The sequence below is a fragment of the Hydrogenophaga defluvii genome (assembly GCF_042665235.1).
GTDB lineage: Bacteria > Pseudomonadota > Gammaproteobacteria > Burkholderiales > Burkholderiaceae_C > Hydrogenophaga > Hydrogenophaga defluvii_A.
Window position 1 is genome coordinate 1 of record NZ_JBHTBZ010000012.1, and the last position, 111672, is coordinate 111672.

The window sequence follows — 111672 nt, forward strand, 5'->3', positions numbered from 1 at the left end:
TGAAACGACTTAGCGCCGATGATAGTGCGGATTCCCGTGTGAAAGTAGGTCATCGTCAGGCTCTTATAAAGACCAAACGCCCCGCTCAAGACCTGAGCGGGGCGTTTTGGTTTGTTGGCCGCAACATTCGTAGAATGTGACCATGCATCACAAGCCCTATACCCGCGCGGAGCAGTTGCCTCAAATCCTCTCGAATCGCATTGCCATTCTGGATGGGGCGATGGGCACGATGATCCAGCGTTTGAAGTTGACCGAAGCTCACTACAGAGGGTTGGGCTATGGCGGCGCTGACGCGGTTGGCAACCGTTTTGAGGCGCACGCCCTGGATGTCAAGGGCAACAACGAACTGCTCAGTTTGACCCGGCCGGACGTGATCCGTGACATCCACGAAGCGTATTTGGCGGCCGGCGCTGATTTGATTGAAACCAACACCTTTGGTGCAACACGCATTGCCCAAGAGGATTACAAAATGGCGGAGCTGGCGAAGGAGATGAACTTCGCGTCTGCCCGGCTGGCGAGGGCCGCGTGCGACAAGTACAGCACGCCTGAGATGCCCCGTTTTGTCGCTGGAGCGATCGGGCCAACCCCCAAGACCGCGAGCATCAGCCCGGATGTGAACGATCCGGGCGCACGGAACGTGACCTTTGAAGCCTTGCGTGAATCGTACGCTGAACAGATTGAGGCCTTGGTGGCGGGCGGTGCAGATGTGCTGTTGGTCGAAACCATCTTCGACACCCTCAATGCCAAGGCGGCGCTGTTTGCTATCGCAGAATATTTTGAGCGCTCTGGTGAACGGCTCCCCGTGATCATCAGCGGCACCGTGACGGACGCATCTGGCCGCATACTCAGTGGCCAGACGGTGGCCGCCTTCTGGGCCAGTGTGCGGCACATCGGGCCACTTGCGGTGGGGTTGAACTGTGCGCTGGGGGCGGCGCTGATGCGTCCTTACTTGCAGGAACTGGCCAAACTTGCGACCGACACCTTCATCAGCTGTTACCCGAACGCGGGCTTGCCCAATCCTATGTCCGACACCGGCTTTGATGAAACGCCCGATGTGACGGCCCGCCTGGTAAAGGCATTTGCGCAGGAAGGCCTCGTCAACATTCTGGGTGGGTGCTGCGGTACAACGCCGGACCACATCGCAGCAATTGCCGATGCAGTGAGGCCCAATCCACCCAGAGGTGTGGCGCGGAAACTGTTCTACCCGGAGCCCGCTTGACGATGGCGCCGTGGCTTCGATTCGGACCTCGCCGATCAGCGGTGGCTTGTGTCCTGAGTCTGGTCGCGCTGTTGGGCTGCACACATGCGCCACGCGTCCCCTCGTCAGAGCCCAGCGGCCACGGAGCGCTGCTGAGCACACCTGCAGCCGGTGTGCCGTGGACGCCCATGCTGTGGCCGGGCAAAAAGAATGTGCCCTTTGTTGCGACTTCGTACGATGGGCGCCCCGCCTTGCATGTGAGAGCGAATCGCTCCATGAGCGTGCTTCGCCAGCGGTTGGCCGATGCGCCGTTGCAACCCAAAGACATTCGCTTCTCCTGGCGCGTGGATGGCCTCTTGCAAGGCGCGGACCTAGGCGTGGCTGGGCAGGACGATGCGCCCGTTCGGGTGGTCTTGGCGTTTGATGGCGACCGGTCCCGCTTGACGGCAAAAAGCCGCATGCAGTCCGAGTTGAGTCGTGCGCTGATCGGCGAAGAAATGCCGTATGCGACGCTCACCTATGTCTGGTGCAACAGCCGCCCCATTGGCACCGTCCTGGTGAGCCCGCGCACCGACAGGGTACGCAAAATCGTCGTCGAGTCGGGCGCAACGCGCGTAGGGCAATGGCTTGACTACGAGCGTGACATTGCGAAGGATTTTCGCGATGCCTTCGGTGAAGAGCCAGGTCCCTTGATCGGCATTGCCCTCATGACCGACGCAGACAACACGGGCGAACAAATCAACGCCTGGTACGGCGCCTTGAGCCTGTCGTCCGATTGACAATTTTCCGGCAGGGTTTTCACTCTAAAGACCCTGCCTACGGGAAAGTCCTTGTGACATTCAGGCGCGGATGTTGCATAGTACCGAGCTTGCAAACTTTATTTAGGTGTCAAGCAATGAAACTCAAGCTGATTGCCCTTTGTGCCCTGTTGACTCTGGGAGCGGGGGCGCAAGCCAAGCCGTTCAAGTGGACCAGTTCCAGCGATATCGCTACCTGGGACATCCACTCCCAAAACAACGCGCTGCAAAACGGTATTCACGCCGCTGTTTACGAATCGCTGGTGTACTACAACAGCCGCACCTTCAAGATCGAACCCGTTTTGGCCACGTCGTGGAACCAAGTCACCCCAACCCAATTGCGCATCAACTTGCGCACCGGGGTCAAGTTCCACGATGGCTCTGCATTCACTGCTGACGACGCGGTGTACTCCATCCAGCGGGCCATGGCAAAAACCTCCAACTTTGCGGTGTATGCGCAAGGCATCGACAAGGTGGTCAAGGTCAATGCCAACACCATCGACATCATCACCAAAGGCCCCAACCCGGTGCTGCTCAACCAGATGACCGAGCTGCGCATGATGAGCAAGGCCTGGGCCGAAAAGAACAATTCGGTTGAGCCTAAAGACATCAAGACCAAGGACGAGAACTTTGCCCACCGCAATGCAATGGGCACCGGTCCCTACACCTTGAAAGAGTGGAAGCAGGACCAGCGACTGGTTTTGGCCAAGAACCCCAACTGGTGGGGTTCGATGGACAGCAATGTGACCGAAATCATCTACTCACCCATCAAGGCCGACGCGACACGCATGGCCGCTTTGTTGACGGGTGAAGTCGATTTTGTCCTCGACCCCAGCCCACAGGATTTGCCACGCGTGCGCCAGAACAGCAGCCTCAAGGTGATGGATGGCGTTGAGAACCGCACCATCTTCTTTGGCATGGACCAGTTCCGACCGGAACTCGTGGGCAGCAACATCAAGGGCAAAAACCCGCTGAAAGATTTGCGAGTGCGCCAGGCGCTGAACATGGCCATCGACGCAGACGCGATCACCCGCGTGACCATGCGAGGCCTGGGCCAGCCCACCAACGCACTGGTGGCGCCCCAAGTTGCCGGTTGGAACGAATCCATCCACAAGCGCCCAGCGGTGGACGTGGCGGGCGCGCAGAAGCTGCTGGCCGACGCGGGCTACAAAGACGGTTTTGAAGTTGATTTCGCTTGCCCGAACAACCGCTACATCAACGACGAAGAAATCTGCCAGGCCGTGACGGCCATGTGGTCACGCATCGGCGTCAAGGCCAAGCTGCGTACCCTGCCGCTGGTCACCTATTTCCCGATGATCCAGCGCTATGAAGCCAGCATCTACATGCTGGGCTGGGGTGTGCCCACGTTCGACGCGTTGTACTCCCTGCAATCCCTCGTTCGCAGCGTGGGCACGGGTGGTGACGGCAATTACAACGTGGGCCGCTACAGCAACCCCAAGCTCGATGCCGTGATCGACCGCATCAAAACCGAAACCGATCCCTTCATTCGCCCACGACTGTTGACGGAAGCGCTTCAGATTGCGTCGGATGATGTTTCGCACATCGTCTTGCACAACCAGATCATTCCCTGGGCCATGAAGAAAAACATCGAGGCCGTGCACCGCCCCGACAACCGCATCGACTGGCGTTTGGTCAAGGTAAACTGAGTCATAGCTGTTGAATAAAGGGTCGCGGCGTCCCTGTCGCGACCCTTGATTTTTTATCGAACATGTTTGCATTCATCGTCCGCCGCCTGGCACAGGCCGTCCTCGTGATGGTCACCGTGGCCTTCATCGCCTTCATGCTGTTTCAGTACGTGGGTGACCCTGTGGTCTTCCTGCTGGGGCAGGACGCCACCCCAGAACAAGTCCGCGAGCTGCGTGCGGCCCTGGGCCTGGACCAACCATTTTTTGTACAGTTCTGGCACTTTCTGGCCAACGCCGCGCAAGGCGAATTTGGCCTGAGCTTGCGCCAGGGCGCCAAGGTGTCGCGCCTGATTGGCGAGCGCTTCCCGGCCACGCTGGAGCTGGCCCTGGTGGCGGGCGTGTTGGCGCTGGCCGTGGGCATTCCCATGGGGGTGTACGCCGCTTTGCGCCGTGGCACCTTCATGAGTCAGGTGTTCATGACGGTGTCTTTGCTCGGCGTGTCCTTGCCCACCTTCCTCATTGGCATCCTGCTGATCCTCGTTTTTGCGGTGCAGTTGGGGTGGTTCCCGAGCTTTGGTCGTGGTGATGTGGTGCAGTTGGGTTGGTGGAGCAGCGGCCTGCTCACCGCCAAAGGCTGGCACCACATTGCCATGCCGGCTGTGACCTTGGCCATCTTCCAGCTCACCCTCATCATGCGCCTCGTGCGTGCCGAGATGCTGGAGGTGCTGCGCACCGACTACATCAAGTTTGCGCGCGCCCGTGGCCTGACCAACCGTGCCGTCCACTTTGGTCATGCGCTCAAGAACACCTTGGTGCCTGTCATGACCATCACGGGTCTGCAGCTGGGTGGTCTGATCGCGTTTGCCATCATCACCGAGACCGTGTTCCAGTGGCCGGGCATGGGCCTGCTGTTCATTCAGGCGGTGACCTTTGCCGACATCCCGGTGATGGCCGCCTACCTGTGCCTGATCGCGTTGATTTTTGTCGTCATCAACCTCATCGTCGACCTGCTGTATTTCGCCGTCGATCCGCGCCTCCGCGTCGAAAAGGCGGGAGGCCACTGAGATGCACCCTGGCCGACTCAAGGTCCATGGGCGGGCGTTCACGCACATTGCCGAATTTGTGCCCGAACTGACGGCACTGCGACGCGACCTGCACGCTCACCCGGAGCTGGGTTTCGAAGAGCACTACACCGCCAAACGTGTTGTGGAAGCGCTCAAGGTGTGTGGCGTGGACGAGGTGCACACCGGCATAGGCAAGACCGGTGTGGTGGCGGTGGTGCGCGGCCGGCGCAACAGCAGCGGGCGCATGTTGGGTTTGCGCGCCGACATGGACGCCCTGCCCATGACCGAGCACAACGACTTTGCCTGGCGCTCCACCAAACCCGGCCTGATGCACGGATGTGGACACGACGGGCACACCGCCATGCTGGTGGGCGCCGCCCGCTATCTGGCAGAGACGCGCAACTTCGACGGCACGGCTGTGCTCATCTTCCAGCCGGGCGAAGAAGGCTACGCTGGCGCCAAGGCCATGATCGAAGACGGCTTGTTCGAGCGTTTTCCGGTGCAATCGGTGTACGCCATGCACAACTGGCCACAAATGCGGCCGGGCACCGTGGGCATCAACCGCGGTGCCATGATGGCCGCGGCCGACCGCGTGACCATCAAGATCACCGGCAAGGGTGGACACGGGGCCCACGCCTATTTGGCGGTCGATCCGGTGCTGGTGGCTGCCCACATCATCACGGCGGTGCAAAGCATCGTCTCGCGCACGGTGCGGCCCATCGATGGCGCGGTCATCAGCCTGTGCGCCATGCAGGCAGGCGACCCAGGCGCCTTCAGTGTGTTGCCTGGCGAAGCCACGCTGGTGGGCACGGTGCGCACTTTCAGCCCTGCCGTGCAGGCCTTGGTGGAGCGTCGCCTCAACGAGCTGTGCAGCGCCGTGGCCCTGGGTTTTGGTGCCACGGCATCGGTGCATTACGAGCGCATCTACCCGGCCACCATCAACACGCCCGACGAAGCCCAATTCGCGGCCGATGTGGCGCAGTCCCTGCTGGGCCGCGACCACGTGGACCGCGAGATGGACCCGAGCATGGGCGCAGAGGATTTTTCCTTCATGCTGCAGGTCAAGCCCGGCGCCTATTTGCGCCTCGGCCAGGGTGGCGAAGGCAGCTGCTTCCTGCACAACAGCCGATACGACTTCAACGACGAGGTGCTGCCTCTGGGTGCCGCCCTGCACGCAGGCCTTGTCGAATATGGCATGCCCTTGGGCGACGACTGAGTCGGTCGCCTTTTTTCAACCTGGAGAAGAGCTCACATGATGTTCAAGAAACCTCTGATCTCAGCGCTGGCCGCCGCCGCGCTGGTGGTGTTGGCCGGTACCGCACAGGCGCAAACTGTGCGCATAGGCAACCAGGGCGATGCCTTGTCCATGGACCCGCATTCGCTCAACGAATCGCTACAGTTGGCGGTCACGGGCAATATTTACGAAGGCCTGACGGGTCGCGACAGCAACTTGAAATTGGTGCCACTGCTTGCCTCTGCGTGGAAGCAGACCTCGCCAACAGTCTGGCGTTTTGACTTGCGCCAGGGTGTCACCTTCCACGACGGCACGCCCTTCACTGCCGATGACGTGGTGTTCAGTTTGGCGCGTGCTGCTGGTGAAGGCTCCGACATGCGCAGCTACACCAACGACATCACGGCGGTGCGCAAGATCGGCACCCACACGGTGGAAATCGAGACCAAGACACCTTTCCCGCTCTTGCCTGGGAACATGGCGCGCGTCTACATCATGAGCAAGAAGTGGAGCGAGGAAAACCAGGCGGCGGTGCCGGTGGATCGCCGCAAAGGTGTGGAAAACGCCGCATCGTTCCGCGCCAACGGCACCGGCCCGTTCCGGCTGCGCGAGCGCCAGCCCAACGTCAAAACCAGTTTTGTGCGCAACGGCAACTACTGGGGCAAGATCGAAGGCAACGTGGTCAACGTCGAGTACACGCCCATTGGGAACGACTCGACCCGCGTGGCCGCACTCGTTTCGGGTCAGGTGGACGTGATCGAACCCGTGCCGCTGCAAGACGTGGCGCGCATTGACAGCAGTGGCAAGGCCAAGGTGCTGCAAGGGCCCGAACTGCGCACCATTTTCCTGGGCATGGACCAGAAGCGCGATGAGTTGCAGTTCTCCAGCGTCAAGGGCAAAAACCCCTTCAAAGACAAACGGGTGCGGCAGGCTTTCTACCAAGCCATCGACATCAACGGCATTCAGCGCACCGTGATGCGTGGTGCGGCTCGGCCCACCGCCCTTATGGTCGGTCCTGGCATCAATGGCTACGACGCCGCACTCGACAAGCGCCTGCCCTACGACGTGGACGCTGCCAAGAAGTTGCTCGCCGATGCGGGCTATCCCAATGGTTTTGAAGTGGGCATGAACTGCCCCAACGACCGCTACGTGAACGACGGCAACATCTGCCAGGCGGTCGCGGCCAACTTGTCGCGCATCGGTGTCAAGGTGAATTTGCAGGTCGAAACCAAAGGGACTTACTTCCCCAAAATCCTGCGTCGCGACACCAGCTTCTATCTGCTGGGTTGGACACCGTCCACCTACGACTCGCACGACGCCCTCAATTCACTCACCCGTTGCGTGGACGACAAAGGCGCGGGCCAGTTCAACTTGGGCGCCTACTGCAACCCCAAGCTGGATGAGCTGATCCTGAAAATCCAGGCTGAGACCGACCAGGCCAAACGCGATGGCATGATCAAAGAGGCGTTCAAACTGCACAGCGATGACATTGGCCACCTGCCGCTGCACCAACAGGCCCTGGCCTGGGGCGTGGCCAGCAACGTCAGCGTGGCTCAGTTGGCCGACAACTACATGTTCTTCCGCTACATGAGCGTCAAGTGACCCACCACTGACGGTATCCACCGCCACGCGCCGGCCCCACAAAGGCCGGCGCGTGGTTCCCAGTCTTCATCAGGGACACCTTCTCCGTGAAATCCATGCTTCTGCGCTGGCTCGACAGCGACGTCGGCCACAGCTTCCGCAACTCGCCCACCGCCATCGTGGCGGCGCTCATTGCGGCGGTCTGTTTGTTTTGTGCGGTGTTCGCGCCCTGGGTGGCGCCGCACAACCCGTTTGACCTCACCACGCTCGAACTGAGCAACGCGCGCCTGCCGCCAGCGTGGAGCGAGGGTGGCAGTTCGAATTTTGTGCTCGGCACCGACGACCAGGGCCGCGACATCCTTTCCGCCCTCATGTACGGCGCTCGCATCTCGTTGGCCGTGGGCATCGCCTCGGTGCTGCTGTCGGTGTTTGTGGGTGTGGCGATGGGCCTGCTCGCCGGCTTCCTCGGCGGCTGGATCGACGCCGTGCTCATGCGCCTGTGTGACGTGATGTTGTCCTTCCCCGCCATCTTGGTGGCGCTGCTCATCGCGGGTGTGGGCCGGGCGCTGTTCCCCAACGCCCACGAGTCGCTGGCTTTTGGTGTGCTGATCATCTCCATTTCGCTCACTGGCTGGGTGCAGTACGCCCGCACGGTGCGTGGCTCCACCTTGGTGGAGCGACACAAGGAATATGTGCAGGCCGCCCGCGTCACCGGTGTGGCGCCGCTGCGGATCATGCGCAAACACGTGTTGCCCAACGTCATGGGTCCGGTGCTGGTGCTGGCCACCATCCAGGTGGCCACCGCCATCATCACCGAAGCCACGCTGAGCTTCCTGGGCGTGGGCGCGCCGCCCACTTCACCTTCGTTGGGCACGCTCATCCGTGTGGGCAACGACTACCTGTTTTCGGGCGAATGGTGGATCACCATCTTCCCCGGCCTGATGCTGGTGCTGATCGCGCTCAGCGTGAACCTGCTGGGCGACTGGCTGCGTGATGCATTGAACCCGCGACTGCGCTGATCGGGACGCAAGAAAAATGAGCCTTCTTCAAGTCAAGAACCTGGTCGTCGAATTCCCCGGCCGCCGCGGCACGCTGCGCGCGCTGGACGACGTGTCCTTTGAAATCGCCCCCGGTGAAATCCTCGGTGTGGTGGGTGAGTCCGGTGCCGGCAAGTCGCTCACCGGCGCCTCCATCATCGGCCTGCTCGAACCGCCGGGCCGCGTGGCCAGCGGGCAAATCCTGCTCGAAGGCGAGCGCATCGACGGCCTGCCCTACGAACAGATGCGCAAAATCCGTGGTCGCAAGATCGGCGCGATTTTTCAGGACCCGCTGACCTCGCTCAACCCCCTGTACTCGGTGGGCCGCCAGCTCATTGAAACGATCACCACCCACCTGCCCGTGAGCCAGGCCGAGGCGCGCCAGCGCGCCATCCAACTGCTCAAGGACACTGGCATCCCGGCCGCCGAGCAGCGCATCGACCACTACCCGCACCAATTTTCAGGTGGCATGCGCCAGCGTGTGGTGATCGCCCTGGCCCTGGCGGCTGAGCCCAAGCTCATCGTGGCCGACGAACCCACCACCGCGCTCGACGTGTCCATCCAGGCGCAGATCATCACCTTGCTCAAAACCATTTGTAAAGAGCGTGGCGCGGCTGTGATGCTCATCACCCACGACATGGGCGTGATTGCCGAGACCTGCGACCGCGTGGCGGTGATGTACGCCGGCCGCGTGGCTGAAATTGGCCCCGTGCACGAGGTCATCAACCACCCCGCGCACCCCTACACCGCCGGCCTCATGGCCTGCATCCCCGACATGACGCAAGACCGCGAGAACCTGCACCAGATCGACGGCGCCATGCCCCGTCTCAATGCCATTCCCCGAGGCTGCGCCTTCAACCCGCGCTGCGAACGCGTGTTCGACAAATGTGGTCAGGCCCGTCCCGACCTCATGCACGCAGGGGCCACCCAGGCCGCCTGCTGGCTGCACGACAACAAGGTGGCGGCATGAGCGAAGTGAGCACAAAAGCCCTGGTGCACGCCACCGACCTGGCCAAAACCTTCGACGTCTCCGCCCCCTGGCTCAACCGCGTGCTGGAGGGCCAGCCGCGCATGTTGCTCAAGGCCGTGGACGGCGTAAGTTTCGAGATCGAGAAGGGCAAAACGCTGGCCCTCGTGGGTGAATCCGGCTGTGGCAAAAGCACCGTCGCGCGCCTGCTCGTGGGCTTGTACGAGCCTACGCGCGGTGGCTTCGAGTTTGACGGTGAGGACGCGCATGCCGCGTTCAAGACGCCCGAAGGCCGCAAACTGCGCCGCCGCATCCAGATGATCTTTCAAGATCCCTACGCCAGCCTCAACCCGCGCTGGACGGTGGAAGACATCATTGCCGAGCCCCTGCGTGAACACGAAATCCTGAGCGACGAACCCGCCATCAAAGAGCGTGTGGGCGAACTGCTCAAGTCGGTTGGCCTCAGCCCGCTGGACATGGTCAAGTTCCCGCACCAGTTCTCGGGCGGCCAGCGCCAGCGCATTTCCATTGCGCGCGCCCTGGCCACCCACCCCGAGTTCCTGGTGTGCGACGAACCCACCTCCGCGCTCGACGTGAGCGTGCAGGCCCAGGTGCTCAACATCATGAAAGACCTGCAGCGACAGCAGGGGCTGACCTACCTGTTCATCAGCCACAACCTGGCCGTGGTGCGCCACGTGAGCGATCAGGTTGGCGTGATGTACCTCGGCCGTCTGGTGGAGCTGGCGGACAAGCACACCCTGTTTGACACACCACGTCACCCCTACACCCGCATGCTGCTGGACGCCATCCCCAAGATGCACGACACCGGCAAGGCGCGCACCCCAGTGTCAGGCGAGGTGCCCAACCCGCTGAACCCGCCCAGCGGCTGCGCTTTCCACCCCCGCTGCCCACACGCCAACGCGCGTTGCAGCAGCGAGCGCCCGCAGATCCAGACGCTGGCCGGCGTCAAGGTGGCTTGCCACGCGGTGGAGGAAGGGCGGATCTGAGGTGGGTCCCAGCCCGCAATCCACGGGCAGCTACGCTGTGATGATCACACTTTTCTGACTGACTAGGCTGAGGGTGTGCCGAGCGACAATGTGCCGCTCGGCACACCTGCATCAGTGCGTGCCAGACGCCCTTGTGACGTTGAGCCCGTACCATTCCCACATGAGAACCCGACAGCGTCACCCAAGGGTCAGCCTATGACCAACAGCAACGAGCCTCTTGTCTCCGTGATCGTGCGCAGCATGGACAGGCCTTCGCTGGCCGATGCTGTGGGCTCGGTGGCGCGCCAGACCTACAAGCACATCGAAATCCTGGTGGTCAACGCCAAGGGTGGACAACACAGTGATGTGGCGCCCATCGCTGGTGGCAGGCCGGTTCGCCTCGTCAACCAGGCCGGCGCCGGCTTGAGCCGCAGCGCAGCCGCCAACGCGGGGTTGGCAACCGTACAAGGCGCCTACTTTGCGTTTCTCGACGACGACGACGCCTTGGACGAAGATCACTTTGCTGGCCTTCTCGAGGTCGCCAGGGTTCATACCCCGAACACGGTGGTCTACGCAGGCATCAGGGGCGTGGACGGCGACGATCCTGCCAAAAAAGTGCTGCGTGTTTTTGCCGACGAATACGAACCCGGTAAGCTGCTAGTGGGAAACTTCATTCCCATCCATGGCCCGCTGGTGCCTGCGGCGTTGCTGGCACACGGCGCCCGCTTCGACGAGTCCTTGAGTCTGTATGAGGACTGGGACTTCTGGCTGCAGCTGTCACGGCATGCGCCATTCGTGTTGTCACCCAAGGTCACAGGGACCTACACGATCAACGGTACGTCGGGTGTGAACCCCATGGTGGCGACGCCGGACGCGGTCCACAACGCGACTTTTTATCTTTACCGGAAGTGGTTGCCGCAGCTGCAAGTGGACGACTTGTGGGATGTCTCCCGCCTTTATCACCACCGCAACCACGCGCTGTACCTCGCCCATCAAGACAAGGCGCGTCTTGACACGTCGTTGCGCGAGATGGAGAAACGCTGTGATGAACTGCAGCAAGCTTGGGCGACCAAAGAAGAAGTGATCGAACGGCTGAGTACAGAGCAAGCTCAGCTGCGCAGTCAACTTGAGGTGGCACAAAACACCGTTGACGCCATTTACCGCTCCAAGTCGTGGCGGCTGACTGCGCCCTTGAGGGTAGTCATGTCATGGTGGCGCACTACAACAAACGGATCAGGGAAGAACAGGGTGAAGGATGTCTTGAAAAACGTGGGGCCCCGTGTCAGTCAGTACCTGGCGGTTGGGCGGTTTGCCCTTCACGCCGCCCGGCACCATGGCGGCTTGTTTCGCATGTCGAAGAAGGCGCTGGCGATCTTTCAGGTGGAGGGGTTGGCCGGTGTTGTCAGGCGATTGCCAGTCCACCGAAAACACAGCCTGGTAGCGCGTCACAGTGCAAGCACCACCTTGCAGGCGCCCGAGTGGCTGCAGGGTGACCACGCCGACCTGCCACCGGTCGCTGGTGTGGTGGTGGTGGCGCATGTGTATTACCCGGAGCTGTTCGAGGAGTTGGCTCAGGCGCTCGCAAGCATCCCGTGGCCCTACACCCTGTGCATTTCCGTGACCAGCCCTCAGGCGGAGGCCACGGTGAAGGCGCGTGCGGTGAAACTGCCTCGGGTTCAAGCGCTGGATGTGCGCGTTGTGCCCAATCGCGGGCGCGACATTTCGCCTGTTCTGGTCGAGTTTCGAGAGGCCATTCTGCGCGGTCGGTACCTGCTGCATGTCCACACCAAGAAGTCCATGTATTCCGGACGCGAGCGCATGGAGTGGCGTCGCTATCTGATCGATGGCTTGCTCGGTAGCGAGCGGCGGATTCGGCACATCTTCCGGGTCTTGACCCGAGACGATGCCGTTGGCATTGTTTACCCCGACACCTTTGAAGGGGTGCCCTACTGGGCGCACAGCTGGTTGAAAAACCGGGGTGTGGCACACGGGCTGGCCGGTCGTCTCGGTTTGGACCTTGGCCATCGGAACTATGTGGATGCACCGATGGGGTCCATGTTCTGGGCGCGGGTCGATGCCTTGACACCACTGCTGGATTTGAAGCTGTCCTACCGCGATTTCCCTGAAGAACTCGGACAAACCGACGGGACCTTGCAACATGCAGTTGAACGGTTTTTTGTGCTGGCTGCCCATCACGCAGGATTTGCCCATCGCGTGTTTTTGGATGGAGAAGGTGGCGCGACGGTTTTCATGGGGCAGGGGCGCAACAACCTGCAGCACTACTACGCGATCACGGCACAGCAACGCATTGCGCGTGCCGGCGCCGACGCAAAAATCGTGTCCTTCGACATCTTCGACACGCTGTTTGTGCGCCCTTGGCTGACCCCCGACAGTCTGTTTGCCTACATGGACGACATTGCACAGCGACGCTGGGGCTTGGCGGGCTGCGCTCGTCTGCGCAAAGAGGCGGAGCAACATGCCCGCCTGGCCAGCAGCTCGGGCGATCCGGGCATGGACGACATCTACGCGTGTATGGCCAAGCTGCTGCCCAACCCTGGCCTTGCACCGCACATCAGGGCGCTCGAAGAGAACCTGGAGTTGAAGGCCTTGCAACCCAGGCAGGATGTGCTTGGCGCCGCGCGGCGCCTGAAGGAGCAGGGCCGCCGTATGGTGCTGGTGTCGGACATGTACCTGCCCCGCGCCTTCCTCCAGCAACTCTTGCAAGCGCATCAGATCACCTGCTTTGACGAGATCTATGTGTCGAATGCGGTGGGCCTGAGGAAAGACCGCGGCGACATGTGGGCCGAACTCCCGCGCCGCGAAAACGTGGCAGCAGACGACTGGCTCCACGTCGGTGACAACGAGCATTCCGATCTGCAGTTGCCCCTGGAAGCGGGCTACCGCCACCCGGTGCACGTCATGAAAGCGGCAGACCAGTTCTTCTTGTTCAACGAAGACGCGGCAGCCTGGATACAGCCACAACACTGGCAAGAGTCCTTGTTGCTGGGTTTGCTGGCGAACCGCTTGTTTGTTCCTGGGCTTGCCCACCAACCGGTCACGGTCGATGTCGAGTCCCGTGGGCTGGGCGTCCACAGCCTCCACGATCTGGGCTACCTGGCGTTTGGCCCAGTCATGGTGGCCTTCATGGCCTGGCTGATGAAAACGTCCAAAGACGATGGCGTCACCCAGTTGTTGTACGCCAGCCGGGAAGGCCATTTGCTCAAGCAGGCCCACGAGCTCATCGCCCGGTACCTGCCAACGCCAGATGTTGCCTACTTCTTGTGTTCCCGGCGTGCCGCAGTGTTCGCGTCAATTGTCGACGAAGCGTCGCTGGAGCCTTTGCTCAAGGCCCACTTCAACGGCACGTTGGCCGACTTCCTGCGCTTGCGGCTCGGGGTGGACGACTTGGCGGCCTACACAGAGCGCCTGGGTCATGAGCAGATGGGCGCCAACTGCGACCTGCCTGAACGCACCACCTTCTGCCGGCGCTCGCTGGCAGCGTGCCTGGACTTGTTGCAGGACGCAGCCAGCAGCGAGCGGGTGGCCTATCAAGCCTACGCGCAAGAGATCATGGTAGGCCAGCGCGCCGCCTTGGTTGACATCGGCTTCAGCGGCACCATACAGAAAGCCTTGTCGAATTTCCTGACAGGTGTTTCAGGTGCTTACTATTTCGTCACGGTCGAGGCGGCCGCGGAAGTTGAGGCCACGGGACAATTTGCCAAGGGCTGTTTTGGGCAATACATCAATGCCTTCCATTCGGACATGCCCATCTACCAGTACGCCTTGTTGTCCGAGGCCATTCTGACGGCACCTCACGGGCAGCTGGTTCGTTTTGTCATGCAGGACGGCCAGCCGGTGCCGCAGTTCAAGGCCGGTGGGGTGGCGCAGGCACATTTTTCCGACATCGAGCACATTCACCGGGGCGCGCTCCGTTTCCTCGAAGATGTGCTGCAAACAGTTGGCGCCGACTTTGAGCAGCTTGCGGGTCACCATTTCACGGCCAACCTGGCCATTCGGCAGCTCATGCGGGGACGCTGGAAACTGCATGTCGAAACGCCTGTGCTCCAAGTGGAAGACAACTATTCGGGGAACCAGGAAATCTCCGTTTTCGATTTTTACGAAAAAAAGCGTCTGCGCCTGCCGGGGACCCTGGATTAGTGACGGCGGCCGGGCGTCCGGTACGTCGAGGAGGGCGTCCCTGTAGAATGAAAAACTGCTCTTCCTTTCCGCGCCGAGCTGTCCCGTGACGGGGGTTCGGCTGTTTTTTTGCGCTGCGCATGTCCACGTCCCAACCCCCATCTGTCCGTCTAGGCGAGCGGCTTGTTGCCAAAGGCAAGCTCAGCGAGCGTGACCTGGAGCGGGCGCTGCTCGCGCAACAGGAGATGAAAGGCCTGATCGGCGAAGTCATGATCCGGTTGGGGCTTGTTGCCGAGCACGATGTGACACAAGCCTTGTCGGAGCAGCTTGGTGTGCCCTACGTGGCGCCCAAAGACCTGCCCGATTTGCCCACCGTGCCCGAAGGCGTGTCGCCGGTTTTCCTGCAAAACCACCTTGTCTACCCGATGAAGTCGGACGCCCAGGGCCTGCATGTCGTCATGGCACGCCCCCAGGATGCCTACCTGCTCCAGGCCATCCGCCTGGCCGCTGGCACGGATGTGCAGACGTACATCTGTGAACCGTCGGTGCTGGAAAAGCTGGTGCCCTTGCTCACCGAGCCGGTCGATGCAGCTGAGCCGCTGGAAACCGATGGCAATGCGGCCGACGGGGATGAGTTCATTGAGCACCTCAAAGACCTCGCGTCCGAGGCGCCGGTCATCCGCCTGGTCAACCAGCTCATTGCCGACGCGCTGGACCGCCGTGCTTCAGACATCCACATGGAGCCCTTCGAAGGCGAGGTGCATGTGCGCTACCGCGTCGATGGCGTGGTGCAACGCGCCGACGACTTGACAACCGCATTGGCGGCGGCAGCGGTTTCCCGCATCAAGCTGCTGGCAGGGCTCAACATCGCAGAGCGCCGCCTGCCGCAAGACGGCCGCATACGCACCCGCATCAAGGGGCGCGAAATCGACCTGCGCGTCTCGACTGTGCCCACCGTTCACGGTGAAAGTGTGGTGCTGCGTGTGCTCGACCGCGCGTCCGTGCGGTTTGGCCTCGACCAGATGGGTTTTGCCCCGGACAACCTGGCGCGCTTTCACCAGCTGCTGGCCCAGCCCCATGGTGTTTTGCTCATCACGGGCCCCACCGGTTCGGGGAAAACCACCACCTTGTACGCGGCCCTGTCCACGCTGGACTCGGCCACCCTCAAGATCATCACGGTCGAAGACCCGGTGGAATACCAGCTGCCGGCCATCAACCAGATCCAGGTCCACCCGGCCATTGGCCTGAGTTTCGCGCACGTCCTGCGCTCCATCCTGCGCCAGGACCCCGACATCATCATGGTCGGTGAAATGCGCGACACCGAAACCGCCGAAATCGCCGTCCAGTCGGCGCTGACCGGTCACTTGGTGTTGTCCACCTTGCACACCAACACCGCCGCCGGTGCGGTCACGCGGCTGCAGGACATGGGCATTCCCCGCTACCTCATCACCTCCAGCGTCACCGGGGTGTTGGCGCAGCGCCTGGTGCGCCGCCTGTGCCCCGAATGCCGCCGTCCCCACGCCCCATCGCCTGCTGTGCTGGAGAGCCTGGGCATGACCGCCGAACAAGCGCCGGTGTTGTATGAGGCCGTTGGGTGCCCCCATTGCCAAGGTTCTGGCTACCGTGGCCGCACCGCCATCCACGAACTGCTGGTGCTGGACGATCCCGTTCGCGACGCCATTTTGAGCGGCGCCGACGCCAACACCTTGCAGCGCCTCGCGCAGGAGCGAGGCATGGCCTCCCTCTACCAGGACGGATTGCGCGCCATGCTGGAAGGCCTGACCACGCTGGAGGAGGTGATGCGTGTCACCCGGGACGCGGCCGATGCCTGAGTTCCAGTACCGTGCGCTCAATGCGCAGGGGCAGACCAGCCAAGGGCGCATCCAGGCCAACGACCAGGACCAGGCCCTGCGCCTGTTGCGCCAGCAGGGCCTCACGCCCACTGAAGTGGTGTCGCCCGATGGCGTGGGCGCATTGCCCGCCGCCGCTGCAGGCACCAGCTCGGGCGGAGGGCGCCGCTGGTTCACGCGCGAGCGCTCCGCCAAGATCACCGCGGACGATGTGCTGGCTTTTGTGCAGGAGTTGGGCACCTTGCTGCGCGCAGGTTTGCCGCTGGACCGCGCGCTGCGCGTGCTGACCCAGATGCAGTTGCACCCGGGTATGCAGGTGCTACAGCAAGACATGCTCAAAGCCATCAAGGCCGGGCGCAGCCTCAGCCAGGCCATGGTGGCACACAGCCCGACCTTTGGCCCGCTGCACGTCAACCTCATCCGCGCAGGCGAGGTCAGCGGCAAACTGCCCGAAGCCTTGAGCTACCTGACTGAACACCTCGAGCGCAGCAAAAGCTTGCGCTCCAGCCTGGTCTCTGCGCTCATCTACCCGGCCATTCTGCTGGGCACGGCCGCCGTGTCCGTGGCCTTGATGCTCGGTTTTGTGGTGCCCCAGTTCAAGCCCCTGTTCAGCGACCTGGGCGACCGGCTTCCCTGGCTCACCGATGTGGTGGTCCGGCTCGGCGACACATTGGTCGAACACGGCCCCGGCCTGCTGCTGGCCATCACCGTGCTGGTGCTGGTGCTGGGGCGCTGGTGGCAAACGGACAACGGGCGGCGCCAGAAAGAACGCCTGTTGTTGGGACTTCCCCTGCTGGGCCCGCTGCTGCTGCGCTACCAGATCAGCCGATTCACCGGTACCCTGGGCACCTTGCTGGCCAACGGCATTGGCCTGATCCAGGCCATCGGCATCTCGCGCGACGGTCTGAACTACGACACCTTGCGGCAGCGCCTGGCCCCCCTGAGTGATGCCATCAAACAGGGACAGCGGTTCTCCCGGGTCATTGCCGACAGCCAGTTGCTTGACCCCGCCGCCCTGCAATTGGTGGCCTTGGGCGAGGAAACAGGGCGCCTCGATACAATGCTGCTTGAACTGACCAAGCAGCAAGAAGCGGCGCTGCAGACCCAGACACGCCGCCTGTTGACCCTGCTGGAGCCTTTGCTCATCCTCAGTCTGGGCTTGGTCATCGCCCTCATCATCATTGCGATCCTGCTCGGGATCCTGTCTGTCAACGAATTGGTTGCATGAAAACTCGTACCTCTGTTTCCGGCTTCACCCTTGTTGAATTGTTGGTGGTGCTCGCCATCCTGGGTCTGCTGGCGGGCCTGGTCGGCCCCCGCGTGCTCAACCAGTTTGGCGGGTCCAAAGTCAAAGTCACCAAACTGCAGATCGAAGACTTTGGCCAGGCGCTCGATGTCTTCAAGCTCGACACCGGCCGCTACCCCAACCAGCAGGAAGGCCTGCGTGCGATTGTGGAGAAACCGGCCAACATGCCCGGCTGGAACGGCCCCTACCTCAAGAAAAACACCTTGCCACAAGACCCCTGGGGCAATGAGTACCAGTACGTGTTCCCCGGCAAAAATGGTGCGTACGACATTTTCAGTCTCGGTGCAGACAATGCCCCGGGCGGTGAAGGCGAGAATGCCGACATCGGCAACTGGAACTGATCGACACAGGGGCTTCACCCTCATCGAGCTCGTGGTGGTGCTGGCCCTGGGGGCCATGGTGCTGCTCGTGCTCTCGCCCCGGCTGGAGGCGCTGCTGGATGCCGTGCGCTACCGCAGCGTCGTGCAAGACACCTTGCGCACACTGGAGCGCGCCCGCATGCAGGCGGTGGTGCAGGGTCAGCGCTCCGTGGTGGCGGTGGACGTGGCACAGCGCCAATTCCTCATGGCCGGCCAACCTGTGCTCACCCTGCCCGAGGCGGTAGAGCTGGATGTCACCGGCGTCGCCGACCTGGCACAGCGCCAACCCAGCCTGTTTTTCGAACCCGATGGCAGCGCCAGCGGCGGGCGCCTGACGCTGTCCACCGGTGGCCGGGTCAGCCACATCGAGCTGGACTGGCTGACCGGCCAGATCACTCTCTCGCGGGCAGTGCCATGAAGACCCACCGCGGCTTCAGCCTGCTCGAAACCCTGGTGGCCCTGGCCATCCTGTCACTGAGCCTGGGTGTCATTTATCAGGCGCAGGGCACCAGCGTGCGCGCCATATCGCACAGCCTGTCGCTGCAAAAAGTGTTGCTGCACGCGCAAAGCCTGTTGGCCGAACACACCGGGCCACACACCCAGGCCTTGCCCACCAGTGGCGCCACCGCCGATGGCTTGGCGTGGACGGTCTCGCGCCAGCCGCTCGAACTGCCGCCCCTGCTCGAAGGCGGCCCGCCCGTGCCGGTGCTGCGTGTGGACCTCGACCTGGCCTGGAGCGATGGCGGCCGCGACCGGCAGCTGCGCCTGTCCACGCTGGACCAGCCATGACACGCCGGCAACAACACGGATTCACGTTGGTTGAGGTGGTGATCGCCGTGGGGCTCACCAGCCTCATCCTGGCCGCCTTGGGCAGCGCCTTGCACGGTATCAGCCAGGGTTTTGCCCGCGCCACCGAACAGGCCCAACGCCAAGACCGCGTGCAGCGCACCACACAGGCCTTGCGGGGCAGCCTTGGCCGCATCACCGGCGCGCGTTTTGCGCGGGCGCCACAAACCCTGGCCGAGGGCAGCGCCAACCAACTCACCTGGCTGGCCCCGCTGCCCGACAGCGCGCCCGTGGCCGGTCTCTATCGGTGGCAGTTGCGCGCGCTCGACAACAAGCTGGAACTGGCCTTTGAAGACCCCCAACTCAATGCCCCTGGAACCCCAGGCGCCGCGCCTGCCCCCGCCGTCCCAGCCTTGCCCAACAAAGTGCTGCTGGACGACCTGACCCGCCTGGAGCTGGCCTACCAGCACCCCGGCACCGGGGCTTGGCAAGACACCTGGGCCGCGCCGCGCCCGCCGCTGCGCCTGCGCTTGCTCATCAGCACCGAGGCCGACGGTGCCTGGCCGGCCATCATCGTGCGCCTGGGGCAGGCCGGATGACGCGGCTAACCCGTCGCCCCGGAGGGCTGGCGCTGCCCGCCGTGTTGTGGACACTGGCCGCCTTGTCGCTTTTGCTGGGCAGTTTTGTCCAGTTTGCGCGTGTCGAAACACAGCTCACCGTCACCTTGGTGGACCAGCAAAAGACGCGCAGTCTCATGGCGGCCGGCGTCACCTACGTAGAGGCCGCCATCAGCCAAGACCAGCGACTGGGGCAGCAGCCACCGCTGGACGCCGGCATCGAACTCGACGGCCAGCCCATCGAGCTCCGGCTGGTCAACGTCGCCGGCCTCATCGATCTCAACGCCGCCGAAGACGCGCTCGCCACGCAGCTGCTCCAGCGCGAATTGCAGTGGCCGCTTGAAAAAATCCAGGCCTTTCTCGACCACCGGCGCAGCCGGCCGGTGCCCGCCTTTGCCTCGTTGTCTGACCTGCGCCGCGCCCCCGGCATGGACGCCGCCAGCTGGGCGCGGCTCGCGCCGCTGGTCACGGTGCATGGCGGCGGCAGCGGCGTCAACGTCTTGTTGGCGCCGCTGGAGGTCTTGACGACCCTGCTGCCCAACAACCCCCGCGCGGTGCAGGCCTTCGATCAGGCCCGCCGGGAGCCCGGCCAAACGCCCGACCTCACACTCATCAACAGTCCGCACCACCAGCCCGTGTCAGTGGGGGCCTACCGCCTCGACGTCACCGTCACCTTGGGCGAGGGCCGCACCTGGCGGCACCGCTATTGGCTGGTGCGCGACAATCGGCAAGGCAACCGCCTGCGTGTTGCCGACCACCACCCCTTGCCCGCCCCATGAATTCCCTGCTGCAACGGCTCTACCCCTGGTTCCACCTCTGGCAACAAGGCTGGCGCGATCTGTGGACGCGCCTGCCCTGGGGTCGCTTGTCCCCCGCGCTGCGCACGCCCGAGGGCCAGACCCTCACCTTTCTGCGTGGGCGCTGGCAACCCGCCACGGCGCCCGCCACCGGGCTGCTGATCCCGCCGGCCCAAACGCTGTTGCGGCGTATCACCCTGCCGCCGCTGGTGGCGGCGCAGCGGCTGACCGCCTTGCACAGCGAGGTGTTGCATGCCTCGCCTTTTGACCCTGCCGACACCCGGTGGGGCCACCACGGCGTTACCCTGGCCGATGGGCGCATCGAATACGAACTCGCCATCGTGCATGCCCGCGCGTTGGAGCCCGCTGGCGCCATTTACGCCCAGGGCGCCCACGGGCCCATCCCCTTGCGCACCTTGCCCAAGCAGCAGGCGGCATGGCTCACCTGGGGCTTGCTGGCCTTGTTGGGGTTGCTGTTGCTGGCCGCCCTGGCCAGCCCGTTGGTCTACCGCCACCAACAAACCCAGGCCCACACGCTGGCCTCCGCCGAACTGGTGAAACGCACCACCGAGCTGCAGCAGCAACGCGAAAAACTGCAAAACCAGCACCAGCAATACCAGGCGCTGTTGGCGCAAGTCGACACCCACGCCGAACCGCTGGCCGTGCTCGAACAGCTCAGCACCGTCGTGCCCGACCACACCCACTTTGTCCAGCTCAGGCTGCAGGAACGTCAGGTCTCGGTCGAAGGCCAAACCCCCAACGCGCTGGAACTGCTCAACCTGCTGCAGGGCACCCCTGGCCTGGCCGGTGTGCAACTGGCCGGCGCTGTGCAGCGCCACCCGCAAACCGGCAAAGACATCTTCCAGCTTCAAATGCGCGTCCAACCATGAACCCACCGGCCCAAGCCCACCGCTACCGCCACGTTCTGGCGCCGCTGGTCACCGTGTTGGTGCTGGCCCTTTGCGCGCTTGCGCTGGCTTTGCCCTACCTGTTCAAGTACCAGGGCTACCAGCAAGACATGCAGAAGCAGGCGCCCCGCATCCAGCGCTTGTTGGGCCTGGCCGATGCCGGCCCCGCGCTGGCCGAGCGCGAACAGGCCTACCAGGCGGCGCTCGACGCCCTGGCTTTCCCGCCCGACAAAGAGGGCGAAGCCCTGCACAACGAGCTGTCCACCCGGCTGCGCCAGGCCGTCAACGGCAGTGGCCTCACCGTCACCAGCCTCAGCCCCTTGCCCAACAAACCCCAGGAAGGGTTGGAGCGTTACCCGGTGTCCCTCAGTGTGTCCGGCAACCTGGCCCAGCTGCAGAACTTTCTGGCCACGCTGCACCAGCCGCCGCGTCTCCTGGTGGACAGCATGACCATCCGGCAAGGCCGCCCCACGCCCGACGGCGCACAGATCGTCAACGTCGAAATCACCATCGTCGCCTTGCGACGCAGCCAGGTCTGACCATGCGAGGCACCGCATCGATTCGCCCCCACCACCTGCTGTTGCTGGCGTTGCTGGCAGCGGGCAGCTTTGGCCTCTACTACGCGTGGACCATCGGCCTGCAGCGGCTGCAGGCCATTCCCACTTTTTGGGTGCCCCTGGCCCCCGCGTTGCCTGACGTACCCGCCGCCCAGACACCACCGCCGGTGCCCGCCGCCCTGGCCGTCACCCGCAACCGGCCCCTGTTCTGGGACAAACGCCAGCCACCGCCGCCACCCGCCGCCAAAGGTCCACCCGTGGAACCACCGCGCCTGTTGGGTGTCATATCACCCTCCGGCGCCCCCGCGCTGGTCATGCTCGCGCAAGGCAACCCGCCGCAACAACGCGTGTTCCGCGTGCGTGCCGGTCAAACGGTGGGGGCGTTCACCGTCAAGTCCATCACCCCCCAAGGCGTCGAACTCACCGGGCCCAACGGCCCCCTGAGCCTGTCCATGCCCAGGCGTGTGCGCAACTGAAGCCCACCCGCCGTTTCCATTCAGACATGCGAACACTCAACATGAAAACACCCTCGTTCAAACCGCACAGGCTCAGCCTCCTGCTCTCGGTCGTGCTGGTGGGTTGTGCGTCTGGGCCCCAGCGGCCCAACTCGCTGCTGCAGCTCGCGGCCACCCCGGCCGCTGCCGCCACCGTGCCAGCGGGTGCAAGCGCCACCGCCACCGAAGCCGCAGTGCCGACAGACAGCACCGGCACCACGGCAGGTTCCAACGCCAGCCCCACCGCCGCGCCCGACAGCACCCGCCGCCAACGCATCTACCCCGGCAACGACCAGACCGTCAACCTCGCGCCCCGCCCGCCCACCTCGGTCGGGGGGCAAAAAATTTCGCTCAACTTCGACCGCGCGCCGCTGTCCGATGTGGTGCAGTCCATCGTGGGCGACATCCTCAAAAAGCCCTACAGCCTCAGCGGCGACCTGCCTGGCGACGTCACCCTGCGCACCACCAGCCCGGTGGCGCAGGCTGACGTGGGGGCCATCCTCGAAGCCCTGCTCTCGGCCCGAGGCCTGGGCATGGTCACCGACGCCCAGGGCACGGTGCACATCGGTCCCAACGACGCACTCAAAGGCATCCCGTCGCGCCCGGGCCAAACCATTGGCCGTGGCCTGAGCGTGGTGCCGCTGCAGCACATCGGCGCCCGTGAGATGGCCGACATCCTCAAGCCCCTCATGGCGCCTGACGCCCTGGTGCGCGTGGACACCCTGCGCAACCTGCTGGTGGTGCAGGGCACCCAAACCCAAATCCAGTCGTGGCTGGACCTGGTGCACACCTTCGACGTCAACGCCCTCGCGGGCATGTCCTTCGGCATCTTTGCGCTTGAAAACGCCGAGGTCAACGAAATCGCCAAGGCGCTCGAGCTGCTGGCCGCGCGGGGTGACAGCCCCATCGAAGGTGGCATGCGCGTGTTGCCGGTCGAGCGGCTCAACAGCCTGCTTGTGATCGCGCCGCGCAAGCAGATGCTCGACACCGTCAAAACCTGGATTGACCGCCTTGACCAGGCGCCCGACAGCGCCCTGCAGCCCCAGGTGCATGTGTACGCCGTGCAACACGGCAGCGCCACACAGATGGCCAACGTGTTGGGCGCGCTGTTTGGCAGCAAGACAGCCGCCACCAACAACAACGCCCGGGGCGCCCTGGCCCCTGGCCTGGGGGGCGCCAGCGCCTCCAGCACGCGCGCCACCACCCCTGCTGCCGGCACCACGGCGTCCGGTGCTTCTGGCACCGCCGGCACCACGGCTGCGGCCGGCACCGCCAACCGCAGCGGCACCAGCACGGGCGCCACCGGCAGCACGGGCCTGTCGCCCGCCACCTCCCTGGGTGCCTCGTCGCAGGCAACGCTTGCGGCGGCAGCCACCAGCCAGCAGGCCAGCGCCATCGATCTGGAAGGCGATGTCCGCATCGTCGCCGACGACACCACCAACAGCCTGCTGGTGCACGCCTCCCGACGCGCCTACCGGCGCATCGAGTCGGCCATCCGCCAGATGGACATCGCGCCCTCGCAGGTGCTCATCGAAGCCAGCATCATCGAGGTCTCGCTCACCGACAAACTGCAATACGGCCTGCAGTGGTACTTCAACGACAGCCTGGGCGGGCGCCTCTCCGGCAGCACCGGCACCGGCAGCCTGTCGCGCGGCACCACTTCGGCGCTCTCGCGCGTGTTGCCCGGCTTCAACTACACCATCACCGACGCCGCCGGCAGCGTGCGCGCCGTGCTCAGCGCCCTGGCCAGCGAAACCGGCCTCAAGGTGGTTTCCAGCCCCAGCCTGCTCGCGCTCGACCGCCAGGCCGCCGAAATCCGCGTGGGCAACCAGCAGCCCATCCTGAGCTCCACCACCACCACCGACGGCGGCAACGTCACCCAGGCGGTGACATATAAAGATACCGGCGTGTTGCTGCGCGTGGTGCCGCGCATCAACAGCAACGGGCTCGTCACGCTCGACATTGCCCAGGAGGTCACCGACGTGGGTGCCATCGACGAAGCCACCCGCCAGCGCTCCTTCCTCCAGCGCAGCCTGCAAAGCCGCATTGCCATCCCCAGCGGGCAAACCGCCGTGCTCGGCGGCCTCATCCGCGACAACTCCAGCAACAGCCAGTCGGGCCTGCCCGGTTTGTCCAAAATCCCCGGCATCGGGGCTTTGTTTGGCGCCACCGAAAAAAGCATAGACCGCACCGAACTGCTGGTGGTGCTCACCCCCCGCGTGCTGGAAAATGCCCGGCAGCTCACCGACATCAGCGACGAAATCCGTGCCCGCCTGCTCAGCAACCCACCCCTCTCGGCGCCGGGGTTGTTGTCAGGGCGCAACAGCGAAGTGCCCACTGAAGCCCCGGAACCCAGGCTTAAATGAACGGCGTCGGTTTTTTGACACACCGGCTGTTGTAGGCAGTTCACCCGCCAGCAACATCAGTTATAGTTATCTCGTCTCGTGGCTGTCTTGTGCACGGGCACGTTTCAATCCTAACTCATGAGGAAATGTATGAAATTGAAAATGAAGGCGCTCTCGCTGGCCGTGCCACCATCGCCGCTGGTACCGCTGCGCACGCTGCTGACGTGGCCATGTTCCCCTATGTGGTGAACAGCGCTACCGTGACCACCATCGTGACGATCGTTGATCGTGGCACCACCGCCACCCAGCGTTACGACGCTTCGGGTGTGGTCGGCGCTGCTGCCACCAACCGTCGTCTGCACTGGCGTCTGAACTACAAGGCAGGTGCTACTGCTGAAGATAACCTGGCCGGTTGCCAGGAAGTGAACTACTACCTGCCTTCCAGCCCCAACGACATCCAGTCCGTTGACATCGGTGGCAAGTTTGGTTCCACCAGCAAGGGTGTTCTGTTCAGCGATCCCAGCTCCAACAACAACTGGAACGCTGGCACCACCGCCACCATCAACTACATGCTGGGCAAGGCTGCTGGCGCTACCCAGCGTGGCACCCTGTTCGTGCACAACGCCGACAACACTGTGAGCAACACCGTTTACGGCGAAGCCATGGTTCTGGAGTTCAGCACTGGCGCTGCATGGGGTTACCAGGCTGCCACGACCGACAACGGTGTGGCTAACGATGCTAACGCATTCGACTTCTCCGACGCCGGTGGTTTTGTGACCAACAACCTGGCAGCTACCACGCTGGCGCCCTCGGGTCTGCTGACGTTCATGCCGCCTGCTGAAACCACCACCCGCCTGTTCGTGACCCCGATGCCTGTCGGCCCCCTGCTGGCTACCAACGGTGCCAACGCTGCCGGCTGGAGCGATCAGCAAGTGCGCATTTCCATGGTGACCTCGACCGGCGTGGCTTATGACCGCGACGAAAACCTGGTGTCTGGTTCTGCCACCCAAGACGTGCGTTGCGTGGGTGCTGTGAACGCCACCGACCTGGTGACCTCCGGTGCTTTGGCCACCCTGGCCAACGGCGGTTGGGGCAACCTGACGCTGGAGTTTGTGGCGGCTGTGCCTGCTGGCGCATGGACTCCCACCGACACCGCTTACATCACCAAGCTGGAGTACAACACCGGCGGCAAGATCAACGGCGAAAACCTGAGCGGCACGTTCAACAACGGCTTCATCATGCGTTAATTCATTCCTTTGGAATGACAGAAGGGCCGCGCAAGCGGCCCTTTTTTTTGGAACCAAGCGAGGCATGGGTAGTCCAACTGGCGCCAGAAGAGGCACATGTTAAAATCAGGAGTTTTATTCAATGGGTTGCCTTGGAATGAGTGGATCTAAACGCACTTTGACTGCTGCGGCGTTGTTGGCTGTGAGCGTTTTGGCTGGTTGCTCGGTGGCCGACAAAAAGGCGGGCGGCTATGTTTCAGCCACACCGATTCACAGGGACGCAGCTTGGGCTGCAGTACAGTCACCGGACGGTGACATCAGGTTGGCGTACTACGATGCTAAGCGTCAGCTGTATTTGGCAAACCCCGAGAAGGGAACGGTTGAAATGCCGTTCCACTCACCCAATGTGGACCGCGCGTCGTCTGGCCTAGCCTTGGCATGGGTGGGCGGCCGAGCATTTGTGGGTTTCCGAGACAAGGAGCCGCAGCGTGACGTGTTCGTCGCGCCGTTTGATGAACCCAAAGCACTGGTGGGGCTGGGCGCAGAGACGATACCTTTGTCGCGGCTGAAGATGGCACCGCGTGGCGATAAGCTCGCGAGCATTTGGTATGGTGAAGAAGAGGTGCCGAGTGGCAAGGTTTTTCACGTTTATTACCGTGAACTGGATGCCAAGGGCAAACCTCTGGCTGTAGCAGAGCGATTGTTCGAGGGTATCTACCCTACGATGTCCCTGACGCCATCGGGGCGTGTGACAGCGGTCAGCTGGGTCAAGGACAATGGTAAGGATCGCATCATTGCCCGCAGCAAAAATGGAGACCAGCCATTTGGGGCAGAAATTCAGGTGGCGGATATTGCCCCAGTAACCCCTCTGCTGGAGGCCATCAACGATGGAGAGCGAACACTCGCGTTCTGGCATGCCCAATATGGTCGTGATCTTCAAGATTTCCGACTTGAAGGCGCATATACCGATGATGGCGCCAAATGGGAGCGCTTTCATTTGAAAGCCTTCGATGGGCTGGATATCGAAACCGGTGATTTTGCGGCTGACGGGCAAGGGAATATCGCTGTGGTGGCCTCGGTGGTCAAGCCACAGGAGCGACAGGTTGCCAAAAAGAAAGTGCTACTGGCTGTTTCGCATGACAGGGGCAAAACGTGGTCTGACGCTATCGAGCTGCGGCAGGATGAGGTTCAAAAAGACAAGCCATACAGCCACGCACGTGCCCCCAAAGTGGCATTCCTCGGGGCCGGTCAATTGTTTGTTGCCTGGCAAGATTGGCGCAGTTTGCGCTCTGCGGTGCAGTTCAGTTATTCTGAAGATGCTGGGCGCACCTGGAAGATCAATGATCAGCGTTTGACGGAGAAGGCTACCGAGCAAGAGGGGTTAGGCTTGTTTAGTAAATCGCTATTTGCTCATGAAAACACCCTTCGAATCGTGACTGAGCAAATGACCAGTGATGCTATTGAGGAAAAGCATTTGCGTATTCACACGGTCACGCGTGATCAATTGACAAATTGGAAGCCGACACAATCTTTACCTCCGCCCAATCGGGAGCGATTGGAGCAGCGCGTTATTGCCTACTGGAAAGCTTTGCAGGCACGTGAATTCGAAACCACGTACAGCATGTTGGATCCGTACTTTCGCGCGCGCATGAAATTTGACGTTTATAAAGAAAATCTTGGGAAAATTGAGTACCGTGATCCTGTTCTTAAGTTGAGTGAATTTGCGGGTCCCATTGCGCTGGCTGTTACCAAGATGACGGTCGAAGTAAAGCCATTTGTTGTGAATAACCGCACAATGAAAATGGACCCGGCGGAACGCGAGATACCAACCCGATGGCTCTGGATTGATGGTGACTGGTATTTGGAGTTTTATCAAGAAAGTCGTGACCTTCGATTCACGCCTTTCTGATCTACCAAATCAGCAACAAAAAACAGTGGGCATGCCCACTGTTTTTTGTTGCAGACAACAAATGAATAAAAAACACCTGGCCTGGTTGTGGGGGGCCGTACAAGCTGAATTCAGAACCCTGTACGCGGGCAGCCTGTTGGGGGTGCTGTGGTTTTTGCTCGCGCCTTTGTTGCAGGTGGGCATGTATGTGTTTCTGTTCCAGGTCGTCTGGAAGTTGCGCGTGAACCTCCACCACGGAGGCGACGTGTCTTTTGTGTGGTTTCTGCTCAGCGCCTACATTCCCTACTGGGCCTTTCAAGACGCGTTGAGCCGCGCGGCCGGGGCGCTCACGGCCAACGCGCACATCATCCGCAACACGCCGTTCCCGCCCTGGCTGCTGGTGGTGGCGCGTGTCATGCTCCCGTTTGGCGTGATGCTGGCGCTGGTGTTGCCCCTGTGGCCGGTGTTGCACCAGGCGGGGTATTTCCAGCTTCAATGGGCTGATGGCCCCTGGCTGGCCTTCACGCTGATGTGCCTGGCGGGCATGGCGGTGGGCTTGGCGGTTTTGCTTGCCTCGGTCGGGGTGGTGTTGCGCGACCTGGCCAACATCGTGCCACCGCTGCTGATGGCGCTGATGTTGACCGCACCCATCATGTACCCCCTGCAAAACGTGCCAGAGGCCATGCGTGGCTGGTTCTGGCTCAACCCCTTGACGCCGTTTGCCGAGGCCTTCCACACCCTGTTGCTCACGCCGCAGGGCCTGGGCTTGGGCCACGCGCTCGCGCTGCCTGCGCTGGCGCTGGGCGCTTTGTGGCTGGGTCGTTGGGCCTACCGCAAAATGGCCCCCGACCTGCCCGACCTGCTGTGAGGCCGCAGAACCCATGAACGCCTTGCCCACCATCGAACTGGTCAACGTTGCCAAGCGTTACCGTGTGTACGCCAGCCCGCGCGACCGGGTGCTGGAATGGATCAGCCCCCGCGCCCGCCACACCACCTTCGATGCGCTGCGTGGCGTGTCGCTGGCCCTGCACCAGGGCGACACCCTGGGGCTGGTGGGCGACAACGGCGCGGGCAAGTCCACCTTGCTCAAGCTGATTGCCGGCGTCATCCAGCCCACTGGCGGCGAGTTGCACGTGCGCGGCAGCCGGCTGGCCATTCTGGATTTGTCGGTGGGCCTGAACGAAGAACTCAGCGCCCGCGACAACGTGTTGCAGCAATTGGGCTGGTACGGCCTGTCGCGGCAGCAGGCCTTGGATCGCATGGACGGCATCATCGACTTTGCCGAACTCGGCCATGTGCTGGACCGCCCGATCAAAACCTACTCCACCGGCATGAAGGTGCGGCTGGGCTTTTCGGTGCTCACCAGCATGTCGCCCGACATCCTGCTGGTGGACGAAGCGCTGTCGGTGGGCGACCTGGCGTTCCAGCAAAAGTCCATCCAGCGCATGATGGGTTTCAAGGAGCAGGGCAAGACCATCATCTTCTGCTCGCACAGCCTCTACCAGATCGAACAGTTCTGCGACAAGGCCTTGTGGGTGCAGAACGGCGCCATCCAGATGTTTGGCCCGGCGCGCGAGGTGCTACAGGCCTACGAGCAGTACCAGCTGGCCAAGGGCCGCCAGGCGCCCGCGCACGCGGGCGTGCCCGCACCTGCGGCACCGGTGCGCATCGAGTCGCTGGCGGTGGAGCCCCCGCCGCCCATCACCCAGGGTTCGGCCCTGACGGTGAAGGCGCGTGTGGCGGCGTTGTTGCCCGGTGTGCGTTTTCACTACAGCCTGTCGATCAAGATCAACGGCGAGCGCGGGCTGGTGGTGGTGGGCAGCCACCTGGCCGGTGAGCCGCCCCTGCATGGCAGTGGCGAGCTGAACATCACCCTGCCCGAACACCCGATTGCCGCCGGCCACTACGCCTTCCACCTGCGTTTGTGGGACGAAAGTGGCATGGTGGTGCTGGCCGAGACGGACATACCCGACGTGGCCTTCCTCAAGCAGGACGACCTGATGGGCCTGATTCGCACGCCGCACGTGGTGCGTTGGCAAACATCGGAGAGCGGGGGCGGCCATTGAAGGCTGAGCCAAGCTGCAGCCCACACCAGCTGGACTTGCGCATTGTGTTGCCCAGCCAAGTGTTTGGCGGGGCGGAACGCACGGTGCTCAATTTGCTGGAGGGGATGGCCCGGCTGCCCACGCAGCCGCGCGTGACTTTGTACGGCCACGCCGACATGCTGAGGCCACACCTGGCTGGGCGTGAGGGCGTGGCCGTGGTCGACGTGTCGGACTGGGGCATGGGCACTTCGCTGCGGGGCTTGCGTTCCACCCGGCACGATGCGCGCCTGCTGGCCAACCACGTGGCCACCCATCGCGACCGAACCGCCAAAACCGTGGTACTGGGCTTTTTGCACTACGGTGCCGCCATGGCGGTATGGATGCGCCGCTTTCTGGCCGATCAACCACGCCTGAGCGTGATCGCCAGCCCGCGTGGGCCGTCGTGTGCGGGCATTCCCATGATTTCGTCGGACCGCACCATCCGCTTCTTGCTGCACGCCCACATGGCGCTGGCTGGGCGCTGGTGTGACGCGGTGGTGGTGCCATCGCAAGGCATGCGCCAGGAGTTGCTGACGCGCTACCACGGCCACTCGGACCGCGTGGTGGCCATTGCCAACAGCTACCCCACCGTGGCCGATGCCATCTGGCATGAGTACGCAGTGCGGGCGCCGCGCCCTGCCAGCGCCGGTACACGTTTTGTGATGGCCACGCGCCTGTCGGCCGAAAAGAACATTCTTCTGGCGCTGGAGGCCTTTGCCCGCCACGCACCCAGCCACCCGGAAGACACACTCACCATCGTGGGCGATGGGCCGGCACGGGCAGAGATTGAAGCCACCATTGCCGCGCATGGGCTGGCGCGGCAGGTGCAGGTGCAGCCCTTTCAACGCGAACCGTTTGCGCTGATCGCGCAGCACGATGTGTACCTGCACACGTGTTTGATCGAGGGCTTTGGCAACTCGATGATCGAGGCCTTGGCCGTGGGCGTGCCGGTGATTGCCACCGACTGCGATTTTGGGCCGCGCGAAATTGTGATGCAGGGCATCAATGGCCTGCTGGTGCCCCAACACGATGTGGCCGCTTTTGCCCGCGCCATGGCCGACATCAAAACCTTGCCAACGGAACGTTTGCGCGTGGCCGCGCGAGACAGCGCCCAGATCTACAGCAACTTTGTGATGGCCGCGCGTTATGTGGATGTGTTTTGCCGCGTATGAACCCCAACCACGCCGCCCCGGCTTTTGAGCTGAGCCACGTCAACGCAGCCGAGGGTGCAGAGCGCCTGGTGGTGCTGTTTGAAACCGTGTTCCAGCATGCCGTGTCGCCCCAGGACTGGGCCTGGAAATACGCCCATGCCGCGTCGTTCCACACCATCGCATGTGCACCCGATGGGAGTTTGTTGGGCCACGCCGGTATGCAGTTTGCCGGGCACCTGCCCAACGGGCGCAAGGCCGGCCAGGTATGCGATGTGATGGTGCACCCCGCGCACCGGGGGCAACTGCAGGGCGGCGTGTTTGCGCGCATGCTGGGCGAGCTGGCCGCCGAAGCCGGGCGCCGGGACTATGGCCTTTGTTACGGCTTTCCAGGTGACAGGCCGGCCAAGCTGGGCGTGCGCCTGGGGGTTTACGACGAGGTGGCCCGACCGCGCGAGGCCGTTTTCAGGCCCCAGGCGGCCTCGCTTTGGGAACGTGTGTGGTGGGTGGTGCACGAATTGGACACCGCCACGTTTGCGCGCCGGTTGGACGCGGAAGCAGCCGCACGTGTGGTGGTGCGCCGCACGGCCGAGCAGGTGCTGTGGCGGTATGTGCAGGCGCCACGGGTCTACCGCTACTTTGTGGTGGGGCCGCGTTGGCGGGCGGCCACCTTGGTGGTCAAGGACGGTGGCGATGGAACGTTGCTGGTGGTGGATGCGCTGGGCGCGGCGCGCTGCACATCTGCGTGTCTGCAGGCCCTGGCCAACGTCAGCCGGCACACCGTGCGGGGCTGGGCGCACCTGGTCACGGGCGCGCAGGGCGAGGCCGAACCCACGCCGCTGGTGACCATCGAACTGGCGCAGTTGCCGGGCCGTTCCCGACCAGACAACTGGTTTGACGACGGCCGCCCCGGCGACGTGGACATTTACTGACCGCAGGCCACAGCCAGCGCACCCAACCACTGGAGGCACCATACCCATGCTGGAGCATCGCCCTGAATCAGAGACCTTCCCTGAGCGTTGGGACGTGTCGCGCTATGGCCGCTACCTGGTGCTGGCACCCCACGCCGACGACGAGGTGTTTGGTTGCGGTGGCCTGATGGCTTTGGCGCGCGCACAAGGTGCGCAGGTGCGTGCGCTGGTGGTGACCGATGGCTCGCAAAGCCACCCCGATACCCCCGCCCACGAAGTGACCAACCAGCGGCAGCAAGAGGCCCGCGCGGCTGCCCAGGTGCTGGGGCACGAGGTGGTGTTTCTGGCGTTCAAAGACCGCGGCTTGCGCTACGGCGAAGAACTCATCAAGGCCTTGACCGAGGCCATGCAAGCCTACGGGCCCGACCTGGTGCTGTGCACCCCGCCCACCGAGCCGCACCCCGACCACCAGTCGCTGGGCTTGGCCGCCATGGCCGCCGTGATGCGCCTGCCCCGCCGCCCCGACCTGGCCTGGTACGAGTCCGGCCACCTCATGGTGCACGCCACCCATGTGTGCGACATCACCACGGTGGCCGAGCGCAAGACCGAGGCCATGCACTGCTTTGTGTCGCAACAAAGCCTGCTGGACTACACGCGGTGCATCGAGGCCAAAGACCGCTTCCGCTCCATCACCCTGGGCGGCGAGAGCCGGGCGGCCGAGGCCTACCACCTCATGCCCACCGCAGGCCTGGGTGAGCGTGCCGTGTTGCCAGGGCTGGACACGCTCTACATGCACCACCGGCAGCGTGCCGCCAGCCCGGCCGATGTGCCGCTGGTGAGCGTGCTGATGCGCACCATGGGCGACCCACGCCTGGAAGAGGCCGTGGCCAGCGTGCTGGCACAAACCTACCGCCCGCTGGAACTGGTGGTGGTGGCCGCGCACGCGGAGGATGTGTACACGCAGTTCCCTCAGTTCCGCGCGCTGCCGTGTTTGAAGGTGGTGAACCTGGGGCGCAGGCTCAACCGCCCGGAGGCCGCCAACGCGGCTCTGGACGCGGCCACGGGGCAATACGCGGTGTTTCTGGACGAGGACGATTGGCTGGGGCCGGAACACGTGGCGTTGCTGGTGGATGTATTGCGGCGGCATCCACAGGTTGGTGCGTCACGGACGCATGCCATTCCGCTAGAGTCAAGCGGTCAGAATCCCTTGCGGGGTGTCATGTTGCGGGTCGACTGGTTGCGTGAGTGGGGTTGCCGCTTTGAGTCGACAGAGGCAGGTAGAGAAAACGCGAATTTCTGGACCCAAGTGTGCTGCCATACCAAACCAGCAATTTCCAGCGTTGACACGGTTGCTGATCGCAGAATACTTTTGTCGATGCAGCAGCGGTTGGCCCCGCCAGAGAAGGCTTTAGTCCAAAACGAAGAAAAAACGCTAGCCGCGAGAGGATATCTGAACTCCAAACTCGGCCGATGTCTCGCATGGCCATTGAATTGGCTTCGGGACGCTTTCATGCGGGGACCGAGCTGATTTCATCAGCAAAGACTACTCCTCAATACTTTTGTTTGGCACTGGCTTCTAGAGTTTCTGACATGTCTGTAGTTTCTGATTTGACGATTGCTGTGGTGGGTCTGGGTTATGTAGGACTGCCGTTGGCTGTTGAGTTCGGTAAAAAGTTCAAAACCATTGGTTTTGACCTGTCCGACGCAAAAGTAGCAGCCTACAAGGAGTTTCACGACCCCGCAGGCGAGGTGGATCGAGCGGATTTGATAGCAGCCACCGGTCTTGAGTGCACGACCGATGCCACAACGCTGCGTGCGGCCGACGTCGTGATCGTGGCCGTGCCAACGCCAGTGGACGCGGCGCACCAGCCAGACTTCGGCCCCTTGATACACGCAAGTGAAGTGGTGGGGCGCTTTTTGAAGCGGGGCGCGACGGTGATATATGAGTCTACGGTGTACCCCGGCGCCACAGAGGAAATATGTATTCCCGTGTTGGAGAGCGCGTCGGGCTTGGTGTGGAGTAAGGATTTTTCGGTTGGCTATAGTCCCGAGCGCATTAATCCTGGAGATAAGGAGCACACGCTCACAAAGGTACTCAAAGTAGTATCTGGTGACAGCCCGGCGACGCTGGATCGTGTCGCTGCGTTGTATGGCAGCATAGTGACGGCGGGCATTTACCGCGCAAGCAGCATCCAAGTGGCTGAGGCGGCCAAAGTTATCGAGAACATCCAACGTGATCTGAATATCGCTCTGATGAATGAGCTTGCTCTGATTTTTGATTTGTTGGGGATAGATACTTCTGAAGTTTTGGAGGCTGCTGGGACAAAGTGGAACTTCTTGAAGTTCAAACCGGGTTTGGTGGGCGGGCACTGCATAGGCGTGGATCCGTACTACCTGACGCACAAGGCGGAAATGTTGGGCTACCACCCGCAGGTGATCTTGGCAGGTCGGCGCATCAATGACGGCATGGGCAAGTTCGTGGCGGAAAAAACCATCAAGCTGATGATTCAGGCGGGCATCAGCATCAAGGGTGCTAGGGTGAATGTGCTGGGTCTTACGTTCAAAGAAAACTGCCCCGATTTGCGCAACTCCAAAGTACCGGACATCATTCGCGAGCTGCAAAGTTACGGCGTCGATGTTGCTGTCCACGACCCATTGGCCTCCGAGCATGAAGCACGTTTGGAGTATGGTCTGGCGTTGCTGCCCTGGCAGCATTTGCCGAAGGCTGATGCGGTAGTGCTTGCAGTGGCACATGCGAAGTACCGCGAGATAGGGCCACAAGGCCTGAAAATGCAACTTCACTTACGGGCATGTGTGGCGGATGTGAAGTCCATGTTTACCGCAGAGGATTTCCCCGGGCAGTCCTATTGGCGCCTTTGAACCAAGGTGTCAATACCGAGGTGTATAGGTTTCGCCGGAGGTGTGGTGTTGAATGAATGGGTGTTCAGATGATTGGGGTGGTGAAATTGGGGTCGCTATGCCAGCTGCACGCGCGACGTTTGACTTTGGCGCTGGTCACGCTGGTAGGGTGGCTTGTGTTCACACCGGGAGCCCAGGCCAGCGGGGTGTGGCGTTATGAGGACGCCGATGGCGTTTCGCACTTCGGCAATACGGCTCCTCCAGCCGTGCCAGGTTTGCAGTGGTTGAGTCGTGGAGGGGCCTCTCGTGGACAGCAGTCGATGTCCCGCAGCGAGGCAGGCCCGCTGTCGAAAATGGCGGGCTACGGACGCGCCAAACCACTGCTTGAGGACGCAGCGCATAGTCATGCCGTTGACCCGGCGTTGGTCACGGCGGTGAGTGCTGCAGAGTCGGGTTTTCGGGCGGATGCTGTTTCGCCGAAGGGCGCGGTGGGCTTGATGCAATTGATGCCCGCCACGGCGGCCCGCTATGGCGTGGTAGCGGGGAGCTTACAAGAGGCGACCAATCTCCTGAAAGACCCCCGACTGAACGCCCAGGTGGGTACGCGCTACCTGGCCGACTTGATTCGCATGTTCAATGGCGACCTAGAGTTGGCCCTCGCAGCCTACAACGCGGGAGAGGGCGCCGTGATGAAGCACGGTCGGCGCATTCCGCCCTACCCCGAAACTCAGCAGTATGTCGTGCGAGTGCTGAAGTATTACCGCGCCCTGACACGTTGACGGCACGGTCTCTGTTAGGGGAAGTGGATCGTTTATCGCAAATCCGCCGCTGCCCGCAAGGCCGCCGCCTTGTCCGTCCGCTCCCAGCTGAATTCGGGCTCTTCGCGCCCAAAGTGGCCATAGGCGGCCGTTTTCTCGTAGATGGGACGCAGCAGGTCCAGCATCTGGATGATGCCCTTGGGGCGTAGGTCGAAGTGCTGGTTGACCAGCGCGGCGATCTGCTCATCAGGTATCACGCCGGTGCCTTCGGTGTAGACCGTCACGTTCATCGGGTGGGCCACGCCGATGGCGTAGGCCACCTGGATCTGGCACTGCTTGGCCAGGCCGGCGGCGACGATGTTCTTGGCCACGTAGCGGCAGGCGTAGGCGGCCGAGCGGTCGACCTTGGTCGGGTCTTTGCCGCTGAAGGCGCCACCGCCGTGTGGGCAGGCGCCGCCGTAGGTGTCGACGATGATCTTGCGGCCGGTCAGCCCACAGTCGCCCTGCGGGCCGCCAATGACGAAGCGGCCAGTGGGGTTGATCAGGTATTTGGTGTCCTTGAGCCATTCCTTGGGCAGGACCGGCTTGATGATTTCCTCGATGACCGCCTCGATGAAGCTGGCCTTCATCTTGGTCTGGGTCTCGCTCTGGTCGGGGCTGTGCTGGGTGCTCAGCACCACGGTGTCGATGCTGTGGGGCTTGCCGTCCACGTAACGCATGGTCACCTGACTCTTGGCGTCCGGACGCAGGAAGGGCAGACGGCCGTCTTTGCGCAACTGGGCCTGGCGCTCCACCAGTCGGTGTGCGTAGTAGATGGGCGCGGGCATCAGCTCGGGCGTTTCGTCGCAGGCGTAGCCAAACATCAGGCCCTGGTCGCCGGCGCCGGTGTTCAGGTGATCGTCGCTCGCGTGGTCCACGCCCTGGGCGATGTCGTTCGACTGCTTGTCGTAGGCCACCAGCACGGCGCAACCCTTGTAGTCGATGCCGTATTCGGTGTTGTCGTAGCCGATGCGTTTGATGGTGTCGCGCGCCACCTGGATGTAGTCCACGTGCGCGTTGGTGGTGATTTCCCCCGCCAGCACCACCAGCCCGGTGTTGGTCAGCGTTTCGGCCGCCACGCGGCTGCGCGGGTCTTGCTTGAAGATCGCATCAAGGATGGCGTCGGAGATCTGGTCGGCCACTTTGTCGGGGTGGCCTTCCGAAACGGACTCGGACGTGAAAAGAAAGTCATTCGCCATGTAAGCTCCAAATCGTCGGTTGTCGAGGCGTTGCCTCGGCCCTGGGAGCCCTGGCGAACGCTTTAGCAGATTTGTCAATGTGTATGACAAGGCACAATCGCTCGGCCGGGGTGGCATTCGCGCTTGTGTGTGTCGCCCTGCAAGTTGCTCTGTTAACTCAGCGACGCGCCGATTGTATTCCGCCATGCCCACCCTGTTTCGCTTCCTGTCCCATTCCCCTCTGTGGCTGCTGCATGCACTGGGCTCGGCGCTGGGTTGGGTGTCGTTCCTGCTGTCACCCAGTTACCGGCGGCGCTTGTTGGCCAACGCCGCGCAGGCGGGCTATGGGTTTGCGCAGGTGCGGGGCGCGGTGGCCCATGCCGGGCGCATGACCGCCGAACTGCCGCGCTTGTGGATGGGTGCCCCCGTGCCTTTTGAGTGGGAGGGGCAAGCGGTGGTGGAGGCGGCTTACGCGCAGGGCAAAGGCGTGGTGTTTCTCACGCCCCACATGGGTTGTTTTGAGGTGATCGCGCAGGCGCTGGCCGCACGCTATGCCCAGGACCACGGCCCGCTCACGGTGTTGTTTCGCCCGGCGCGACAGCCCTGGCTGGCCGCCGTGATGGATGGCGCCCGCGAGCGCCCGGGGCTGGAGACCGCGCCCACCACCTTGGCCGGTGTGCGCCAGATGATCAAGGCCTTGCGCAAGGGCCACGCCGTGGGCCTGCTGCCAGACCAGGTGCCACCCGAAGGCATGGGTGTGTGGGCGCCGTTTTTTGGCCGGCCCGCCTACACCATGACTCTGGCAGCCCGCCTGGCGCAGCAAACCGGGGCCGTACCGGTGCTGGTGTGGGGGGAGCGGCTGTCTGGGGGGCGCGGGTTCAAACTGCGTTTTCACGCCATGCCGGAGCCACTCTCCAACGAGCTGGAGGCTGCCGTGTTGCAGATCAACCAGGCCATGGAGCGGCTGATCCGCGAAGATCCTTCGCAGTACCTGTGGGGCTACGCGCGCTACAAACAACCTCGGGCGGAGCTGTAGGCCATGCTCTCTCGCTTCGCCATTGTTGTGATGCGCCTGTTGGCGTTTTTGCCGCTGGTTTGGGTGCGTGCGCTGGGGCGCTGGCTGGGGCTGGCACTGCACGCTCTGGCCAAGCGCCGGCGCCACATCGCACTGACCAATCTGCGCCTGTGTTTTCCCGAGCGCACCGAGATGGAGCGCGAGGCGATGGTGCGGCAAAACTTCGTCTACTTCATGCAGGCCTGGCTGGACCGCAGCTGGCTGTGGCATGCGCCACGCGAGGTGCTGGAGTCGCGCTTCAAACGTGTGGGTGATTGGGGCGTGTTCCAGGGCGAGGCGCCCACCATCGTGTTTGCGCCGCATTTTTATGGCCTGGATGCCGGCGCCATGGCCTTGGCCATGGCGGCTGATCGGCGCTTCACCACCATCTACACCACCCAGGTCAACCGCGCGGTGGACGAGTGGATGAAGGTGGGCCGGGCACGATTTGGCGATGTCAGCCTGCTCAACCGCGACGATGGCGTCAAACCCATCGTCAGCCGCCTGCGCAAGGGCGGTTTGTTGTACCTCTTGCCCGACATGAACTTCGGGCCCGAGGAGTCCATTTTTGTGCCGTTTTACGGTGTGCCCACCGCCACGGTGCCGTCCTTGTCGCGTTTTGCGCGTTTGGGCCGCGCCAAGGTGGTGCCGTTGGTCACGCGCATCACACCGTCTGGCTACGAGATCGAGGCCATGCCGGTGTGGGTAGGCTTCCCCTCCGACGACGTGGAAGCCGATACCGCTCTCATGAACGCGCGCCTGCAAACCTGGATCGACCAGGCTCCCGATCAGTACTGGTGGGTGCACAAACGCTTCAAAACCCGGCCGCCAGGCGAGCCGTCGGTGTACGGCGGGCGCGACTGATTCAGGGCCGTGCCGCGAGTGCCCCTGCCAACCACGCGATGACGCGCTGTGGTTGCTCGTGCACCACCCAGTGGGTGGCCCCGGGCAGTTGGGTCAGGTGGAGCTTCGGCACGAAGTCGCCCAGTCCATCCAGCAGGCCCGGGGGCAGGGCGGTGTCGTCCATGGCCCACAGCACATGGGTTGGCACATGCACTTCCAACATCGCGCGCGGCAGGGTCACGGTGGTTGCGCCGGGGTCGCTTGCCGTCGCAGGACGCAAGGGCGAGGCACGGTAGTAGTTCAACGCGCCGTCCAGGCCTTGGCGCCACACGGCGCGGAATTGCGCTTTCACGGCATCGGTCAGCCAGGCGTGTGGGCCGTCGGCCGCGCCCATGTTGGTGAAAAAAGACCACAGCCGTCTGAAGTCGTCCTCAGCCAGCAGTGCCGCCGCGTCGGGCCGGCACAAGAAGCTCATGTAGGCGCTGGCGGCTTGTTGTTCGGGTGACTGCTGGAGTTCGCGCAAAAAGGTGCCGGGGTGGGGCGAGTTGACGATGGCCAGGCGTTCCAACTGTTGTGGGTGAAGTGCGGCCAGGTTCCAGGCCACCGCGCCGCCCCAGTCGTGCGCCACCAGGGCCGCCAGCGGTGCGCCATCCGCTTCCAGGGCAATCAGCGCCAGCACGTCTTGCACCAGGTGTTTGGCGCGGTAGTCGCGCACATCGGGTGGCGTGCTGGAGCCCGCATAGCCGCGCAGGTTGGGGGCCACACAGCGGTAGCCGCCGTGTTCGGGGCGCGAAAAGTGGGTCAGCAGTTCGTCCCACACAAAAGCCGCTTCCGGAAAGCCGTGCAAAAACAGCAGCACCGGCCTGCCACGTTCACCACTGCTGCGGCATTCCAGCGAAATGCCATGGGGCAGGGTGAGCGTGTGGCGTTCGATCATGTGGGTGGCGTGTCGGGTTCGGCGGGTTCGGGCGGGGTGGGCGTTGGGGTTTCATCGGCCTGGGCCAGCGTGATGGTGGGCGCGGTGCGCACCCAGCGCCACAACAGTTGTGCCACCTCGTCCAAGCCTTGTTTTTTGAGGGCTGAGAACAGTTTGGCCTCGCCGCCGCCGGCTTGCAGTCGCGCAATCGACAGCGCCTTGTTGGCTTCGGCGCGGGTCAGCTTGTCGGCCTTGGTGAGCAGCACCAGGAACTGCAGCCCTTCTTCCACACGCGGGCGGATGATGTCGAGCAGGATTTCGTCCAGTTCGGTCAGGCCCAGGCGGGGGTCGCACAGCAGCACCACGCCGCGCAGGTTTTCGCGCGTCATGAGGTAGTTGGACATGACCCGTTGCCAGCGCAGCTTGGCTTCTTTGGGCACGGCCGCGTAGCCGTAGCCCGGCAGATCGGCCAGCACGGCGTCGGTGACGCCTTGTTTGCCCAGTGAAAACAGGTTGATGCTCTGGGTGCGGCCCGGCGTTTTGGAGGCAAAGGCCAGGCGCTTTTGTTGTGTCAGCGTGTTGATGCAGGTGGACTTGCCCGCGTTGGAGCGGCCCACAAAGGCGATTTCAGGCACCGTCAGCGGGGGCAGGAATTGCAGTTGCGGCGCCGTGGTGAGAAAGCGGGTGGTGTGCAGCCAGCCGTGGGCGATTTTGGCGTCCACGTCGGGGTTGGCAACCGGGGTTGCGGGGGAAGTGGTGGTGTTCATGAAGGGCGCCTTTCGGGCCATTGTAAAATGCCGGTGTTTTGCGCCTGCGCGGCGCGCCGTTTGGCGGTTTGCGTGGGTGTTTCGTAAACCGCGTGAAGATCGCCCACGTTGATAGCCCTCGACATGAAACCGTTTGCCACCTTTTTCAGCGCCGTCGCGCTGGCCGTTGTTTCCCTGTCTGCCCAGGCTCAGGCCGCCAAACCCGACCTGAACAAGGGCGCGGCGCTCTACGGTCAGGTGTGTGTGGCTTGCCACGCGGCCGACGGCAACTCGTCCATCCCCGCCAACCCCAAGCTGGCGCAGCAGCATCCCGAGTACCTGGTCAAGCAGTTGCAGGAGTTCAAGTCCGGCAAACGCGACAACGCGGTGATGAAGGGTTTTGCGTCCGCCATGTCCGAAGAAGACATGCGCAACGTGTCGTACTGGCTGGCGTCGCAGAAGAACAAGCCCGGTTTTGCCAAGGAAAAAGACCTGGTCAAGTTGGGTGAACGCATTTACCGCGGTGGCATCACCGACCGCAAGATCGCCGCTTGTGCATCCTGCCACGGCCCGGCCGGTTCGGGCATGCCGGCCCAGTACCCGCGTGTGTCGGGCCAACATGCCGACTACACCGCCGCTCAATTGCGCGCTTTCCGCGACGGGGCACGCAAGAACAACGTGCAAATGACCCAGGTGGCGGCGTACCTGACCGAGCGTGAGATCAAAGCCGTGTCCGACTACATTGCCGGCTTGCGCTGACAGGTGGCAAGGCCCCGCCGGCAGGTGGGGATATAAGCGAGCATTAATATTTGACGGCAAAATGCGCGGAGTTTTCACAAAACGCTGAACCGCCAGGCCGAAATCGCATCACAGACGGGGCGGGCTTGAACAAGGCCCGCCCTTTTTTTACACCGCTACATGACCGTTTCCACCCAAGGCCTGCAGATCGACTCCGGTTCGCGCTTCATGCGCAACGCGGTGGAATTGCTGTCGTCCATGCGTTTTGCCATCTCGTTGCTGACGGTGATCTGCATTGCCTCGGTGATTGGCACGGTGGTCAAGCAGCACGAGCCTATCAACAACTACGTCAACCAGTTTGGGCCGTTCTGGGCAGAGGTGTTTGGTGCGCTCGACCTGTTCGCGGTCTACAGCGCCTGGTGGTTCTTGTTGATCCTGGCCTTTCTGGTGCTCAGCACCAGCCTGTGCATCGTGCGCAACACCCCAAAAATTTTTGCCGACCTGCGCACCTACAAAGAAAACCTGCGGGAGCAAAGCCTCAAGGCTTTTGGCCACCGCGCTGAAAACACCTTGGCCGAAGCGCCACAGGTGGCGGCGCAGCGCATTGGCAGCACGCTGGCCAGCAGCGGCTGGAAGGTGAAACTGCAGCAGCGCGACACCGCGGCGGGCACCGGCTGGATGGTGGCGGCCAAGGCGGGTGCGGCCAACAAGATCGGGTATCTCGCGGCGCACAGCGCCATCGTGCTGGTGTGTATTGGTGGGCTGCTCGACGGTGATCTCATCGTGCGCGCGCAGATGTGGTTCAACGGCAAGACCGTGTTCGAGGGCGGCGGCATGATCGCCGATGTGCCGGCCGAGCACCGGCTGTCGCCCACCAACCCGACCTTTCGCGGCAACATCCTGGTCACCGAAGGCACGCAGTCCAGCACCGCCATCCTCAGCCAGCCCACCGGCGTGTTGCTGCAAGACCTGCCGTTCTCGATTGAACTCAAGAAGTTCATCGTCGAGTACTACTCCACCGGCATGCCCAAACTGTTCGCCAGCGACGTCGTCATCCACGACAAAGAGACGGGCGAAAAAAAGGAGGCACGGGTCGAGGTCAACCACCCGGTCAGCCACCGGGGCATACAGATTTACCAGTCCAGCTTCGACGATGGGGGTTCGCGCGTGAAGCTGCGCGCCGCGCCCATGGGCACGGTCACAGCCCCCTTCGAGGTCGAGGGCACCATTGGCGGTTCGACCGAGCTCAGCAACGGTGACCAGCGACTGACGCTGGAGTTCACCGGCCTGCGTGTCATCAACGTCGAAAACATGAGCGATGCCGCGTCCGCCTCGGGGGCCGACGTGCGCAAGGTGGACCTGCGCCACGCCATCGAAGGCCGACTCGGTGCCGCCAACAAGACCGTGAGCAAAAAAGAGCTGCGCAACATCGGCCCCAGCGTGAGTTACAAGCTGCGCGACGCAGCGGGCCAGGCCACCGAATTCCAGAACTACATGTTGCCGGTGGAGCTGGACGGGGCCCGGATGTTCCTGCTGGGCATGCGTGAGACGCCGGCCGAGCCCTTCCGTTACCTGCGCGTACCGGCCGACGACCAGGACAGCCTCGACGGCTTTGTGCGGCTGCGCACGGCCCTGACCGACCCGGCGCAGCGCGCCCGCGCCGTGGCGCGCTACGTGGCGCGCGCGGCCGACACCAGCAATGCCCAGATGACCCAGGCGCTTGCCGCCTCGGCCGGCCGCGCGCTGGACTTGTTTGCCGGCGTGGACCCATCGCTGGACACCTTGAAGCCGGCCGACCAGGCGGCGCCGCTGGGCGGTTTGCAGGCGGTGTCGCGCTTCATGGAGGTCAACGTGCCCGAGGCCGAGCGCGAGCGCGCTGGCGAGGTGCTGGTGCGCATCCTCAACGGCACCTTGTTCGAGTTGCTGCAGATCAGCCGGGAGGCCGCAGGCCTCAAGCCACTGGACGGTGAAGCCGAAACCACCCAGCGCTTCATGACGCAGTCCGTGCTGGCGCTCAGCGACGCCTTTTTCTACCCGGCGCCCATGGCCTTGCAGCTCACCGATTTCACGCAGGTGCAGGCCAGCGTGTTCCAGGTGGCACGCGCACCCGGCAAAACCATCGTCTACCTGGGTTGCCTGTTGCTGATTCTGGGCGTTTTTGCCATGCTCTATGTGCGCGAACGCCGCCTGTGGGTGTGGCTCGCGCCTTCAGCCGGCGGCGCCCAAGCCACCATGGCCTTGTCCACCAACCGCAAGACCATGGACGGCGACCGCGAATTCGACATGCTCAAGTCCCGACTGATACAGGTATCGCCATGAACACCGCCACGCAGACCTTGAATGCCAAGTCCCCCCAGGCCATGACGCTCAACGGCAGCTTCATGTCGCGCCGCAACGCGTTCGACTGGCTGTTTGCGTTGCTGGTGCTTGCCGGCACCGCGTTTGCGTTCATGCGCTACGCCGACTTCATGGATGGCTATGAAAAAGCCATCCTGGTGGGCTCGGCGCCGGCGGCCATTTGGCTGGGCTGGTTCTGGCGACCGCTGCGGGCGTTGATGGTGGTGGTGGCTGCGCTGTCGCTGTTGGCCATTGCGCTGTACCAGACCGATGCCGGCGCCCAACTCGCGCGGGCCGAGCAGGCCTTCCTGCTCAAGTATTTCATTTCCAGCCAATCGGCCATCCTGTGGATGAGCGTGCTGTTTTTCATGAGCACCCTGTTCTACTGGGGCGGGCTGTTCAGCCGCCGGGTGGGCGACAGCTTTGAGCTGCTGGGTTCGCGCCTGGCATGGGTCGCCGTGACGCTGGCGCTGGTGGGCACCATGGTGCGCTGGTACGAGAGCTACCTCATCGGCCCCGATGTGGGCCACATCCCGGTGAGCAACCTGTACGAAGTGTTCGTGATGTTCTGCTGGATGACAGCGGCCTTTTACCTGTACTACGAAGACCGCTACGACACCCGCCGCATGGGCGCGTTTGTGATGCTGGTGGTGAGTGCGGCCGTGGGCTTTTTGCTGTGGTACACGGTGGTGCGCGAGGCGCATGAGATCCAGCCCCTGGTGCCCGCGCTGCAAAGCTGGTGGATGAAGCTGCATGTGCCGGCCAACTTCATCGGCTATGGCACCTTTGCCATCGCCGCCATGCTGGCCTTTGCCTACCTCATCAAACAGAGTGCGGGCGAAACCCGCTGGTACAAACTCGCGCCGCTGTGGCTGTTGGGCGTGGTGCTGTGCCTGGAGCCGCTGGTGTTCCGCCAGGATTCGCTGGACAAAGGCGGCAGCTACTGGTTTGTGTATTTCGGCATCTCGGCCCTGATCGTGGCCGCCATCATGCTGGGGCGCCGCCGCATTGCCGAGCGCCTGCCCAGTTTCGAGGTGCTGGACGATGTGATGTACAAGGCCATTGCCGTGGGTTTTGCCTTCTTCACCATCGCCACCGTGCTCGGGGCCTTGTGGGCGGCCGAAGCCTGGGGTGGTTACTGGAGCTGGGACCCGAAGGAAACCTGGGCCCTGATCGTGTGGCTCAACTACGCAGCTTGGCTGCACATGCGCCTCATCAAAGGCCTGCGCGGCACCGTGGCGGCCTGGTGGGCGTTGGTGGGCTTGGCCATCACCACCTTCGCTTTCCTGGGTGTGAACATGTTCCTGAGCGGCCTGCACAGCTACGGCGAGTTGTAAGCTCCCCCCGCGCCGCCTTCGGCGTCACCCCCCAGGGGGCGACACCAGCCGTCCGGCAAAGCCGGCCCGGCGGTGTCCCCGGATTGAGGCACGTTGTGCGCGGCGTGTGGGTTTTCTGCTGGTGGGTTGGTCTGGATGGCGGAACTTGTGAGAATCCGGAGCACCCAACGCCCGAACACCCACAGGACGCGCCATGCTGATTCGCTCTCAAGACAACGGATTCAACCACCCCATCGCCAGCGAGATCACACCACCTGACGCCTACCTGCGGCGGCGCGAGTGGTTGCAACAGGTGGCCATGGGGGCGGGTGCCTTGGGCATGGGTGCCTGGGCAACGCGCGACGCGCGGGCGCAGATGGCCCGACCAGGCAAGCTGGCGCCGCTGCCGGGCGTCAAGTCCGCAGTGGCCGGCGCATCGACCGTGGAGGCGGTCACGGCCTACGACGACGCAACGCTCTACAACAACTTCTACGAGTTCGGCACCGACAAGTCCGACCCGGCCGCCTATTCCAAGCAGTTCAAGCCCCGTCCATGGACGGTGCAGGTGGAGGGCTTGGTCAAAAATCCCCGCACCTACGGCATTGAAGATCTGCTCAAACTCAGCGCCATGGAGGAGCGCATTTACCGACTGCGCTGCGTCGAAGGCTGGTCCATGGTCATCCCTTGGGTGGGGTATTCGGTGGCCGAGCTGATCAAAAAAGTGGAGCCATTGGGCAGCGCCAAATACGTTGAATTTGTGACCCTGGCCGACAAGGCGCAGATGCCTGGTTTGCGCTCGGGCGTGCTGGATTGGCCTTATGTGGAAGGCTTGCGGCTGGACGAAGCCATGCACCCGCTGACCCTGCTGGCCTTTGGCATGTACGGCGAGGTGTTGCCCAATCAGAACGGCGCGCCATTGCGGCTGGTGGTGCCCTGGAAGTACGGGTTCAAGAGCGGCAAATCGCTGGTCAAGATCCGCTTCACCGACAAGGAGCCGCGCACCGCGTGGAACGTCTCGGCACCGCAGGAATACGGCTTTTACTCCAACGTCAACCCCGACGTGGCGCACCCCCGCTGGAGCCAGGCGAGTGAGCGCCGCATCGGTGAAGGGCAGGGCCTGTTTGCCAAGCGGCGGAAAACGCTGATGTTCAATGGTTACGAGCCGCAGGTGGGCCAGTTGTACGCCGGCATGGATTTGCGAAAATTTTTCTGATGCAGGCCTTGTTGGCCCGCTCCTGGGTCAAGCCACTGTTGTTTGTGTTGTGCACCCTGCCGGCGTTTTGGCTGGTGGGGGCGGGCTTGTTGAACCAACTGGGTGCCAACCCCGCCGAGGCACTGATCCGCGGCCTGGGCGACTGGACCTTGCGCTTCCTGTGCCTCGTCTTGCTGGTCACGCCGCTGCGGCACCACACGGGCTGGACGGTGCTGGCGCGCTGGCGCCGCATGCTGGGCTTGTTCGTGTTTTTCTATGCCAGCCTGCACCTGCTGGCCTATGCCTGGCTGGACATGGGCTTTGACCTGGTCGAGTTGCTGCCCGACATCGTCAAGCGTCCCTTCATCACCGTGGGCATGCTGGCTTGGGGCTTGTTGCTGGCGCTGGCCGCCACGTCGTTCAACCGTGCCATCAAGGCGATGGGCGCACGCCGCTGGCAGCGGCTGCACCGCGCGGTCTACGCGGTGGCCGTGCTGGGCGTGCTGCACTTCTTCTGGATGCGGGCCGGCAAGCAGTTGTTTGGCGAGGTGGCGGTGTACGCCGCCCTCCTGGGCGCGCTGCTGGGTTGGCGTGTGTGGTGGCGGTTCAGAGCGCGCGTTCCAGCCTGAGCTGGTCGGCCACACTTTCGCGCTCACGGATCAGCATGGCTTGGGCGCCGTCCACCAACACCTCGGCCGCACGGCCGCGGGTGTTGTAGTTGCTGGCCATGCTCATGCAGTACGCCCCGGCCGACAACACCGCCAACAGGTCGCCCTGGGCCACATTGAGGTCGCGGTCGCGGCCGATCCAGTCACCGCTCTCGCACACCGGGCCCACCACGTCCCAGGTGGTGGTGGCGCCATCGCGCGGCAGCACGGGCACGATGCCGTGGTGCGCCTGGTACATGGCCGGGCGTGGCAGGTCGTTCATGGCCGCGTCCACGATCAGGAAGTTTTTCTGTTCGCCCGGCTTGAGGTAGAGCACCTCGGTGATGCACACGCCGGCATTGCCCACCAGCGAGCGGCCGGGCTCGATCATCAGTTTGCGTTGGCCAAAACCACGCGCGTCCAGTTTGGCCAGCAGCGCGGCCCACAGCGTGTCGGCCGCAGGCGGGGTGTCGCCCTGGTAGTCGATGCCCAGGCCGCCGCCGAAGTCGATGTGCTGGATGGGCACGCCCGCCGCTTCGATGGCGGTGACCAGGTCCAGCACGCGGTCCATGGCGTCGAGGTAGGGCGCCATCTCGGTGATTTGTGAGCCGATGTGGCAGTCGATACCGACCACGCGCAGCCCCTTGCACGACGCGGCAAACAGGTAGGTGTCTACCGCGTCCTGGTGGGCGATGCCGAACTTGTTGCCTTTCAGGCCGGTGGAAATGTAGGGGTGGGTTTTGGCGTCCACATCGGGGTTGACGCGCACGCTCACCGGTGCGCGCTGGCCCATGCTGCGGGCCACTTCGTCCAGCACTTCCAGTTCGGCGCGGCTCTCGACGTTGAAGCAGCCGATGCCGGCGTCCAGCGCGCGGCGCATTTCGGCGCGGGTTTTGCCCACGCCCGAAAAAATGATTTTGTGGGGCTCGCAGCCGGCGGCCAGGGCACGGTCGAGCTCACCCCCCGAGACGATGTCCAGTCCACAGCCCGCGCGCACAAAGGTTTGCAGGATGGCCAGCGAGCTGTTGGCCTTCATGGCGTAGCAGATCTGCGCGTCGCGTCCAGCAAAACCACGCTGGTAGGCGGCCAGTGCTTGCAGCATGGCGGCCTTGGCGTAGATGAACAGCGGCGTGCCGTGGGCGCGCGCCAAGTCGTTCACCGACACGTCTTCGACCATCAACTGGCCGTTGCGGTAGCCGATGAACGGCCGCAGGAAATCAGAGCTCATGCCGGAAATTGTGCAAAAAGCGCGCGGTCAGCGCGGGGTGGGTGTTTTTGAGGAAGGCTGGTCGGCCGGGGCGGGCATGTAGAGCGCGCCCTTCTGGCCACAGCCTGCGACCACGAGCGCGGCGGCCAGCGCCAAGGCCACAAGGCGAATGGGGCGGCGGCGCGAGCCTAAAATTTGGGAGCCGAACAACATCACAAGATTGTATGACCGACCTTGAATTCCTCGACCGCGCCGAGGCGGCGCTCCAGGCCATTGAACTGGCCTGTGATCGCATCAATGAAGCCACCGACGCCGACGTGGACAACCAACGTGTGGGCGGCATGGTCACGCTGGTGTTTGCCAACCGCAGCCAGATCGTGGTCAATTTGCAAAAGCCGCTGCATGAAATCTGGGTGGCGGCGCGTTCGGGGGGCTACCACTACAAGTGGGACGGCCAGGCCTGGGTGGACACCAAGGGGCAGGGCGAGTTGTTTGCGCAACTCACACGCTGCGCCACCGAGCAGGCTGGCCAGGCGCTGGTGTTCAGTTCCTGAACAGGTCGAGGATGCTGCGTTTTTCCTGAGATTCGATCGCTGGCGCGGTCGCTGGCAAATCGCCGACCATGCCCTCGGCCGCGCCCAGTTTGGCCACGCTGTGGCCGGGGGTGTATTCCTGGAAATACCAGTCACCCCCCATGGACACCACGCCTTCAGGCGGTGATGGCAGTTCCACGGGCACACCCCTGAGGGCCTCGCTCATGAAGCTGATCCAGATGGGCAGGCTCAGCCCACCGCCGGTTTCGCGGCTGCCCAGGTTGCGTGGCGTGTCGTAGCCCACCCACGTGGCCGCCACCAGCGTGGGCTGGTAGCCCACAAACCAGGCGTCCACCGCGTCGTTGGTGGTGCCGGTTTTGCCATACAGATCGGGGCGTTTGAGTGTGGCCTGCGCGCGCGCGGCCGTGCCCGAGCGGGTGATCTCCTGCAGCAGCGAGCCCATCACGAAGGCGTTGCGCGGACTGATGGCGCGCACGTCTTCGGTCAGTTCTGGTGCGGGCACTTCCAACAGGGTGCGGCCTTTGTCGTCCGTCACGTGGGTGATGAGGTAGGGGTCGATGCGGTAACCGCCGTTGGCAAACACGGCGTAGCCGGCGGCCATTTGCATGGGGGTCACGGTGCCGGCACCCAGCGCCATGGTGAGGTAGGCAGGGTGTTTGTCGGCTTCAAAGCCGAAGCGGGTGACCCATTCCTGCGCGCTTTGGGTGCCCACCATCTGCAACACCCGGATGGACACCATGTTTTTGGACCTGGCCAGCGCCGTGCGCACGCTCATCGGGCCATCGAACTGGCCGTCGTAGTTCTTGGGCTCCCAGGGCTTGCCGCCGGTGGCCGCCGCGCTGAAGAACAGCGGTGCATCTTCCACCACGGTGCTGGGCGTGAGGCCTTTTTCCAGCGCGGCCGAATAGATGAATGGCTTGAAGCTGGAGCCGGGCTGCCGCTGCGCCTGGGTGACGTGGTTGAACTTGTTTTTCTGGAAATCGAAGCCGCCGACCAGGGCCTTGATGGCGCCGTTGCGAGGGTCCATGGCGACGAAGGCAGACTCCACCTCGGGCAACTGGCTCAGGTCCCAGGTCTTGCGTGGGGTCTGGACAATGCGCACCACCGCGCCACGCCGAATCTTCAGCTTGGGGGGGGCTTTGTCTGCCAAGCCCGATTGAACGGGCTTGAGGCCTTCTCCCGTGATTTCGATGGGCTCGCCGCTGTCGCGGGCCACCACCACCTTGCGTGGGCTGGCCTCCAGCACCACGGCGGTGAGCAGCTCACCATTGTCCGGGTGGTCGGCCAGCACGTCATCGATGGCTGCGTCCAGTGCCTTGGGGTCGGTGGGCAAATCCACAAACCGTTCGGGCCCGCGGTAGAACTGGCGGCGTTCGAAGTCGAGCACGCCGCGCCGCACGGACTGGTGAGCGACCTGCTGGGCCTTGCTGTCCAGCGTGGTGTAGACGTTCAGGCCTCGGGTGTAGGTTTCGTCGCCGTACTGGCTGAAGATGGACTGGCGCACCATTTCGGCCACGTACTCGGCGTGCAAGCGCTCGCTGCTGCTGGGCGGGCGCACGCGCAGGGGCTCGCGGCGGGCGGCTTCGGCCTGCGCTTCGGTGATGAATCCGTTTTCGACCATGCGGTCGATGATGTGGAGCTGGCGCGAGCGGGCGCGGCGGGGGTTGCTGATGGGGTTGTAAGCCGAGGGCGCCTTGGGCAGGCCGGCGAGCATGGCCGCTTCGGCCACCGACACGTCCTTCAGGGGCTTGCCGAAATACACCTGTGAGGCTGCGGCAAAGCCATAAGCGCGCTGGCCCAGGAAAATCTGGTTCATGTAGATCTCAAGGATTTGCTCCTTGGTGAACATGTGCTCCAGCTTGAAGGTGAGCAAGACCTCGTAGATCTTGCGCATGTAGCTTTTTTCGGCCGAGAGGTAGACGTTGCGCGCCACCTGCATGGTGATGGTGGAGGCGCCCTGGCTTTTGGCTTGTCCCAGGTTGGCCAGCGCGGCGCGCACCATGCCGATGTAGTCCACCCCGTTGTGCTCGAAGAAACGGGCGTCTTCGATGGCCAGCACGGCGTTGGTCATGACCGGTGGGATCTGGGCGATGGGCAGCAGATTGCGGCGTTCTTCACCAAATTCCCCCATCAGCACGCCGTCGGCGGTGAACACGCGCAAGGGCAGTTTGGGCCGGTAGTCGGCCAGATCGGTGACGTCGGGCAGGTTGGGGAAGGCCACGGCCAGCGCCAGCCCCACCAGCAACAGCAGTGTGGCCACACCGGCCACCGCCAGGCTGGCCAGCGCAACGACGCCACGCGCCAAGGTGTGGGTCCAGCCCTGCTTGGCAGGGCGGGGTGGGGTGTGGGGAGCGTCTTTGGGTGCGGGCATGAAGGGCCTTGGAACGGCCTTGATTATAAAAACCCGGGTGTGGCAGATTGCGCAAAACTTCGCGTCTGTTTGCCTGGCCACTGTCCCAAATCGGTGAAATACGGGTCAGAATGTAAGCGGCCATTTCAACAACCGTCGGGTTCAGACAACGTGCGGCCGGGTCAAACAGGGCATTTTTCTTTACCGCCCAATGACCTTGCTGCTAGTATTGAAGTGAAATGTTAAGTCTTGTGAAGCGCGCACGCCGTGTGCGCCACCGTCTTGGGGACTGCCTTGATCTCATTGGGATCTCTCTTCAGCCGTGAAGCGGCGCCGTTGCTCGGCATCGATGTGAGCTCGTCCACGGTCAAGCTGGTCGAGATCGGTCGCGAGCGTGACGGGTCCCTGGTGTTGGAGCATTGCGCCATCGAGCCCTTGGAGCGGGGCTGGATCACCGACGGCAACATCGAAAAGTTTGACGAGGTGGCCGATGCGGTGCGCCGCCTCGTGCGCAAGTCCGGCACCCGCACCAAGAACGTAGCGCTGGCGCTGCCTGGCGCTGCGGTGATCACCAAGAAGATCACCTTGCCCGCCGGGCTGTCCGACAAAGAGCTTGAGGTACAGGTCGAGTCCGAGGCCAACCAGTACATCCCGTTTTCGCTCAACGAGGTGAGCCTGGATTTTTGTGTCATTGGCGCCAACGCCAATTCGCCCAACGACGTGGATGTGTTGATCGCGGCCTCTCGCAAGGAAAAGGTGTCTGATCGCCAAGGCCTGGCCGAGGCGGCCGGGCTCAAGCCCGTGATCATGGATGTGGAGTCCTACGCGTCGCGGATGGCGGCGTCGCGCCTGCTGGACGGCTTCCCCAACAAAGGCGTTGATGCCCTGGTGGCGTTGTTCGAGGTGGGCTCGCAGACCACCAGCTTGCAGGTGATTCGCAACGACGATGTGCTGTACGAGCGCGACCAGATGTTTGGCGGTGGACAGCTCACGCAGCTGCTGGTGAAGCAGTACGGCATGAGCTTCGAAGAGGCCGAGACCAAAAAACGCAACGGCGAGCTGCCGCCCGACCACTCGGCGCGCGTGCTGCAGCCTTTCATGGAAAGTCTGTGCCAGGAGATCGGCCGGGCGCTGCAATTCTTTTTCACCAGCACGCCGCACAACAAGGTGGATTACATCCTGTTGTCGGGGGGCTCTGCCGGGTTGCCTGGCCTGCCGCTGATGGTGACCGGGCAGACCTCGTTTCCCTGTAAGCTGATCAACCCTTTTGAAGGGATGAAGCTGGGGGCGGGCATCAACACCCGCCGCTTGGAGAGTGAGGCCACGTCGTACCTGGTGGCCACTGGGCTGGCGTTGCGGAGGTTCTACCAATGATCCTCATCAATTTGCTCCCGCACCGCGAGGCGGCACGCAAGCGCCAGCGCGAGTTGTTTTTTGCCCAGGTGGGCGGTGCTGCGCTGGTCGGTGGCTTGGTCGTGGGCCTGATCTTCACCTGGTTCCAGAACCACATTTCGACCCAGCAGGGACGCAATGCTTTTCTTGCTGCCGAAAACGCCAAGCTGGATGCCCAGATCAAGGACATTGCCGGTTTGCAGACGCAGTTGGCGGCCTTGAAGGCCAGGCAACTGGCGGTGGAGGACCTTCAGGCCGATCGCAACCTGCCCGTGCACCTGCTCGACGAAATGGTCAGCCAGTTGCCGGAGGGCGTTTACCTGAGTTCGTTGCGGCAGGACAACCAGGCCATCTTGATCACTGGTGTCGCGCAGTCGCAGGAGCGTGTGTCCGAGTTGTTGCGCAACCTCAACAACAACAGCAAGTGGCTGAGTCGGCCTGAGCTGGTCGAGATCGTTGCGGCCAACCTCACGCTGCCACCGCGGGATCAGCGCCGCGTGTCCAACTTCAGTATCCGCGTCACGCTCACGCGCGGTGCGGCCCCGCCGAAGACGGGTGACGGCATTCCTGCCGCCAAGCCGGCGGGCACAAGCTGACGCGGCCGACGCACGGACACACCATGGCCAAGAAAAAATCCTCCAAGCTCGACATCGATCTGAGTGGTCTGCAGCAGACCCTTCGGTCGCAGTTCAGCGGGCTCGACCCCAACGACCCCACACAGTGGCCGTCGGTGCCGCGCTACCTGTTGCTGGCCTTCATCGCCACGGCGGTGGTGGTGGGGCTGTGGTTTGCCTGGCTGAGCTCCTTCCAGGAGGAGTTGGACGCTGAGCGTGCAAAAGAAGTGCAGTTGCGCACCGACTACCAGAAGAAGTTGTCGCAAGCCGTCAATCTGGACGCCTTGCGGCAGCAGTTGGAGCAGGTGCAGCAGTACGTGACCCAGCTGGAGAAGCAGCTTCCCAGCAAGGCGGAAATGGACGCCTTGTTGTCCGACATCAACCAGGCCGGGCTGGGGCGCAGCCTGCAATTTGAGTTGTTTCGCCCGGGCCAGGTGAACGTCAAGGAGTACTACGCCGAGTTGCCCATCGCGGTGAAGGTCACCGGCTCCTACCACGACATCGGCCTGTTTGCCGCCGACGTGGCCAACCTCTCACGCATTGTCACGCTCAACAACATCACGTTGACACCAGTGGCCAACCGGCCAGGCTTTCTGACCATGGACTGCACCGCCAAAACCTTCCGCTACCTGGACCAAGACGAAATTGGGGCACAGAAGAAGGCTGCCACCGCCAAGGGGGGCAAGCCATGACTCGGTCGATGTTCTTGCGACCAGGCTGGGGCGCGTGTGTGGTGCTGGTCGGGCTGCTGGCGGGTTGTGGCGGGGGCGAAAACGAAGATTTGTCTACTTGGATGAAGGAGCAGCGCGCCAAGACCCTGCCCAAAGTGGAGCCCATCAGCGAGCCGGTGCGTTTTGTGCCGCAGCCCTACCAGAGCGAGGGCAAAACGCCGCCTTTTTCGCAGGACAAGCTGACCGCCGCTTTGCGCCGTGCGTCCGATGCAGCGTCGCCCAGCCTCACCCTGCTCACCCCCGAACTCAACCGCCGCAAAGAGCCGTTGGAGGCCGAGCCTCTGGATGCGATTGCCATGGTGGGGTTGCTGGACCGCAAGGGGCAACGCGTGGCTCTGGTCAAGGTGGGGGCATTGTTGTACCAGGTGCGTGTGGGCAACTACCTGGGCCAGAACTACGGGCGCATCTTGCGCATCAGCGAATCTGACATCACCCTGCGCGAAATCGTTCAGGACGGCACCGGTGAGTGGATAGAACGACAGGCCGTGCTGCAGCTTCAAGAGGGAATCAAATGAACCAGTTCTGCATGCGATCCGACGATCGCTCCCCAACAACCGCCCGTGGCACGGCGCTGGGTTGGGCGCGCCGCCTGGCGGCGGTGCTGATGGCCGGCGCGGTGGCAGCGGTACCTGCTGCTTGGTCGCAGGCCCAGAACAGCATTCGCGCCATCACCACCACCACAGAAGGTGGCAACGACGTGGTGCGTGTTGAGTTCGACAAACCCCTGACCGAACTGCCCAAGGGTTTCAGCATCCAGTCCCCGGCGCGCATTGCGTTGGACTTTGCAGGCGTGGGCAACGGCACCGGCCGTACGGCGGTGGAGTTGAACCAGGGCAACGTCAGGAGTGCCAATGTCGTCGAAGCGGGTGACCGCACGCGCGTGGTGCTCAACCTGGCCCAGGCCAGCCAGTACCAGGCGCAGATATCGGGTAACAGCGTGCTCGTGGTGTTGCAAGGCAGTGCGGCGGCTGGCGGGCCTCGCGCGTCGTCGCAGGCAACCTTTGCCGAGGCCCGCAGCGAAGACGTGTTGCCTTTAAAGGGCATCGATTTCCGCCGTGGTGCGCAGGGCACGGGGCGCGTGATCGTCGATCTGCCCAATGCACAGGTGGGCGTGGACATCCGCCAGCAAGGCAAGCTGCTGGTGGTTGAATTCCTCAAGGCCTCGCTGCCAGATGCACTGCGCCGTCGGTTGGACGTGACCGATTTTGGCACCCCTGTTCAGACCGTGACCACCACCCAGAACGGCGACCGAGTTCGCCTGCAGGTGGAGCCGACCGGCACGTGGGAACACAGCGCCTACCAGAGCGACAGCCAGTTTGTGCTGGAGGTTCGCGAGGTCAAGCCCGACCCCAACAAGCTCAGCCAGGGCCCTGGGTTCACCGGCGAAAAGCTGTCGCTGAACTTCCAGAACATCGAGGTGCGCGCGCTGTTGCAGGTGATTGCCGACTTCACCAACTTCAACATCGTCACTTCCGACACTGTCACTGGCAGCGTCACCTTGCGTCTGCAGGACGTGCCCTGGGACCAGGCGTTGGACATCATCCTGCAGGCCAAGGGCCTGGGCATGAAAAAGAACGGCAACGTGTTGTGGATTGCGCCCAAAGACGAAATCGTTGCGCGCGAAAAGCTGGACTTCGAAGCGCTCAACACGGTGCGTACGCTGGAGCCGTTGCGCACGCAGTCGTTCCAGATGAGCTACGTCAAGGCTGCTGAAATCGCTGAGCAACTGCGCAGTGGCGGCGGGGGTGGGGGAGGGGGCGGACAAGGGGTCGCCCAGCAACGTATGTTGTCCGAACGCGGCAGCGTCATCGTTGAGCCGCGGACCAACCAGCTTTTTGTCACCGACATACCGTCCCGTCTTGAGCAGGTGCAGGAGTTGCTGGCCAAGATCGACATTCCGGTGCGTCAGGTCATGATTGAGGCCCGCATTGTCGAGGCTGACGACAACTTCAGCCGTTCGCTGGGTGTGCGACTGGGTGGCAGCGATTTGCGTGGCGTGCGTGGCGGTGACGCGGGATACGCCGTGGGCGGTGGCAATCGCGTGGCCCTTGGGGGTAGTTACAACGCCGTGTCTTCAACCACAGCAGAAGCGGCCAACACTCTGAATACCATCAACACCAGCTTCGTCAACATGCCCGCAACTGGCTTGGGGGGCGTCAATCCGGCGGCCCTTGCGGTGTCATTGTTCAGCCCGGCTGCAAACCGTTTCCTGAACCTTGAAATCTCGGCGCTGCAGGCCGATGGCCGGGGCAAGATTGTCTCAAGCCCGCGTGTGATTACCGCCGACCAGATCAAGGCCATCATCGAGCAGGGTACCGAGTTCCCCTACCAGGTGGCATCGGCGAGCGGCGCTACCGCACTGCAGTTCCGCAAGGCGGTGCTCAAGCTGGAGGTCGTGCCCCAGATCACGCCTGAGGGCGGCATCATCCTGGATGTGCAGGTCAACAAAGACTCTCCGGGCGAACTGCTCACCGGGGGTCAGCGTGCCATCAACACCAAGCGCATCCAGACGCAGGTGCTGGTGGAAAATGGCGGCACAGTGGTGATCGGCGGTATTTACGAATCCAATGAAACCGAAAGCGAAACCAAAGTGCCTGTGCTGGGCGACGTGCCTGTGCTGGGCAACTTGTTCAAGAGCCGAAACCGTGTAGCCAACAAGACGGAACTGCTGATTTTCCTGACCCCCAAGGTCGTGACCGAACGCGGTGGCGTTTGCTGAACATTTACCACCTACAAGACACATTGAGTTAGGGACACAATGAAACCCATTCGTATCGTTATCGGGTTGCTGTTGGCAGCGTTTTTGGGCGCATGTGGCGGCGGCGGTGGCTCGCCTGGGGGCAATCCCAACCAGCCCGATCTCGTCTCCACCGCAGGTGACGAAGTCACCTTGTTGCCGGGTGCGGCCAATTCCTATGGCGTTTCCGGTGGCATTCCGCCTTACCGTGTGGCCAACGCAGATCCGGCAACCGCTTTCGGTGTCATCAATGGCAAGGTGCTGACCGTGTTTGGTGTACGGGTCGGTGCCGCCACGGTGGGGGTGATTGACTATGCAGGCGATGCGATTTCTATTGATGTCACCGTGGGCTCGAGCATGCCGCTGGATACGACTGCACCCGCGACACTGGACTTGGGGTTGGGCGCGGCGTCTGCGCGGCAGTTCGGCATTTCCGGTGGTGTGGCACCCTACACGGTGTCCAGCAGCAATTCAAGTGTGGTTTCGGCCGTGATCAGCGGTAGCACCTTCACCCTGACGGGATTGTTGCCCGGAACCGCTACGGTTTCGGTGCGTGACGCGGCCAACGTGGTTAAAAGCATTGAAGTGACGGCAGCAGCGGCTGTTCCGCTGTACACCACGGCCGCTGACAGCATCACCGTGGTGCCGGTGGCGGTGACGGTTCCGCCTACCACGGTCGGTGTTCGCACCTTCGAGATTGGTGGCGGTGTGAGCCCCTACAGGGTTTCTTCCTCGAATTCGGGTGTGGTTGACGCCACGGTTGATGGCAACACGCTGACCGTGACGGGCAGGTTCACCGGTACCGCCACGCTCACTGTGCGGGATGCTGTGAATGAAACAGTGGAGATCGAGGTGACAGTCGCTCCCCAGGTGGAGCTCTATACCAGCGCACCGGCCGCGGTGACGGTGGCGGTCGGAGCAACCTCGACTTTCAACGTGGCTGGAGGGGTTGCACCATACTCTGCAGCTAGTTCCAATCAAGGGGTTGCTACAGCGACGGTCACAGGCACATCGCTGGCGATCAGAGGAGTTGCCAATTTGGGTGGTGGACCTCCTGCCGTCGCCGGTACGGCGACTGTCTTGGTGAGCGACGCAGTGGGAAGCCAAGTGACTATCACGGTTACAGTGCCCTAATTAGGTAAATTGCAAGTGGTGTGAGCGACCTGTCACTCGAACGTGACAGTCGTTCGCTCTATTTGTTTTGTTTACCCTCCCCGTTTTCCCCCAACCTGTTGTTGTGATCAGTCTCGTTGGCCTGCCCGGTTCAGGCAAATCCACAGTGGGGCGGCAGCTCGCCCGACGGTTGTCGCTTCCCTTTCTTGACTCGGACCATCTGATCGAGCAGCGTCTGGGCTGTTCGATCCGTGAGTTTTTTGACCGCGAAGGCGAGGCACGTTTTCGCGATCTCGAGTCCACCGTGCTCGACGAGCTGACCCAGGGGCCGTCGGGCGTTTTGTCCACCGGTGGGGGTTCTGTGTTGCGCCCGATCAACCGGTCGCACCTTCATGAGCGCACACAGGTGGTCTACCTGCGCTCTAGCCCTGACGAGGTGTTTCGCCGTTTGCGGCACGATCGCACCCGCCCGCTGCTGCAGGTGGACGATCCTTTGCAGCGGTTGCGCGATCTGTTTGCGGTGCGCGACCCGCTGTACCGCGAAACGGCGCACTTTGTGATCGAAACCGGCCGGCCTTCTGTGGCGACGCTGGTCAACATGATCGTGATGCAGCTGGAGCTGGCGGGGCACCTGCCTGCGGGCGGGGTGGCGCCGGGCAGGTGAGGCCCTTGGCCTACACTCGGGGCCATGCAAGCGACGCAAGAAAACCCCTCCGCTGACGCGGTCCGACACACGGTCAACATTGAGCTGGGCGATCGCAGTTACCCCATCGTGATCGGAGCAGGCCTGCTGGGGCACGCGCAGACCTACGCTGGCCTGCCAAAGGCACATGCGGCCATGGTGGTCACCAACAGCACCGTTGCACCTTTGTATGCCGACGCCGTGTGTGCCGCACTGTCTGCCCTCTACCCGCATGTGGGCCGGGTGGTGTTGCCCGACGGCGAAGCCCACAAGGACTGGACCACGCTGAACCTGATTTTTGATGCCTTGCTGTCCGGTGCCAGCGACCGCAAGACGGTGCTGTTTGCCCTGGGCGGTGGGGTGGTGGGCGACATGACCGGGTTTGCCGCCGCCTGCTACATGCGTGGCGTGCCTTTTGTGCAATTGCCCACCACGCTGCTCTCGCAGGTGGACTCGTCGGTGGGGGGCAAAACCGCCATCAACCACCCCCTGGGCAAGAACATGATCGGCGCGTTCTACCAACCACAGCGGGTCGTGTGCGACTTGGACAGCCTCAAGACCCTGCCTACCCGTGAACTCAGCGCCGGATTGGCCGAGGTCATCAAGTACGGGCCCATTGCCGACATGGTTTTTTTCGACTGGATCGAAGCCCATCTGCCGGCCCTGTTGGCGCGAGAGCCCGCTGCCTTGGCGCATGCGGTGCGCAGAAGCTGCGAAATCAAAGCCCATGTGGTGGGGCAAGACGAACGCGAAGGGGGTTTGCGCGCGATTCTGAACTTTGGGCACACCTTCGGCCACGCCATCGAAGCCGGCATGGGCTATGGCGCTTGGCTGCACGGCGAGGCGGTCGGTTGTGGCATGGTGATGGCCGCCCATTTGTCGCAACGTTTGGGTTTGGTGGACGAGGCTTTTGTTGCGCGCCTGACCCGCTTGGTGCAGGCCGCAGGGCTGCCGGTGCGTGGCCCCGCGCTTGGCGCTGACCGGTACATCGAACTCATGGGGCACGACAAAAAGGCCGAAGGCGGCGAAATCCGCTTTGTGGTCATCGATGGCCCGGGGCGTGCCAGCATGCGCCCGGCGCCCGATGCGCTGGTGCGCGAGGTGCTTGCCCGGTGCTGCGATTGAGCACGCCCCGTCATGGCCGGCCTCACCGCTGACTTGCCACCGTTGACCGCGCCTCGAGCGGAAGATCTGGCGCCGTGGGCCTGTCACAGTGCCCACAGCCGAGGCCGGCGCCACCCCGAACCCGACGCACCCACGCGCACAGCGTTTCAGCGTGACCGCGACCGCATCGTTCATTCCACGGCCTTCCGGCGTCTGGTCTACAAGACGCAGGTGTTCCTGAACCATGAGGGGGACCTCTTCAGGACCCGGCTGACCCATTCGCTGGAGGTGGCGCAGCTAGGACGTTCGGTCGCGCGCGCACTCAGGCTGAACGAGGATCTGGTGGAGGCCATTGCGCTGGCGCACGACCTGGGACACACGCCGTTTGGCCACGCAGGGCAGGACGCGCTCAACACCTGCATGGCCGAACACGGTGGCTTCGAGCACAACCTGCAAAGCCTGCGTGTGGTGGACGCGCTGGAAGAGCGCTACCCGCAGTACGACGGCCTCAACCTGTGTTTTGAAACCCGCGAAGGCATTCTCAAACACTGCTCGCGCGCGAATGCCGAGCTGCTCGAAGCGCGTGAACCTGGCGGGGTGGGCCGGCGTTTTCTGGACCGCACGCAGCCCAGCCTGGAGGCGCAGCTGTGCAACCTGGCCGATGAGATCGCCTACAACGCCCACGACATCGACGATGGCGTGCGTTCGGGTCTCATCACCTTGGATCAGCTGCAAGACGTGCCATTGGTTGCACGCTTCACCCGCGAGACGCTCACCGCGTTTCCTGCGCTGGGTGGGCGCCGTTTGCTGTTTGAGGCCATACGCCGCATGCTCAGCGAGCAGGTGTACGACGTGATGGCCGCCACCCAGGCGGGGTTGTCGCAGTGGCAACCCGAGAGCGTCGACGCCGCGCGCCAAGCGCCCGCTTTGTTGAAGTTCTCCGACACCATGCGCGCGGAATCCACCGTGCTCAAGCGCTTTCTGTTTGCCAACCTGTACCGCCATCCCCAGGTGGTGGCCAAAACCGTGCAAGCGCAGCAGGTGGTGCACGAACTGTTTGCCTGCTACATGGATGACCCGTCACAGATGAAGGGAAGTCGGCCGCCTGAGACCTCTGTCGCGCGCGCCGTGGCCGATTACATCGCGGGCATGACCGACCGTTTTGCCGCCCGCGAGCACGAACGCCTGACGGGGCGTTGTGTCATCACATGAGCGATGAGGCATTGCGTGGGCGGCGCATGGACCCCGCTCTGCTGGTGGTGCTGGCCGGCGTGTGTGCGGCCCTGCACGTGGGCAAATTGCCCCCGGCCATCCCGGTGCTGCGCGAGGCCCTGGGCATCAGCTTGGTGGCGGCGGGGTTCCTGCTCTCGGCCGTGCAGATCGCCGGCATGACCACCGGCCTGCTCGTTGGCCGCCTGGCCGATGGCCTGGGCTTGCGCCGCAGCATGTTGTTGGGGCTGGCCGTGCTGGCGCTGGCCAGTGCGGCGGGCGCGATGGCGTCGGGTGTGGCAGCTTTGCTGGTGTTGCGCGCAGTGGAAGGCCTGGGGTTTCTGCTGGTGGTGCTGCCCGCGCCCAGCATGGTGCGCCGGCTGGTGGCACCCGAGCGCATGAGCCGAGTGCTGGGCTGGTGGGGCGGCTACATGCCGCTGGGCACAGCGCTGGCGTTGCTGGTCGGGCCGGTGTTCACCGAGTCGCTGGGCTGGCCCGCGTGGTGGGCCCTGCTGGGCCTGCTGTCGGCCGCCATGGCGCTGTGGCTGTGGCGGGTGGTGCCGCCTGACCCGGCGCCGATGGCTGACGGCCGTGCGGCGGAGCAGAGCGGGCGGGCCTGGCTGCACCCCATGCAGCTCACCCTGAGAGCGCCCGGGCCGTGGCTGGTGGCCCTGTGTTTTGGGTTGTACGCGGCGCAGTGGCTGTCGGTGGTGGGGTTTTTGCCTTCCATTTACCGCGAAGCCGCCGTGCCGGGCGCCTGGGTGGGCCTGCTCACCGCTGGTGTGGCCGCCATCAACATCGTGGGCAACGTGGCAGCCGGGCGGCTGTTGCACCGGGGTTGGGCGCCGGCCCACCTGCTGTGGCTGGGCTGTGCCAGCATGGCCGTGGGGGCGGCCATGGCGTTTGCCTCCAGCGTGCACGGTACGGGTCTGCCTCCGCTGGGGCGATATGGGGGCGTGCTGCTGTTCTCGTGTGGGGGCGGGCTGATTCCGGGCACGCTGTTTTCGCTGGCGGTGCGCGTGGCGCCGAACGACCACACCGTGGCCACCACCGTGGGCTGGATGCAGCAGTGGTCAGCGTTGGGGCAGTTTGCCGGGCCACCGGTGGTGGCCTGGGTGGCCGTGCGCGCTGGCAGTTGGCGCTGGACCTGGCTGGTCACCGTGGCCTGCGCGGCCGGGTGTGCGTTGTTGGCGCTGCGGCTGCACCGCCATGTGCGTCCGCGCGCAGCGGTCTGACGCGCCATGGCACGCCTGCCCCGCCTGTCCATCGCCGGTTGCCCGCACCACGTGCTGCAGCGGGGCAACAACCGGCAGCCCGTCTTCATGGACGACGCCGACCGCGTGCGTTACCTCGCGCTGCTCGGCGAAGCGGCCAGCCGCTTCAAGGTGGCGGTGCATGCCTATGTGCTGCTCGACAACCATGTGCACCTGCTGCTGACCCCGTCGGACGGTGCCGGATTGGCCCAGACCATGCAGGCCCTGGGCCGGGCCTATGTGCGTTATTTCAACGACCGCCACACGCGCAGCGGCACCTTGTGGGAGGGGCGCTACCGCTCTGCGCCCCTGGAGGGCCGCGCCTACCTGCTGCCCTGCCTGGTGTGGCTGGACACCCACCCGGCCCGCGCCGGCCTAGCCAGTGATCCCGCAGGCTACGTCTGGAGCAGCCATGGCCACTACGTGGGCCAACGGGTGGACCGTCTGATCACACCACCTGAGGCCTACTGGGCCTTGGGCAACACCCCTTTTGCCCGGGAGGCCGCGTACGCCGAAATGGTGCGCACTGGGCTGGATGCGCCATTGGCGCGCGCGCTGGCCCGTTTTGCGCAAGGTGGGTGGCCTTTGGGTGGTGCGGCGTTCTCCGCCGACATTGAAAAAGACGGTGGGCGACGGGTGGTGCAGCGGCGGCCAGGGCGCCCCAAAAAATCCGCAGACCCCAGTGGCTGATCTGTAAGTGATTGATTTTTGGGGTTGTTTGGCCTGATTTAATCTGTCCCCAAATATTTCAATTTCATATTTTTTGTTCAATTAAATGTGTTCTGACCCCAATTAAAGTGCTTGGCATCGTTGTTGCAGTGCACTATGCTTCACATCCCGCGAAATTCACAGGAGTGCGCCATGACCACGGCTGCCGAGATCACCCATCTGCAAGAACACGGCCTCTATTCCGGTGCCAACGAACACGATGCCTGCGGCGTCGGCTTCGTGGCCCACATCAAGGGCGCCAAGAGCCACGAGATCGTGAGCCAGGCCCTCAAGATCCTGGAAAACCTGGACCACCGGGGTGTCGTTGGCGCAGACGCGCTGATGGGTGACGGTGCCGGCATCCTGATCCAGCTGCCCGACGCGCTGTACCGCGAGGAAATGGCCAAGCAAGGCGTGACGCTGCCGCCGGTGGGCGAGTACGGTGTGGGCATGATTTTCCTGCCTAAGGAGCACGCTTCGCGCCTGGCCTGCGTGCAGGAGATGGAACGCGCGATCAAGGCCGAGGGCCAGGTGCTGCTGGGCTGGCGCGAGGTGCCGGTCAACCGCGACATGCCCATGTCGCCCACCGTGCGCGAAAAAGAACCCATCATGTGCCAGGTCTTCATCGGCCGCGGCAACGACGTGATCGTGCAGGACGCGCTGGAGCGCAAGCTGTACGTGATCCGCAAGACCGCCAGCGCCCACATCCAGGCACTCAAGCTCACGCACAGCAAAGAGTATTACGTGCCCAGCATGAGCAGCCGCACCGTGGTCTACAAGGGCCTGCTGCTGGCCAACCAGGTGGGCGAATACTTCCTCGACCTGCAGGACCCGCGCTGCGTCTCGGCCCTGGGGCTGGTGCACCAACGCTTTTCCACCAACACCTTCCCCGAGTGGCCGCTGGCCCACCCCTACCGCTATGTGGCGCACAACGGTGAGATCAACACCGTCAAGGGCAACTACAACTGGATGCGCGCCCGCGAAGGCGTGATGTCCTCGCCGGTGCTGGGCAACGACCTGCAAAAGCTCTACCCCATCAGCTTCGCCGGCCAGTCCGACACCGCCACCTTCGACAACTGCCTCGAACTGCTGACGATGGCGGGCTACCCCATCAGCCAGGCGGTGATGATGATGATTCCCGAGCCCTGGGAGCAGCACACCACCATGGACGAACGCCGCAAGGCCTTCTACGAATACCACGCTGCCATGCTGGAGCCTTGGGACGGCCCGGCCTCCATCGTGTTCACCGACGGCCGCCAGATCGGCGCCACGCTGGACCGCAACGGCCTGCGCCCCTCGCGTTACTGCATCACCGACGACGACTTCGTCGTCATGGGCTCGGAGTCCGGCGTGTTGCCCATCCCCGAGAACAAGATCGTCAGCAAGTGGCGCCTGCAGCCCGGCAAGATGTTCCTGATCGACCTGGAACAGGGCCGCATGATCAACGACGAGGAGCTGAAAGCCAACCTCGCCAACAGCAAGCCCTACAAGCAGTGGATCGAGAACCTGCGCATCCGTCTCGACGATGTCGAGCAGCCGGTGGCGGGCGAGGCCGACAGCACCGGCAAGGTGAGCATGGACGAGTCCTCGGTGGCGAGCATCGAGCCCGTCTCCAGCAACCTGTTGGACCGCCAGCAGGCCTTTGGCTACACCCAGGAAGACATCAAGTTCCTGCTGGCGCCCATGGCGCTGGCCGGCGAAGAGGCCATTGGCTCCATGGGCAACGACAGCCCGCTGGCCGTGCTCTCGGGCAAGAACAAGGTGCTCTACACCTACTTCAAGCAGCTGTTCGCTCAGGTCACCAACCCGCCGATCGACCCGATCCGCGAAGCCATCGTGATGTCGCTGGTGTCCTTCATCGGCCCCAAGCCCAACCTGCTGGACATCAACCAGGTCAACCCGCCGCTGCGTCTGGAGGTGAGCCAGCCGGTGCTGGACTTCAACGACATGGCCAAGCTGCGCGCCATCGAGCGGACCACCCAGGGCAAGTTCCGCAGCCACACGCTGGACATCACCTACCCGCTGGCCTGGGGCCATGAAGGCGTGGAAGCCAAGCTGGCCTCGCTGTGCGCCGAAGCGGTGGACGCCATCAAGAGCGGCAGCAACATCCTGATCATCAGCGACCGTGCCGTGAGTGCCGAGCAGGTGGCCATCCCCGCACTGCTGGCGCTGTCGGCCATCCACCAGCACCTGGTGCGTGAGGGCCTGCGCACCACCGCCGGCCTGGTGGTGGAGACCGGCTCGGCCCGCGAGGTGCACCACTTTGCGGTGCTGGCCGGCTACGGCGCTGAAGCCGTGCACCCCTACCTGGCCATGGAAACGCTGGCTGCGCTGCACAAGGACCTGGGCGCTGACCTGTCGGCCGAAAAGGCCATCTACAACTACGTCAAGGCCATCGGCAAAGGCCTGTCCAAGATCATGTCCAAGATGGGCGTGAGCACCTACATGAGCTACTGCGGCGCGCAGTTGTTCGAGTGCATCGGCCTCAACAGCCAGGTGATCGACAAGTACTTCAGTGGCACCGCCAGCCGCGTCGAAGGCATCGGCGTTTTCGAAATCGCCGAAGAGGCCATCCGCACACACAAGGCCGCTTTTGGTGATGACCCGGTGCTGGCCAACATGTTGGACGCGGGCGGCGAATACGCCTGGCGTGCCCGTGGCGAAGAACACATGTGGACGCCCGACGCCATCGCCAAGCTGCAGCACAGCACCCGCGCCAACAACTGGAACACCTACAAGGAATACGCCCAGATCATCAACGACCAGACCCGCCGCCATCTGACGTTGCGTGGTCTGTTCGAGTTCAAGTTCGACCCCTCCAAGGCCATCTCCATCGACGAGGTGGAGCCGGCCAAAGAGATCGTCAAGCGTTTTGCCACTGGCGCCATGTCGTTGGGTTCCATCTCCACCGAGGCGCACGCCACCCTGGCCGTGGCCATGAACCGCATCGGCGGCAAGAGCAACACCGGTGAAGGTGGCGAAGACCCGGCGCGTTACCGCAACGAACTCAAGGGCATCCCCATCAAGAAGGGCGAGAGCCTGAAATCCGTCATCGGTGCCGACAAGGTCGAAGTCGATGTGGAACTGCAGGACGGCGACAGCCTGCGCTCCAAGATCAAGCAGGTGGCCTCGGGCCGTTTCGGCGTCACGGCCGAGTACCTGGCCAGCGCGGACCAGATTCAGATCAAGATGGCCCAGGGCGCCAAGCCGGGCGAGGGCGGTCAGCTGCCGGGCGGCAAGGTGTCCGAGTACATCGGGTTCCTGCGCTACTCGGTGCCGGGCGTGGGCCTCATTAGCCCGCCGCCGCACCACGATATCTACTCCATCGAAGATCTGGCGCAGCTGATCCACGACCTGAAGAACGTCAACCCGCGCGCCGACATCAGCGTCAAGCTGGTGAGCGAGGTGGGCGTGGGCACCATCGCGGCCGGCGTGGCCAAGGCCAAGGCCGACCACGTGGTCATCGCCGGTCACGACGGTGGCACCGGTGCCTCACCCTGGTCGTCCATCAAACACGCCGGTTCACCCTGGGAAATCGGCCTGGCCGAGACCCAGCAGACCCTGGTGCTCAACCGCCTGCGTGGCCGCATCCGTGTGCAGGCTGACGGCCAGATGAAGACCGGTCGCGACGTGGTGATCGGCGCGCTGCTGGGTGCCGACGAGTTCGGCTTCGCCACCGCGCCGCTGGTGGTCGAGGGCTGCATCATGATGCGCAAGTGCCACCTCAACACCTGCCCGGTGGGCGTGGCCACACAAGACCCGGTGTTGCGTGCCAAGTTCTCGGGCAAGCCCGAGCACGTGGTGAACTACTTCTTCTTCATCGCTGAAGAAGTGCGCCAGATCATGGCCCAGCTGGGTGTGCGCAAGTTCGACGACCTGGTTGGCCGTGCCGAATTCCTGGATACCCGCAAGGGCATTGCCCACTGGAAGGCGCGTGGCCTGGACTTCTCGCGCCTGTTCGCGCAACCCCAGGTGCCGGTCGACGTGCCGCGCCTGCACGTGGCCACACAAGACCACTGCCTGGACAAGGCACTGGACGTCAAGCTGATCGAGAAGTCCCGCGCCGCCATCGACAAGGGCGACAAGGTGCAGTTCATCGAGGTGGCGCGCAACGTCAACCGCACCGTGGGCGCCATGCTCTCGGGTGAACTGACCCGCGTGCGCCCCGAGGGTCTGCCCGACGACACCCTGCGCATTCAGCTCGAAGGCACGGGCGGTCAGTCGTTCGGCGCTTTCCTGGCCAAGGGCATCACCATGTACCTCATCGGTGACGCCAACGACTACACCGGCAAGGGCTTGTCGGGTGGCCGCGTGGTGGTGCGTCCCAGCATCGACTTTCGTGGCGACGCCGCCAAGAACATCATCGTGGGCAACACCGTGATGTACGGTGCCACCGCCGGTGAGGCCTTCTTTGCCGGCGTCGGCGGCGAACGCTTTGCGGTGCGTCTGTCGGGCGCCACCGCGGTGGTGGAAGGCACGGGCGACCACGGCTGCGAGTACATGACCGGCGGCACCGTGGTGGTGCTGGGCCAGACGGGCCGCAACTTCGCGGCCGGCATGAGCGGCGGCATCGCCTACGTGTACGACGAAGACGGCCAGTTTGCCAAGCGCTGCAACACCGCCATGGTGAGCCTGGAGAAGGTGCTGCCGGCGGCCGAGCAGGAGGCCAGCGTGCCCAAGGCCATCTGGCACAAGGGCGAAAGCGACGAGGCGCAACTGAAGAAGCTGCTGGCCGACCACAACCGCTGGACCGGCAGCAAGCGCGCCCGCGACCTGCTGGACAACTGGGAGACCGCCCGCGCCAAATTCGTGAAGGTCTTCCCCAACGAGTACAAGCGCGCCCTGGGCGAGATCAACGCCAAGGTGGAAGCCGTTGCCGCCACCACGAAAGCCGCCGGCAAGAAGGCCGCCGTGGCCGCCAAGTAAGCACAGCACGAGGAAGCACACATCATGGGAAAAGTCACCGGCTTCATGGAGTTTGAGCGCATCGAGGAGGGCTACAAGCCTGTGCCCGAGCGCCTCAAGCACTACAAGGAATTCGTGATCGGCCTCGACGACAGCCAGGCCAAGGTGCAGGGCGCGCGTTGCATGGACTGCGGCACGCCCTTCTGCAACAGCGGCTGCCCGGTCAACAACATCATTCCGGACTTCAACGACCTGGTTTACCGGGGCGACTGGAAGGATGCGATCACGGTGCTGCACAGCACCAACAACTTCCCCGAGTTCACCGGCCGCATCTGCCCCGCGCCCTGCGAGGCCGCCTGCACCATCAACGTGAACGGCGACGCGGTGGGCATCAAGTCCATCGAACACGCCATCATCGACAAAGCCTGGGCCGAGGGCTGGGTGGCGCCGCAGCCGGCCAAGATCAAGACCGGTAAAAAAGTGGCCGTCGTGGGCTCTGGCCCCGCTGGCCTGGCCGCCGCGCAGCAACTGGCGCGCGTGGGTCACGACGTGACCGTGTTCGAGAAAAACAGCCGCATCGGTGGCTTGCTGCGTTACGGCATCCCCGACTTCAAGATGGAGAAGTCGCACATCGACCGCCGCGTGGCACAGATGGAAGCCGAGGGTGTGGTGTTCAAGACCAGCACGCTGATCGGCACCATGCCTGAGGGCAGCAAAGTCACCAACGACGCCAAGACCGTCATCAGTGCCGACGAGCTGAAGGCACAGTTCGACGCCGTGCTGCTGACCGGCGGCTCCGAGCAAAGCCGCGACCTGCCCGTGCCCGGCCGCGACCTGGATGGCATCCACTTCGCCATGGAGTTCCTGCCGCAGCAGAACAAGGTCAACGCGGGCGACAAGCTCAAAGGCCAGATCATGGCCACGGGCAAACACGTCATCGTGATCGGTGGCGGCGACACCGGTTCCGACTGCGTGGGCACCAGCAACCGCCACGGCGCCGCCAGCGTGACCCAGTTTGAAGTCATGCCCCAGCCGCCGGAAGAAGAAAACAAGCCCTTGGTGTGGCCTTACTGGCCGCTCAAACTGCGCACCAGCTCCAGCCACGAAGAGGGCTGCACGCGCGAATTTGCCATCTCCACCAAGGCCTTCACCGGCAAGGGCGGCAAGGTCACCGGCCTGACCACCGTGCAGGTCGAGTTCAAGGACGGCAAACTGGTTGAAGTGGCCGGCACCGAAAAGGACCACAAGGCGGACCTGGTGCTGCTGGCCATGGGCTTCGTGAACCCGGTGGCCACCGTGCTGGAGGCCTTTGGTGTGGAGAAGGACGGCCGTGGCAACGCCAAGGCCCACACCGAGTTCGACAACGGCTACGCCACCAACGTGCCCAAGGTGTTCGCCGCCGGCGACATGCGCCGTGGTCAGTCGCTGGTGGTCTGGGCGATCCGCGAAGGCCGCCAGGCCGCACGCTCGGTGGACGAGTTCCTCATGGGTTACAGCGATTTGCCACGTTGACAAAGCCTTAACCTGTGCTGCCGATGGGTCTGGGGTAAACCCTTTATCATAGACAGCACCTGAATCCGCTTGGAACGCGCCGACCGCAGGGTCGGCGTTTTCATTTCAACCCTCCCACATGGCCGACGACAACCTGGTCGAATTCCGAGACGTCACCTTCGCCTACCCGGCTGCCCGGGGCGAGCGCGTCATCCTCGACCGGGTCAGCTTGCAGGTGCCTCGTGGCAAGGTGACGGCGCTGATGGGCGCCTCGGGTGGTGGCAAGACCACCGTGCTGCGCCTGATCGGTGGCCAGCAAAAAGCCAACAAGGGCCAGGTGATGGTGCACGGCGACGACGTGGCCCAACTCGACCGTGCCGGCCTCCACGCCTTGCGCCGCCGCATGGGCATGTTGTTTCAGTTTGGTGCCCTGTTCACCGACCTGAGCGTGTTCGAAAACGTGGCTTTCCCTTTGCGCGAACACACCCGCTTGCCCGAGGACATGCTGCGCGACATTGTGCTCATGAAGCTCAACGCGGTGGGGCTGCGCGGCGCGCGCGACCTCATGCCCAGCGAAATTTCCGGCGGCATGGCGCGCCGGGTGGCGCTGGCGCGTGCCATTGCGCTGGACCCCGAACTCATCATGTACGACGAGCCCTTTGCCGGGCTGGACCCGATTTCGCTCGGCACGGCGGCGCAGCTGATCCGGCGCCTGAACGACGCGCTGGGCATCACCAGCATCATCGTCTCGCATGATCTGGACGAAACCTTCGCCATCGCCGACCAAGTGATCGTGCTGGCCAACGGCCGCGTGGCCGCGCAGGGCACGCCCGACGAGGTGCGCCATTCCACCGATCCGCTGGTGCACCAGTTTGTGCACGCCGAAAGCGAGGGGCCCGTGCATTTCCACTACCCCGGCCCCACCGTGGTGGACGACTTTGGCACCCAGACAGGAGGCCGCTCATGACGGCGCTGCTGGCCGATCTGGGCCGCGCGGTGCGGCTGGGGCTGGGGGCCGTTGGCCTGGCGGCGCGCCTGTTTTTGCGCTTGGTGCAACTGTTGCCGGCCACGCTGGCGAGGTTTGGGCTGGTGCGCGACCAGATCCACTTCCTGGGCAACTACTCGCTGGCCATCATCGCCGTCTCGGGCCTGTTTGTGGGTTTTGTGCTGGCCTTGCAGGGCTACTACATCCTGCAACGCTACGGCTCGTCCGAGGCGCTGGGCATGATGGTGGCGCTTTCCTTGTTGCGCGAACTGGGGCCGGTCGTCACCGCGCTGCTGTTTGCCGGGCGGGCTGGCACCGCGCTGACCGCCGAGATTGGCTTGATGAAGGCGGGCGAGCAACTCAGCGCCATGGAGATGATGGCCGTGGACCCCATCCGCCGTGTGCTGGCGCCGCGTTTTTGGGCGGGTGTGTTCACCATGCCGCTGCTGGCGGCGGTGTTCAGTGCCGTGGGCATTGTCGGCGGCTGGCTGGTGGGGGTGGTGATGATTGGCGTCGATGCGGGCTCCTTCTGGAGCCAGATGCAGGGTGGCGTCGAATGGTGGAACGACCTCGGCAACGGTGTGCTCAAAAGCCTGGTGTTTGGCATCACCGTCACCTTCGTGGCACTCTACCAAGGCTACATGGCCCAGCCCACGCCCGAGGGCGTCTCGCGCGCCACCACCCGCACCGTGGTCGTGGCCTCGTTGTGGGTGCTGGGCCTCGATTTCGGCCTCACGGCCATGATGTTCACCGTTTGAGCATCCGGAGAAACACATGCAACAAAACAAGAACGATGTCTGGGTAGGTCTGTTTGTGGTGATTGGCATCGCAGCGCTGCTGTTCCTCGCGCTCAAGGCCGCCAACCTGCTGCAGATCAACTTCGACCCCACCTACCAGGTGACAGCCCGTTTCGACAACATCGGCGGCCTCAAGCCGCGCTCGGCCGTTCGCAGCGCGGGCGTGGTGGTGGGGCGTGTCGAGTCCATCAGCTTTGACGACCAGAGCTTCCAGGCCAACGTGGTGCTCAAGATGGACGCGCGCTATGGGTTTCCCAAGGACAGCTCGTTGAAGATCCTCACCAGTGGCCTGTTGGGTGAGCAGTACATCGGCGTCGAAGCCGGCGGCGAAACGGCCAACTGGACACAAGGCGCGGTCATCACCCAAACCCAGTCGGCGGTGGTGCTGGAAAACCTGATCAGCCAGTTCCTGTTCAGCAAGGCGGCTGAGGGCGGCGAGACAAAAGAGTGAGTGAGGTTCACATGAAACCGTGGCTTGTCGGTGGTTCGGTCCTGCGGCGCGCGTTCAGCGCTTGGATGTTGGTGGGTGTGGTGGTCTTGGCTGGCTGTGCCAGCGGGCCTCACGCCAACCCCAAAGACCCGATCGAGCCTTTCAACCGGGGCGTGCAGCAGTTCAACGACGGGGTGGACGAGGCTTTCCTGAAGCCGGTGGCGACGGTGTACCGCGACGTCACCCCCGATCTGGTGCGCACCGGTGTCAACAATTTTTTTTCCAACTTGCGCGATCTGTGGTCGTCTGTGAACGCGGCGCTGCAGCTGCGCCCGCGCGAGGCGACCGAGAATTTCCTGCGTTTCAGTGTCAACACCTTCTGGGGCATCGGGGGTTTGCTCGACATCGCTTCTGAAATGCAGATCGAACGCACCACGCTGGACTTTGGCCAGACCCTGGGCCGCTGGGGTGTGCCGCCGGGGCCGTACCTGGTGCTGCCTTTCATGGGGCCTTCCACCGTGCGCGACGCCTTGGGCATGGGGGTGGAGTCATCGGGTGACCTGCTCACGGGCATGAACCACATTCCCACGCGCAATTCGCTCTACGCGTTGCGGATTGTGGAGGCGCGCGCCAACCTGCTGCGTGCCGGTACGCTGCTTGATCAGGCCGCGCTGGACAAATACAGCTTCACCCGTGATGCCTACTTGCAACGACGGGAAAGCCAGATCCGAGCCTTGACGGGCAAAGACGACGAAGACGACGAGGAATGATCCCGGGAACCCTGGCCGAACGCCGGGGTCTGACCGGGGCTTGAAACAAGCGGGCGGTGTGCCCTGAAAGGTTTGCCATGCAAAGACGTGTATTCACCCGAATGGTGTCGGCCGTGCTCGGTGCCGCTGCGTTGGGGGTGGCACATGCCGCCGACGAGGCGCCGGACGCCATGGTCAAGCGCATCTCTTCCGAGGTGCTGGATGCGGTCAAGGCCGATGCGGCGATTCAGGCCGGGGACGTGGGCCGCATCACCGCGCTGGTGGACAGCAAGATCATGCCCAATGTCAACTTCGGTCGGATGACGGCATCGGCCGTGGGGCGCTATTGGCGCCAGGCCACGCCCGAGCAGCAAAAGCGCCTGCAGGACGAGTTCAAGACCCTGCTGGTGCGCACCTATTCGGGCGCATTGGGCGAGGTCAAGGACCAGACGCTCAGCTTCAAGCCGATGCGCGCCAAACCCGAAGACACCGAGGTGGTGGTGCGTTCCGAGGTGCGCGGTCGGGGCGAGCCCATCCAGCTCGATTACCGGGTGGAAAAAACCACCGATGGCTGGAAAATTTACGACCTCAACGTGTTGGGTATTTGGTTGGTCGAAACCTACCGCAGCCAGTTCGCGCAGGAAATCAACAGCAAGGGGCTGGACGGCCTGATCGCCTCGCTGGCCCAGCGCAACAAGGCCAACGGTAAAAGCTGAGCCCGGCATGAGCGAATTGCAACTGCCCGAACGCCTGACCCACCTGGAGGCATCTGCCTGCCTGACGGAACTGGTCGCGCGGTTGCCGGTGGGCGGGCCGGTGTGTGTGGATGCCGCTGCGCTGCGGGATTTCGACTCCGCCGCGCTGGCCACGCTGTTGGCCTTGCGTCGGCGTTTGTTGCAGCAGGGCCGCGCGCTGTCCTTGTCTCGGGTGCCGCCTCGTCTGGCCGAGCTGGTGGCCCTCTACGGCGTGGGCGAACTGCTGCCGGCGTAAAATCGCCGGTCCATGCCCGCTGTCTCCTTCCAGAACGTTTCCAAGAACTACGCCACGCCGCGTGGCGAACTGCAAGCCCTCAAGGGCGTGAGCTTCGACATCCAGGCAGGCGAGTTTTTTGGCCTACTCGGTCCCAACGGGGCCGGTAAAACCACCCTCATCAGCATCTTGGCGGGCTTGTCGCGCGCCAGCGGCGGCCATGTGCGTGTGCACGGGCACGACGTGGTGAGCGACTTTGCCGCCGCTCGGCGCCAGCTTGGCGTGGTGCCTCAAGAGCTGGTGTTTGACCCCTTTTTCAACGTCCGCGAAACGTTGCGCATCCAGTCCGGCTATTTCGGTATCAAAGGCAACGACGCCTGGATCGACGAACTGCTCGAAGGCCTGGGTCTGGCGGACAAGGCCGGTGCCAACATGCGCCAGCTGTCGGGCGGCATGAAGCGGCGTGTGCTGGTGGCCCAGGCCCTGGTCCACAAGCCGCCGGTCATCGTGCTGGACGAGCCCACGGCGGGGGTGGACGTGGAACTGCGGCAGACGTTGTGGCAGTTTGTGTCCCAGCTCAACAAGACCCAAGGCAGCACCGTGCTGCTGACCACCCACTACCTGGAAGAGGCCGAGGCGCTGTGCGGTCGCATTGCCATGCTCAAAAAGGGCGAGGTGGTGGCGCTCGAAAAAACCTCCGACCTGCTCAGCCGCGCTTCGTCCAACGTGCTGCGCTTCAAAACCGACCACAACCTGCCGGCCGATCTGGCTGCTGTGGCGCGTGTCACCGGTCGGGTGGTGCAGCTGCCGGCCCACAACGCGGCCGAGGTGGAACGCATTCTGGCCCGCGTGCGCGAGGCCGGCGTGGCGGTGGACGACATTGAGATCCGCAAGGCGGACCTGGAAGACGTTTTCCTGGACGTGATGTCCGGAGCATCTGCCACCACGGCACCGATGGCACCGATGCCTCCCACCGAGGAGGTCGCACCATGACCGGTTGGCAGACGCTTTTTTACAAGGAAATTCTGCGTTTCTGGAAGGTCGCTTTCCAGACCGTGGTGGCGCCCGTGGTCACCGCGCTGCTCTACATGCTGATCTTCGGCCACGTGCTCGAAGGCCGCGTCACCGTCTACGGCACCGTCAGCTACACCGCGTTCCTGGTGCCTGGGTTGGTGATGATGAGCGTGTTGCAAAACGCTTTTGCGAACAGCTCGTCCAGCCTCATCCAGAGCAAGATGATGGGCAACTTGGTGTTCCTGATGCTCACGCCGCTGTCGCACCGCGCCTGGTTTGTGGCCTATGTGGGTTCGTCGGTGGTGCGTGGGCTGGTGGTGGGCGCGGGCGTGTTGCTGGTCACCGCCTGGTTTGGGCGCCCCACCTGGGTGGCGCCGCTGTGGATTGTGGTGTTTGCATTGCTCGGCGCGGGCTTGTTGGGGGTCTTGGGCCTGATCGCCGGTTTGTGGGCCGAGAAATTCGACCAGATGGCGGTGTTCCAGAACTTCCTCATCATGCCCCTGACGTTTTTGTCGGGCGTGTTCTATTCCATCCATTCGCTGCCCGAGTTCTGGCAGCGCGTGAGCCACCTCAACCCGTTTTTCTACATGATCGACGGCTTCCGCTACGGCTTCTTTGGTGTCAGCGACGCCTCGCCCTGGCTGAGCCTGTCCATCGTGGCCACCGCCTTTGCCGTGGTCAGCGCCATCGCGCTGCACCTGCTGCGCACGGGTTACAAAATCAGACACTGAGTTTTCAGGGATTTATGACCGCCGAAGAATTGCAAGCCATCATCAGCGCCGGGCTGCGCTGTGAGCACATCGAAGTCATCGGCGACGGCCGCCACTGGGCGGCCGTGATCGTCTCACCCGAGTTCGAAGGCAAACGCGCCATCCAGCGCCACCAGCGGGTGTATGCCACGCTGGGCAGCCGCATGCACACCGACGAGGTGCATGCCTTGTCCATGAAAACCCACACACCGGCCGAATGGGCCCAAGTGGCGAAAGGCTGACATGGACCAATTGCGCATTCGCGGTGGCAACCGCCTGCACGGTGAGCTCATGGTATCGGGCGCCAAGAACGCAGCCCTGCCCGAACTGTGCGCCGCGCTGCTCACGGCCGACGCCGTGACCCTGCACAACGTTCCCGCGCTGCAGGACGTGAGCACCATGCTCAAGCTCATCCGCAACATGGGTGTGACCGCAGAGCGCGACCCAGCTGACAGCGACAAAGTGCTGCTCAACGCCGGCGCACTCGACAAAGCCGAGGCGCCCTACGAGTTGGTCAAAACCATGCGCGCCTCCATTCTGGCGCTGGGGCCGCTGCTGGCGCGGTTTGGCCGCGCACGGGTGTCTTTGCCCGGGGGCTGCGCCATCGGCTCACGCCCGGTGGACCAGCACATCAAGGGCCTGCAGGCCATGGGTGCGGTGATCGCGGTCGAGCACGGCTACATCGAGGCCTCGCTGCCCACCGGCCGCACCCGTCTGCAAGGTGCGCGCATCAGCACCGACATGGTGACCGTTACCGGTACCGAAAACCTCATGATGGCCGCCTGCCTGGCCGAAGGCGAGACGGTGCTGGAGAACGCGGCGCAAGAGCCCGAGGTGGTGGACTTGGCCGAGATGCTCATCAAGATGGGCGCGCAGATCGAAGGCCACGGCACCCATCACATCCGCATCCAGGGCGTGGAACGCCTGCACGGCTGCGAACACCACGTGGTGGCCGACCGCATCGAGGCCGGCACGTTTTTGTGCGCGGTGGCTGCGGCTGGTGGCGACGTGGTGCTCAAGGCTGCGCGCGCCGACCACATGGACGCTGTGATCGACAAGCTGCGCGACGCCGGTGTCACGGTCGAATGTGTGGACGGTGGCGTGCGCGTGGCTTCCCCTGGCGCGGGCGCGCTCAAGGCTCAAACCTTCCGCACCACCGAATACCCGGGTTTCCCCACCGACATGCAAGCGCAGTTCATGGCCTTCAACGTCGTGGCGCAGGGCGCCAGCAAGGTGACCGAAACGATTTTCGAGAACCGCTACATGCACGTGCAGGAGCTGCAGCGTCTGGGCGCCGATATCCAGGTGGAGGGCAAGGTGGCGCTGATCTCTGGTGTGCCGCGCTTGTCGGGCGCCACCGTGATGGCCACCGACCTGCGCGCGTCGGCCAGCCTGGTGATTGCCGGTCTGGTGGCCGATGGGGAAACCACGGTGGACCGCATCTACCACCTGGACCGCGGCTATGACCGCATGGAAAACAAGCTGCGCGCGCTGGGCGCGGACATCGAACGCGTCAAGCCATGAAACCTGATCTGGTCACCCTCGCGCTGTCCAAGGGCCGCATTTTTGAAGAGACGCTGCCCCTGCTCAAGGCCGCCGGCATCGAGGTGCTGGAAGACCCGGAGAAATCGCGCAAGCTCATCCTGCCCACCAACCGCGCCGACGTGCAGGTGGTGCTGGTGCGCGCCTCCGACGTGCCCACCTACGTGCAGTACGGCGGTGCCGACCTCGGCGTGTGTGGCAAGGACACCCTGATCGAGCACCAGGCGGAGTGGGGCGGGGCGGGTGGTGGCCTGTACCAGCCGCTGGACCTGAACATCGCCAAGTGCCGCATGAGCGTGGCCGTGCGCGCCGATTTCGACTACGCGTCCGCCGTGCGCCAGGGCTCACGCCTGACCGTGGCCACCAAGTACACGGCCATCGCCCGCGAGTTTTTCTCCGCCAAGGGCGTGCACGTGGACCTGATCAAGCTCTACGGCAGCATGGAGCTGGCGCCGCTGACCGGCCTGGCCGACGCCATTGTGGATTTGGTCTCCACTGGCAACACCCTGAAGGCCAACCACCTGGTCGAGGTCGAGCGCATCATGGACATCAGCTCACGCCTGGTGGTCAACCAGGCCGCGCTCAAGCTCAAGCGCGCCACCATCAAACCCATCATCGAAGCCTTTGCCACAGCGGCCCAGCCCGCCTGAAAGCCTCCCGCCATGTCCGCCCAGCCCGTTCGCCTGTCCACCGCCCAACCCGACTTCGAGGCCCGCTTCAAGGCCTTGCAGCATTGGTCGGCCGACACCGATGCGGGCATCGAGCAGCGGGTGGCCGACATCCTGGCCGACGTGAAACAACGCGGTGACGCCGCCGTGCTGGACTACACCGCGCGGTTTGACGGCCTGCAGGCCACTTCGGTGGCGCAGCTGGAGCTGTCGCAGGCCGACTTCAAGGCCGCCTTCGATGGCTTGCCCGCTGAGCAACGTGAAGCCTTGCAATCGGCCGCCCAGCGTGTGCGCAGCTACCACGAGGCACAGAAGAAGGCCTGCGGTGAAAGCTGGCAGTACCGCGATGCCGACGGCACCTTGCTGGGCCAGAAGGTCACGCCGCTGGACCGCGTGGGTATCTATGTGCCCGGTGGCAAGGCGGCCTACCCGTCCAGCTTGATCATGAACGCCGTGCCGGCCCACGTGGCGGGTGTGGGCGAAATCATCATGGTGGTGCCCACGCCGGTGCGCGGCAGTGTGGCCACCGGCGGCAGCGGCGGCGCGACCGCCACCCGTGGCGAACGCAACGAGCTGGTGCTGGCGGCGGCCTATGTGGCCGGTGTCACCCGCGCCTTCACCATCGGCGGCGCCCAAGCCGTGGCCGCGCTGGCCTACGGCACACAAACCGTGCCCGCCGTGGACAAGATCACCGGCCCGGGCAACGCCTACGTGGCCAGCGCCAAGCGCCGCGTGTTCGGCACCGTGGGCATCGACATGATCGCCGGCCCCAGCGAAATCCTGGTGCTGGCCGATGGCAGCACGCCTCCCGACTGGGTGGCCATGGACCTGTTCAGCCAGGCCGAACACGACGAGTTGGCGCAAAGCATCCTGCTGTGTCCCGATGCCGCCTACCTGGACGCGGTGCAACGCGAGATCACCCGTCTGTTGCCCACCATGCCACGTGCGGCCATCATCGAAAAAAGCCTCAACGACCGGGGCGCGCTGATCCTGACGCGCAGCATGGAAGAGGCTTGCGACATCAGCAACCGCATCGCACCCGAGCACCTGGAGGTGAGCAGTCGCGATCCGCACCGCTGGGAGCCGCTGCTCAAACACGCGGGCGCCATCTTCCTGGGCGCCTTCACCAGCGAAAGCCTGGGCGACTACTGCGCCGGCCCCAACCACGTGTTGCCCACCAGCGGCACGGCGCGTTTCAGCTCGCCTCTGGGGGTGTACGACTTCCAGAAGCGCAGCAGCCTGATCGAGGTGAGTGAAGCCGGTGCCCAGGTGCTGGGCCGCACCGCCAGTGTGCTGGCGCATGGTGAGGGCCTCACTGCCCACGCCCGTGCCGCCGAAATGCGCCTGACATGAGTACCCTCCGCGCCGCTTCGCGTCACCCCCCAAGGAGCGACACCAGCCGTCTGGCAGAGCCAGCCCGGCGGTGTCCTCGGATGGATGCACCGCTGAAGGGACGCTGGCTGATATGGGGCATGTGTATGGCCTTGCTGACCACGCAAGCGAGTGCCATGAGCATCCGCGAGCTGCGCGCCATCGAACAGTTGCAGTCGAACGGCGAGATTCATGCGCAGTACTACCTGATTGGCGTCATGGAAGGCGCCTTAGAGGCCAACGCGATGGCCCAGCGCCAGGGTCGCAAGCCCTTGTTTTGCCTGCAGGGGCGGCGCTTGACACCACAGTCTGCCGTGTCGCTGTACCGCGCCGAATTGCAGCGCAACGAAGGCGTCTACGAAGCCGACATGCTGGTGGAGTTGGTGATGACCAACGCCCTGGCCAGCAGCTACCGTTGCGCCGATTGAGAACGAGATATGACCCAGACCTTGCCCCCCGCGCTGGCCCAGCGCATCCGCACCGACATCCAGTCCATGGCCGCCTACGCGGTGCAGGACGCCACCGGCCTGCTCAAGCTCGACGCGATGGAAAACCCCCATCGCCTGTCCCCCGCGTTGCAGGCCGAGTTGGGCGCACGCCTGGGCGCCGTGGCCATCAACCGCTACCCCGGCGCACGGGTAGACGACCTGAAAGCGGCCCTGGCCCTGCACATCGGGTTGCCGGCCGGCCACGCGCTGATGTTGGGCAACGGCTCCGACGAGCTGATTTCGCTGCTGGCCATGGCCTGCGACGTGCCGGGTGCCGCCATCGTGGCGCCGCTGCCCGGCTTCGTGATGTATGCCATGAGCGCGCAATTGCAGGGCCTGGCCTTCCATGGTGTAGATCTGACGCCCGATTTTGAGCTGGACGAAGCGGCGATGACCCGCGCCATCCGCCAGCATCGCCCCGCCATCACCTACTTGGCCTACCCCAACAACCCCACGGCCAACCTGTGGGACGCGGGCGTGATGCGCCGCCTGATCGCGGAGGCCGCCGCCATCGGCGGCCTGGTGGTCATCGACGAGGCCTACCAGCCTTTCTCCAGCGCCAGCTGGCTGGACGAGATCAAGCGCGACCCGGCGGCCAACGGCCATGTGCTGCTCATGCGCACCCTGTCCAAGTTTGGCCTGGCCGGCGTGCGCCTGGGCTACATGGTGGGGCCGCAGGCCCTGGTGTTCGAGATCGACAAGGTGCGCCCGCCGTACAACATCAGCGTGCTCAACGCCGAATGTGCGTTGTTCGCGTTGGAGCATGCCGAGGTGTTCGCCGCCCAGGCCGCCGACATCCGTGCCCAGCGCGAGCGCTTGCTGGCTGAATTGGCGCGGTTGCCCGGCACGCGCGTCTTTCCCAGCCAGGCCAACATGGTGCTGGTGCGCGTGCCCGACGCGCAGCGCGCCTTTGACGGCCTCAAGGCCGCTGGTGTGCTGGTCAAGAATGTTTCTAAAATGCACCCGTTGTTGGCCAACTGCCTGCGTTTGACCGTGGGCACCGCCGACGACAACACGCAGATGCTGTCTGCCCTGCGCCAACTGAAATGAAACGACCCCCACGCTCATCGCTTCGCGTATCGCTGCCCCCCGGGGGGGCGCATCAGCGCCTTCGGGCGGCCGGGCGGCACTGATATGACCTCCAACCTCATCGTCTCCCAACCCGACCGCAGCGCGGCCCTGGATCGCCAGACCAGCGAGACCCGCATCCGCGTGGCCATCAACCTCGATGGCAGCGGTGCCGCGCGCCTGGCCACCGGCATCGGTTTCTTCGACCACATGCTGGACCAGATCGCCCGCCATGGCCTGATCGACCTCGATGTCGCCTGCGAAGGCGACCTGCACATCGATGGCCACCACACGGTGGAGGACGTGGGCATCACCATCGGCCAGGCTTTTGCACGTGCCGTGGGCGACAAGAAGGGCATCCGCCGTTACGGCCATGCCTACGTGCCGCTGGACGAGGCCCTGAGCCGGGTGGTGGTCGATTTTTCGGGTCGCCCCGGCTTGCACATGGACGTGGCCTTCACCAGCGGCATGATCGGCCAGCTCGACACGCAGCTGGTGTTCGAGTTCTTCCAGGGTTTTGTCAACCACGCCGGTGTCACCCTGCACATCGACAACCTCAAGGGCGTGAACGCCCACCACCAGTGCGAAACCATCTTCAAGGCCTTCGCACGTGCTTTGCGCATGGCCCTGGAGCGCGACCCGCGCCTGGGCGATGTGATCCCCTCCACCAAAGGTTCCCTGTAACCCGCTGCCAACGATGACACGCAAGACAGTGGCCGTGGTGGACTACGGCAGTGGCAACCTGCGCTCGGTTTCGCAGGCGGTGCAACACGTGGCGGCCGCCACCGATTTCGACGTGCTGGTGACCCAGAACGCCCAGGACGTGCTCAACGCCGAGCGTGTGGTGTTGCCTGGCCAGGGCCACATGGGCGATTGCATGCGCGAGCTGGCCGCCTCCGGCCTGCAGGAAGCGGTGTTGCACGCGGCCGCCAACAAACCCCTGTTCGGCGTGTGTGTGGGCATGCAGATGCTGCTCACCCGCAGCGAAGAAGGCCCCACCGATGGCCTGAACCTCATTCCCGGGCAGGTGGCACGTTTTCGGCTCGAAGGCCAGCGCCAGCCCGATGGCAGCCGCTACAAGGTGCCGCAGATGGGTTGGAACCGCGTGTTCCAGCGCCCACACCCGATCTGGGCTGGCGTCGAGGACGGCGCTTATTTCTACTTCGTGCACAGCTACTTTGCCCGGCCCGACGACGCGGCGCACACGGTGGGCGAAACAGACTATGGTCAGCGCTTTACCGCTGCCGTGGCCCGCGATAACATTTTTGCCACCCAATTTCACCCCGAGAAGAGCGCCGACCAAGGTTTGGCGCTCTACCGCAACTTCCTCCACTGGAACCCCTGACGCGCGCGTCGCGTCACACCACCTGCCATGCTGCTGATACCTGCCATTGACTTGAAAGACGGCCAATGCGTGCGCCTCAAACAGGGCGACATGGACCAGACCACCGTTTTCGGTGAAGACCCCGCTGCCGTGGCCCGCAGCTGGGTGGACAAGGGCGCGCGGCGCGTGCACCTGGTCGATCTCAACGGCGCCTTCGCCGGCAAGCCCAAGAACGAGCAGGCCATACGCAAGATCCTGAAAGAGGTGGGCTCCGAGGTGGACGTGCAGCTCGGTGGCGGCATCCGCGATCTCGACACGATCGAGCGTTACCTCGATGCCGGCCTGCGCTACGTCATCATTGGCACCGCCGCCGTCAAGAACCCCGGCTTCCTGCAAGACGCCTGCACCGCCTTCGGCGGTCACATCATCGTGGGCCTGGACGCCAAGGAGGGCAAGGTGGCCACCGACGGCTGGAGCAAGCTCACAGGCCACGAAGTGGTGGACCTGGCCAAGAAGTTCGAGGACTACGGCGTCGAGTCGGTGATTTACACCGACATCGGCCGTGACGGCATGCTGACCGGCATCAACATCGAGGCCACCGTCAAGCTGGCCCAGGCATTGAGCATCCCGGTCATCGCCTCGGGTGGCCTGCACAACATCGAAGACATCCGCAAACTTTGCGACGTTGAGAGCGAAGGTGTGGAAGGCGTGATCTGTGGTCGCTCCATCTACACCGGCGACCTCGATTTCGAGGCCGGCCAGCGTCTGGCCGACGAACTCAACGGCTGAGGCCGTGCCCTCTCACGGGGCCCTTTGCCGCGCCGAGCTGTGGCGGGGCTTGCCCTGCTGGCGGGTCACGCTTGCGCAGGGCGACAGCCTGCTGGTGGCCGAACAAGGTGCGCAGGTGCTGTCGTGGGTGTCGGACGGGCGCGAGCGCCTGTTCCTGAGCCCGGGCAGCGCCGCCGACGGGCACACCGCTATCCGTGGCGGGGTGCCCATCTGCTGGCCCCAGTTCAACCAGCGAGGTCCGCTGCCCAAACACGGCTTCGCGCGCAACGTTTCTTGGCGAATGGGTGCGTTTGAACCTGCCGAAGACCATGCCGAACTGCGCCTGCACCTGGAGGCCAGCGCACAGACCTTGGTCTTGTGGCCCCATCACTTCGAGCTGACCCTGGTGCTGCGCCTGCAAGCCCGGCGGCTGCACCTGGCGCTGGAAGCACACAACCCGGGTGACACTGCCTGGGCGTTCACCGGCGCCTTACACAGCTACCTGCGTGTGGACGACCTGGGCCAGGCGCGCTTGTGGGGGCTGACCGGACAGGCCGAGTGGGACTCGCTGCGAGACGTCGCCGGGCGGGGTGCCTCGGTCATTGCCTTGGATGGGCCTTTCGACCGCATTTATGCAGCGGCGGACCAGGCGCTTCGGCTGGTGGACGGCACACATGGGCTGACCGTGTCCCAATGTGCTTCCTGGGCGAACACAGTGGTCTGGAACCCGGGTGGGGGCCTGCCCGATTTGCCGGAAGCGCAGCACCGGCACATGCTGTGTGTGGAGGCCGCGCAGGTGCTGGCCGCCACAACGGTCGAGGCCGGCGAACGCTGGGTGGGCTGGCAGCAGTTTGATGTGCTGACGGGGTGAGACAATAGCGCCATGCTGGCCAAACGCATCATCCCCTGCCTCGACGTGACCGGTGGTCGCGTAGTCAAAGGCGTCAATTTTGTTGAGCTGCGCGACGCGGGCGATCCGGTCGAGATCGCCGCCCGCTACAACGACCAAGGCGCCGACGAACTCACCTTTCTGGACATCACCGCCACCTCCGACGGGCGTGATCTGATCCTGCACATCATCGAGGCCGTGGCCTCGCAGGTCTTCATCCCCCTGACCGTGGGCGGTGGCGTGCGCACGGTCGAAGACGTGCGCCGCCTGCTCAATGCCGGCGCCGACAAGACCAGCTTCAACTCCGCTGCCATCGCCAACCCGGAGGTCATCCGCGACGCGTCCGACAAGTACGGCGCGCAGTGCATCGTGGTGGCCATCGACGCCAAGCGCCGCTTTGGCACCGATGTGATGGACCGCGGCGAGGGCTGGGACGTCTACAGCCATGGCGGGCGCAAGAACACGGGCCTGGACGCCATCGCGTGGGCCAAACAGATGGCCGATTTTGGTGCCGGTGAAATTCTGCTGACCAGCATGGATCGCGATGGCACCAAGGCCGGCTTCGATCTCGAACTCACCCGCAGCGTCAGCGAAGCGGTGGATGTGCCGGTGATCGCCTCGGGCGGCGTGGGCAATCTCGACCATTTGGCCGCTGGCGTGCAGGCCGGCGGCGCCGATGCGGTGCTGGCCGCCAGCATCTTCCACTACGGCGAATACACCGTGGGCCAGGCCAAGCGCCACATGGCCAACCTTGGCATTCCGGTGAGACTGTGACCATGAGCGCCTGGCTGGACGCCGTCAAATGGGACGCGCAAGGGCTGGTGCCCGTGATCGCGCAAGAGCAGGGCAGCAAGGACGTGCTGATGTTCGCCTGGATGAACCGCGAGGCGCTGGCCAAAACGGCCGAGCTGGGTCGGGCGGTCTATTTCAGCCGCTCGCGCGGCAAGCTGTGGTTCAAGGGTGAAGAATCGGGCCACGTGCAGACCGTGCACGAGATCCGCATCGACTGCGACAACGACGTGGTGCTGCTCAGCGTCACCCAGACTGGCCACGAACCTGGCATCGCCTGCCACACCGGCCGCCACAGCTGCTTCTACAGCGTCTTCAAAGACGGTGTCTGGACGCCGGTTGATCCGGTCTTGAAAGACCCGGCATCCATCTACAAATGAGCCCCATGAGTTCCACCGATTCCCTGGACCGCCTGGCGGCCGTCATCGAAAGCCGCAAGCCGGCCCACGGCGGCGACCCCGACAAAAGCTACGTCGCGCGTTTGCTGCACAAAGGGCCCGACGCATTTCTGAAAAAAATCGGCGAGGAAGCTACCGAGACCGTGATGGCCGCCAAGGACTGCGATCACGGTGGCGACAAGACCAAACTGGTGGGCGAGGTGGCCGACCTGTGGTTCCACTCCATGATCGCGCTGGCCCACTACGGCCTAAGCCCCGCAGATGTGGTGGCCGAGCTGGTGCGTCGCGAAGGCCTGAGCGGCCTGGAAGAAAAGGCCTTGCGCAAGGCGCAGGCGCGGGAATCCGAAGGCTGAAGGAGGCCATCACCCATGGACAACACGACCGAACGCCTGCGCAGCCTCAACACCGTGGGCACCATCAGTTATGTGCTCCACCTCATCGTGGCGGTCAGTGCGGTGGTGCCTGGTGGGCAATGGGGGCCCACTTTGCTGATCGTGGCGCTGGTCATTGATTTGGCGAAACGCGGCGAGGCCGAAGGTACCTGGCATGCCAGCCACTTCAGCTGGCGCCTGCGCAGCGTGTTGTGGGCGGCGGTGCTCTATCTCGTCACCGTGCCGCTGTGGCTGCTGTTTTTCTTGCCCGGCTGGATCGCGTGGGCCGTGATCTCGGTCTGGTTCCTCTACCGCATCGTCAAAGGCATGGTCCGCATGAATGCGGGCCAGCCCATGGAGATTCCCGCATGAGTGTTGACAACTGCTTGTTCTGCAAAATTGTTGCAGGCCAGATACCGAGCAAAAAAGTCTATGAAGACGAACACGTGTTTGCCTTCCACGACATCCATCCGTGGGCGCCGGTGCACTTTTTGATGGTGCCCAAGCGACACATCGCCTCCATGGCCCAGGTCACGCCCGAAGACGCAGGCCTGTTGGGCCACATGATGGCGCTGGCGCCGCGCTTGGCGCTGGAGCAGGGCTGCCGCCCTTACCCCGAAGGGGGCTTTCGCATCGTGACCAACACCGGCACCGAAGGCGGCCAGGAAATCCACCACCTGCACATCCACGTGATGGGTGGGCCGCGCCCTTGGGCACGCGGCTGAGGGTGGGGCACCCCGGGGGCGGTATTTGCCCCTTGTCATCGAACGGGCCACCCCAAGCTTTAGAATCCGAGACAGTTCGGGGCACATCCCCACAGGAGATACATCATGGGTAGCTTTTCCATTTGGCATTGGCTGATTGTTCTGTTGATCGTGGTCATGGTGTTTGGCACCAAAAAACTCAAGAACATCGGTTCCGACCTCGGCGGTGCGGTCAAGGGCTTCAAGGATGGCATCAAAGAGGGGGGGCAACCCGCCGCCGACGCCAATGCACCAGCGGCCGGTCAGGTGGCACAAGACACCACCAAAACCACCATCGACGTCGAAGCCAAGCAGAAAAGCTGAGCCTGCCCGGGTGACCCCGTTGGTTGCCCTCTTTTCTGACGCTGTTGCCGGTGTCCCTTCCGCATGATTGACCTGGGTATTTCCAAAATCGCCCTCATTGGGGCGGTGGCTTTGATCGTGATCGGGCCCGAAAAGCTGCCGCGTGTGGCGCGCACGGTGGGCGCGCTGCTGGGCAAGGCGCAACGCTACGTCGCCGATGTCAAGGCCGAGGTCAACCGCTCCATGGACCTCGAAGAGCTCAAAAAGATGAAGGACACGGTCGAGTCGGCCGCGCGCGACGTCGAGAGCAGTGTGCAGACCAGCGCCAGCGATTTCGAGAAATCGTGGTCGGAGGCCACCGCAGGCTTGGAGGACAGCGCGTCCGGGACCGACGCCTTGAACAGCTGGACCCCGCCGCCGCCCGAGTACCGCCACCCCAAGAAGAATTTCCGCCTCAAACAAAAGGCCGTGCCGCAGTGGTTCAAGGCCCGCACGGGCACCCGCACCCGTGCGCAGTCTGGCGCTGCGCGGGTGGCGCGTTTCCGCCCCCGCAGCCGTCCTGTTCAATAAACCCGCATGTCCAACAAACCCGATCCGGCCGACGAGCTGGCCGGCACCGAACAGCCGTTCGTCCAGCACCTCATGGAGCTGCGCGACCGCCTGCTCTATTGCGTCTACGGTTTGGCCGTGTGCATGGCCTTGCTGGCCATCTGGCCCGGCCCCAGCGGCCTGATCGATCTGATCGCCGTGCCCATCCGGGCCCACATGCCGCCCGATGCCAAGCTGATTGCGGTGGGCGTGTTCTCCCCATTTTTTGTGCCCATCAAGGTGTTGGGCATGGCGGCGGTGCTGATGTCGCTGCCCTGGCTGATGTACCAGATGTGGGCCTTTGTGGCCCCCGGCCTGTACAGCCACGAGAAGAAGTTCGCCATGCCACTCATTGTGGTGGGCAGCCTGTTGGCCTACATCGGCATCGGTTTTGTGCAGTTTTTTGTGCTCGACAAGATGTTTGGCTTCATCCAGCAGTTCACGCCCGCCAGCGTGGCCGCCACGCCCGACATTGCCTCCTACGTCGAGGCCATCCTGTCGCTGTACCTGGCCTTTGGGCTCGCTTTCCAGGTGCCCATTGTGGTCATCCTGCTGGTGCGGCTCAACATGGTCAGCATTGAAAAGCTCAAGGAATTCCGGGGCTATTTCATCGTGCTGGCTTTTGTCATCGCGGCCGTGGTCACGCCGCCCGACGTGATTTCGCAGCTGGCCCTGGCCGTGCCCATGTGCATCCTCTACGAGCTGGGCATTTGGGGTGCGCGCTGGTTCACCAAAGCGAGTGCGGCGCCGGACGCGCCGTCCGATCGCACCGACCCGAGCTGACAGGCAACCGACGGGTCAGCGGCCAGCGCGGCGCAACGGCTGGCGTTGTGCCGGAACGATTTGCACCTGCTGGCGCGTGTCGCGACGCGTCACGTCCAACGGCGCGGCCTGTCCGGGCGTGAGTGCCGCCACCGCGCCCAGCAACTCCGGCACCGTGTTGACCTTGACGCCGTTGACCGCCGTGATCACGTCGCCGGGGCGGATGCCCGCTTGGGCCGCAGGGCCGTTTTGCAGCACGCCCGTGATGATCACGCCCTCGTCGCTTTTGATGCCAAAACTCTGGGCCAGTTCGGGGCTGAGGTTCTGGGGTTCCACGCCAATCCAGCCACGGATCACCTGGCCATCGCGCACGATGGCATCCAGAACCGTGCGTGCGGTGGCCGAGGGGATGGCAAAACCGATGCCCATGGAGCCGCCCGAGCGCGAGTAGATCGCGGTGTTGATGCCCATCAGGTGGCCATTGCCATCCACCAACGCGCCACCCGAGTTGCCTGGGTTGATGGCGGCATCGGTCTGGATGAAGTTCTCGAAGGTGTTGATGCCCAGCTGGGTGCGGCCCAGCGCGCTGACGATGCCACTGGTCACCGTCTGGCCCACACCAAAGGGGTTACCGATGGCCAGCACGGCGTCGCCCACGTGCAGGGCGTTGGAGTCGCCCAGGGTGATCACCGGCAACTCAGGCAGGTCCACCTTGAGCACAGCCAGGTCCGACTCGGGGTCGGTCCCAATGACCTGGGCCAGGGTGCGCCGGCCGTCGTTGAGCACCACCTCGATGTCGTCGGCTTCGGCAATCACATGGTTGTTGGTGAGGATGTAGCCGGCGGGGCTCACGATCACGCCCGAACCCAGGCCTGCCTGGGCTTGGGATTCGTCTTGGTCGCCAAAAAAGAAGCGGAACCAGGGGTCGTTGCTGTTGGGGTGGCGGCTGCGCGCCTTGCTGGTGTTGATGCTGACCACAGCGGGGGCGGCGGCCTGGGCGGCAGCCCGAAAGCCGCCTTCGCGCGTGCCGCCACCGCTGCCGCCGCTGGGGGCCTCGATCACTGGCACGATGCCGGCCACGGTGGGCCGGCGGTCCAGCCATTGGGGCTTGAGTGTCGCGACCACAAAGTAGGCGGCCAGCAACACGGTGGCGGTTTGGGCAAAAAGAAGCCAGAGTCGTTTCATGGGGCGGGTCTGCAGTGGGGTGCGGTGTGTGGTGGGGATTGTCGGTCAAAGCGCCGGCTTGACTTGGCTCAAAGACGGACAGAAGCAGTTGAGGTCCACTGTGCGCACTTGCAAGCACCGTCTGAGGACACACCGCCATGAAAGCCATTGTTGATCTTTTTTCCACCGACTACGGTTTGTTCAGCCTGGGCGTGATTGCGTTCACCATCTTCATGGGTTTCTGGTTCTCGCGTTTTTTCAAGCGCAAGATGGCCGAGGACGCGGCGAACGCTGCGCGCGAAGCGCGCACCCAACCTTGAGGTGAGCGGGCGCGCTGTCAAAATAGCGCGATGCAACCCGCCGCCCCGCCTGCCCCCTGCACCCGTTCACAGTTGGTGGAGGCGTTCGACGCCCTGCTGCAGCCATCGCTGTTCCGCGACTACGGCCCCAACGGTCTGCAGGTCGAGGGGCGCGAGCAGGTGCGTCACATCGTCAGTGGCGTCACCGCCAGCTTGGCGCTCATTGACGCGGCCATTGCCGCAGGTGCCGATGCCATCCTGGTGCACCATGGCCTGTTTTGGCGCGGCCACGATGGCCGGCTGACTGGCTGGATGAAACAGCGCGTGGCCCGCCTGCTGGCGCACGACATCAATCTGATCGCCTACCACCTGCCATTGGATGCTCACCCACAATGGGGCAACAACGCGCAGTTGGCCGCCCGCCTGGGCTGGGTGGCCGATGACGCGCCACAGGGCCGGTTTGGCGAACAGGCGCTGGGCTGGCTGGGGCGCAGCACGGTGGCACACGGCAGCGCACTCGATCTGGCGCGCCACATTGAATCGCGGCTGGGCCGCACGGTCACCTGCATCGATGCGCCGGGCCGGGCGCCGCAACGCATCGCCTGGTGCACGGGCGGCGCGCAGTCCTACTTCGAGACCGCCATCGCCGCCGGCGCCGATGTGTTCGTGACCGGCGAAATTTCCGAACCCCAGGCCCACTACGCGCGAGAGTGCGGCGTGGCCTACATCGCGTGTGGCCACCACGCCAGCGAGCGCTTTGGCGCCCCTGCGGTGGCAGGCCTGGTGGCCCAGCGTTTGGGGCTGGTCCACACCTTCATTGACATTCCCAACCCGGCATGAGCGCGTCGCTGCCCCTGCTGGTGACCATGGGCGACCCCGCCGGCGTGGGGCCGGAACTGATCGCCATGCTGTTTCGCGACCGGCCCGACCTGGCCCAGCGTTGTGTGGTGGCGGGCGATGCGGCCACGATGGCGCGGGCACGCGTTTGTCTTGGCTGCGACACCGTGGCCATGCCATTGGTGCAGGCCACCCAGGTCGCAGAGCCTGCGCCATGGGGCCGTGTCAGCGCACACGCAGGGCGGGCTGCGGCCGACTGCATCGAATGGGCCACGCGCGAAGCGCTGGCCGGCAGGGCGGCGGGTGTGGTCACCGCACCCATCCACAAAGAGGCGCTGGCGGCGGCAGGTGTGCCCTTCCCAGGTCACACCGAAATGCTGCAGGCGCTGGCGGCCGAACACCTGGGCGTGCCGGTGGCGCGGTTGCCTGTGCGCATGATGCTGGCCAATCCCGAGCTCAAGACCGTGCTGGTCAGCATCCATGTGTCGTTGCGCCAGGCCATCGAGGCGGTGACCCACGCCAACGTGCTGGAGACCTTGCGCATCACGGCAGCGCACTGGGCGCGGCTGGGCCTGGCGCCGCCGCGCATCGCCGTGGCGGGCCTCAACCCGCACGCGGGCGAGGGCGGGCTGTTTGGGCGTGAGGAGATCGAGGTGATTGCCCCGGCCGTGGCCCAGGCGCGGGCCGAGGGCATCGAAGCCAGCGGCCCCCACGCACCCGACACGGTGTTCATGCGGGCGCGAGAAGGTGCCTTCGATGTGGTGGTGGCCATGTACCACGATCAGGGACTCATTCCCGTCAAGTACATGGGGCTGGCCCATGGCGTGAACGTCACCCTGGGGCTGCCGCTGTTGCGCACCAGCCCCGACCACGGCACCGCGTTTGATCTGGCGGGCACGGGCCGCGCCGACCCGTCCAGCCTGATCGCGGCGGTGGAGCTGGCCGCCCGCATGAGCGGCCGGTGACCCCGGCAGGCGTTATTTTTTCAGCGCGTCGCGGATCTCGCGCAACAACACCACGTCCTCAGGCGTCGGCGGCGGCTCCGCAGGTGCGGCTGGCGCGGCGGCTTCTTCGGCCTTGAGGCGGTTGATTTGCTTGACCATCACAAAAATGATGAAGGCCAGGATCACAAAATTCAGCGCGATGGTGATGAAGTTCCCGTAAGCCAGCACGGGAATGCCGGCTGCCTTGACGGCCGCCAGCGTGGGCGCGGTGCCTTCGGGCACGGTGCCCAGCGCGACAAACATGTTGCTGAAATCCAGTTTGCCGAACACCAGGCCCACCACCGGCATGATGATGTCGCCCACCAGCGAATCAACGATCTTGCCGAACGCGGCGCCGATGATCACACCGACCGCCAGATCGACCACATTGCCTTTGACGGCAAAGGCCTTGAATTCCTGCATCACGCTCATGGATCGTTCTCCAAGTTGGACAAGTGGCGCATTGTGAACCAAGCTGGCGGCCCATGACGTTGGGGTGCTCAAGACGGTGTTGAGCCTCCGCTACAATCCTCCGTTGTCCTGGGCCAGCCGCTGCCGGACGGGTGCTGCCCGTTTGTGCCCAACGCGGCGCCGACACCGCTTTGACCGTTATTGAAAGATCCCCATGAGCGAAGCAACCGTAGACAACGGCCGTCGAAACTGGCTGATCACCTCATGCGCCGTGGGTGGCGCGGGTGCCGCTGCCGTGGCCGTGCCATTTGTCAGCACTTTCCAGCCCTCCGAGCGCGCCAAGGCGGCGGGCGCGGCCGTTGAAGTCGATGTGTCCGGCATCCAGCCCGGCGAAAAGTTGGTGGTGGAGTGGCGCGGCAAGCCGGTGTGGATTCTGCGCCGTACGCCCGAGCAACTGGAGTCGCTCAAAGCCGTCGAGCCCCAGCTGGCCGACCCCAACTCGGACCGCACCGCCTACCCCACCCCCGAGTACGCCAAGAACACCCACCGCTCCATCAAGCCCGAGTACCTCGTGGCCGTGGGCATCTGCACCCACCTGGGCTGCTCGCCTGGCGACAAGCTCACCCCCGGCCCGCAGCCCTCGCTGCCGGACGACTGGAAGGGCGGCTTTCTGTGTGCCTGCCACGGCTCCACCTTTGACGTGGCTGGTCGTGTGTTCAAGAACAAGCCGGCACCCGACAACCTCGAAATCCCGCCGCACCACTACCTGTCGGACACCACGCTGCTGGTGGGTGAAGACAAGAAGGCCTGACCAGAACACCCCTGAGGCACACCATGGCTGAATTCAAGGAAATCTCACCCGACGCGCCGGCAGGCGCCAAGCTGGCGAACTGGTTCGAAAACCGGTTCCCGACGGCATTCGACGCTTATCGCGTCCACATGTCGGAGTACTACGCACCGAAGAACTTCAACTTCTGGTACATCTTTGGCTCGCTGGCCCTGTTGGTGCTGGTGATCCAGATTGTGACCGGCATCTTCCTGGTCATGCACTACAAGCCCGACGCATCGGTCAACAGCGCCGGCGTGCCTGTGGCCTTTGCCTCCGTCGAGTACATCATGCGCGACGTGCCCTGGGGCTGGTTGATCCGCTACATGCACTCCACCGGCGCCTCCGCTTTCTTCGTGGTGGTGTACCTGCACATGTTCCGTGGTCTGATCTACGGCAGCTACCGCAAGCCGCGCGAGCTGGTGTGGGTGTTCGGTTGCGCCATCTTCCTGGTGCTCATGGCCGAAGCCTTCATGGGTTACCTGCTGCCCTGGGGCCAGATGTCCTACTGGGGCGCCCAGGTGATCGTCAACCTGTTCTCCGCCATCCCCTTCATCGGACCCGACCTGGCGCTGCTGATCCGTGGCGACTTCGTGGTCGGCGACGCCACCCTGAACCGCTTCTTCAGCTTCCACGTCATCGCCGTGCCGCTGGTGCTGCTGGGCCTGGTGGTGGCCCACTTGCTGGCCCTGCACGACGTCGGTTCCAACAACCCCGACGGCGTGGAAATCAAGGGCCCCAACGCGCCCAAGGACGCCAAGGGCAAGCCGCTGGATGGCGTGCCTTTCCATCCCTACTACACCGTGCACGACGTCTTCGGCGTCTCGGTCTTCCTGTTCGTCTTCTCGGCCATCGTTTTCTTTGCGCCTGAGCTGGGTGGCTACTTCCTGGAGTTCAACAACTTCATCCCGGCCAACCCGCTGGTGACGCCGCTGCACATCGCCCCGGTCTGGTACTTCACGCCTTTCTACTCGATGCTGCGTGCCATCACGTCCGAAATGATGTACCCGCTGGTGGCCTGCGTGCTGCTGGGTGCCGTGTTGGGGGTGCTCAAGGCCAAGGCTGGCGCGGCCGTCAAGGGTGGCATTGTCATTGGCGCCCTGGTGCTGGTGGCCGCCATGTTGGCCATCGACGCCAAGTTCTGGGGTGTGGTTGCCATGGGCGGCGCCGTGGTCATCCTGTTCTTCCTGCCCTGGTTGGACAACAGCCCGGTCAAGTCCATCCGCTACCGCCCGAGTTGGCACATCTACCTCTACACCGTCTTCGTGATCAACTTCCTGATCCTGGGTTACCTTGGGGTGTTGCCGCCGTCGCCGGTGGGTGAGCGCGTGTCGCAAGTGGGTACCCTGTTCTACTTCGGCTTCTTCCTGCTCATGCCGTGGTGGAGCCGCCTGGGTGAACCCAAGCCGGTGCCTGCCCGTGTCACTTTCCAGCCGCACTGAGATATTTGGAGAACAAGAACATGAAAAAGCTGATTCTTGGCTGGATGCTGGCACTGGGTGCCGCCACCGGCGCCCTGGCTGCTGGCGGGGGCATTGCGCTCGACAAAGCGCCCAAGCTGACCAATGACGTGGCCGCCCTGCAAAACGGCGCCAAGCTGTTCGTGAACTACTGCCTGAACTGCCACTCGGCCTCGTTCATGCGCTACAACCGCCTGACCGCACTGGGCCTGACCGAGCGCCAGATCAAGGACAACCTGGCGTTTGCCACCGACAAGGTGGGCGACACCATGAATGCCGCGATCAACCCGCAGCAAGCCAAAGAATGGTTTGGTGCCCAGCCGCCCGACCTGACCTTGGTCGCACGTTCGCGCGCCAGCGGCGCCGGCAGCGGTGCCGACTACCTCTACACCTACCTGCGCACCTACTACCGCGACGAAACCAAGCCCACCGGCTGGAACAACCTCGCCTTCCCCAACGTGGGCATGCCCCATGTGCTGTGGGAGCTGCAAGGCGAGCGTCGCCCGGTGTTCGACAAGGTGGACAGCCATGGCCACGAAGTGCAGGTGCTGCGCGGCTGGGAGCAGGTCAAGCCTGGCACCATGAGCCCGGCCGAATACGACCGCGCGGTGGGCGATCTGGTCGGTTTTATGCAGTGGATGGCTGAGCCCGAACAAAACAACCGCGTGCGTCTGGGCGTGTGGGTTCTGATTTTCCTGGGCGTGTTCACCATCATCGCCTGGCGCCTGAACGCGGCGTTCTGGAAAGACGTCAAATAAGCACTTGGCCGGGTCACCCTCGTGGCCCGGACACCCACAGTGGTTTGCCTTTGGGCCACGGTCCATGGCAACCACTGTTTTCACTTGAGGAGTCCCCATCATGATGGTTTTGTATTCGGGCACCACCTGCCCCTACTCGCACCGCTGCCGTTTCGTTCTGTTCGAAAAAGGCATGGATTTCGAGATCCGCGATGTGGACCTCTACAACAAGCCGGAAGACATCAGCGTGATGAACCCCTACGGCCAGGTGCCCATCCTGGTCGAGCGCGACCTCATCCTGTACGAGTCGAACATCATCAACGAGTACATCGACGAGCGTTTCCCGCACCCGCAGCTCATGCCCGGTGACCCGGTGGACCGCGCCCGCGTGCGCCTGTTCCTGCTCAACTTCGAGAAGGAGCTGTTTGCCCATGTGTCCGTGCTGGAGACCCGCAGCAACAAGGGCAACGACAAGGCCATCGAAAAGGCCAAGGCGCACATCCGTGACCGCCTGACCCAACTGGCCCCAGTGTTCCTCAAGAACAAGTACATGCTGGGCGACAACTTCTCCATGCTCGACGTCGCCATCGCGCCGCTGCTGTGGCGCCTGGACTACTACGGCATCGAACTCAGCAAAAATGCCGCGCCCCTGCTCAAGTACGCCGAACGCATCTTCTCGCGTCCGGCCTACATCGAGGCGTTGACGCCGTCCGAGAAGGTGATGCGCAAGTAAGCCGCCCGGCCTTGAACACCATGAGCCAGGACGAATCCACGCCCTCGACGCGGCCCTACCTCATCCGTGCTTTGCACGAATGGTGCACCGACAACGGTTTTGCCCCCTATCTGGCGGTGCAGGTCGATGGCTCGGTGCAGGTGCCACGCGAGTTCGTCAAGAACAACGAGATCGTGCTCAATGTCAGTTTCGACGCCACCAGTGGCCTGAAGCTGGGCAACGACTACGTGGAGTTCAAGGCCCGCTTTGGTGGTACGGCTCGTGACATCATCGTGCCCATCACCCACGTCGTGGCCATTTACGCCCGTGAAAACGGGCAGGGCATGGCGTTTCCGCCACCGCCCACCGCCGCGACATCCGCAACGTTGGCCGGCGCGCCAGCCGCTGAAGCAGCACCTGCTGACGATGACGCTACCAAAGGCCTGCAACTGGTCAAGGGCGAAGAAGGTGCCTCAGCCGATGAGGACGGTTCGCCGCCGCCGCCCGCTGCTGGCGGTCGACCCGCGCTGAAGCGGGTCAAGTAAAGCGTCAAGTAGAATCTGCCCCGCGCCGCTTTAGCTCAGTTGGTAGAGCAACCGCCTTGTAAGCGGTAGGTCGTCAGTTCGATTCCGACAAGCGGCACCATTCATTCATTCAAAGGCCGTTAGGGACATACTCCTAACGGCCTTTTTCTATGGAAAAACAAGAGGTTAGACGCTAAGGACTGGCAGGGGTGACCATTGACAGCGAATCCGCCACCGGGGAACATACAGGGGAACAAATGAGCATGTTCCCCGATAACCGGGGAACGGCCTACCGGGGAACGCTGATGCTGACCGATGCCGAATGCCGAAACGCCACCTGTCCAGATGGAAAAAAGCGTGCACGCCTCACTGATTCCGGCGGTTTGTACCTTGAAGTAAGCCCCAACGGATCAAAGCGGTGGTTCTGGAAGTTCTACCCCGATGGCAAAGAATCGCGCATGGCGCTGGGCAGCTATCCGAAGGTGGGCCTTCCTGCGGCACGGAAAAAGCGTGATGCGGCGAAGTTGCAGAAGTCGGAGGGTATCGACCCGGTGCAATCGCGGCGTGTCGACAAGCTGCGCGAACGGGTGGCAGGCGACAGCACGTTAGAGGCAACCGCGCGGGAGTGGCTGGAACTGCACCGGCTGGAATGGAGCGATACCCACTATGTCCGGGAACGGCGCAACCTTGAGAAAGACCTGTTCCCCTATCTTGGGCCGCGCGACATAGGCACGATAGAGCCGATAGAGCTACTGGCCGCCATCAAGCGGGTGGAGGAACGGGGGGTGTCCGATGTGCCCCACCGGGTGCTGTTGACGGCTCGGGGCTGACGGCTGTTGAGATATTCAAAGAGGGAACGGCGCGATAAACCGGGATTTTGTGGGGTTGGCCGGGGAATATCGGAACGGGGCCATGCAAAACATTTTTGCATCAAGCAACACCGCGCCGACACTGCCAACGACGGCTTCAGGGCGTCATCCGAGCGATTCCAGGTAGTCGGTCAGTACAACCAGCACGGCTGCCTCATCGTCCGGGCTCAAGGTGCCAGAGTCTGGATCATCGGTCAGCAATCCACGTCGGGGCATCGTTTTGGTGCCCCATTCGTGATAGGTCGAGTAGGGCGCTCCAAATCCGATGCGGACGCTGGTCTTGCCAGCCTGGTGGTTGAGTTTGTCCAGCAAATCGCCGTACCGATCAAGCACGGCCCCGTTGCCGTCGTCCGGGTAGCTGGCCGCCGTGCTGGGCGCCCAAGGTGCCCAGGGCGTGCCGCTTGGGTCAGTCTGCGTTTCAAACCTACCGCTGACGCGCCCCACCATTTCTTGGCCAATGCCCTCCATGGCCGGCGACAAGTCGCTGAGGCGGCGCTGAATCTTGGCCAGGACGTCCGTTACAGCGGTGCTGTCAATGGTGACGGTCAACATGGCGGTTCCTATAATGGACGTGAGACGGTTGTTTCCAATGGGAATGGTTAGCGGTCGGGCACGCCCGGTCCTATGATCCGGTTCGAATCCGGCGCCGTCTCGCCCCTATTCCTCGCCCAGCCGCATGTACTGGGTGCCAGTGGTCAAGTTGATATCGGCCACCACGCCCCCCGTCTGTACAAAGTTCGCTGTCACACGGGCGCGCTCCCGGCCCAACCGGGCCTTGTCGCCGTAGTTCAGGCGCACCACCACTTTCCCCACACGACCATCGCCCAGCGGCAGCGCGTAGATCAGCGCCTGGTCTTGCGTGTCGAGGTACGGCGTTGCACCACGCAGCAGGTCGGGCAGCTGGGACCAAACGTCCGCCGGCAACGCTGCGTCGCGAGCCGACTTGCTGTCGCGCAGAGCGTGCAACAGCTCGCTGTCACGCATGAGAATCGCCGCCGACTCCAGCTCAATGCCACGTTGAGCCAGCGCCTGCAGCGTCTGAGCCTCGACCACGTGCACCAACTGCGCCGCGCCTGCGGCCTGCCGGGTGCTTTGGACCTGAACAGCCATGGCCTGCCAGGCGCGCAGCTGGCCCAAGGCAGCCCTTGCACGCACAGTGGGCCAGAGTGCTGCGCCAACATCGGCTGGCAGCGCCACGACCTTGTCCCGCACCACCGTCTGCAGTTCACGCTCAGCAGCCAACCCGGCGTTGTAGCCAAAGCCAGGGTCAATGCCAGTGGGAACGGTTTCCACCTGCCCGGTGCGACGGTTTTCCCAGCGCTTCCACATCAGGTCCGGGCGGTCCTTGTTCATGGCGCCGCCGCCGGGCACGGTCCCACGGTCGTAGTCGCGTTGGCTCACAGCCACCACGCGGCAACGGCAGCGCCAACCGTTCGGCGGGTAGTGCGTGCTCCAGAAGGGATCGTCCACCGGCAATGTGACGTTGTCCCAGTTGCGGTGTGCAGCACGAACCCGTTCATCGCGCTTGGTGATGTAGCGAAGGAACGGGTGCGTCGCCTTGCTCCGTTGGAAGCTCTCCCAGCGTCCGGCCGCGTGGGCCTGCCGGGTGTTCACGTCGAAGATCAGCTTCAGGCGGTTCGGGTCAAATTTCGTCTGAAGAATCTCACCCGTCGCGGGCTCAATCACTTCCTTTTTCCCCCACCAGCCGGCCTCGGCCAGCATCTGGCGGGCGTCCCTGTTGAAGTCCGTGCGCGAAAGATCGCCTTGCACGCTCCGGGTGATCTTGTCCTGCAGCGCAGCCAGCAGATCGGCATTGGTCAGGCGGCTGACGGTGAATTGGCGGGCGTGTTCGTCCTGCCACATGTCCTGCCACCCGTAGGTCACCGCCAGGCGGTTGCGGCGCTGCAGGTAGGCCACCGCGTCGGCCGGGGCCAGCTGCTGCAGGCGGGCAAATTCCTGCGCGTCGCTCATTGGCCGGCCTCGTCCTGGTCGACGGTCAGCCCGGCCGCCGCCCCGAGGCGGGCGGTGAATGCCGCGCGGGTCAACGCATTGGTCAGCGCGGTGGGCTCCATGGCCGGCAACAGCGTGGTCAGCTGGGTCAACAGCTCCCCCGCAGATTCGCCCTTGGCGACGGCCTCATTGATCGCCGCCTGCAGGGGCGCCACCAGCGGTTCGGCCATCTGCTCCCAATCGCCCATTTCGGTATCGACCAGGTTGTCGATCGCGTCCCTGGCCTGCGCAGCAGCACCGCCCTCTGCAAATGCGGTGCTGACAGCGGGAGTGCCCTCCACTGCAGGGGCCGTCTGGTCGATGTCTTCCTCGTCCAGGTTGTAGGTTTTCATGAAGTAGGCCCGGGTCAGCTTGGCCCCGGCCTTGACCAGCACCTCGTCCCGCTCGGCCTGTGCTTTGTCGACCTCGGCCTGCTCATACAGCTCAAACTTCGGGCTGGGCGCCGCTTCACCCTCGTTCAGGTCCACCACCCAGCGCAGCAGCTGGTTGATCGCCGCCTCCACCAGTCGAGCGTCCGCGTCACGCAGTTCGTCCGACACCTGAAGGCCTGCCGTTGCGCTGGCCCGGTTGGCAGAGGCTTCGGTGGTCTGGTTCTGGCCCAAAAGGGCGATGGCCACCTCAGACCGGCAGAACATGAGCAGCTGCTCGTAGAGGGCCGCGCTGGCCGTTTTGCCGCCCGACTCCACGATGTCGACCGAGGCGTCGTCAGGGATCACGGCCACTGCGTCCTGCACCATGGCTTCCAGCTGGTCAAGCAGCTTGTCTTGCTCAGCCGGCGGCGTGCCGCGCGGGGTTTTGCCCACCAGCCAGGGGGTGCCGAACTTCTCGGTGAAGGTCACCCAGAACTTGAGGCCGCCCCGTTTGAACACGGTTGGCCAAAAGCACATCGACAGATCGGCAAAACCGTAGGGGTTGGCGTAGCTAGCGTCCTGGGCCGGCACCAGGAACTTGCGTGCCGCCACGGCCTCGCCATGAAGGGGTTGCTCACGGCTGCGAAAGCGCAACTGTGCCTCCGAGTCGAAGTGAAACCACGTCATCGGCTTTGCCAGCACATCGCGCGGCACGATGGGGCCGTCGCCAGCCGGCGACCAAATCACCTCCAGCGGGTTCCAGCCAAACAGTGGTGCGTCCATCACCTCGCGCACCAGGCGGCGCATGTCCAGCCCTTGCAGCACGGACTCGGCCAGTTTTGCCATGCGCGCACTGGCACGCTCACGCTGCACGCGCCACTCCATGCGCACCACCGCACCCTTGCGGCGGCGAACACAACCGCCCACGTGAGCGTCGCCACGCAGATCGGCGTAAACCGAGACATCACGCCCTTGCTTTTTCAGAATGGGGTCCGGGTTGGGCAGGTACATGCCCAGCGCGGTGAAGTCGGGGCTGCGGTCGCGGGTGGCGATGTGATCGCTCAAGCGCTGGCGCTGTGTGGCCTCAGCAAAACTCACAAACTCATGAGGGCTGACGTAGATGCCTTTGGCTTTCATGGGACGCTTTCAGTAGCCCAACAGGGACACGCCCAGGCCGCTGCGCCGCGCGCGGCTGCTGACGGTCACCGGGCCTTTGTTGATTTCGCGGCTGGCGTAGTAGGCCAAGGCCACCGCCACGGCAGCATCGCCGTGACGCTTGCCCTTGTCCTCGCCGGTCGATCGCACGTCTGGAATCCGGGGCACACCGCGCACCATCTGCACGGCCCGCAGGTCGGCCAGCACGTCGGCGTCCTTGGCCAGGTCATCCAAGGTGCCGTCTTCCAGCGCAGCCTTCACGGGCGGCATGTTCTCGCGGTACCAGGCTTCGGTCAGCATCACCTGCTGAATGCGACTGACGCCATAGCGCTGCATCGCCACCTCTGCCAGGTACTGGCCGTTGCCACGCGCGTCGAACGCACCGCCCATGAAGCGCGGGAGGCGGTCGAGCAGGTAGAACGCGATCTGCTCCTGCTGGCGGAATGGCACGTTGCGCAGCTCCACCATGAAGGGGCAGCGGCGCACCAGGTTCTGGTGCTGCAGCAGGGGCACGTGCACCGACAGGTCGCCGCTGCGGCCAAAGTCCTCGCCGTCAAAGCTCAGCACGTCGGTGGGCAGCTTCTCCAGCAGCGGCAGCATCTGGGCCTCCAGCCAGTCGCGGGCCTCGGCCGCGCGGATGTGGTCTGCCAGCACCTCGAAGCCCGGCTTGCATTCCCAGCGCAGCACCGGCGTGTTGGCCGACATGCGCGATTCGATCAGCGCCCGGCTCAACCAGGCACCACCCGAGTTGGCGGGAATGCAGTCCAGCTCCTCGGCCGCACCGTCGCCGTAGAACGAATAGACACCAGCCATCCATTCGGCCTCGTCCTCGGCCGTCCACGCCTTGCCCAGGCGCATGCACACGCGGCGGTACAGACCATCGGCCACCGCCTCCTGAAAGGTCACCCGGTGCACGGTGCCCTTGCGGCGGCCGGCACGAATCTCGGTCACCAGCTCATTGAACGGGTTCTCGGTGCCGTTGTGGGTGCTGATCACCCGCACCTTGCCGCCCCAGATCAGCATGGCCATGGCCGCCTTGAGCAGCTCGCCCAGCTGGTCGTGGAAGGCTGCTTCGTCGATCACGATGATCCCTTGCCGGCCGCGCAGGTTGCTGGGCCGGCTGGACAAGGCCACGATGCGAAAGCCCGAGGGAAAGCGGATCGTGTAGGTCTTGATCGCCTTGTCTTCCTCGCTCTCACCGTCCCAAAAGCCGCCCTCAATTTCGCCCGCCGCGCGGTTGAACACCCTGGCCCACATCGCGCAGGCCTGGATGTATTCAATCGTCATATCCTGGTTGTAGGCGATGTAGTAGACGTTCTGCCCACCCGCGCTGCGCTCGCTGGCAGAGGTCAGCACGTTGTCCGAAGCCTCCGCCCAGGTCAGGCCGGTGCGGCGCGACTTTTCTTCGACTTTCAAGGGCGACGTGTCGGCCACCCAGCGCTGCTGGTAGCCCATCAGCACCGCAGGGGGCGCGGCAGCAAGCGCCGTGTTGGGGACTTCGAACGGAACGCTCATGGCTTATTTCTTCTTGCCGACCACGTAGATCACGCCAGCCACAACCAGGCCGCCCGCGATGTAGGGCGCGTAACCCATGCCCACCAGCAGCCACCAAAACCATTCTGGATATCCGTGCATGCGATCCTCCGTTGTTACCCGGCGATGCCGAGAATCTCGCGCCTGATCTGTTCGGCGGCTTCGCCCGACAGGCCACCACTCTTGGCGATCTTTTCGACGCTGGCCGCAGCGGCCTGTGCGCGGTCGCGCACCTCGCTCTGGAACTTCTTGAGCCCCACGCTGGACCGGGTCAGCGTGGCGATGTTCTTGGCCGCGCTGCTCAGCATGGCCACACGGTCGGCCGGGTCGGCGTCCGGGTCGTCGGCTTCCTGCAGGCTCAGGATGGCTTCGAACAGTTCGGTCTGCACCAGGGCCGTCAATGCCTCGCTGCGGGCGTCGTCGTTGTCGCCGGCCTGGGCCTGGATCAACTTGGCTGCCTCGGTGCTGGCCCGGATGGCCGAGAGGCGCCGCTCGAGCTTCTGACCGTAGCGGTGCACCGCGCTTCTGCTGGGCAAGTCGCCCGCCTGGTCGTGGGCCGGGAAGCGGGCGCGTAGGTCATCCAGCAGCTCGGCCAAGGTCAACTTGCCTTCGGCCAGCTTGCCCTCGATGTAGGTTTTAACGTCCGCCGGCAGGCGGGCGATGGTGGACTTGCGGCCCATCTCAAACCTTGGGCGGACGCATGATGCCCGGCTCTACAGCCACCGTGTATTCAGCCACGTCAATGCCATGGCGCGTCAAGTCGGCGCTCAGTTGTCCCAACGGGTCGGTGAACACCTTCATCAGCTCCCGGCTCTCCAGGTAGTCCAGCTCGCGCCGCACTTCCAGTTCGGTGGCATCCGGGTATTCAGCCTGCACCACCTGCACCAGAAATCGCAGCAGCGATACCGTGGGCCGGTTGATGTTGGCCGCCAGCAGCAGCAGCCAGCGGATGAACTCGCGCCGCGAACGCGCGGCCTGCAGCCGGATGTGATCTTCATTCATGGTTTTTCTGGCCTTTCAGCAAGATGTTTTCAAAGCGCATCGACATCGCATCCAGCTTGGCCATGATGGTCGCCACCGCCTGCACGTAGTCCTCGCGCCGCACGTAGTTCAAAGGCAGCTCGGCCTTCAGGTTGAGCAACTCGCGCTCGGCCCGCTGCCAGTTGTTTGACTCATCCCGGTTGGCCTGCTCAATTTTTTCCAGGCGGCTGTTCTGTGCGGCAAACGCCGCGTCGATGTGGCTCAGTTGCTGTGCCAGCAGCGCCTTCACCAGGCCAAAAAAGAAGCCAAGCAACGTGAGGCACAGGGTGATCACATGCCAAAGTTCAAGTTGTACGGTCATGGGGTGGGCTCTTGTTGCTGGGACGTAGTTGGCTTCCAGTCGATCAGGGCGTCGAGCCTGGCGCGGCACTGCTCGTACCTGGCTCCGGCAGTGACAATCCACTGTCCAACCTCGGTGTCGGTGCTGTGCTGCTCGGCAGCGGCGGCAGCGGCGGCATGCGCTCCAGCAGCGCTGCCGGTGGGCGCGGGCAAACGAGCGGGCCCATCGACCCGGACACCTGGGGCGCCGTCGAGCACGCGCAAAGCGCGGCTGTCAAAACAAGTGCGGCCAGTCGTGGCCTTGCGGATCGCATCATTTCGTTCTCGCTCCAGTTGGTCGGTTGATCGAAGGGCTTCGTGTAGGCGCGCCGTCAGGGCGTCGCCCAGCGCCTGGGCCGCCTGCAGGTCGCGCGCAGCGGCCATGGCGGCGAGCTTGTGGCTCTCGGCCACCGCAGCTTTGTGGGTTGCCAGCTCTACCTGCAGGGGCGCACGGCCCAGCGTGTAGCCGGCCCATGCGCCGGCCCCCGTGCCCGCCGCCAGTGCCAGCAGGGGCACCAGGTAGGCAAATGCACGGTAGGCCGCTTGAAACCCCAACCGCACCGCAATCCAGTTGAACAAGGTCAGCATCAGTCGCCCCCTCGGTTGGGCGACAGCGTCAAACCCCATGCCTGGTAGCGCGGCTGCAGCATCCCCAAAATGCGCGCCGGGTAGCCGAGGTTTTCTTTGCAATGAGAAGCGTGGCGCTTGGCCTGCCCGCAGGCCACCGCCACTTGCTCAATGGTGGGCTGTGGCAAGCCCGTGGCGCGGGCCTCGGCTTGCCAGTGGCCCAGGCCACCGTTGTAGGCGCGCAGCGCCACATGCATCCGGTCGTACGCGCTGTAGCGGCCAGGGGCACGGTCAAACAGCCATTTGTCGTAGCCCACCAAGGCACGCAGCGCCCAGGTGGGGTTATGCGGCTGGCATTGCTCGGGCGTCAGCTTGTTCGCCTCGCACCACCAGGTGGCGGTGCCCGGCATGAATTGCCCCAGCCCGCGTGCACCCACGCGGCTCACGGCTTGCGGGTCCCAGGCGCTCTCCTGGTGCACCTGCGCGGCCAGCACAGCCAGCCGTGCATGTCTTGACTGGCGCCGACCTGGCCGGTGTTGCTGAAGAAAAGCAGCTGTCGCCAGCCGTCCACGTGGTTTACCAGGGTGCCCGGGTGGAAGAAGCCCGCTCCGACGGAAAGGCCGCTCGTTTCGCTCAGACCTGGTTGACAGTGGTTTCCGTGCGCAACACCAAGGCGCTCAAGGCAGGCGACGCCGCACGCGGCGGCGCGGGGCGCCTGGCCCACCAGGTGCTGTTGGCCCTGATGGGCTTCAAAGCGCCAAGCGCTGCTGGGCCTCTGGTGCCCGTGTCTGGGCCAGCCGCTCGTTACAGCGGTGGCCACCAGTACCTGCCCCTCGCGTTCAGCGCAGAGGTGGTTGTCAAGCAACCGACCTGAAAACCCTTTTACCTACAGAGAACAGGACTTCACCATGTTGACCTCTCGCATTTTCCGTCCCGTCATGAATGCAGGCGTGGTCTACGCCCGCGCGCTGAACGCCGCTGTGCCCATGCAGTCCATCGGCGGCATCGAAGAGCTGGTGCTGAACATTGAAGAAGACACCATCAAACAAGCCGACTACAGCCGTGGCGGCGGTGGCACGCGCGCGCAGGTCAAGCGCGTAAAGTCCGTGGGCATGGCCGCCAAGTTGCAGGACCTGAACATGGTCAACCTGGCCCGCGCCGTGTTTGGCTCGGCGAGCGCCGTCGCGGCGTCCACTGTGACGGGCGAAGCGGTTACGGCCTACAAAGGCGGCCTGATCCGTCTGGCACACATCCAGCCGACCACCGTGGTGGTGAAGCAGGCATCGACCGTGATCGCACCGGCCGGCAATTACGAAGTGCGGCCTGAAGGCATCTTCGTGCTGGATGACGCGGCGGACATCGACGACGCCGACGCACTGACGGTGGACTATGCCTTTGGTGGGTACGACCTGATCCAGGCACTCACCGGTGCCGCGCCCATTCTGGAAATGGCCTACGCCGGGGTGAACGAGGCGGCCGACGGCGCGCCGAGCGTGGTGGACCTGTTCCGCGTGCAAATGGGCGCCACCAAGGGCTTCGGCCTGATCGACAAGGAATTCGGCACGCTCGACATCGAGGGTGAAGTCCTGCTGGACCCGACCAAGAGCGGGGCCGGCGTGAGCCGCTTCTTCCGCGTTCAGATGGTCTGAGTCGGCTTGTGGCGCCAGGTGGTGGCCGCGCCACCCGGCGCCCGTCACCGCCTGCGCCATGACAGGCACCAAGTTCACCCAACGCCCTCCAGATCATCATGGCCATCAAGCCCATCGAAATTCTCATCAAGGCCCGTGATGAGGCGTCGGCCGTTTTCAAGAGCCTGGGCGGCAACGCGTCAAAAAGCACCGACCAGATCGGAATAAGCGCGGAGGCCGTCGGCGGCGCCTTGACAAAGCTGGCCGCGTCGATTGCGGCCGGCTTCACACTGTCGAGCCTGACCGAAGCCGCAGACGCCTACAACAACCTGGCCTCGCGCATCAAGCTGGCCACCGGCGAGGGCGCGGCTTTCACCGAGGCTATGGCCGGCGTCGAACAGGTCGCCGTGGACACCCGCAGCAGCCTGGAAGCCACTGGCACGCTGTTCACCCGGATCGCGCAGGCGGGCAAAGACTTGGGTGTGTCTCAGCGTGAAGCCCTGGACCTGACGCGCACGATCAACCAGGCAATTCAGTTGTCCGGGGCAAGCGCCACGGCATCGGATGCGGCGATCACGCAGCTGATTCAAGGCCTGCAGTCGGGTGTGCTTCGCGGCGAAGAATTCAACTCCGTGATGGAGCAGGCACCGCGCCTGGCGCAAGCGCTGGCGGCCGGGCTGCAGGTGCCGATCGGCGATCTGCGCAAGCTGGCCGAACAAGGGCAGCTGACCAGCGATACGGTGATCCGCGCGCTGCGTGGGCAATCTGACACAGTGGCCAGCGAATTCGCCAAGCTGTCGCCGACCGTGGGTGGGGCGCTGACCAACCTTTCGACGGCCTGGACCGTATACGTTGGGAACGTGGACAAGGCAACGGGCGCCAGCCGCAGCGCATCGGATGCAATCAACTTCTTGGCGAAGAACCTGGAAACGGTCGCAGGCATCCTGATCGACGTGGGCCAGGCGGCTGCGGCGTTCGCCGCGCTGAAGCTGGCTCAGCAGTTCCTTGGCATCGGCACAGCCGCCAAAGTGGCTGCCGTCGAAATGGCAGCGGCCAGCACGCAGATCGCGGCAGTGGGCACGGCCAGCACGGCGGCAGGCGCCAACGTCGGACGGTTCACAGCAGCGCTGTCAACGCTGAAAACCTTTTCGCTGGTTGCGATCTTGGTAAACGCGAAGGACATTGGCACAGCCATCGGCGAGTGGGCCGCACAACTGGCTGGATACAAAGACCGCAGCGACGAAATCATCGAACAAGAACGCGTCCAGAAGTCGATCCTTGAAGAGAACAACAAGCTGCGTCAGCGGCAACGCGACCTGGATTTGGCGAACAGGGATTCGACGCTGGAAATCGGCAAGGCCGCACGCGCCAGCCTGACAGAGTTTGAAAAGCTGACGAAGGAAGGCAAGAGCAGCAGTGACGCCATCAACACGATCGGCAAAGACTTTGACTTGTCCACGCTGCCTGGCATCAAGAATGCCGCCACGGTACTCGACGAACTGAAGCGCACCGGCCAGATCACCGCCGAGCAGTTCCAAGCCGCATGGGCCAAGGCACTGGACGGCCAAGACCTGGCCAAGTTCCAGACCATGGCCATGGCCGCCCTCGATCAAACGGCGATCGGCGCGCGGCGGATTGCCGAGGTCATGGACGTCTCCCTGCGCACGGCGATCGACCGAACCGGGCTTGACTTCAATCGCATCAGCACCGGCATGTCCAAGGCCTCGGTCAGCGCGTTGAACGACATCGACACGTTGATCGAAGGCATGGACAAGATGAGGGCGCAAGGCATTGATGTCGGGAAGGTGCTGGAGGCCAGTATCTCGAACGGTATCAAGACCGCGCAGTCGCAGAAGGAGCTCGAGGCCTTGCGCGACCGCGTGAAAGAGGTGCGCGACCAGCTGGGCGACAAGGTGGCCGATAGCTTCCTGAAGCAGATCGAGGGCGAACTACAAAAGCTGGACCCGAAATTCAAGGAGCTGCAGGAGTCTTTCGCGCGCCTGGGCATCAAGATGCGCGACGACTCCGAGGCAACGGCCTCGCAGCTGCGCCGCGACTACGAAAAGGCGGCGTATTCGGGCAAGGCATCGGCCGAGGAGCTGACCAAAGCCTGGATCAAGATGGCCGAAACGCAGATCAGGGAAAACGGTGGTGTGGTGTCCGATCTGCTGCGCACCGAGGCGGCGGCAAGAGGTCTGGCAATTTCGTTTGATGACGTCGGCAGGGCAAGCATAACGGCGGCCACATCGGCGGCGCAAGGCTGGGTCAACACGAACAAGACGCTTGCGGAAACTGAAACATACCTGGACCGCATCGCCAAGCGAAACGCGGATGTCAAGAGCCAGTTGCAAGGGACCGCCTACAACGCCGAAGGCTTCGCACTGGACAGTAGCGGCGGGGTGCTTCAGATGGCCATGCCCGACACCTATGTTCCCAATTTTCTGCCCAATGGAAAGCGCAACGTAGATTACTTGAACCAGGGCGAAATCATGCAGCGCGTCAGCAGCGGCGCAGGATTTGAAGCCACAGCAGCGATTGGTTTGCCTGCACCATCAAGCGGAACGCAAGCCGTCGGCGGGACAGTCCAACCGGTGAACATCAACATCAACGGCGCACGCAGCACCGTGAACGTGGCCAGCGCCAGCGACGCCGCCGCGCTGGAAGGCGTGTTGCGTCAACTCACCAACGACGCGGCCCGAACATGATTACTTTGACTGACACGTCGACCACTCTCGACCTACCCGACGATCTTTTCTGGATGGATGAATTCACCTGGTCCGCAACTGTGCAAACAGCAGAGCGCTCGGTGAACGGCCAGCTGATTGTTCAAGTTGGTCAGCGCATCGGCGGCCGGCCCATCACCTTGACGGCCATCGACCGCCAGTCAGCATGGATCGCGCGGTCCACCCTGGAGCAGCTCGCAGCGTGGGGAGACATCCCCGGCCTGCAGCTCACATTGAGCATTCGTGGCATTCCTAGGACGGTGGTCTTTCGCGCCAACGAGGGCAAGGCGATTGAAGCCCAGCCGGTGATGCACTTCTCCGACGTCGATCCCACCGACTGGTACACGGCCACCCTCAATTTCATGGAAGTCGAAGCATGACCATCAACCTCTCCGACATCAAACTGCTCGAATCCGAGCGCATGAGCGACGCTGCCAATGGCGGCGGCCGACGCACGTCCCGTGTCATCGTGGACGGTGAACCTGGAAACATCTTCCCCAAAATTGGCCGAGTGGGAGGCGTGTACGGCCGTGTGAATCTGCGCAAGGTCTTCGGCGCCGTGGTCACCGCCAACCTGGATGTTTACGCGGATGCCCACGCCATCATCACCGACGCACCCGACGATCCGAAGATCCACAACAACCTGTTCAGCACGGGTAGCGACTACGACACCCGCACCGCCGCGCGCGACCGCATTGAATCCTACGTGGTGGCCGGGCCTGAGAGCCGCATGGTGCTGTACGGGCGGCAGTTGGTGGGCCAGCAGGCCGTGCTGGTGTACCAGCGTGTTGAGGAACCGCTGCCTGAGGTGGGGGAGGTCTACTGCTTGAGCAAGGAAGTTGGCAGCGTCACGAACTACCAGCAGTTTGTGCGGGTTGGCGACATCACGCATGAGGTGCGCACCTTCACCGATGCTTCAGGCGAGTTTCAACGTCGCCTGATCACGCTGGAAATCGGTGCGCCGCTGCGCTACGAGTTCCGAGGCCCGGATACACCCAGCCGCACCACCAGCGTGGCGCGTGAATCGCTGGTGCGTGGTACCACGGTGGCGGATGCCTCACGCTACTTCGGCATCCGACCTCTGGCCGAGGCCGCTGATGAAGACGATTTGACCATCCGCGTGGATTCGGTCTATTCGCCCATCGTGCCGACCACCCAACGTGAAAGCCCGATCAGCTTGGCCAGCATTGGCGGGGCGGGTGGGTATGTTCTGACTGCGCCGAGTGGTTTTTCCGTCGGAAGTTCGTTCTTGGGCGGTTTTGGTGGGAGCTACTATTTCTCCCGAGGCATTAAGCCTGGCACGCTCGTGGTGAGTAAAGGCGCCACGGTCATGGCGACGGACGATGGTAGCGGGCTTGTTGTGCCAACGGCAGCCGGCGCAGCGTCCGGATTTGACTATGCCGGCGCCGTGGACTACGCATCCGGCGCTGTCACGGGTCTGGTCACCTTTGTCAGCGACTCGATTGGTTTTTCCGCGTTGCCCGCGACCGAGGTTTCGCAGCCTGCCCGCACCAAAGAAATCGAAATCACGCTGGGCAATCGGGGCACCGTTTACAGCGAAGTGCTGAACCCGCTGCCGAACCCGGGCAGCGTGATCGTGGACTATCGTGCCCTGGGAAAGTGGTATCGACTGCGCGACGACGGCACCGGGGCGGTGTCTGGCAATGACCCAACGTATGGCACTGGTACGGTGGACTACGTGACCGGCGCGCTTGTTTTCACTCTGGGTGCGCTGCCCGATGTCGAGTCGTCTATTCCGATTTCTTGGGGTTCGACGGTCGACTACGTGATCCGAGCGGGGGCGACACAAGACACTGGAAGCGCCACGTCCTTTCGTCAGTCGCTCACGCTCACTCATTTGCCCATCGAGCCGTCTTCGTTAGAACTCCAGTTCATCAGCGGCGGAACTGCGTACACGGCCACGGCCAACGGCAGCGGCGTGTTCAGCGGCAACGGCGTCACTGGTACGGTCGATCACAGCACGGGCGCCGTCGAAATCACCTACACGACGCGTAAGCCTGACGTGGCGAGCATTGTTACCGCTGACTACAACCAGCAGCTTGAGGACAACCCGGCTGCACCGGTCAACGTCGCCAATGAGGTGTTCGACATCGAACTGGACGTGCCGAAGTCCTTGGGCTTCGCTCCGGTCAGGACGGGTTCATTCCGTATGAGGCTCCCTGCGACTGCCACGACAGACTATGGGCTCGTGTCGGGGCAGGTGCAAGTTTTTGATGACGGGTTCGGCCAAATAAAGACCACAGCAAACCATTTCGGGGCGTCCCCCGCTGGCGGTGTGAGCTTCTACACGAAAAGCAACGTGGTGGTCGGAACTATCGACTACGCCACAGGCGTTGTGGAATTGACGACATTGGACGTGACGGTTGGGGGGCAGTATTACACCGTCGAAAATGGGATCAGCATCGTGGGCTGGCAGACTGCCGAGTACCCCGCAGCGATCAACGACACGCTGACTGGCGAGGCGTTCTACGTCAACACGGGTGGATCGTCGGTGCAGACGGCACGCACAGATGAGTTTTCAACCGCAGACGACCCGATCTTTGTTGACCTGACAGCCACCGTCGCGCAACCAATCGTCCCTGGCTCTGTGCTGTTCACCTTGACTGGCAACAGCAGCGCACAGTTCTTCGATCGCAATGGTGTGCTCTACACCGCGCTCAACCCGGCGAACGGCTCGGCAACCGTGGCCGGATCTATCGATTACGAAACGGGTCGAGCCTATCTGACCAACGGGCACAACGTCGGCATGGTCGGTTCCACCCCAGTGTCGATTGCGGTCAACGCCTGCCTGACGCAGATTGGTCAGTTCACCACCGTCGATGCGTTCTTCCGCACGGCCGGCTCGCCCCTGCGCCCAGGGTCGCTCTACATTCAGGCCACGACCATCGATGGGGCCTTGCTGTCTGCCACGGCCGATGCGAATGGTGTCATCTCAGGCACCAAGGTTCGCGGTGAGGTGGTGCAGGACATGGGTGTCGTGCGCGTTGAGTTTGGTGAGGTCGTGGCGGGTGAGTGGGTTCCCACCCCGGTGTTCCCTAACACCTTGCGCTACAGCGCCGTCGTGCTCTCCAACTTGCCGCTGAACGCCGACATTTTGGGCCTCGATCCAGTGCGCCTGCCGAGCGACGGGCGCGTGCCGATCTACCGGCCCGCCGACGTGGTGGTGATTCATCACACCGACAGCGAGGAACTGACCAATCCAGTCGGGGCGGGCGCTTCCTACGGCGTTGGCCGCACCGACCTGGCCGAGCTGTGGCTGATAGATGCCGATGGCGAGCGCGTGCCGACCACAAAGTACACCGTCAACTTGGCCGCCGGCAGCGTGACCATGGCCGCCGATCTGGACCTGACCGGCTACACCCAGCCGCTGACCGCGCGCCACCGCATTGAGGAAATGCAGTTGCTCAGCGATGTGCAGATCAATGGCACGCTGGGCCTGACCGCCGCGCTGTCGCGCGAGTTCCCGATGGGGTCGCTGGTTTCCAGCGCGCTGCTGTTCGGTGACATGCAGGCCAGCGTGCCGGTTCTGTTCGACCTGGCCACCTTCACCACCTGGTCGGACACGCCAGGCAGCGGCGCTACCGCGCAATACAACGATGTGGATTACCCCATCGAGGTGTTGAACAACGGCGCGCAGACCGACCGCTGGCGCATCCACTTTCTGACCGGCAACCCCAGCAGCGGCACCGCCAATTTCCAGGTCATCAGCGAGAACCTGGGCGTCATCGCCACGGGCAATACCGGCACCGACTGCGCCCCGGTCAACCTGCTGACCGGCGAACCGTATTTCGTGATCCGCGCGGACGGCTGGGGCCTGGGCTGGTCGGTCGGCAACCAGCTGCGCTTCAACACGCAGGCCGCTGCGGCGCCGATTTGGGTTGCCCGCACCGTGCTGCCCGGCGCCACGTTGGCCGGCGACAGCGTTTCTATTTCTCTGCGCGGCGACGCCGACGCTTGACCACCTGAAAGGACAAACACATGGACGTCAAACTCAGCACTGCGGTGCGCCAGGCGATGGCTGTCGCTTTCATCGCTGAACTCGACGCGGACACCAATCCGGCCTATTTGGAGTTTTACACCGGCACCAAGCCAGCCGGCCCCGGTACGGCCGTCACCGATCAGGTGTTGCTTGGCACGGCCACCTGCAGCGCCACCAGCGCCACAGCTACTGCTGGCGTGGTCACGTTCAACGGCATCACGCAGGATGCTGCGGCAGATGCCAGTGGCACTGTCACCTGGGCGCGGGCACACGACGGTGCAGGTGTGCCGCACACCGACTACGACGTGACCAACAGCGCGGGTGATGGGGCTATCAAGGTCAACACCACAACCATCGTGGCCGGCGGCCCCATTGCCGTGACCAGCTTCACCGTCACCATGCCGGGGGCTTGATGTGACGACGATCAGCGGAATCTGCCGGGATGCTGCGGGTGATCCTGTTGCTGGCCGACTGGTACGTGTCGAGAGGTTGGACACGGGTGTGCAACTTGGGTCCGCTCTTTCAGGTGACGGAGTGACGGTACAAGGCGGAGACCCCAACTACAGCAATGTGTCGCTCCTGTTGCATGGCAACGGTGCAAACAACTCGACCACGTTTACAGACAGTGGCCCCGATGCTCGGACGGTGACGCGCAACGGCACAAACGTGGTGATCAGCACGACGCAGAGCAAGTTCGGCGGCGCGTCGATCTACCTGCCGGGGGGTTCGGGCGATTACTTGACTGCCGCAAGCAACGCGGATTTCGATTTCGGAACTGGTGATTTCACCATCGAATTTTGGGCGTATGCAACAAAGTCGCAGCCGCTGGATTTCTTGAATTTCATCAGTTCCGGGACAACTCGGCTTTTGATCTATCTAAACGGCGGCGAGTTGAGTTTTTGGGACACTACTGCGGGGGTAAATATTCAGGTCGCATACTCCTGGCCTAGTGGCGGAGCTTCATGGGTTCATTTCGCTTGGTGCCGAAGTGGAACAACTATGCGAGTTTTTGCAAACGGGGTGCTTCTGACCACACAGACTTACTCCGCCAGTTCCCCTAGCGGCTGCGATGTTCACATCGCGCGTTCGTGGACGGGCGGCGGCGGGCGCGAGTTCGGTGGGTACATAGACGACTTGCGCATCAAAAAGGGTGAGGCTCTTTACACG

General features: G+C 63.8%; 110 protein-coding genes and 1 tRNA gene (1 of these 111 only partly in view). 94 read left to right on the forward strand and 17 right to left on the reverse strand.

The window, feature by feature from the left end:
- The first annotated feature begins 142 nt into the window (after positions 1–142).
- From ACFQU0_RS04540 to ACFQU0_RS04685, 30 genes are all read left to right on the forward strand, one after another.
- Complete coding sequence (locus ACFQU0_RS04540) at positions 143–1219, forward strand: homocysteine S-methyltransferase family protein (protein WP_382198937.1); 1077 nt, start codon at positions 143–145, stop codon at positions 1217–1219.
- Between the two features lie 167 nt (positions 1220–1386).
- The gene (locus ACFQU0_RS04545) at positions 1387–1977 is read left to right on the forward strand and encodes a DUF3047 domain-containing protein (protein WP_382198938.1); all 591 of its coding nucleotides are present in this window, start codon (positions 1387–1389) and stop codon (positions 1975–1977) included.
- Positions 1978–2093: 116 nt separating this feature from the next.
- Positions 2094–3662, forward strand: coding sequence for an ABC transporter substrate-binding protein (locus ACFQU0_RS04550; RefSeq protein ID WP_382198939.1), 1569 nt, complete (start codon positions 2094–2096; stop codon positions 3660–3662).
- A gap of 62 nt (positions 3663–3724) precedes the next feature.
- Entirely contained in the window at positions 3725–4705 is a 981-nt protein-coding gene (locus tag ACFQU0_RS04555) for an ABC transporter permease (protein ID WP_382198940.1), read from the forward strand.
- Position 4706: 1 nt separating this feature from the next.
- Complete coding sequence (locus ACFQU0_RS04560) at positions 4707–5921, forward strand: M20 aminoacylase family protein (RefSeq protein ID WP_382198941.1); 1215 nt, start codon at positions 4707–4709, stop codon at positions 5919–5921.
- A 36-nt stretch (positions 5922–5957) separates the two neighbouring features.
- The gene (locus ACFQU0_RS04565) at positions 5958–7538 is read left to right on the forward strand and encodes an ABC transporter substrate-binding protein (RefSeq protein WP_382198942.1); all 1581 of its coding nucleotides are present in this window, start codon (positions 5958–5960) and stop codon (positions 7536–7538) included.
- Between the two features lie 86 nt (positions 7539–7624).
- Positions 7625–8536, forward strand: coding sequence for an ABC transporter permease (locus tag ACFQU0_RS04570; RefSeq protein WP_382198943.1), 912 nt, complete (start codon positions 7625–7627; stop codon positions 8534–8536).
- A 16-nt stretch (positions 8537–8552) separates the two neighbouring features.
- Positions 8553–9524, forward strand: coding sequence for an ABC transporter ATP-binding protein (locus ACFQU0_RS04575; RefSeq protein WP_382198944.1), 972 nt, complete (start codon positions 8553–8555; stop codon positions 9522–9524).
- Positions 9521–10528 (forward strand): ABC transporter ATP-binding protein, encoded by a 1008-nt coding sequence (locus tag ACFQU0_RS04580; protein WP_382198945.1) that lies wholly within the window; start codon positions 9521–9523, stop codon positions 10526–10528. Before ACFQU0_RS04575 ends, ACFQU0_RS04580 begins: the two co-directional genes overlap by 4 nt.
- Before the next feature lie 195 nt (positions 10529–10723).
- Positions 10724–14665 (forward strand): rhamnan synthesis F family protein, encoded by a 3942-nt coding sequence (locus tag ACFQU0_RS04585; RefSeq protein WP_382198946.1) that lies wholly within the window; start codon positions 10724–10726, stop codon positions 14663–14665.
- Between the two features lie 119 nt (positions 14666–14784).
- Positions 14785–16476: a GspE/PulE family protein gene (locus tag ACFQU0_RS04590; protein WP_382198947.1), complete on the forward strand. Its 1692-nt coding sequence runs from the start codon at positions 14785–14787 to the stop codon at positions 16474–16476.
- Entirely contained in the window at positions 16469–17722 is a 1254-nt protein-coding gene (locus ACFQU0_RS04595; RefSeq protein ID WP_382198948.1) for a type II secretion system F family protein, read from the forward strand. The genes ACFQU0_RS04590 and ACFQU0_RS04595 overlap by 8 nt, the downstream gene beginning before the upstream one ends.
- The gene (gene gspG / locus ACFQU0_RS04600) at positions 17719–18141 is read left to right on the forward strand and encodes a type II secretion system major pseudopilin GspG (protein WP_382198949.1); all 423 of its coding nucleotides are present in this window, start codon (positions 17719–17721) and stop codon (positions 18139–18141) included. The genes ACFQU0_RS04595 and gspG overlap by 4 nt, the downstream gene beginning before the upstream one ends.
- On the forward strand, positions 18116–18577 hold the full coding sequence (locus ACFQU0_RS04605) for a Tfp pilus assembly protein FimT/FimU (RefSeq protein WP_382198950.1): 462 nt from the start codon (positions 18116–18118) through the stop codon (positions 18575–18577). The genes gspG and ACFQU0_RS04605 overlap by 26 nt, the downstream gene beginning before the upstream one ends.
- Positions 18574–18948: a type IV pilus modification PilV family protein gene (locus tag ACFQU0_RS04610; protein WP_382198951.1), complete on the forward strand. Its 375-nt coding sequence runs from the start codon at positions 18574–18576 to the stop codon at positions 18946–18948. The genes ACFQU0_RS04605 and ACFQU0_RS04610 overlap by 4 nt, the downstream gene beginning before the upstream one ends.
- Complete coding sequence (locus ACFQU0_RS04615; protein ID WP_382198952.1) at positions 18945–19544, forward strand: PulJ/GspJ family protein; 600 nt, start codon at positions 18945–18947, stop codon at positions 19542–19544. The genes ACFQU0_RS04610 and ACFQU0_RS04615 overlap by 4 nt, the downstream gene beginning before the upstream one ends.
- The gene (locus ACFQU0_RS04620; protein ID WP_382198953.1) at positions 19541–20341 is read left to right on the forward strand and encodes a hypothetical protein; all 801 of its coding nucleotides are present in this window, start codon (positions 19541–19543) and stop codon (positions 20339–20341) included. The genes ACFQU0_RS04615 and ACFQU0_RS04620 overlap by 4 nt, the downstream gene beginning before the upstream one ends.
- Complete coding sequence (locus tag ACFQU0_RS04625) at positions 20338–21249, forward strand: PilN domain-containing protein (RefSeq protein ID WP_382198954.1); 912 nt, start codon at positions 20338–20340, stop codon at positions 21247–21249. Before ACFQU0_RS04620 ends, ACFQU0_RS04625 begins: the two co-directional genes overlap by 4 nt.
- The gene (gene gspM / locus ACFQU0_RS04630) at positions 21246–21806 is read left to right on the forward strand and encodes a type II secretion system protein GspM (RefSeq protein ID WP_382198955.1); all 561 of its coding nucleotides are present in this window, start codon (positions 21246–21248) and stop codon (positions 21804–21806) included. The genes ACFQU0_RS04625 and gspM overlap by 4 nt, the downstream gene beginning before the upstream one ends.
- 2 nt (positions 21807–21808) lie before the next feature.
- Complete coding sequence (locus tag ACFQU0_RS04635; RefSeq protein ID WP_382198956.1) at positions 21809–22300, forward strand: hypothetical protein; 492 nt, start codon at positions 21809–21811, stop codon at positions 22298–22300.
- A 41-nt stretch (positions 22301–22341) separates the two neighbouring features.
- Positions 22342–24684: a type II secretion system secretin GspD gene (gene gspD / locus ACFQU0_RS04640; protein WP_382198957.1), complete on the forward strand. Its 2343-nt coding sequence runs from the start codon at positions 22342–22344 to the stop codon at positions 24682–24684.
- Between the two features lie 125 nt (positions 24685–24809).
- Positions 24810–25910, forward strand: coding sequence for a hypothetical protein (locus ACFQU0_RS04645; RefSeq protein WP_382198958.1), 1101 nt, complete (start codon positions 24810–24812; stop codon positions 25908–25910).
- 121 nt (positions 25911–26031) lie between these two features.
- Entirely contained in the window at positions 26032–27798 is a 1767-nt protein-coding gene (locus ACFQU0_RS04650) for a sialidase family protein (protein WP_382198959.1), read from the forward strand.
- Positions 27799–27859: 61 nt separating this feature from the next.
- The gene (locus ACFQU0_RS04655) at positions 27860–28645 is read left to right on the forward strand and encodes an ABC transporter permease (protein WP_382198960.1); all 786 of its coding nucleotides are present in this window, start codon (positions 27860–27862) and stop codon (positions 28643–28645) included.
- A gap of 13 nt (positions 28646–28658) precedes the next feature.
- Positions 28659–29843 carry an ABC transporter ATP-binding protein gene (locus tag ACFQU0_RS04660; protein WP_382198961.1) on the forward strand — a complete coding sequence of 395 codons (1185 nt, stop codon included), beginning with the start codon at positions 28659–28661 and terminating at the stop codon, positions 29841–29843.
- A gap of 44 nt (positions 29844–29887) precedes the next feature.
- Entirely contained in the window at positions 29888–31033 is a 1146-nt protein-coding gene (locus ACFQU0_RS04665; RefSeq protein ID WP_382198962.1) for a glycosyltransferase, read from the forward strand.
- The gene (locus ACFQU0_RS04670) at positions 31030–31941 is read left to right on the forward strand and encodes a GNAT family N-acetyltransferase (RefSeq protein ID WP_382198963.1); all 912 of its coding nucleotides are present in this window, start codon (positions 31030–31032) and stop codon (positions 31939–31941) included. The genes ACFQU0_RS04665 and ACFQU0_RS04670 overlap by 4 nt, the downstream gene beginning before the upstream one ends.
- Before the next feature lie 46 nt (positions 31942–31987).
- Entirely contained in the window at positions 31988–33448 is a 1461-nt protein-coding gene (locus tag ACFQU0_RS04675) for a PIG-L family deacetylase (RefSeq protein ID WP_382198964.1), read from the forward strand.
- 62 nt (positions 33449–33510) lie between these two features.
- Positions 33511–34800 carry a nucleotide sugar dehydrogenase gene (locus ACFQU0_RS04680; protein ID WP_382199050.1) on the forward strand — a complete coding sequence of 430 codons (1290 nt, stop codon included), beginning with the start codon at positions 33511–33513 and terminating at the stop codon, positions 34798–34800.
- Between the two features lie 56 nt (positions 34801–34856).
- On the forward strand, positions 34857–35558 hold the full coding sequence (locus ACFQU0_RS04685; protein ID WP_382198965.1) for a lytic transglycosylase domain-containing protein: 702 nt from the start codon (positions 34857–34859) through the stop codon (positions 35556–35558).
- 32 nt (positions 35559–35590) lie between these two features.
- Here ACFQU0_RS04685 and metK read toward each other — a convergent pair whose 3' ends face one another.
- On the reverse strand, positions 35591–36775 hold the full coding sequence (metK, locus tag ACFQU0_RS04690) for a methionine adenosyltransferase (protein WP_382198966.1): 1185 nt from the start codon (positions 36773–36775) through the stop codon (positions 35591–35593).
- Positions 36776–36959: 184 nt separating this feature from the next.
- Between metK and ACFQU0_RS04695 the strand changes: the two genes are divergently transcribed.
- Both ACFQU0_RS04695 and ACFQU0_RS04700 read left to right on the forward strand, forming a co-directional pair.
- Positions 36960–37790 carry a lysophospholipid acyltransferase family protein gene (locus tag ACFQU0_RS04695; protein WP_382198967.1) on the forward strand — a complete coding sequence of 277 codons (831 nt, stop codon included), beginning with the start codon at positions 36960–36962 and terminating at the stop codon, positions 37788–37790.
- A 3-nt stretch (positions 37791–37793) separates the two neighbouring features.
- Positions 37794–38672 (forward strand): lysophospholipid acyltransferase family protein, encoded by an 879-nt coding sequence (locus ACFQU0_RS04700; RefSeq protein ID WP_382198968.1) that lies wholly within the window; start codon positions 37794–37796, stop codon positions 38670–38672.
- Position 38673: 1 nt separating this feature from the next.
- On the opposite strand, the gene ACFQU0_RS04705 is transcribed toward ACFQU0_RS04700, so the two are convergent.
- On the reverse strand, positions 38674–39588 hold the full coding sequence (locus ACFQU0_RS04705) for an alpha/beta fold hydrolase (protein WP_382198969.1): 915 nt from the start codon (positions 39586–39588) through the stop codon (positions 38674–38676).
- Positions 39585–40334, reverse strand: coding sequence for a ribosome biogenesis GTP-binding protein YihA/YsxC (gene yihA / locus ACFQU0_RS04710; protein ID WP_382198970.1), 750 nt, complete (start codon positions 40332–40334; stop codon positions 39585–39587). The genes ACFQU0_RS04705 and yihA overlap by 4 nt, the downstream gene beginning before the upstream one ends.
- 123 nt (positions 40335–40457) lie before the next feature.
- On the opposite strand from yihA, the gene ACFQU0_RS04715 reads away from it, so the two are divergent.
- The 5 genes from ACFQU0_RS04715 (at position 40458) to ACFQU0_RS04735 (ending at position 46525) form a co-directional block, all read left to right on the forward strand.
- A complete protein-coding gene (locus ACFQU0_RS04715; RefSeq protein ID WP_382198971.1) occupies positions 40458–41072 on the forward strand; it encodes a c-type cytochrome in 615 nt (204 codons plus the stop codon).
- 159 nt (positions 41073–41231) lie between these two features.
- Positions 41232–43370, forward strand: a complete 2139-nt coding sequence (locus ACFQU0_RS04720; RefSeq protein ID WP_382198972.1) for a cytochrome c biogenesis protein ResB — start codon at positions 41232–41234, stop codon at positions 43368–43370.
- Positions 43367–44725, forward strand: coding sequence for a c-type cytochrome biogenesis protein CcsB (gene ccsB, locus ACFQU0_RS04725; protein WP_382198973.1), 1359 nt, complete (start codon positions 43367–43369; stop codon positions 44723–44725). Before ACFQU0_RS04720 ends, ccsB begins: the two co-directional genes overlap by 4 nt.
- A 193-nt stretch (positions 44726–44918) precedes the next feature.
- Complete coding sequence (gene msrP / locus ACFQU0_RS04730) at positions 44919–45917, forward strand: protein-methionine-sulfoxide reductase catalytic subunit MsrP (RefSeq protein ID WP_382198974.1); 999 nt, start codon at positions 44919–44921, stop codon at positions 45915–45917.
- Positions 45917–46525 (forward strand): protein-methionine-sulfoxide reductase heme-binding subunit MsrQ, encoded by a 609-nt coding sequence (locus tag ACFQU0_RS04735; protein WP_382198975.1) that lies wholly within the window; start codon positions 45917–45919, stop codon positions 46523–46525. The genes msrP and ACFQU0_RS04735 overlap by 1 nt, the downstream gene beginning before the upstream one ends.
- On the opposite strand, the gene lysA is transcribed toward ACFQU0_RS04735, so the two are convergent.
- Positions 46503–47771 (reverse strand): diaminopimelate decarboxylase, encoded by a 1269-nt coding sequence (gene lysA, locus ACFQU0_RS04740; protein WP_382198976.1) that lies wholly within the window; start codon positions 47769–47771, stop codon positions 46503–46505. The two genes, ACFQU0_RS04735 and lysA, sit on opposite strands and share 23 nt — an antisense overlap.
- A 27-nt stretch (positions 47772–47798) precedes the next feature.
- Positions 47799–47963: an LPS translocon maturation chaperone LptM gene (gene lptM, locus ACFQU0_RS04745; RefSeq protein WP_382198977.1), complete on the reverse strand. Its 165-nt coding sequence runs from the start codon at positions 47961–47963 to the stop codon at positions 47799–47801.
- Between the two features lie 11 nt (positions 47964–47974).
- Between lptM and cyaY the strand changes: the two genes are divergently transcribed.
- Positions 47975–48304: an iron donor protein CyaY gene (gene cyaY / locus ACFQU0_RS04750; protein WP_382198978.1), complete on the forward strand. Its 330-nt coding sequence runs from the start codon at positions 47975–47977 to the stop codon at positions 48302–48304.
- On the opposite strand, the gene ACFQU0_RS04755 is transcribed toward cyaY, so the two are convergent.
- Entirely contained in the window at positions 48294–50675 is a 2382-nt protein-coding gene (locus ACFQU0_RS04755) for a penicillin-binding protein 1A (protein ID WP_382198979.1), read from the reverse strand. The genes cyaY and ACFQU0_RS04755 overlap by 11 nt on opposite strands.
- A gap of 273 nt (positions 50676–50948) precedes the next feature.
- Between ACFQU0_RS04755 and ACFQU0_RS04760 the strand changes: the two genes are divergently transcribed.
- The 39 genes from ACFQU0_RS04760 to tatC all read left to right on the forward strand — a co-directional run bounded on the left by ACFQU0_RS04760 (position 50949) and on the right by tatC (position 86379).
- A complete protein-coding gene (locus tag ACFQU0_RS04760; protein ID WP_382198980.1) occupies positions 50949–52028 on the forward strand; it encodes a pilus assembly protein PilM in 1080 nt (359 codons plus the stop codon).
- Complete coding sequence (locus ACFQU0_RS04765; RefSeq protein WP_382198981.1) at positions 52025–52642, forward strand: PilN domain-containing protein; 618 nt, start codon at positions 52025–52027, stop codon at positions 52640–52642. Before ACFQU0_RS04760 ends, ACFQU0_RS04765 begins: the two co-directional genes overlap by 4 nt.
- A gap of 23 nt (positions 52643–52665) precedes the next feature.
- Positions 52666–53352 (forward strand): type IV pilus inner membrane component PilO, encoded by a 687-nt coding sequence (locus ACFQU0_RS04770; protein WP_382198982.1) that lies wholly within the window; start codon positions 52666–52668, stop codon positions 53350–53352.
- A complete protein-coding gene (locus tag ACFQU0_RS04775; RefSeq protein WP_382198983.1) occupies positions 53349–53906 on the forward strand; it encodes a pilus assembly protein PilP in 558 nt (185 codons plus the stop codon). Before ACFQU0_RS04770 ends, ACFQU0_RS04775 begins: the two co-directional genes overlap by 4 nt.
- Before the next feature lie 89 nt (positions 53907–53995).
- Positions 53996–56110, forward strand: a complete 2115-nt coding sequence (pilQ, locus tag ACFQU0_RS04780; protein WP_382199051.1) for a type IV pilus secretin PilQ — start codon at positions 53996–53998, stop codon at positions 56108–56110.
- A gap of 39 nt (positions 56111–56149) precedes the next feature.
- The gene (locus ACFQU0_RS04785) at positions 56150–57262 is read left to right on the forward strand and encodes a hypothetical protein (protein ID WP_382198984.1); all 1113 of its coding nucleotides are present in this window, start codon (positions 56150–56152) and stop codon (positions 57260–57262) included.
- A gap of 103 nt (positions 57263–57365) precedes the next feature.
- Positions 57366–57905, forward strand: a complete 540-nt coding sequence (locus ACFQU0_RS04790) for a shikimate kinase (protein ID WP_382198985.1) — start codon at positions 57366–57368, stop codon at positions 57903–57905.
- A gap of 24 nt (positions 57906–57929) precedes the next feature.
- Positions 57930–59048 (forward strand): 3-dehydroquinate synthase, encoded by a 1119-nt coding sequence (gene aroB / locus ACFQU0_RS04795; RefSeq protein WP_382198986.1) that lies wholly within the window; start codon positions 57930–57932, stop codon positions 59046–59048.
- A 12-nt stretch (positions 59049–59060) separates the two neighbouring features.
- Complete coding sequence (locus ACFQU0_RS04800) at positions 59061–60239, forward strand: deoxyguanosinetriphosphate triphosphohydrolase (RefSeq protein WP_382198987.1); 1179 nt, start codon at positions 59061–59063, stop codon at positions 60237–60239.
- Complete coding sequence (locus ACFQU0_RS04805) at positions 60236–61471, forward strand: MFS transporter (protein ID WP_382198988.1); 1236 nt, start codon at positions 60236–60238, stop codon at positions 61469–61471. Before ACFQU0_RS04800 ends, ACFQU0_RS04805 begins: the two co-directional genes overlap by 4 nt.
- A gap of 6 nt (positions 61472–61477) precedes the next feature.
- A complete protein-coding gene (locus ACFQU0_RS04810) occupies positions 61478–62179 on the forward strand; it encodes a transposase (RefSeq protein WP_382198989.1) in 702 nt (233 codons plus the stop codon).
- Between the two features lie 171 nt (positions 62180–62350).
- Complete coding sequence (locus ACFQU0_RS04815) at positions 62351–67123, forward strand: glutamate synthase-related protein (RefSeq protein ID WP_382198990.1); 4773 nt, start codon at positions 62351–62353, stop codon at positions 67121–67123.
- A 24-nt stretch (positions 67124–67147) separates the two neighbouring features.
- Positions 67148–68614, forward strand: coding sequence for a glutamate synthase subunit beta (locus ACFQU0_RS04820; protein ID WP_382198991.1), 1467 nt, complete (start codon positions 67148–67150; stop codon positions 68612–68614).
- Between the two features lie 118 nt (positions 68615–68732).
- The gene (locus tag ACFQU0_RS04825; protein ID WP_382198992.1) at positions 68733–69560 is read left to right on the forward strand and encodes an ABC transporter ATP-binding protein; all 828 of its coding nucleotides are present in this window, start codon (positions 68733–68735) and stop codon (positions 69558–69560) included.
- Positions 69557–70336: a lipid asymmetry maintenance ABC transporter permease subunit MlaE gene (gene mlaE / locus ACFQU0_RS04830; RefSeq protein ID WP_382198993.1), complete on the forward strand. Its 780-nt coding sequence runs from the start codon at positions 69557–69559 to the stop codon at positions 70334–70336. Before ACFQU0_RS04825 ends, mlaE begins: the two co-directional genes overlap by 4 nt.
- Positions 70337–70352: 16 nt before the next feature.
- Complete coding sequence (gene mlaD, locus ACFQU0_RS04835) at positions 70353–70826, forward strand: outer membrane lipid asymmetry maintenance protein MlaD (RefSeq protein ID WP_382198994.1); 474 nt, start codon at positions 70353–70355, stop codon at positions 70824–70826.
- A gap of 11 nt (positions 70827–70837) precedes the next feature.
- Entirely contained in the window at positions 70838–71575 is a 738-nt protein-coding gene (locus tag ACFQU0_RS04840) for an MlaA family lipoprotein (protein ID WP_382198995.1), read from the forward strand.
- 77 nt (positions 71576–71652) lie between these two features.
- Positions 71653–72270, forward strand: coding sequence for an MlaC/ttg2D family ABC transporter substrate-binding protein (locus ACFQU0_RS04845; RefSeq protein WP_382198996.1), 618 nt, complete (start codon positions 71653–71655; stop codon positions 72268–72270).
- 7 nt (positions 72271–72277) lie between these two features.
- The gene (locus ACFQU0_RS04850; protein ID WP_382198997.1) at positions 72278–72544 is read left to right on the forward strand and encodes an STAS domain-containing protein; all 267 of its coding nucleotides are present in this window, start codon (positions 72278–72280) and stop codon (positions 72542–72544) included.
- 12 nt (positions 72545–72556) lie between these two features.
- Positions 72557–73516, forward strand: coding sequence for an ABC transporter ATP-binding protein (locus ACFQU0_RS04855; RefSeq protein WP_382198998.1), 960 nt, complete (start codon positions 72557–72559; stop codon positions 73514–73516).
- Positions 73513–74268 (forward strand): ABC transporter permease, encoded by a 756-nt coding sequence (locus tag ACFQU0_RS04860; protein WP_382198999.1) that lies wholly within the window; start codon positions 73513–73515, stop codon positions 74266–74268. The genes ACFQU0_RS04855 and ACFQU0_RS04860 overlap by 4 nt, the downstream gene beginning before the upstream one ends.
- A 14-nt stretch (positions 74269–74282) precedes the next feature.
- Positions 74283–74528 carry a BolA family protein gene (locus tag ACFQU0_RS04865; RefSeq protein ID WP_382199000.1) on the forward strand — a complete coding sequence of 82 codons (246 nt, stop codon included), beginning with the start codon at positions 74283–74285 and terminating at the stop codon, positions 74526–74528.
- A gap of 1 nt (position 74529) precedes the next feature.
- A complete protein-coding gene (gene murA / locus ACFQU0_RS04870) occupies positions 74530–75810 on the forward strand; it encodes a UDP-N-acetylglucosamine 1-carboxyvinyltransferase (RefSeq protein ID WP_382199001.1) in 1281 nt (426 codons plus the stop codon).
- Positions 75807–76478 carry an ATP phosphoribosyltransferase gene (gene hisG / locus ACFQU0_RS04875; protein ID WP_382199002.1) on the forward strand — a complete coding sequence of 224 codons (672 nt, stop codon included), beginning with the start codon at positions 75807–75809 and terminating at the stop codon, positions 76476–76478. The genes murA and hisG overlap by 4 nt, the downstream gene beginning before the upstream one ends.
- Before the next feature lie 12 nt (positions 76479–76490).
- Entirely contained in the window at positions 76491–77849 is a 1359-nt protein-coding gene (gene hisD / locus ACFQU0_RS04880; protein ID WP_382199003.1) for a histidinol dehydrogenase, read from the forward strand.
- Between the two features lie 155 nt (positions 77850–78004).
- Complete coding sequence (locus ACFQU0_RS04885; protein ID WP_382199004.1) at positions 78005–78295, forward strand: hypothetical protein; 291 nt, start codon at positions 78005–78007, stop codon at positions 78293–78295.
- Positions 78296–78304: 9 nt separating this feature from the next.
- Positions 78305–79405, forward strand: coding sequence for a histidinol-phosphate transaminase (gene hisC, locus ACFQU0_RS04890; protein WP_382199005.1), 1101 nt, complete (start codon positions 78305–78307; stop codon positions 79403–79405).
- 84 nt (positions 79406–79489) lie between these two features.
- Complete coding sequence (hisB, locus tag ACFQU0_RS04895; RefSeq protein ID WP_382199006.1) at positions 79490–80107, forward strand: imidazoleglycerol-phosphate dehydratase HisB; 618 nt, start codon at positions 79490–79492, stop codon at positions 80105–80107.
- A gap of 13 nt (positions 80108–80120) precedes the next feature.
- The gene (gene hisH / locus ACFQU0_RS04900) at positions 80121–80768 is read left to right on the forward strand and encodes an imidazole glycerol phosphate synthase subunit HisH (protein ID WP_382199007.1); all 648 of its coding nucleotides are present in this window, start codon (positions 80121–80123) and stop codon (positions 80766–80768) included.
- Positions 80769–80795: 27 nt separating this feature from the next.
- The gene (gene hisA / locus ACFQU0_RS04905; RefSeq protein ID WP_382199008.1) at positions 80796–81536 is read left to right on the forward strand and encodes a 1-(5-phosphoribosyl)-5-[(5-phosphoribosylamino)methylideneamino]imidazole-4-carboxamide isomerase; all 741 of its coding nucleotides are present in this window, start codon (positions 80796–80798) and stop codon (positions 81534–81536) included.
- A gap of 4 nt (positions 81537–81540) precedes the next feature.
- Positions 81541–82386 carry a D-hexose-6-phosphate mutarotase gene (locus tag ACFQU0_RS04910; protein WP_382199009.1) on the forward strand — a complete coding sequence of 282 codons (846 nt, stop codon included), beginning with the start codon at positions 81541–81543 and terminating at the stop codon, positions 82384–82386.
- Between the two features lie 12 nt (positions 82387–82398).
- Positions 82399–83178, forward strand: coding sequence for an imidazole glycerol phosphate synthase subunit HisF (gene hisF, locus ACFQU0_RS04915; protein ID WP_382199010.1), 780 nt, complete (start codon positions 82399–82401; stop codon positions 83176–83178).
- A 2-nt stretch (positions 83179–83180) separates the two neighbouring features.
- Complete coding sequence (gene hisI, locus ACFQU0_RS04920; protein WP_382199011.1) at positions 83181–83573, forward strand: phosphoribosyl-AMP cyclohydrolase; 393 nt, start codon at positions 83181–83183, stop codon at positions 83571–83573.
- A gap of 5 nt (positions 83574–83578) precedes the next feature.
- Entirely contained in the window at positions 83579–83944 is a 366-nt protein-coding gene (locus ACFQU0_RS04925) for a phosphoribosyl-ATP diphosphatase (protein WP_382199012.1), read from the forward strand.
- A 15-nt stretch (positions 83945–83959) separates the two neighbouring features.
- Positions 83960–84334 carry a DUF4870 family protein gene (locus tag ACFQU0_RS04930; protein ID WP_382199013.1) on the forward strand — a complete coding sequence of 125 codons (375 nt, stop codon included), beginning with the start codon at positions 83960–83962 and terminating at the stop codon, positions 84332–84334.
- Positions 84331–84687, forward strand: coding sequence for a histidine triad nucleotide-binding protein (locus ACFQU0_RS04935; RefSeq protein WP_382199014.1), 357 nt, complete (start codon positions 84331–84333; stop codon positions 84685–84687). Before ACFQU0_RS04930 ends, ACFQU0_RS04935 begins: the two co-directional genes overlap by 4 nt.
- 105 nt (positions 84688–84792) lie before the next feature.
- The gene (gene tatA, locus ACFQU0_RS04940; protein ID WP_382199015.1) at positions 84793–85029 is read left to right on the forward strand and encodes a Sec-independent protein translocase subunit TatA; all 237 of its coding nucleotides are present in this window, start codon (positions 84793–84795) and stop codon (positions 85027–85029) included.
- A gap of 63 nt (positions 85030–85092) precedes the next feature.
- The gene (gene tatB / locus ACFQU0_RS04945) at positions 85093–85578 is read left to right on the forward strand and encodes a Sec-independent protein translocase protein TatB (RefSeq protein WP_382199016.1); all 486 of its coding nucleotides are present in this window, start codon (positions 85093–85095) and stop codon (positions 85576–85578) included.
- A 6-nt stretch (positions 85579–85584) separates the two neighbouring features.
- Entirely contained in the window at positions 85585–86379 is a 795-nt protein-coding gene (gene tatC / locus ACFQU0_RS04950) for a twin-arginine translocase subunit TatC (protein ID WP_382199017.1), read from the forward strand.
- A 15-nt stretch (positions 86380–86394) separates the two neighbouring features.
- On the opposite strand, the gene ACFQU0_RS04955 is transcribed toward tatC, so the two are convergent.
- Positions 86395–87543 carry a S1C family serine protease gene (locus ACFQU0_RS04955; RefSeq protein WP_382199018.1) on the reverse strand — a complete coding sequence of 383 codons (1149 nt, stop codon included), beginning with the start codon at positions 87541–87543 and terminating at the stop codon, positions 86395–86397.
- Between the two features lie 137 nt (positions 87544–87680).
- On the opposite strand from ACFQU0_RS04955, the gene ACFQU0_RS04960 reads away from it, so the two are divergent.
- The 3 genes from ACFQU0_RS04960 to pdxA are packed head-to-tail and all read left to right on the forward strand — an operon-like array spanning position 87681 to position 89623.
- Positions 87681–87842: a DUF3149 domain-containing protein gene (locus ACFQU0_RS04960; RefSeq protein ID WP_382199019.1), complete on the forward strand. Its 162-nt coding sequence runs from the start codon at positions 87681–87683 to the stop codon at positions 87840–87842.
- A 30-nt stretch (positions 87843–87872) separates the two neighbouring features.
- Positions 87873–88661: a Nif3-like dinuclear metal center hexameric protein gene (locus ACFQU0_RS04965; protein ID WP_382199020.1), complete on the forward strand. Its 789-nt coding sequence runs from the start codon at positions 87873–87875 to the stop codon at positions 88659–88661.
- Entirely contained in the window at positions 88658–89623 is a 966-nt protein-coding gene (gene pdxA, locus ACFQU0_RS04970; protein ID WP_382199021.1) for a 4-hydroxythreonine-4-phosphate dehydrogenase PdxA, read from the forward strand. The genes ACFQU0_RS04965 and pdxA overlap by 4 nt, the downstream gene beginning before the upstream one ends.
- 12 nt (positions 89624–89635) lie before the next feature.
- Here pdxA and mscL read toward each other — a convergent pair whose 3' ends face one another.
- The gene (mscL, locus tag ACFQU0_RS04975; protein WP_382199022.1) at positions 89636–90073 is read right to left on the reverse strand and encodes a large conductance mechanosensitive channel protein MscL; all 438 of its coding nucleotides are present in this window, start codon (positions 90071–90073) and stop codon (positions 89636–89638) included.
- Between the two features lie 193 nt (positions 90074–90266).
- On the opposite strand from mscL, the gene petA reads away from it, so the two are divergent.
- The 7 genes from petA (at position 90267) to ACFQU0_RS05010 (ending at position 95141) form a co-directional block, all read left to right on the forward strand.
- Entirely contained in the window at positions 90267–90863 is a 597-nt protein-coding gene (gene petA, locus ACFQU0_RS04980) for a ubiquinol-cytochrome c reductase iron-sulfur subunit (protein WP_382199023.1), read from the forward strand.
- Between the two features lie 23 nt (positions 90864–90886).
- Positions 90887–92320 carry a cytochrome b gene (locus ACFQU0_RS04985; RefSeq protein WP_382199024.1) on the forward strand — a complete coding sequence of 478 codons (1434 nt, stop codon included), beginning with the start codon at positions 90887–90889 and terminating at the stop codon, positions 92318–92320.
- Between the two features lie 20 nt (positions 92321–92340).
- Positions 92341–93096 carry a cytochrome c1 gene (locus tag ACFQU0_RS04990; RefSeq protein ID WP_382199025.1) on the forward strand — a complete coding sequence of 252 codons (756 nt, stop codon included), beginning with the start codon at positions 92341–92343 and terminating at the stop codon, positions 93094–93096.
- A 100-nt stretch (positions 93097–93196) separates the two neighbouring features.
- Positions 93197–93808 (forward strand): glutathione S-transferase N-terminal domain-containing protein, encoded by a 612-nt coding sequence (locus ACFQU0_RS04995; protein ID WP_382199026.1) that lies wholly within the window; start codon positions 93197–93199, stop codon positions 93806–93808.
- Positions 93809–93828: 20 nt separating this feature from the next.
- Complete coding sequence (locus tag ACFQU0_RS05000) at positions 93829–94332, forward strand: ClpXP protease specificity-enhancing factor (protein WP_382199027.1); 504 nt, start codon at positions 93829–93831, stop codon at positions 94330–94332.
- Positions 94333–94356: 24 nt separating this feature from the next.
- Positions 94357–94432: transfer RNA gene (locus ACFQU0_RS05005), tRNA-Thr, on the forward strand.
- Positions 94433–94568: 136 nt separating this feature from the next.
- Positions 94569–95141: a tyrosine-type recombinase/integrase gene (locus ACFQU0_RS05010; RefSeq protein WP_382199028.1), complete on the forward strand. Its 573-nt coding sequence runs from the start codon at positions 94569–94571 to the stop codon at positions 95139–95141.
- 144 nt (positions 95142–95285) lie between these two features.
- On the opposite strand, the gene ACFQU0_RS05015 is transcribed toward ACFQU0_RS05010, so the two are convergent.
- From ACFQU0_RS05015 to ACFQU0_RS05055, 9 genes are all read right to left on the reverse strand, one after another.
- On the reverse strand, positions 95286–95732 hold the full coding sequence (locus ACFQU0_RS05015; RefSeq protein ID WP_382199029.1) for a phage virion morphogenesis protein: 447 nt from the start codon (positions 95730–95732) through the stop codon (positions 95286–95288).
- Positions 95733–95837: 105 nt separating this feature from the next.
- Positions 95838–97151, reverse strand: coding sequence for a phage head morphogenesis protein (locus ACFQU0_RS05020; RefSeq protein WP_382199030.1), 1314 nt, complete (start codon positions 97149–97151; stop codon positions 95838–95840).
- Positions 97148–98677: a DUF935 domain-containing protein gene (locus tag ACFQU0_RS05025; protein ID WP_382199031.1), complete on the reverse strand. Its 1530-nt coding sequence runs from the start codon at positions 98675–98677 to the stop codon at positions 97148–97150. The genes ACFQU0_RS05020 and ACFQU0_RS05025 overlap by 4 nt, the downstream gene beginning before the upstream one ends.
- A gap of 9 nt (positions 98678–98686) precedes the next feature.
- Positions 98687–100210, reverse strand: a complete 1524-nt coding sequence (locus tag ACFQU0_RS05030; protein ID WP_382199032.1) for a hypothetical protein — start codon at positions 100208–100210, stop codon at positions 98687–98689.
- Positions 100211–100344: 134 nt separating this feature from the next.
- The gene (locus tag ACFQU0_RS05035; RefSeq protein WP_382199033.1) at positions 100345–100908 is read right to left on the reverse strand and encodes a DUF3486 family protein; all 564 of its coding nucleotides are present in this window, start codon (positions 100906–100908) and stop codon (positions 100345–100347) included.
- Between the two features lies 1 nt (position 100909).
- Entirely contained in the window at positions 100910–101230 is a 321-nt protein-coding gene (locus ACFQU0_RS05040; protein WP_382199034.1) for a hypothetical protein, read from the reverse strand.
- A complete protein-coding gene (locus ACFQU0_RS05045; RefSeq protein WP_382199035.1) occupies positions 101223–101570 on the reverse strand; it encodes a hypothetical protein in 348 nt (115 codons plus the stop codon). The genes ACFQU0_RS05040 and ACFQU0_RS05045 overlap by 8 nt, the downstream gene beginning before the upstream one ends.
- Positions 101567–102175, reverse strand: coding sequence for a hypothetical protein (locus ACFQU0_RS05050; protein WP_382199036.1), 609 nt, complete (start codon positions 102173–102175; stop codon positions 101567–101569). Before ACFQU0_RS05050 ends, ACFQU0_RS05045 begins: the two co-directional genes overlap by 4 nt.
- Positions 102175–102648: a transglycosylase SLT domain-containing protein gene (locus ACFQU0_RS05055; protein WP_382199037.1), complete on the reverse strand. Its 474-nt coding sequence runs from the start codon at positions 102646–102648 to the stop codon at positions 102175–102177. Before ACFQU0_RS05055 ends, ACFQU0_RS05050 begins: the two co-directional genes overlap by 1 nt.
- An 8-nt stretch (positions 102649–102656) precedes the next feature.
- On the opposite strand from ACFQU0_RS05055, the gene ACFQU0_RS05060 reads away from it, so the two are divergent.
- From ACFQU0_RS05060 to ACFQU0_RS05090, 7 genes are all read left to right on the forward strand, one after another.
- On the forward strand, positions 102657–103028 hold the full coding sequence (locus ACFQU0_RS05060; RefSeq protein ID WP_382199038.1) for a phage tail terminator protein: 372 nt from the start codon (positions 102657–102659) through the stop codon (positions 103026–103028).
- A gap of 34 nt (positions 103029–103062) precedes the next feature.
- Positions 103063–103803 (forward strand): phage tail tube protein, encoded by a 741-nt coding sequence (locus ACFQU0_RS05065; RefSeq protein WP_382199039.1) that lies wholly within the window; start codon positions 103063–103065, stop codon positions 103801–103803.
- Positions 103804–103901: 98 nt separating this feature from the next.
- Positions 103902–106487, forward strand: coding sequence for a tape measure protein (locus tag ACFQU0_RS05070; protein ID WP_382199040.1), 2586 nt, complete (start codon positions 103902–103904; stop codon positions 106485–106487).
- 53 nt (positions 106488–106540) lie between these two features.
- Positions 106541–106885 (forward strand): hypothetical protein, encoded by a 345-nt coding sequence (locus tag ACFQU0_RS05075; protein WP_382199041.1) that lies wholly within the window; start codon positions 106541–106543, stop codon positions 106883–106885.
- Positions 106882–110484 (forward strand): hypothetical protein, encoded by a 3603-nt coding sequence (locus ACFQU0_RS05080; protein ID WP_382199042.1) that lies wholly within the window; start codon positions 106882–106884, stop codon positions 110482–110484. The genes ACFQU0_RS05075 and ACFQU0_RS05080 overlap by 4 nt, the downstream gene beginning before the upstream one ends.
- Before the next feature lie 20 nt (positions 110485–110504).
- Positions 110505–110918: a hypothetical protein gene (locus ACFQU0_RS05085; protein WP_382199043.1), complete on the forward strand. Its 414-nt coding sequence runs from the start codon at positions 110505–110507 to the stop codon at positions 110916–110918.
- A gap of 121 nt (positions 110919–111039) precedes the next feature.
- A protein-coding gene (locus ACFQU0_RS05090; RefSeq protein ID WP_382199044.1) for a LamG-like jellyroll fold domain-containing protein crosses the window boundary here: on the forward strand, positions 111040–111672 show its 5' portion. The gene runs 168 nt beyond the window's last position; only the first 633 of its 801 coding nucleotides appear in the window; it begins with the start codon at positions 111040–111042; the stop codon falls past the right edge of the window.

Bases quoted from the DNA above. Each gene is read 5' to 3' on its own strand.
- ACFQU0_RS04540 (WP_382198937.1), top strand. From the start codon at position 143: ATGCATCACAAGCCCTATACCCGCGCGGAGCAGTTGCCTCAAATCCTC.
- ACFQU0_RS04545 (WP_382198938.1), top strand. From the start codon at position 1,387: ATGCTGTGGCCGGGCAAAAAGAATGTGCCCTTTGTTGCGACTTCGTAC.
- ACFQU0_RS04550 (WP_382198939.1), top strand. From the start codon at position 2,094: ATGAAACTCAAGCTGATTGCCCTTTGTGCCCTGTTGACTCTGGGAGCG.
- ACFQU0_RS04555 (WP_382198940.1), top strand. From the start codon at position 3,725: ATGTTTGCATTCATCGTCCGCCGCCTGGCACAGGCCGTCCTCGTGATG.
- ACFQU0_RS04560 (WP_382198941.1), top strand. From the start codon at position 4,707: ATGCACCCTGGCCGACTCAAGGTCCATGGGCGGGCGTTCACGCACATT.
- ACFQU0_RS04565 (WP_382198942.1), top strand. From the start codon at position 5,958: ATGATGTTCAAGAAACCTCTGATCTCAGCGCTGGCCGCCGCCGCGCTG.
- ACFQU0_RS04575 (WP_382198944.1), top strand. From the start codon at position 8,553: ATGAGCCTTCTTCAAGTCAAGAACCTGGTCGTCGAATTCCCCGGCCGC.
- ACFQU0_RS04580 (WP_382198945.1), top strand. From the start codon at position 9,521: ATGAGCGAAGTGAGCACAAAAGCCCTGGTGCACGCCACCGACCTGGCC.
- ACFQU0_RS04585 (WP_382198946.1), top strand. From the start codon at position 10,724: ATGACCAACAGCAACGAGCCTCTTGTCTCCGTGATCGTGCGCAGCATG.
- ACFQU0_RS04590 (WP_382198947.1), top strand. From the start codon at position 14,785: ATGTCCACGTCCCAACCCCCATCTGTCCGTCTAGGCGAGCGGCTTGTT.
- ACFQU0_RS04595 (WP_382198948.1), top strand. From the start codon at position 16,469: ATGCCTGAGTTCCAGTACCGTGCGCTCAATGCGCAGGGGCAGACCAGC.
- gspG (WP_382198949.1), top strand. From the start codon at position 17,719: ATGAAAACTCGTACCTCTGTTTCCGGCTTCACCCTTGTTGAATTGTTG.
- ACFQU0_RS04605 (WP_382198950.1), top strand. From the start codon at position 18,116: ATGCCGACATCGGCAACTGGAACTGATCGACACAGGGGCTTCACCCTC.
- ACFQU0_RS04610 (WP_382198951.1), top strand. From the start codon at position 18,574: ATGAAGACCCACCGCGGCTTCAGCCTGCTCGAAACCCTGGTGGCCCTG.
- ACFQU0_RS04615 (WP_382198952.1), top strand. From the start codon at position 18,945: ATGACACGCCGGCAACAACACGGATTCACGTTGGTTGAGGTGGTGATC.
- ACFQU0_RS04620 (WP_382198953.1), top strand. From the start codon at position 19,541: ATGACGCGGCTAACCCGTCGCCCCGGAGGGCTGGCGCTGCCCGCCGTG.
- ACFQU0_RS04625 (WP_382198954.1), top strand. From the start codon at position 20,338: ATGAATTCCCTGCTGCAACGGCTCTACCCCTGGTTCCACCTCTGGCAA.
- gspM (WP_382198955.1), top strand. From the start codon at position 21,246: ATGAACCCACCGGCCCAAGCCCACCGCTACCGCCACGTTCTGGCGCCG.
- ACFQU0_RS04635 (WP_382198956.1), top strand. From the start codon at position 21,809: ATGCGAGGCACCGCATCGATTCGCCCCCACCACCTGCTGTTGCTGGCG.
- gspD (WP_382198957.1), top strand. From the start codon at position 22,342: ATGAAAACACCCTCGTTCAAACCGCACAGGCTCAGCCTCCTGCTCTCG.
- ACFQU0_RS04645 (WP_382198958.1), top strand. From the start codon at position 24,810: ATGTATGAAATTGAAAATGAAGGCGCTCTCGCTGGCCGTGCCACCATC.
- ACFQU0_RS04650 (WP_382198959.1), top strand. From the start codon at position 26,032: ATGGGTTGCCTTGGAATGAGTGGATCTAAACGCACTTTGACTGCTGCG.
- ACFQU0_RS04655 (WP_382198960.1), top strand. From the start codon at position 27,860: ATGAATAAAAAACACCTGGCCTGGTTGTGGGGGGCCGTACAAGCTGAA.
- ACFQU0_RS04660 (WP_382198961.1), top strand. From the start codon at position 28,659: ATGAACGCCTTGCCCACCATCGAACTGGTCAACGTTGCCAAGCGTTAC.
- ACFQU0_RS04670 (WP_382198963.1), top strand. From the start codon at position 31,030: ATGAACCCCAACCACGCCGCCCCGGCTTTTGAGCTGAGCCACGTCAAC.
- ACFQU0_RS04675 (WP_382198964.1), top strand. From the start codon at position 31,988: ATGCTGGAGCATCGCCCTGAATCAGAGACCTTCCCTGAGCGTTGGGAC.
- ACFQU0_RS04680 (WP_382199050.1), top strand. From the start codon at position 33,511: ATGTCTGTAGTTTCTGATTTGACGATTGCTGTGGTGGGTCTGGGTTAT.
- ACFQU0_RS04685 (WP_382198965.1), top strand. From the start codon at position 34,857: ATGGGTGTTCAGATGATTGGGGTGGTGAAATTGGGGTCGCTATGCCAG.
- metK (WP_382198966.1), bottom strand. From the start codon at position 36,775: ATGGCGAATGACTTTCTTTTCACGTCCGAGTCCGTTTCGGAAGGCCAC.
- ACFQU0_RS04695 (WP_382198967.1), top strand. From the start codon at position 36,960: ATGCCCACCCTGTTTCGCTTCCTGTCCCATTCCCCTCTGTGGCTGCTG.
- ACFQU0_RS04700 (WP_382198968.1), top strand. From the start codon at position 37,794: ATGCTCTCTCGCTTCGCCATTGTTGTGATGCGCCTGTTGGCGTTTTTG.
- ACFQU0_RS04705 (WP_382198969.1), bottom strand. From the start codon at position 39,588: ATGATCGAACGCCACACGCTCACCCTGCCCCATGGCATTTCGCTGGAA.
- yihA (WP_382198970.1), bottom strand. From the start codon at position 40,334: ATGAACACCACCACTTCCCCCGCAACCCCGGTTGCCAACCCCGACGTG.
- ACFQU0_RS04715 (WP_382198971.1), top strand. From the start codon at position 40,458: ATGAAACCGTTTGCCACCTTTTTCAGCGCCGTCGCGCTGGCCGTTGTT.
- ACFQU0_RS04720 (WP_382198972.1), top strand. From the start codon at position 41,232: ATGACCGTTTCCACCCAAGGCCTGCAGATCGACTCCGGTTCGCGCTTC.
- ccsB (WP_382198973.1), top strand. From the start codon at position 43,367: ATGAACACCGCCACGCAGACCTTGAATGCCAAGTCCCCCCAGGCCATG.
- msrP (WP_382198974.1), top strand. From the start codon at position 44,919: ATGCTGATTCGCTCTCAAGACAACGGATTCAACCACCCCATCGCCAGC.
- ACFQU0_RS04735 (WP_382198975.1), top strand. From the start codon at position 45,917: ATGCAGGCCTTGTTGGCCCGCTCCTGGGTCAAGCCACTGTTGTTTGTG.
- lysA (WP_382198976.1), bottom strand. From the start codon at position 47,771: ATGAGCTCTGATTTCCTGCGGCCGTTCATCGGCTACCGCAACGGCCAG.
- lptM (WP_382198977.1), bottom strand. From the start codon at position 47,963: ATGTTGTTCGGCTCCCAAATTTTAGGCTCGCGCCGCCGCCCCATTCGC.
- cyaY (WP_382198978.1), top strand. From the start codon at position 47,975: ATGACCGACCTTGAATTCCTCGACCGCGCCGAGGCGGCGCTCCAGGCC.
- ACFQU0_RS04755 (WP_382198979.1), bottom strand. From the start codon at position 50,675: ATGCCCGCACCCAAAGACGCTCCCCACACCCCACCCCGCCCTGCCAAG.
- ACFQU0_RS04765 (WP_382198981.1), top strand. From the start codon at position 52,025: ATGATCCTCATCAATTTGCTCCCGCACCGCGAGGCGGCACGCAAGCGC.
- ACFQU0_RS04770 (WP_382198982.1), top strand. From the start codon at position 52,666: ATGGCCAAGAAAAAATCCTCCAAGCTCGACATCGATCTGAGTGGTCTG.
- ACFQU0_RS04775 (WP_382198983.1), top strand. From the start codon at position 53,349: ATGACTCGGTCGATGTTCTTGCGACCAGGCTGGGGCGCGTGTGTGGTG.
- pilQ (WP_382199051.1), top strand. From the start codon at position 53,996: ATGGCCGGCGCGGTGGCAGCGGTACCTGCTGCTTGGTCGCAGGCCCAG.
- ACFQU0_RS04785 (WP_382198984.1), top strand. From the start codon at position 56,150: ATGAAACCCATTCGTATCGTTATCGGGTTGCTGTTGGCAGCGTTTTTG.
- aroB (WP_382198986.1), top strand. From the start codon at position 57,930: ATGCAAGCGACGCAAGAAAACCCCTCCGCTGACGCGGTCCGACACACG.
- ACFQU0_RS04800 (WP_382198987.1), top strand. From the start codon at position 59,061: ATGGCCGGCCTCACCGCTGACTTGCCACCGTTGACCGCGCCTCGAGCG.
- ACFQU0_RS04805 (WP_382198988.1), top strand. From the start codon at position 60,236: ATGAGCGATGAGGCATTGCGTGGGCGGCGCATGGACCCCGCTCTGCTG.
- ACFQU0_RS04810 (WP_382198989.1), top strand. From the start codon at position 61,478: ATGGCACGCCTGCCCCGCCTGTCCATCGCCGGTTGCCCGCACCACGTG.
- ACFQU0_RS04815 (WP_382198990.1), top strand. From the start codon at position 62,351: ATGACCACGGCTGCCGAGATCACCCATCTGCAAGAACACGGCCTCTAT.
- ACFQU0_RS04820 (WP_382198991.1), top strand. From the start codon at position 67,148: ATGGGAAAAGTCACCGGCTTCATGGAGTTTGAGCGCATCGAGGAGGGC.
- ACFQU0_RS04825 (WP_382198992.1), top strand. From the start codon at position 68,733: ATGGCCGACGACAACCTGGTCGAATTCCGAGACGTCACCTTCGCCTAC.
- mlaE (WP_382198993.1), top strand. From the start codon at position 69,557: ATGACGGCGCTGCTGGCCGATCTGGGCCGCGCGGTGCGGCTGGGGCTG.
- mlaD (WP_382198994.1), top strand. From the start codon at position 70,353: ATGCAACAAAACAAGAACGATGTCTGGGTAGGTCTGTTTGTGGTGATT.
- ACFQU0_RS04840 (WP_382198995.1), top strand. From the start codon at position 70,838: ATGAAACCGTGGCTTGTCGGTGGTTCGGTCCTGCGGCGCGCGTTCAGC.
- ACFQU0_RS04845 (WP_382198996.1), top strand. From the start codon at position 71,653: ATGCAAAGACGTGTATTCACCCGAATGGTGTCGGCCGTGCTCGGTGCC.
- ACFQU0_RS04850 (WP_382198997.1), top strand. From the start codon at position 72,278: ATGAGCGAATTGCAACTGCCCGAACGCCTGACCCACCTGGAGGCATCT.
- ACFQU0_RS04855 (WP_382198998.1), top strand. From the start codon at position 72,557: ATGCCCGCTGTCTCCTTCCAGAACGTTTCCAAGAACTACGCCACGCCG.
- ACFQU0_RS04860 (WP_382198999.1), top strand. From the start codon at position 73,513: ATGACCGGTTGGCAGACGCTTTTTTACAAGGAAATTCTGCGTTTCTGG.
- ACFQU0_RS04865 (WP_382199000.1), top strand. From the start codon at position 74,283: ATGACCGCCGAAGAATTGCAAGCCATCATCAGCGCCGGGCTGCGCTGT.
- murA (WP_382199001.1), top strand. From the start codon at position 74,530: ATGGACCAATTGCGCATTCGCGGTGGCAACCGCCTGCACGGTGAGCTC.
- hisG (WP_382199002.1), top strand. From the start codon at position 75,807: ATGAAACCTGATCTGGTCACCCTCGCGCTGTCCAAGGGCCGCATTTTT.
- hisD (WP_382199003.1), top strand. From the start codon at position 76,491: ATGTCCGCCCAGCCCGTTCGCCTGTCCACCGCCCAACCCGACTTCGAG.
- ACFQU0_RS04885 (WP_382199004.1), top strand. From the start codon at position 78,005: ATGAGCATCCGCGAGCTGCGCGCCATCGAACAGTTGCAGTCGAACGGC.
- hisC (WP_382199005.1), top strand. From the start codon at position 78,305: ATGACCCAGACCTTGCCCCCCGCGCTGGCCCAGCGCATCCGCACCGAC.
- hisB (WP_382199006.1), top strand. From the start codon at position 79,490: ATGACCTCCAACCTCATCGTCTCCCAACCCGACCGCAGCGCGGCCCTG.
- hisH (WP_382199007.1), top strand. From the start codon at position 80,121: ATGACACGCAAGACAGTGGCCGTGGTGGACTACGGCAGTGGCAACCTG.
- hisA (WP_382199008.1), top strand. From the start codon at position 80,796: ATGCTGCTGATACCTGCCATTGACTTGAAAGACGGCCAATGCGTGCGC.
- hisF (WP_382199010.1), top strand. From the start codon at position 82,399: ATGCTGGCCAAACGCATCATCCCCTGCCTCGACGTGACCGGTGGTCGC.
- hisI (WP_382199011.1), top strand. From the start codon at position 83,181: ATGAGCGCCTGGCTGGACGCCGTCAAATGGGACGCGCAAGGGCTGGTG.
- ACFQU0_RS04925 (WP_382199012.1), top strand. From the start codon at position 83,579: ATGAGTTCCACCGATTCCCTGGACCGCCTGGCGGCCGTCATCGAAAGC.
- ACFQU0_RS04930 (WP_382199013.1), top strand. From the start codon at position 83,960: ATGGACAACACGACCGAACGCCTGCGCAGCCTCAACACCGTGGGCACC.
- ACFQU0_RS04935 (WP_382199014.1), top strand. From the start codon at position 84,331: ATGAGTGTTGACAACTGCTTGTTCTGCAAAATTGTTGCAGGCCAGATA.
- tatA (WP_382199015.1), top strand. From the start codon at position 84,793: ATGGGTAGCTTTTCCATTTGGCATTGGCTGATTGTTCTGTTGATCGTG.
- tatB (WP_382199016.1), top strand. From the start codon at position 85,093: ATGATTGACCTGGGTATTTCCAAAATCGCCCTCATTGGGGCGGTGGCT.
- tatC (WP_382199017.1), top strand. From the start codon at position 85,585: ATGTCCAACAAACCCGATCCGGCCGACGAGCTGGCCGGCACCGAACAG.
- ACFQU0_RS04955 (WP_382199018.1), bottom strand. From the start codon at position 87,543: ATGAAACGACTCTGGCTTCTTTTTGCCCAAACCGCCACCGTGTTGCTG.
- ACFQU0_RS04960 (WP_382199019.1), top strand. From the start codon at position 87,681: ATGAAAGCCATTGTTGATCTTTTTTCCACCGACTACGGTTTGTTCAGC.
- ACFQU0_RS04965 (WP_382199020.1), top strand. From the start codon at position 87,873: ATGCAACCCGCCGCCCCGCCTGCCCCCTGCACCCGTTCACAGTTGGTG.
- pdxA (WP_382199021.1), top strand. From the start codon at position 88,658: ATGAGCGCGTCGCTGCCCCTGCTGGTGACCATGGGCGACCCCGCCGGC.
- mscL (WP_382199022.1), bottom strand. From the start codon at position 90,073: ATGAGCGTGATGCAGGAATTCAAGGCCTTTGCCGTCAAAGGCAATGTG.
- petA (WP_382199023.1), top strand. From the start codon at position 90,267: ATGAGCGAAGCAACCGTAGACAACGGCCGTCGAAACTGGCTGATCACC.
- ACFQU0_RS04985 (WP_382199024.1), top strand. From the start codon at position 90,887: ATGGCTGAATTCAAGGAAATCTCACCCGACGCGCCGGCAGGCGCCAAG.
- ACFQU0_RS04990 (WP_382199025.1), top strand. From the start codon at position 92,341: ATGAAAAAGCTGATTCTTGGCTGGATGCTGGCACTGGGTGCCGCCACC.
- ACFQU0_RS04995 (WP_382199026.1), top strand. From the start codon at position 93,197: ATGATGGTTTTGTATTCGGGCACCACCTGCCCCTACTCGCACCGCTGC.
- ACFQU0_RS05000 (WP_382199027.1), top strand. From the start codon at position 93,829: ATGAGCCAGGACGAATCCACGCCCTCGACGCGGCCCTACCTCATCCGT.
- ACFQU0_RS05010 (WP_382199028.1), top strand. From the start codon at position 94,569: ATGAGCATGTTCCCCGATAACCGGGGAACGGCCTACCGGGGAACGCTG.
- ACFQU0_RS05015 (WP_382199029.1), bottom strand. From the start codon at position 95,732: ATGTTGACCGTCACCATTGACAGCACCGCTGTAACGGACGTCCTGGCC.
- ACFQU0_RS05020 (WP_382199030.1), bottom strand. From the start codon at position 97,151: ATGAGCGACGCGCAGGAATTTGCCCGCCTGCAGCAGCTGGCCCCGGCC.
- ACFQU0_RS05025 (WP_382199031.1), bottom strand. From the start codon at position 98,677: ATGAAAGCCAAAGGCATCTACGTCAGCCCTCATGAGTTTGTGAGTTTT.
- ACFQU0_RS05030 (WP_382199032.1), bottom strand. From the start codon at position 100,210: ATGAGCGTTCCGTTCGAAGTCCCCAACACGGCGCTTGCTGCCGCGCCC.
- ACFQU0_RS05035 (WP_382199033.1), bottom strand. From the start codon at position 100,908: ATGGGCCGCAAGTCCACCATCGCCCGCCTGCCGGCGGACGTTAAAACC.
- ACFQU0_RS05040 (WP_382199034.1), bottom strand. From the start codon at position 101,230: ATGAATGAAGATCACATCCGGCTGCAGGCCGCGCGTTCGCGGCGCGAG.
- ACFQU0_RS05045 (WP_382199035.1), bottom strand. From the start codon at position 101,570: ATGACCGTACAACTTGAACTTTGGCATGTGATCACCCTGTGCCTCACG.
- ACFQU0_RS05050 (WP_382199036.1), bottom strand. From the start codon at position 102,175: ATGCTGACCTTGTTCAACTGGATTGCGGTGCGGTTGGGGTTTCAAGCG.
- ACFQU0_RS05065 (WP_382199039.1), top strand. From the start codon at position 103,063: ATGTTGACCTCTCGCATTTTCCGTCCCGTCATGAATGCAGGCGTGGTC.
- ACFQU0_RS05070 (WP_382199040.1), top strand. From the start codon at position 103,902: ATGGCCATCAAGCCCATCGAAATTCTCATCAAGGCCCGTGATGAGGCG.
- ACFQU0_RS05075 (WP_382199041.1), top strand. From the start codon at position 106,541: ATGGATGAATTCACCTGGTCCGCAACTGTGCAAACAGCAGAGCGCTCG.
- ACFQU0_RS05080 (WP_382199042.1), top strand. From the start codon at position 106,882: ATGACCATCAACCTCTCCGACATCAAACTGCTCGAATCCGAGCGCATG.
- ACFQU0_RS05085 (WP_382199043.1), top strand. From the start codon at position 110,505: ATGGACGTCAAACTCAGCACTGCGGTGCGCCAGGCGATGGCTGTCGCT.